Annotated in this window: 101 protein-coding genes (2 of these 101 running past the window's edge); 39 read left to right on the top strand and 62 right to left on the bottom strand. The window is 43.8% G+C overall.

What is annotated here, in order from left to right:
• Together K360_RS0102695 and K360_RS0102690 are read left to right on the top strand one after the other, a co-directional pair.
• Positions 1 to 142, top strand: partial view of a BMP family lipoprotein gene (locus K360_RS0102695; RefSeq protein ID WP_024821650.1) — the end only. Its footprint begins 863 nt before the window's first position; 142 of the gene's 1,005 nt are visible here — the last part of the coding sequence; its start codon lies beyond the left edge, outside the window; its stop codon occupies positions 140 to 142.
• A 75-nt stretch (positions 143 to 217) separates the two neighbouring features.
• Positions 218 to 1,864, top strand: a complete 1,647-nt coding sequence (locus tag K360_RS0102690) for a bifunctional metallophosphatase/5'-nucleotidase (RefSeq protein WP_024821649.1) — start codon at positions 218 to 220, stop codon at positions 1,862 to 1,864.
• A gap of 101 nt (positions 1,865 to 1,965) precedes the next feature.
• On the opposite strand, the gene K360_RS0102685 is transcribed toward K360_RS0102690, so the two are convergent.
• Positions 1,966 to 2,541, bottom strand: a complete 576-nt coding sequence (locus tag K360_RS0102685) for a uracil-DNA glycosylase (protein ID WP_024821648.1) — start codon at positions 2,539 to 2,541, stop codon at positions 1,966 to 1,968.
• Between the two features lie 148 nt (positions 2,542 to 2,689).
• Here K360_RS0102685 and K360_RS0102680 point away from each other — a divergent pair, with 148 nt between their 5' ends.
• Together K360_RS0102680 and K360_RS0102675 are read left to right on the top strand one after the other, a co-directional pair.
• Positions 2,690 to 3,478, top strand: coding sequence for a 3'-5' exonuclease family protein (locus K360_RS0102680; protein WP_024821647.1), 789 nt, complete (start codon positions 2,690 to 2,692; stop codon positions 3,476 to 3,478).
• 57 nt (positions 3,479 to 3,535) lie between these two features.
• Positions 3,536 to 4,528: a lipoate--protein ligase gene (locus K360_RS0102675; protein ID WP_024821646.1), complete on the top strand. Its 993-nt coding sequence runs from the start codon at positions 3,536 to 3,538 to the stop codon at positions 4,526 to 4,528.
• 115 nt (positions 4,529 to 4,643) lie between these two features.
• Here the strand turns inward: K360_RS0102675 and K360_RS0102670 are convergent, their stop codons facing one another.
• From K360_RS0102670 to K360_RS0102660, 3 genes are all read right to left on the bottom strand, one after another.
• On the bottom strand, positions 4,644 to 5,720 hold the full coding sequence (locus K360_RS0102670; protein ID WP_024821645.1) for an ABC transporter ATP-binding protein: 1,077 nt from the start codon (positions 5,718 to 5,720) through the stop codon (positions 4,644 to 4,646).
• A 3-nt stretch (positions 5,721 to 5,723) separates the two neighbouring features.
• Entirely contained in the window at positions 5,724 to 7,418 is a 1,695-nt protein-coding gene (locus K360_RS0102665) for an ABC transporter permease (RefSeq protein WP_024821644.1), read from the bottom strand.
• A gap of 63 nt (positions 7,419 to 7,481) precedes the next feature.
• A complete protein-coding gene (locus K360_RS0102660; RefSeq protein ID WP_024821643.1) occupies positions 7,482 to 8,489 on the bottom strand; it encodes an ABC transporter substrate-binding protein in 1,008 nt (335 codons plus the stop codon).
• Between the two features lie 363 nt (positions 8,490 to 8,852).
• On the opposite strand from K360_RS0102660, the gene K360_RS0102655 reads away from it, so the two are divergent.
• The 6 genes from K360_RS0102655 (at position 8,853) to K360_RS0102630 (ending at position 15,650) form a co-directional block, all read left to right on the top strand.
• Positions 8,853 to 9,860, top strand: coding sequence for a lipoate--protein ligase (locus K360_RS0102655; protein WP_024821642.1), 1,008 nt, complete (start codon positions 8,853 to 8,855; stop codon positions 9,858 to 9,860).
• Positions 9,861 to 9,880: 20 nt separating this feature from the next.
• Complete coding sequence (gene gcvT, locus K360_RS0102650) at positions 9,881 to 10,972, top strand: glycine cleavage system aminomethyltransferase GcvT (RefSeq protein WP_024821641.1); 1,092 nt, start codon at positions 9,881 to 9,883, stop codon at positions 10,970 to 10,972.
• Between the two features lie 23 nt (positions 10,973 to 10,995).
• Positions 10,996 to 11,397 carry a glycine cleavage system protein GcvH gene (gene gcvH / locus K360_RS0102645; protein WP_024821640.1) on the top strand — a complete coding sequence of 134 codons (402 nt, stop codon included), beginning with the start codon at positions 10,996 to 10,998 and terminating at the stop codon, positions 11,395 to 11,397.
• A 4-nt stretch (positions 11,398 to 11,401) separates the two neighbouring features.
• Positions 11,402 to 12,742 carry an aminomethyl-transferring glycine dehydrogenase subunit GcvPA gene (gene gcvPA, locus K360_RS0102640; protein WP_024821639.1) on the top strand — a complete coding sequence of 447 codons (1,341 nt, stop codon included), beginning with the start codon at positions 11,402 to 11,404 and terminating at the stop codon, positions 12,740 to 12,742.
• 3 nt (positions 12,743 to 12,745) lie between these two features.
• Positions 12,746 to 14,215, top strand: coding sequence for an aminomethyl-transferring glycine dehydrogenase subunit GcvPB (gene gcvPB, locus K360_RS0102635; RefSeq protein WP_024821638.1), 1,470 nt, complete (start codon positions 12,746 to 12,748; stop codon positions 14,213 to 14,215).
• An 85-nt stretch (positions 14,216 to 14,300) separates the two neighbouring features.
• On the top strand, positions 14,301 to 15,650 hold the full coding sequence (locus K360_RS0102630) for a dihydrolipoyl dehydrogenase family protein (RefSeq protein ID WP_024821637.1): 1,350 nt from the start codon (positions 14,301 to 14,303) through the stop codon (positions 15,648 to 15,650).
• Between the two features lie 134 nt (positions 15,651 to 15,784).
• Here K360_RS0102630 and K360_RS0102625 read toward each other — a convergent pair whose 3' ends face one another.
• From K360_RS0102625 to K360_RS0102455, 35 genes are all read right to left on the bottom strand, one after another.
• Positions 15,785 to 16,489: a GntR family transcriptional regulator gene (locus K360_RS0102625; RefSeq protein WP_024821636.1), complete on the bottom strand. Its 705-nt coding sequence runs from the start codon at positions 16,487 to 16,489 to the stop codon at positions 15,785 to 15,787.
• Between the two features lie 186 nt (positions 16,490 to 16,675).
• Positions 16,676 to 17,863, bottom strand: a complete 1,188-nt coding sequence (locus K360_RS0102620) for a M20 metallopeptidase family protein (protein ID WP_024821635.1) — start codon at positions 17,861 to 17,863, stop codon at positions 16,676 to 16,678.
• 33 nt (positions 17,864 to 17,896) lie between these two features.
• Positions 17,897 to 18,991 (bottom strand): M24 family metallopeptidase, encoded by a 1,095-nt coding sequence (locus K360_RS0102615; protein WP_024821634.1) that lies wholly within the window; start codon positions 18,989 to 18,991, stop codon positions 17,897 to 17,899.
• A gap of 173 nt (positions 18,992 to 19,164) precedes the next feature.
• Positions 19,165 to 20,694, bottom strand: a complete 1,530-nt coding sequence (locus K360_RS0102610) for an ABC transporter substrate-binding protein (protein WP_024821633.1) — start codon at positions 20,692 to 20,694, stop codon at positions 19,165 to 19,167.
• Positions 20,695 to 20,781: 87 nt separating this feature from the next.
• Positions 20,782 to 22,311 carry an ABC transporter substrate-binding protein gene (locus K360_RS0102605; protein ID WP_024821632.1) on the bottom strand — a complete coding sequence of 510 codons (1,530 nt, stop codon included), beginning with the start codon at positions 22,309 to 22,311 and terminating at the stop codon, positions 20,782 to 20,784.
• Positions 22,312 to 22,363: 52 nt separating this feature from the next.
• Positions 22,364 to 23,560, bottom strand: a complete 1,197-nt coding sequence (locus tag K360_RS0102600) for a M20 metallopeptidase family protein (RefSeq protein ID WP_024821631.1) — start codon at positions 23,558 to 23,560, stop codon at positions 22,364 to 22,366.
• Between the two features lie 32 nt (positions 23,561 to 23,592).
• On the bottom strand, positions 23,593 to 24,195 hold the full coding sequence (locus K360_RS0102595; protein ID WP_024821630.1) for a hypothetical protein: 603 nt from the start codon (positions 24,193 to 24,195) through the stop codon (positions 23,593 to 23,595).
• Positions 24,195 to 25,184, bottom strand: coding sequence for an ABC transporter ATP-binding protein (locus tag K360_RS0102590; RefSeq protein ID WP_051461090.1), 990 nt, complete (start codon positions 25,182 to 25,184; stop codon positions 24,195 to 24,197). Before K360_RS0102590 ends, K360_RS0102595 begins: the two co-directional genes overlap by 1 nt.
• Complete coding sequence (locus K360_RS0102585; protein ID WP_034326199.1) at positions 25,181 to 26,179, bottom strand: ABC transporter ATP-binding protein; 999 nt, start codon at positions 26,177 to 26,179, stop codon at positions 25,181 to 25,183. The genes K360_RS0102590 and K360_RS0102585 overlap by 4 nt, the downstream gene beginning before the upstream one ends.
• Before the next feature lie 10 nt (positions 26,180 to 26,189).
• Positions 26,190 to 27,041, bottom strand: coding sequence for an ABC transporter permease (locus K360_RS0102580; RefSeq protein WP_024821627.1), 852 nt, complete (start codon positions 27,039 to 27,041; stop codon positions 26,190 to 26,192).
• Positions 27,042 to 27,056: 15 nt separating this feature from the next.
• Positions 27,057 to 27,980 (bottom strand): ABC transporter permease, encoded by a 924-nt coding sequence (locus K360_RS0102575; protein WP_024821626.1) that lies wholly within the window; start codon positions 27,978 to 27,980, stop codon positions 27,057 to 27,059.
• A 588-nt stretch (positions 27,981 to 28,568) separates the two neighbouring features.
• The gene (lpdA, locus tag K360_RS0102570; protein ID WP_024821625.1) at positions 28,569 to 30,290 is read right to left on the bottom strand and encodes a dihydrolipoyl dehydrogenase; all 1,722 of its coding nucleotides are present in this window, start codon (positions 30,288 to 30,290) and stop codon (positions 28,569 to 28,571) included.
• Between the two features lie 27 nt (positions 30,291 to 30,317).
• Positions 30,318 to 31,622, bottom strand: a complete 1,305-nt coding sequence (locus K360_RS0102565; protein WP_245587077.1) for a dihydrolipoamide acetyltransferase family protein — start codon at positions 31,620 to 31,622, stop codon at positions 30,318 to 30,320.
• Positions 31,623 to 31,640: 18 nt separating this feature from the next.
• Complete coding sequence (locus tag K360_RS0102560) at positions 31,641 to 32,939, bottom strand: TRAP transporter large permease (RefSeq protein ID WP_024821623.1); 1,299 nt, start codon at positions 32,937 to 32,939, stop codon at positions 31,641 to 31,643.
• 13 nt (positions 32,940 to 32,952) lie between these two features.
• Entirely contained in the window at positions 32,953 to 33,423 is a 471-nt protein-coding gene (locus tag K360_RS0102555) for a TRAP transporter small permease (RefSeq protein ID WP_024821622.1), read from the bottom strand.
• Positions 33,424 to 33,519: 96 nt separating this feature from the next.
• Positions 33,520 to 34,593 carry a DctP family TRAP transporter solute-binding subunit gene (locus tag K360_RS0102550; RefSeq protein ID WP_024821621.1) on the bottom strand — a complete coding sequence of 358 codons (1,074 nt, stop codon included), beginning with the start codon at positions 34,591 to 34,593 and terminating at the stop codon, positions 33,520 to 33,522.
• 136 nt (positions 34,594 to 34,729) lie between these two features.
• A complete protein-coding gene (locus K360_RS0102545; RefSeq protein ID WP_024821620.1) occupies positions 34,730 to 35,194 on the bottom strand; it encodes a PPC domain-containing DNA-binding protein in 465 nt (154 codons plus the stop codon).
• A gap of 14 nt (positions 35,195 to 35,208) precedes the next feature.
• Entirely contained in the window at positions 35,209 to 36,174 is a 966-nt protein-coding gene (locus tag K360_RS0102540; RefSeq protein WP_034326456.1) for an alpha-ketoacid dehydrogenase subunit beta, read from the bottom strand.
• Between the two features lie 19 nt (positions 36,175 to 36,193).
• Positions 36,194 to 37,198, bottom strand: a complete 1,005-nt coding sequence (locus tag K360_RS0102535; RefSeq protein ID WP_051461089.1) for a thiamine pyrophosphate-dependent dehydrogenase E1 component subunit alpha — start codon at positions 37,196 to 37,198, stop codon at positions 36,194 to 36,196.
• Positions 37,199 to 37,343: 145 nt separating this feature from the next.
• Positions 37,344 to 37,973, bottom strand: a complete 630-nt coding sequence (locus tag K360_RS0102530; RefSeq protein ID WP_024821617.1) for a GntR family transcriptional regulator — start codon at positions 37,971 to 37,973, stop codon at positions 37,344 to 37,346.
• A gap of 172 nt (positions 37,974 to 38,145) precedes the next feature.
• Positions 38,146 to 38,595: a hypothetical protein gene (locus K360_RS0102525; RefSeq protein ID WP_024821616.1), complete on the bottom strand. Its 450-nt coding sequence runs from the start codon at positions 38,593 to 38,595 to the stop codon at positions 38,146 to 38,148.
• A 26-nt stretch (positions 38,596 to 38,621) separates the two neighbouring features.
• Positions 38,622 to 38,999, bottom strand: a complete 378-nt coding sequence (locus K360_RS0102520) for a hypothetical protein (RefSeq protein WP_024821615.1) — start codon at positions 38,997 to 38,999, stop codon at positions 38,622 to 38,624.
• A 96-nt stretch (positions 39,000 to 39,095) separates the two neighbouring features.
• Complete coding sequence (gene pyrE, locus K360_RS0102515) at positions 39,096 to 39,674, bottom strand: orotate phosphoribosyltransferase (RefSeq protein ID WP_024821614.1); 579 nt, start codon at positions 39,672 to 39,674, stop codon at positions 39,096 to 39,098.
• Positions 39,659 to 40,378: an orotidine-5'-phosphate decarboxylase gene (gene pyrF, locus K360_RS0102510; protein ID WP_024821613.1), complete on the bottom strand. Its 720-nt coding sequence runs from the start codon at positions 40,376 to 40,378 to the stop codon at positions 39,659 to 39,661. The genes pyrE and pyrF overlap by 16 nt, the downstream gene beginning before the upstream one ends.
• Positions 40,379 to 41,314, bottom strand: a complete 936-nt coding sequence (locus K360_RS0102505) for a dihydroorotate dehydrogenase (protein ID WP_024821612.1) — start codon at positions 41,312 to 41,314, stop codon at positions 40,379 to 40,381.
• The gene (locus K360_RS0102500) at positions 41,301 to 42,077 is read right to left on the bottom strand and encodes an iron-sulfur cluster-binding protein (RefSeq protein ID WP_024821611.1); all 777 of its coding nucleotides are present in this window, start codon (positions 42,075 to 42,077) and stop codon (positions 41,301 to 41,303) included. Before K360_RS0102500 ends, K360_RS0102505 begins: the two co-directional genes overlap by 14 nt.
• A complete protein-coding gene (locus K360_RS0102495) occupies positions 42,064 to 43,374 on the bottom strand; it encodes a dihydroorotase (RefSeq protein WP_024821610.1) in 1,311 nt (436 codons plus the stop codon). The genes K360_RS0102500 and K360_RS0102495 overlap by 14 nt, the downstream gene beginning before the upstream one ends.
• Positions 43,371 to 44,300 carry an aspartate carbamoyltransferase catalytic subunit gene (locus K360_RS0102490; protein ID WP_024821609.1) on the bottom strand — a complete coding sequence of 310 codons (930 nt, stop codon included), beginning with the start codon at positions 44,298 to 44,300 and terminating at the stop codon, positions 43,371 to 43,373. Before K360_RS0102490 ends, K360_RS0102495 begins: the two co-directional genes overlap by 4 nt.
• Entirely contained in the window at positions 44,300 to 44,857 is a 558-nt protein-coding gene (gene pyrR, locus K360_RS0102485; RefSeq protein ID WP_024821608.1) for a bifunctional pyr operon transcriptional regulator/uracil phosphoribosyltransferase PyrR, read from the bottom strand. Before pyrR ends, K360_RS0102490 begins: the two co-directional genes overlap by 1 nt.
• 208 nt (positions 44,858 to 45,065) lie before the next feature.
• Positions 45,066 to 46,274, bottom strand: coding sequence for a pyridoxal phosphate-dependent aminotransferase (locus K360_RS0102480; RefSeq protein ID WP_024821607.1), 1,209 nt, complete (start codon positions 46,272 to 46,274; stop codon positions 45,066 to 45,068).
• Between the two features lie 73 nt (positions 46,275 to 46,347).
• Positions 46,348 to 47,202: a 3-methyl-2-oxobutanoate hydroxymethyltransferase gene (panB, locus tag K360_RS0102475; RefSeq protein WP_024821606.1), complete on the bottom strand. Its 855-nt coding sequence runs from the start codon at positions 47,200 to 47,202 to the stop codon at positions 46,348 to 46,350.
• Positions 47,203 to 47,217: 15 nt separating this feature from the next.
• Positions 47,218 to 48,003, bottom strand: coding sequence for an IclR family transcriptional regulator (locus tag K360_RS0102470; RefSeq protein ID WP_024821605.1), 786 nt, complete (start codon positions 48,001 to 48,003; stop codon positions 47,218 to 47,220).
• 181 nt (positions 48,004 to 48,184) lie between these two features.
• Positions 48,185 to 48,973, bottom strand: a complete 789-nt coding sequence (gene xth, locus K360_RS0102465; RefSeq protein ID WP_024821604.1) for an exodeoxyribonuclease III — start codon at positions 48,971 to 48,973, stop codon at positions 48,185 to 48,187.
• A gap of 47 nt (positions 48,974 to 49,020) precedes the next feature.
• Positions 49,021 to 51,168 (bottom strand): methyl-accepting chemotaxis protein, encoded by a 2,148-nt coding sequence (locus tag K360_RS0102460; RefSeq protein WP_024821603.1) that lies wholly within the window; start codon positions 51,166 to 51,168, stop codon positions 49,021 to 49,023.
• A 102-nt stretch (positions 51,169 to 51,270) separates the two neighbouring features.
• Positions 51,271 to 52,269, bottom strand: a complete 999-nt coding sequence (locus K360_RS0102455; RefSeq protein WP_024821602.1) for a 2-hydroxyacid dehydrogenase — start codon at positions 52,267 to 52,269, stop codon at positions 51,271 to 51,273.
• A 166-nt stretch (positions 52,270 to 52,435) separates the two neighbouring features.
• On the opposite strand from K360_RS0102455, the gene K360_RS0102450 reads away from it, so the two are divergent.
• On the top strand, positions 52,436 to 52,909 hold the full coding sequence (locus tag K360_RS0102450) for a ferritin-like domain-containing protein (RefSeq protein ID WP_024821601.1): 474 nt from the start codon (positions 52,436 to 52,438) through the stop codon (positions 52,907 to 52,909).
• A 55-nt stretch (positions 52,910 to 52,964) separates the two neighbouring features.
• On the opposite strand, the gene K360_RS0102445 is transcribed toward K360_RS0102450, so the two are convergent.
• Entirely contained in the window at positions 52,965 to 54,467 is a 1,503-nt protein-coding gene (locus K360_RS0102445; protein WP_024821600.1) for an AMP-binding protein, read from the bottom strand.
• A 168-nt stretch (positions 54,468 to 54,635) separates the two neighbouring features.
• Here K360_RS0102445 and K360_RS0102440 point away from each other — a divergent pair, with 168 nt between their 5' ends.
• Together K360_RS0102440 and K360_RS0102435 are read left to right on the top strand one after the other, a co-directional pair.
• Positions 54,636 to 55,817: an amidohydrolase gene (locus tag K360_RS0102440; protein ID WP_024821599.1), complete on the top strand. Its 1,182-nt coding sequence runs from the start codon at positions 54,636 to 54,638 to the stop codon at positions 55,815 to 55,817.
• Between the two features lie 180 nt (positions 55,818 to 55,997).
• A complete protein-coding gene (locus K360_RS0102435) occupies positions 55,998 to 57,215 on the top strand; it encodes an iron-containing alcohol dehydrogenase (protein ID WP_024821598.1) in 1,218 nt (405 codons plus the stop codon).
• Between the two features lie 89 nt (positions 57,216 to 57,304).
• Here the strand turns inward: K360_RS0102435 and K360_RS0102430 are convergent, their stop codons facing one another.
• Entirely contained in the window at positions 57,305 to 57,718 is a 414-nt protein-coding gene (locus tag K360_RS0102430) for a hypothetical protein (RefSeq protein WP_024821597.1), read from the bottom strand.
• 89 nt (positions 57,719 to 57,807) lie between these two features.
• Between K360_RS0102430 and larB the strand changes: the two genes are divergently transcribed.
• Positions 57,808 to 58,563, top strand: a complete 756-nt coding sequence (gene larB, locus K360_RS0102425) for a nickel pincer cofactor biosynthesis protein LarB (RefSeq protein WP_024821596.1) — start codon at positions 57,808 to 57,810, stop codon at positions 58,561 to 58,563.
• 72 nt (positions 58,564 to 58,635) lie between these two features.
• On the opposite strand, the gene K360_RS0102420 is transcribed toward larB, so the two are convergent.
• Complete coding sequence (locus tag K360_RS0102420; RefSeq protein WP_024821595.1) at positions 58,636 to 59,793, bottom strand: amidohydrolase; 1,158 nt, start codon at positions 59,791 to 59,793, stop codon at positions 58,636 to 58,638.
• 144 nt (positions 59,794 to 59,937) lie between these two features.
• Here K360_RS0102420 and K360_RS0102415 point away from each other — a divergent pair, with 144 nt between their 5' ends.
• Complete coding sequence (locus K360_RS0102415; protein ID WP_024821594.1) at positions 59,938 to 61,161, top strand: HD domain-containing protein; 1,224 nt, start codon at positions 59,938 to 59,940, stop codon at positions 61,159 to 61,161.
• Positions 61,162 to 61,166: 5 nt separating this feature from the next.
• On the opposite strand, the gene K360_RS0102410 is transcribed toward K360_RS0102415, so the two are convergent.
• Entirely contained in the window at positions 61,167 to 62,351 is a 1,185-nt protein-coding gene (locus K360_RS0102410; RefSeq protein WP_024821593.1) for a M20 metallopeptidase family protein, read from the bottom strand.
• 132 nt (positions 62,352 to 62,483) lie between these two features.
• Here K360_RS0102410 and K360_RS11295 point away from each other — a divergent pair, with 132 nt between their 5' ends.
• Genes K360_RS11295 through K360_RS0102395 form a run of 3 tightly spaced genes read left to right on the top strand, consistent with a single transcriptional unit; the run spans position 62,484 to position 63,600 of the window.
• On the top strand, positions 62,484 to 62,642 hold the full coding sequence (locus tag K360_RS11295) for a hypothetical protein (protein WP_156923321.1): 159 nt from the start codon (positions 62,484 to 62,486) through the stop codon (positions 62,640 to 62,642).
• A 15-nt stretch (positions 62,643 to 62,657) separates the two neighbouring features.
• The gene (locus K360_RS0102400; protein ID WP_024821592.1) at positions 62,658 to 62,891 is read left to right on the top strand and encodes a thioredoxin family protein; all 234 of its coding nucleotides are present in this window, start codon (positions 62,658 to 62,660) and stop codon (positions 62,889 to 62,891) included.
• A 4-nt stretch (positions 62,892 to 62,895) separates the two neighbouring features.
• A complete protein-coding gene (locus tag K360_RS0102395; protein WP_024821591.1) occupies positions 62,896 to 63,600 on the top strand; it encodes a cytochrome c biogenesis CcdA family protein in 705 nt (234 codons plus the stop codon).
• Between the two features lie 326 nt (positions 63,601 to 63,926).
• Here K360_RS0102395 and K360_RS0102390 read toward each other — a convergent pair whose 3' ends face one another.
• The 3 genes from K360_RS0102390 to K360_RS0102375 all read right to left on the bottom strand — a co-directional run bounded on the left by K360_RS0102390 (position 63,927) and on the right by K360_RS0102375 (position 67,041).
• Positions 63,927 to 64,892, bottom strand: coding sequence for a DUF72 domain-containing protein (locus tag K360_RS0102390; protein ID WP_024821590.1), 966 nt, complete (start codon positions 64,890 to 64,892; stop codon positions 63,927 to 63,929).
• A 188-nt stretch (positions 64,893 to 65,080) separates the two neighbouring features.
• Complete coding sequence (gene prxU, locus K360_RS0102385) at positions 65,081 to 65,803, bottom strand: thioredoxin-dependent peroxiredoxin (protein WP_274532062.1); 723 nt, start codon at positions 65,801 to 65,803, stop codon at positions 65,081 to 65,083.
• Between the two features lie 68 nt (positions 65,804 to 65,871).
• A complete protein-coding gene (locus tag K360_RS0102375; RefSeq protein WP_034326195.1) occupies positions 65,872 to 67,041 on the bottom strand; it encodes a hypothetical protein in 1,170 nt (389 codons plus the stop codon).
• A 527-nt stretch (positions 67,042 to 67,568) separates the two neighbouring features.
• On the opposite strand from K360_RS0102375, the gene typA reads away from it, so the two are divergent.
• Positions 67,569 to 69,434, top strand: a complete 1,866-nt coding sequence (gene typA / locus K360_RS0102370; RefSeq protein ID WP_024821586.1) for a translational GTPase TypA — start codon at positions 67,569 to 67,571, stop codon at positions 69,432 to 69,434.
• A 47-nt stretch (positions 69,435 to 69,481) separates the two neighbouring features.
• On the opposite strand, the gene K360_RS0102365 is transcribed toward typA, so the two are convergent.
• Together K360_RS0102365 and K360_RS0102360 are read right to left on the bottom strand one after the other, a co-directional pair.
• Entirely contained in the window at positions 69,482 to 70,627 is a 1,146-nt protein-coding gene (locus tag K360_RS0102365; RefSeq protein ID WP_024821585.1) for a sensor histidine kinase, read from the bottom strand.
• Positions 70,628 to 70,659: 32 nt separating this feature from the next.
• On the bottom strand, positions 70,660 to 73,029 hold the full coding sequence (locus K360_RS0102360; RefSeq protein WP_024821584.1) for a diguanylate cyclase: 2,370 nt from the start codon (positions 73,027 to 73,029) through the stop codon (positions 70,660 to 70,662).
• 111 nt (positions 73,030 to 73,140) lie between these two features.
• Between K360_RS0102360 and K360_RS0102355 the strand changes: the two genes are divergently transcribed.
• The 3 genes from K360_RS0102355 to K360_RS10935 all read left to right on the top strand — a co-directional run bounded on the left by K360_RS0102355 (position 73,141) and on the right by K360_RS10935 (position 76,305).
• Positions 73,141 to 74,151 carry an NAD(P)H-dependent glycerol-3-phosphate dehydrogenase gene (locus K360_RS0102355; RefSeq protein ID WP_024821583.1) on the top strand — a complete coding sequence of 337 codons (1,011 nt, stop codon included), beginning with the start codon at positions 73,141 to 73,143 and terminating at the stop codon, positions 74,149 to 74,151.
• 83 nt (positions 74,152 to 74,234) lie between these two features.
• Positions 74,235 to 74,408, top strand: coding sequence for a DUF362 domain-containing protein (locus K360_RS0102350; RefSeq protein ID WP_024821582.1), 174 nt, complete (start codon positions 74,235 to 74,237; stop codon positions 74,406 to 74,408).
• A 133-nt stretch (positions 74,409 to 74,541) separates the two neighbouring features.
• On the top strand, positions 74,542 to 76,305 hold the full coding sequence (locus K360_RS10935; protein WP_024821581.1) for a methyl-accepting chemotaxis protein: 1,764 nt from the start codon (positions 74,542 to 74,544) through the stop codon (positions 76,303 to 76,305).
• A 74-nt stretch (positions 76,306 to 76,379) separates the two neighbouring features.
• Here the strand turns inward: K360_RS10935 and K360_RS0102340 are convergent, their stop codons facing one another.
• The 3 genes from K360_RS0102340 to rpoD all read right to left on the bottom strand — a co-directional run bounded on the left by K360_RS0102340 (position 76,380) and on the right by rpoD (position 80,110).
• Positions 76,380 to 78,560 carry a PAS domain S-box protein gene (locus K360_RS0102340; RefSeq protein WP_024821580.1) on the bottom strand — a complete coding sequence of 727 codons (2,181 nt, stop codon included), beginning with the start codon at positions 78,558 to 78,560 and terminating at the stop codon, positions 76,380 to 76,382.
• A 27-nt stretch (positions 78,561 to 78,587) separates the two neighbouring features.
• Positions 78,588 to 78,866, bottom strand: a complete 279-nt coding sequence (locus K360_RS0102335) for a PQ-loop domain-containing transporter (protein ID WP_024821579.1) — start codon at positions 78,864 to 78,866, stop codon at positions 78,588 to 78,590.
• Between the two features lie 110 nt (positions 78,867 to 78,976).
• On the bottom strand, positions 78,977 to 80,110 hold the full coding sequence (rpoD, locus tag K360_RS0102330; RefSeq protein ID WP_024821578.1) for an RNA polymerase sigma factor RpoD: 1,134 nt from the start codon (positions 80,108 to 80,110) through the stop codon (positions 78,977 to 78,979).
• A 367-nt stretch (positions 80,111 to 80,477) separates the two neighbouring features.
• Here rpoD and K360_RS0102325 point away from each other — a divergent pair, with 367 nt between their 5' ends.
• The 6 genes from K360_RS0102325 (at position 80,478) to K360_RS0102300 (ending at position 87,388) form a co-directional block, all read left to right on the top strand.
• Entirely contained in the window at positions 80,478 to 82,094 is a 1,617-nt protein-coding gene (locus K360_RS0102325) for a dipeptidase (protein WP_024821577.1), read from the top strand.
• Between the two features lie 203 nt (positions 82,095 to 82,297).
• Entirely contained in the window at positions 82,298 to 82,879 is a 582-nt protein-coding gene (locus K360_RS0102320; protein WP_024821576.1) for a DUF6305 family protein, read from the top strand.
• Between the two features lie 71 nt (positions 82,880 to 82,950).
• Positions 82,951 to 84,282: a hypothetical protein gene (locus K360_RS0102315; protein ID WP_024821575.1), complete on the top strand. Its 1,332-nt coding sequence runs from the start codon at positions 82,951 to 82,953 to the stop codon at positions 84,280 to 84,282.
• A gap of 6 nt (positions 84,283 to 84,288) precedes the next feature.
• Complete coding sequence (locus K360_RS11400) at positions 84,289 to 84,453, top strand: hypothetical protein (RefSeq protein WP_024821574.1); 165 nt, start codon at positions 84,289 to 84,291, stop codon at positions 84,451 to 84,453.
• 15 nt (positions 84,454 to 84,468) lie between these two features.
• Positions 84,469 to 85,638 (top strand): succinylglutamate desuccinylase, encoded by a 1,170-nt coding sequence (locus tag K360_RS0102305; protein ID WP_024821573.1) that lies wholly within the window; start codon positions 84,469 to 84,471, stop codon positions 85,636 to 85,638.
• Positions 85,639 to 85,744: 106 nt separating this feature from the next.
• Positions 85,745 to 87,388, top strand: coding sequence for a dipeptidase (locus K360_RS0102300; protein WP_024821572.1), 1,644 nt, complete (start codon positions 85,745 to 85,747; stop codon positions 87,386 to 87,388).
• Between the two features lie 41 nt (positions 87,389 to 87,429).
• On the opposite strand, the gene K360_RS0102295 is transcribed toward K360_RS0102300, so the two are convergent.
• The gene (locus K360_RS0102295; protein ID WP_024821571.1) at positions 87,430 to 88,110 is read right to left on the bottom strand and encodes a hypothetical protein; all 681 of its coding nucleotides are present in this window, start codon (positions 88,108 to 88,110) and stop codon (positions 87,430 to 87,432) included.
• A gap of 113 nt (positions 88,111 to 88,223) precedes the next feature.
• Between K360_RS0102295 and K360_RS0102290 the strand changes: the two genes are divergently transcribed.
• Positions 88,224 to 89,603: an MATE family efflux transporter gene (locus tag K360_RS0102290; RefSeq protein WP_024821570.1), complete on the top strand. Its 1,380-nt coding sequence runs from the start codon at positions 88,224 to 88,226 to the stop codon at positions 89,601 to 89,603.
• Position 89,604: 1 nt separating this feature from the next.
• A complete protein-coding gene (locus K360_RS0102285; RefSeq protein WP_024821569.1) occupies positions 89,605 to 90,213 on the top strand; it encodes a DedA family protein in 609 nt (202 codons plus the stop codon).
• Between the two features lie 87 nt (positions 90,214 to 90,300).
• Here the strand turns inward: K360_RS0102285 and K360_RS0102280 are convergent, their stop codons facing one another.
• The 4 genes from K360_RS0102280 to K360_RS0102260 form a co-directional block, all read right to left on the bottom strand.
• Positions 90,301 to 92,118 (bottom strand): thioredoxin domain-containing protein, encoded by a 1,818-nt coding sequence (locus K360_RS0102280; protein WP_024821568.1) that lies wholly within the window; start codon positions 92,116 to 92,118, stop codon positions 90,301 to 90,303.
• A 62-nt stretch (positions 92,119 to 92,180) separates the two neighbouring features.
• A complete protein-coding gene (locus K360_RS0102275; RefSeq protein WP_051461088.1) occupies positions 92,181 to 92,810 on the bottom strand; it encodes an HAD family hydrolase in 630 nt (209 codons plus the stop codon).
• Positions 92,811 to 92,969: 159 nt separating this feature from the next.
• On the bottom strand, positions 92,970 to 93,134 hold the full coding sequence (locus K360_RS11290; RefSeq protein WP_156923319.1) for a hypothetical protein: 165 nt from the start codon (positions 93,132 to 93,134) through the stop codon (positions 92,970 to 92,972).
• Between the two features lie 21 nt (positions 93,135 to 93,155).
• Positions 93,156 to 93,341: a hypothetical protein gene (locus K360_RS0102260; protein WP_024821566.1), complete on the bottom strand. Its 186-nt coding sequence runs from the start codon at positions 93,339 to 93,341 to the stop codon at positions 93,156 to 93,158.
• Positions 93,342 to 93,468: 127 nt separating this feature from the next.
• Between K360_RS0102260 and K360_RS0102255 the strand changes: the two genes are divergently transcribed.
• Positions 93,469 to 96,405 carry a PD-(D/E)XK nuclease family protein gene (locus tag K360_RS0102255; RefSeq protein WP_024821565.1) on the top strand — a complete coding sequence of 979 codons (2,937 nt, stop codon included), beginning with the start codon at positions 93,469 to 93,471 and terminating at the stop codon, positions 96,403 to 96,405.
• Entirely contained in the window at positions 96,392 to 99,937 is a 3,546-nt protein-coding gene (locus tag K360_RS0102250) for a UvrD-helicase domain-containing protein (RefSeq protein ID WP_024821564.1), read from the top strand. Before K360_RS0102255 ends, K360_RS0102250 begins: the two co-directional genes overlap by 14 nt.
• Here the strand turns inward: K360_RS0102250 and K360_RS0102245 are convergent.
• The gene (locus K360_RS0102245) at positions 99,932 to 100,825 is read right to left on the bottom strand and encodes a YitT family protein (RefSeq protein ID WP_245587076.1); all 894 of its coding nucleotides are present in this window, start codon (positions 100,823 to 100,825) and stop codon (positions 99,932 to 99,934) included. The genes K360_RS0102250 and K360_RS0102245 overlap by 6 nt on opposite strands.
• Before the next feature lie 97 nt (positions 100,826 to 100,922).
• Between K360_RS0102245 and K360_RS0102240 the strand changes: the two genes are divergently transcribed.
• The 6 genes from K360_RS0102240 (at position 100,923) to K360_RS0102215 (ending at position 107,103) form a co-directional block, all read left to right on the top strand.
• The gene (locus tag K360_RS0102240; RefSeq protein ID WP_024821562.1) at positions 100,923 to 101,144 is read left to right on the top strand and encodes a hypothetical protein; all 222 of its coding nucleotides are present in this window, start codon (positions 100,923 to 100,925) and stop codon (positions 101,142 to 101,144) included.
• Positions 101,141 to 103,045, top strand: a complete 1,905-nt coding sequence (gene gyrB, locus K360_RS0102235; protein ID WP_024821561.1) for a DNA topoisomerase (ATP-hydrolyzing) subunit B — start codon at positions 101,141 to 101,143, stop codon at positions 103,043 to 103,045. The genes K360_RS0102240 and gyrB overlap by 4 nt, the downstream gene beginning before the upstream one ends.
• A gap of 249 nt (positions 103,046 to 103,294) precedes the next feature.
• Positions 103,295 to 104,221, top strand: a complete 927-nt coding sequence (locus K360_RS0102230) for an ABC transporter permease (RefSeq protein WP_024821560.1) — start codon at positions 103,295 to 103,297, stop codon at positions 104,219 to 104,221.
• Between the two features lie 19 nt (positions 104,222 to 104,240).
• Entirely contained in the window at positions 104,241 to 105,122 is an 882-nt protein-coding gene (locus tag K360_RS0102225; RefSeq protein ID WP_024821559.1) for an ABC transporter permease, read from the top strand.
• A 9-nt stretch (positions 105,123 to 105,131) separates the two neighbouring features.
• Positions 105,132 to 106,127, top strand: coding sequence for an ABC transporter ATP-binding protein (locus K360_RS0102220; protein ID WP_024821558.1), 996 nt, complete (start codon positions 105,132 to 105,134; stop codon positions 106,125 to 106,127).
• Positions 106,120 to 107,103, top strand: a complete 984-nt coding sequence (locus K360_RS0102215) for an ABC transporter ATP-binding protein (RefSeq protein WP_024821557.1) — start codon at positions 106,120 to 106,122, stop codon at positions 107,101 to 107,103. The genes K360_RS0102220 and K360_RS0102215 overlap by 8 nt, the downstream gene beginning before the upstream one ends.
• Positions 107,104 to 107,181: 78 nt before the next feature.
• On the opposite strand, the gene K360_RS0102210 is transcribed toward K360_RS0102215, so the two are convergent.
• A complete protein-coding gene (locus K360_RS0102210) occupies positions 107,182 to 108,231 on the bottom strand; it encodes a dipeptidase (protein WP_024821556.1) in 1,050 nt (349 codons plus the stop codon).
• A 189-nt stretch (positions 108,232 to 108,420) separates the two neighbouring features.
• Here K360_RS0102210 and K360_RS0102205 point away from each other — a divergent pair, with 189 nt between their 5' ends.
• Entirely contained in the window at positions 108,421 to 109,860 is a 1,440-nt protein-coding gene (locus K360_RS0102205) for a leucyl aminopeptidase family protein (protein ID WP_024821555.1), read from the top strand.
• An 81-nt stretch (positions 109,861 to 109,941) separates the two neighbouring features.
• Here the strand turns inward: K360_RS0102205 and K360_RS0102200 are convergent, their stop codons facing one another.
• The 4 genes from K360_RS0102200 to K360_RS0102185 all read right to left on the bottom strand — a co-directional run.
• On the bottom strand, positions 109,942 to 111,888 hold the full coding sequence (locus K360_RS0102200) for an alpha/beta hydrolase family protein (RefSeq protein ID WP_024821554.1): 1,947 nt from the start codon (positions 111,886 to 111,888) through the stop codon (positions 109,942 to 109,944).
• A 107-nt stretch (positions 111,889 to 111,995) separates the two neighbouring features.
• On the bottom strand, positions 111,996 to 113,615 hold the full coding sequence (locus K360_RS0102195) for an ABC transporter substrate-binding protein (RefSeq protein WP_024821553.1): 1,620 nt from the start codon (positions 113,613 to 113,615) through the stop codon (positions 111,996 to 111,998).
• Positions 113,616 to 113,701: 86 nt separating this feature from the next.
• Positions 113,702 to 114,760, bottom strand: a complete 1,059-nt coding sequence (locus K360_RS0102190) for a DmpA family aminopeptidase (protein WP_024821552.1) — start codon at positions 114,758 to 114,760, stop codon at positions 113,702 to 113,704.
• An 18-nt stretch (positions 114,761 to 114,778) separates the two neighbouring features.
• On the bottom strand, positions 114,779 to 115,343 hold the 3' portion of the coding sequence (locus tag K360_RS0102185; RefSeq protein ID WP_024821551.1) for an ABC transporter ATP-binding protein. It continues 404 nt past the right edge of the window; 565 of the gene's 969 nt are visible here — the last part of the coding sequence; its start codon lies beyond the right edge, outside the window — the gene reads right to left on this strand; the stop codon is at positions 114,779 to 114,781.

Here is a 115,343-nt window from a genome sequence, read left to right as displayed (position 1 = left end):
TTATGACCTGAAAAATAACGGCGTTGGGTTAAATTGGCCTGAAAGTGCTCTAAAGCTGGTTCCACAAGATGTACGAGACCGACTTGACGAGGTCACGAAAGAGATCATCGAAGGAAAAGTAGTTGTAGAAGAATATAAATAAAGCTATCCACAGTTCTGTTTTATAAATATTTCATTATTCTTGCCTTAAATACTAAAATAAAGGGAGGTAGGGAATATGAAGAAACGGTTTAGCAGAGGTTTGCTCGCATTCTGTCTCGTCCTTATCCTCGCTGTTGGGGCCTTTGCGGCAGATGGTTCCGTCACTCTTTTGACTCTTAACGACATTCACAGCCACATATATCCATACACTATCAGTCAAACTGTGAATGGGGAAAAAGTAAAAGTTGAAGTTGGTGGATTAGCACGGGCATCTACTGTTATACACAAAGAGAAAGGGCAAGACCCTGGCAACGTATTTGCTCTTGAAATGGGAGATATTAACGAGGGCCCCCTTTTCTTCTTCTTTAAAGGCCTGGCAGAAATACGAGCTCTCAATCTAGCCGGCATAGATGTGGGTACATTGGGGAACCATGAGTTTGACTTAGGTCCCTCCGTATTGGAGGATGTCATGCGTTACGCTCGTTTCCCATTTACAGTGGCAAACCTTCACACAAAATTATCGATTTTCCAAAATCTATATCATCCCTACGTTATCAAGGAAGCCGCTAACGGGTTGAGAGTAGGTTTCTTCGGCCTTATCGCTCCAGAACTCGCCTCTGTAACAAGTGGAAGCCGGGACTTCACTGTAGGACAAGATTTAGTTGCTGAAGCAAAGCGGATGGTCTCCCTTCTGCAAAAAGAGGATTGTGACGTTATTGTAGCCATGACCCACACTGGAATATATGCCGATCGAGCTATAGCAGAATCTGTAAAGGGCATTCATATCATTACAGGTGGACATACTCATACACTACTGGAAACGCCGGAAATTGTTACTGGACCTGACGGCTGGAAAACCATGATCACACAAGCAGGATCTATGGGTCGATACATTGGGGTGGCAAATGTTTCCGTAAAAAATGGAGCCCTCGATACAGATAACTCCAAATGGGAGGCTCGAGAACTTGTTGCATCTATCCCCCTGGATCGCCGGATATCCATTCTCGTAAACCCCTTCCAGCAAAAACTTGACGAACAACTTTCAGAACCTATCGGCATGATGAACCAAGATGCTGATGCTACAAAAGCGGCAGTTCGTCAGAGAGAAGCTGGCATAGGAAACTTCATAGCCGATGCGTTACGGTGGAACGGACAAACTCAAATAGGTCTTATGAACGGTGGAAGTATTCGAGGAGATAAGGTATACCCTGCAGGAGAAGTTTCTTACAAAACCTTGTACGAACTCTTACCCTATGGGAATACTCTCATTCGATTTACTCTCACTGGTGAACAGATTCGAGATATCCTCGAGATTTCCGGTTCAGCCCTCATTAAAGAAGGAGAAGAGTACGATGGGAACCTCCGTACGCCTTCTGGCGGGTTCCTCCAGGTTTCTGGTTTGAAAGTTACATACGATTTAAGTCGCAAACCAGCTATTATAAATAACGATGGAGAACGCATTTCTGTAGGAGAACGAGTAGTGGATGTACAGGTAGAGAACTCTGATGGGACCTGGTCTCCCTTGGAAAGTGCTTCTATCTATACTATCACTACAAACGACTGGGTCGGACTTGGAGGAGATAAATATTACGTGTTTAAAATGGCCGCCCCAACAGCCTATGATACCCACCTTGGGGATGTAGAAAGTTTAGCTCAATACATTCGCCATATGGGTGGTGTAACCTTTCAAGAAGAAGGACGTATCGTTATCGAGAATAAATAAAGCAAAAAAAGGAGCTGACAGGACATTTGGGAGTGTTTCGCCTATCAGCTCCTTTTCATAAAATTTTCCAGCTTACAACCTTTCATAAAGCAAAAAAGAGGCTACTTTTCAAAGAACTTTTTTACTTCCTGCAAATCTAAAAGAGTTTGGGCAAGAGGATGTCCTTCCTCTCTGGATCGATTCCTTAAAAGATAGCTGGGATGGAAGAGAGGGCGGATCAAGAGAGATCGTCCCTGAAATTTCCATGGATAGAATTGACCACGAAGAGCAGTCATTCCTTTTTTTGTATTAAGGAACCACTGGGTTGGTGTATTCCCCACCGTAAGGATAAGATCAGGAGCAAAAAAAAGAATCTGCTCTTCCAGAAAAGCTCGGCATGCTTCTATTTCACATTCCTTAGGTTTCCTATTCTCTGGGGGCCGACACTTAACCATATTAGTAATATAGAAAGAATCCCGAGATACCCCTGCCTCTTTCATGAGTTCACTAAGAAATTTTCCAGACCTGCCCACAAAAGGTCGCCCCATCTCATCCTCCCTGGCTCCTGGCGCTTCCCCTACCAGCATAGCCTTACTACAAGGGGAACCTTCTCCTACTACTATGCGATGACGCTCTTCCCATAAAGAACAGAGGCGACACTTATCTACACGCTGCTCTAAAGTAAAAATATCTGCCATAGAATTTCGTAAACCCCCTGATAGATAGTTGAATCAAAGTAATTCTATCATCTCATTCGAGATTTCATTTTCTTAAATATGGCATCTCTTACTATAAGGTAAAAGAAATGGTAAAATTTACAACTACCCTTTCAAAGGAGCGTTGCCTATGAACTTTGCCGTGTTCGACCTTGAAACAAATGGAATGAAGGGAAGCTCGGTAGTTTCCACATCGTCTATCATTTTTGATGATAGGGGGCAAATACTGGACTTCTTCAATCGATTCTATTACCCGACCGAAAAACCTGACCCTGCTACCGAACGCATACATGGCCTTACCATTGATCGAATATACTGGTTTCGTCAAACAGGATCTTATCCCCCTTACTTTCTCGACGATTTGCTCAGCTTGTACTCTTTTTGGGAGCGATGGCATATAACAGGCGTGGTTGTGCATAATCTCGCTTTCGATACCTCTTTCCTTCCTCCAGAAACAGTACGAAAGTGGAAATGGTGGTGTTCTATGCTTGGATTAACAAATTGGTGTGCTATCCCCAATCCCAAAAACTCTTCTCTTTTCAAATGGCCTAGACTGAATGAAGCCAAAATAAAAGCTGTCGCTCACCTTAAAACTCCCGCTCTTTTAAAAGAAATGGAAGAGAAGCTGCCCAAAGAAATGGGGCATTATTCTCTTAGTGATTGTTTCGAACTTTATGGCATCTTCACTCGGGTCTGGGCTTCATGCCCGGAATTAGTCTCTTTTCGACATTATAGAAATCGCTACTATGCTCCTAAAAAAGAAGATTATGTCACTCCTTCTCCTTTAACACCCGATCCTTTTGTAATCAAAGGTCTTTTGTTCGCTCAAGCCTTGGCACATGTCTGTCACCAGGCAGAATACGGGACAGAGTTAAAAAAAATAATAGAACATTATGAGGGACTGAACATGCCCCTTTAAGGTCAGATAAAGACAATTTTTTTATACTCGTTTGGGCCTATATAATGGAGGAACCTTATGTTTTATATAGAAAATAACAATACGAACCCTTTTTTCAATCTGGCCTTTGAGGAATATATTTATTCTCTTTTAAACCGCTACAAGGAACAGTTCATGCTTCTTTGGCAAAATAAACCTGCAATTATAATTGGACGGTTCCAAAATACAGCAGCAGAGATTAATGCCGAGTTCGTTGAAAAACAAGGGATCCATGTAGTGCGACGGATTACAGGAGGAGGTGCCGTCTATCACGATCTGGGGAATCTTAATTATTCTTTGATTGTTCCTAATGATACGGATTTTTCTTTTAACTTTCATAAATACACCCTCCCTATTATTCATGTTTTGAAAGGATTGGGAGTTGATGCAGAATTTAACAGCAGAAATGACCTTACAATTTGTGGGAAAAAATTTTCAGGAAACGCACAGCACATGGATAATCATCGATTGCTACATCATGGAACGCTACTTTTCAACTCGGACCTGGAGGTTCTTTCCCGCGCTTTGCAGGTAGACGAGAGCAAATTTCAATCAAAGGCTGCCAAGTCTGTAAGAAGCAGAGTGACAAACATAAAACCATGGCTTCCTATATCAATGACTATGGAGGAGTTTAAATTATCTGTTATTGAAGAAATGAGCAAAACTCAAAGAATTGAAAAATACGAGCTTTCTGATGAAGATTTTAAAAACATAGAAGACCTTGCGACTCAAAAATATAGTACTTGGGCATGGAACTGGGGAAAGTCCCCTCAATTTACAGAAAAAAAAAGCCACCGCTTCAAGGCTGGCAAAGTAGAAATCTATTTCAACGTGAAAGACGGCATTATCATTTCATGTAAAATATATGGCGACTTTTTCGGTGATGAAAATATCGGGGAACTCGAAAAAAAACTTGAAAATTGCCAGTATGAAGAAGCGTCTCTTAAAAAACGTTTGGCCCCCATTCCCTTAAACAAATACTTTGTAGCTATTCCTTCAGAAGAACTTCTGAATTTAATATGTGCAAGGTAAATTTCTAGCACATATAAGGGGAAATACAAGGGAACTACATTATTGCTATGAAAAATACGCCGCCATTTCTTGCCAGATATTAAATTAATCAAAAAGAGTAACCGTGAACCATTTATTATTCCGATCTCAGCAAATGAAGAGCTCCTTCTTTGAAAAGATACGCTACTGATTCTCCTACTTGGAAGAAGTCGTTAGTAAGAGGATTCACCATATGAACGATCATAGAATCTTTCATACTATTCGTTTTTATTTCATATTCAATAATGGTTCCTAAGAACGTACGCCGAACAACCACTCCGTTCCCGTCCCCCGCAGTATCACGACGAAGAAAGATACCTTCTGGCCGAACTGTTGCCAAAACTTTTTCCCCCTGCCTGCTTTGAGGGGGTACGCTTTTTATATGCACTGCAGAATTTCCGATCTGAACTGTATTTTCGTCTAGAACAGTAGCTGGGATAAAATTGACCTTGCCAATAAAAGCTGCCACAAATATATTGGCTGGTTTTGCATAAAGATCCTGAGGAGTTCCCACCTGTTCAATTTTCCCTTGGTTCATGACCACAACACGATCCGAGATGCTCATTGCTTCAGCCTGGTCATGAGTAACATAAACACTCGTAATACCTAGGCGCTTCTGGAGACTTCGAATTTCGATACGCATCTGCTCTCGCAACTTCGCATCAAGATTGGAAAGGGGCTCATCGAAAAGCAGAAGCTGTGGCTCCATAATAATAGCCCTCGCCAAAGCTACTCGTTGTTGTTGCCCCCCTGACAATTGATTAGGCTGGCGGCGCTCTAACTCAGCTAGTCCTACTAGATCCAGCACCTGCCTCATTCTCTTCTCCACCTCTTGGTCAGACTGTCCTTTGAGACGAAGCCCAAAGGCTATATTTTCATATACATTGAGGTGGGGGAAAATAGCGTACGATTGAAAGACCATAGTGGCATTCCTATGATTAGGCGCTACATCATTAACTCTTTTCGTTCCGAAAAAAATATCTCCCTCTGTAGGATCTTCAAAACCAGCGATCATTCGAAGTAACGTAGTTTTGCCACAACCGCTAGGACCTAATAACGTTACAAGCTCTCCTTCTTTAACATGAAGAGAGACATGATTCACCGCTAAGAAACGGCTAGCCGGATCATCGTAACTACCAAATTCCTTCACCAGATTCTCTATGCGAAGTTCCATGATTTACAGCTCCTTCGAAATTTCCATCGCTTTAATACCGCCAGATCGGCCAAGCACCAGCCGGCTAATCACGACAATGGCACAAAGCACAATCGCGACCAAAATAACGCTAAAGGCTGCTGCCACTCCCAATCTCCCCGATCCCACTTCGTTAAGTATTTGAACTGTCAAGAGATTCCATCGAGCAGAAACAAGGAAAATAGCAGCACTAATAGCTGTCATCGCTCTTACAAAGGCAAAGACAAGCCCGGAGAAAAAAGCCGGTGCTATGAGGGGAAGAGTAATTTTTCTAAATGTCGTAACACCGTCTGCGCCTAAATTTCGCGCCGCTTCTTCTATAGTGGGATCAATTTGTCTCAAGACAGCAACTCCAGACTGGATCCCAACTGGAATATATCGAAAAATAAAATTTAAAACAAGAATGGCGAGGGTACCAATAAGAAGAATTGGTTTTTTGTTGAAGGCTAAAATATACCCAATGCCCACCACCGTCCCAGGTACTGCAAAATTCAAAATAGAAAGGAATTCCAATGCTCCCTTTCCGGGAAAGGTCAAGCGAACAACCATGAAGGCTATGAGCATCCCCAACAATCCAGAGACAGGTGTAGCTAAAGCAGCTACAACAAGAGTATCTTTAATGGCACCGAAGCCTACACCTAAAGCATAGGCAAAATGTTTAAAAGTAAGGGAGAAATCATATCCCCACACCTGCGTTACAGCTCCCAAGAAGATAGTACCGTAAAAAAGCAAGACGAGAGAGGCAAAAACAATCACAAAAGACTGAAGGCATTTTCTTGCCCCACGGCTCACTAATTTGGACGAGGAAGAGACAGGCTTGCCAGTAACCGTGGTATATTGTCGTTTTTCAAGGTAATAACGCTGAACAGCAAAAGCAGTAATAGACGGGATAAGCAACACTACAGCAAGTGCAGCTCCTAAAGGCAGATTGAAGGAGCCTGTAATTTCGAGATAGGCCTGAGTGGAGAGCATGGGAAATCTGCTCCCAGCAAGAACCAGAGGGTTCCCAAAATCTGCGAGGGATTCAATAAGAACAACGAGAAAAGCGCTCGCAATCCCCGGCAAACTTAATGGAAAAGTAACTTTAATAAAAGTCTGCCATCGAGAAGCCCCGACATTCATCGCTGCATCCTCCAAGGTAGGATTGAGAGATTCTAATACACCACGAAGAGTAAGGTATGCGACTGGAGCAAAAGTAAAGACCTGAGATAACAATACTCCCTTAAAGCCATAGATGCTAAAATTTTTCAACCCCAAAACACCCTTCGTGACCAGTCCATTGGCACCGAATAACATAAGAATGGATAGAGAACTGGTAAAAGGAGGGGAAATAATAGGAAGAATAAAAAGGACATGAAGAAGCCGTTTACAAGGGATAGCCGTACGAGTAACAGTAAAAGCAGCTATATACCCAATGAAAACTCCTATAATTCCTGTAAAGAAACCCACTAAAAGGCTATTTACAAGAGCGCTCCGCAAATAACGGAACGTAAAAAAACGTCGGTAATTAGCGAAAGAAAAAACACCCGCCTGAGTTTGGAAACTTTTTAAAAGGACAGAAATGAGAGGATACAACACAAATATAAGCAAGGAAATTGCAACAAGAGCAACGAGGAAAGCGAGTAGAGGATCTCGCCAGAGCAACTGCAATTCACGCCGAGCTCGTCGAAAAGGCACCATAAAAGGACCTCCTGAAAAAAGGGGCGGGAGAAAGCTCCCGACCCCTGTAATTTTTAACAAAGACTATTGTCCAAGGACCTCTGTTACCCAACGTTCAATCAGGCGATCCTTATCTTTAGCCGCAGCTTCTCTATCGTAGTCCACCAATTTGATCTCTGCGAGAGCCGGCAAACCTGCACCTGCCGATACATCGCTTCGCACAGGGAAGAAATAAGTTTTGTTCTCACTTAAAGCCTGTTGTCCCTGTTTCGACAGAATCCAATCTACAAGTTTCTTCGCTTCGTCTATGTTTTTAGCTCCTTGCAAAATGGAAAGAGCCGCAGCCTCATACCCAACCCCTTCTTCAGGGAATATTACTTTTGCTGGGAAGCCTTCATCCACAAGTTTCAAGAAAGCAGGAGTAAACTGAATGGCTACTTTTGCTTCTTTTATGGCTAAGTTCTTGCTGGGGCCTGTGCCACTCTGGGTGTAGGTCTGAATGTTAGGATTAAGAGCTTTCATATACTCAAAGGCACCATCTTCACCGTAAATAGATATAAGATTCATCATAATGGCAAATGCCGTTCCAGAAGCCTGCGGAGAAGGCATCTGGATCATTCCCTTTAACTTTGTGTTTTTAAGATCTTCCCATGAACTCGGAATAGAAATTCCCTCTTCTTCCAGAGCATCCGGCAAAACACCAATCCCTATAGGATTCATATAAAAAGCATGCCAATACCCTTCCTCATCTTTAAAATTAGAAGCCAGATTTGCTGCCTCGGGAGAAAGGTATGACTGAGTCAAACCTCGATCTTTAGCCACAATATGGTTCTCATTAGGGGCTCCAAACCAAACATCAGCCTGAGGGTTCGCTTTTTCTGCCTCGATACGGCTCAAAGCTGGCCCTGAAGACAGAAAAACCATCTGGACCTTCACACCAGTATCTTGTGAAAACGACTCAAGAAGGTGACGAGCGTTTTCCTCATCGACGCTTGAATAGACAACAAGGTCTCCGCCCCAAGCCTGCAAGGGCAAAATGCAGACCAACGATAGAAGAAGCACTGAAATAAACAACCCTAACTTCCTGTTCATATAGCACGTTCCTCCTTTTTACTGTACCTCATGTATTTGTAGTATAATTAACATTCATGAAAATAGCTTGTCATATGACCATATAGTTTCACTATAGCATATAATCATCATAGGATACGTTCCATGAATTGCCCGTTAATTCTGAATTTATTTTCTACTGTTCTGCACGTTGACTTTAACTCAATATTCGATAGACTTAAGTTATTCATTGCACTAAGTAGTTTGTATCTTAAATAACATAATACCTTGAGCCCCAAAATGTCGCAAAAAAGCGAGTCCTGGTTGAGTGGTCGGGAGCTTCAAAGCGTGGCCTCAAAAAAGGAAATAAGCTGGGGCTTTTTGTTTCAGGGGGTGCCGTAGAACGTGTCGAACGTGAAAACTTTTCTCGCCGAATCTCCTTTTTTCGACCCATGGATGAACCTAGCCCTTGAGGAATATCTCCTCTCCCAAGTAGCTGACCGTGGAGTGATGTTGTATCTTTGGCAAAACCAGCATACTGTGGTAATAGGACGGAATCAGAATGCGTGGAAGGAATGTAGAACAACTCTCCTATCAGCGGAAAATGGGAAATTAGCTCGGCGCCTCTCCGGTGGGGGTGCTGTTTATCATGATCTTGGGAATCTGAACTTTACCTTTCTTGCATCTCCCCTTACTTATGACTTTATTCGACAAATTAAGGTTATTATCGCGGGGCTTCGGTTACTGAATATACCTGCGTATTTCGGTGGTAGAAACGATATTTTCGTGGACGAACGAAAGTTTTCAGGAAATGCTTTCTATATGGGGAAAGCTGGTCGCTACCATCATGGAACACTCTTAGTTGATGTGGACATAGAGAGAATGGCTCGTTATCTTCAGCCACCTACCGCGAAACTCCAGGCTAAAGGGATAGATTCAGTGCGTTCTCGCGTCATTAACTTAAAAGAGATAAATTCTTCTTTAACAATTCCGAAACTCAAAGAAGCCTTACAAACAGCTTTTCTTGCAGAATATGGCGGGAAAGGCGACGAATTATCACTGGAAGAACTCAGTCATACACTCCCCATGCAGAAGCTTTATGAAAAATATCAAAGCGCATCATGGATTTATGGTCGTACTCCCGACTTTGATGTGGAATTGGAACATCGTTTTGAGTGGGGGCACGTACAAGTAGGTTTTCACGTTCAGGGAGGAAACGTGAGTCGCAGTGTCGTCTATTCCGATGCGATGGATGCAGAGCTTATTGCCAATTTGGCTCCCTGTTTCCAGGGCATTCCTCTTAATGGAACTGATTTAGCACAGGCATTGCGAAGAGACTATAAAGGTTCTATTCCCCAAGAAGTAGACGATTTGGCAACTTGGCTTGAAACAGAGTGGGCCAAGATGTTTTAACATGACATGGAGGTGAGGTTGTGAGACAAACAGCGCTATATGAAAAGCACCTAGCCCATAATGGGAAAATGGTCGATTTTGGCGGCTGGGAACTTCCTGTCCATTACGAGGCAGGAATAGTCGAAGAGCATCGGAGAGTGCGATCTGCAGCCGGTATTTTCGATGTTTCACACATGGGAGAGGTACGGGTTACGGGTCCTAAGGCTGAGGAATGGCTTCAGTACATGATGAGCAACGATGTTACCGCTATGGAAGAAGGACAGGTCATCTATACTTTCATGTGCTACCCCAACGGAGGAGTTGTAGACGACCTTTTGATCTACAAAGTTTCCAAAGAGAATTATTTCCTCGTTATCAACGCTTCCAACACAGAAAAGGATGTTATGTGGCTACAAGACCATGTAAGAGAGGGAGCTTCTGTGGAAGACCTTTCTCCGCAATATAGCGAGGTTGCTCTTCAGGGCCCCAAAGCAGAAGCAATCCTTGCGAAAATTGCGAAGTTCGATCCCAAGGATCTCGGTTTCTTTCGCTTTGTAGAAAATGTGGACGTAGCGGGAGCCAAGGCCCTTGTCTCCCGAACAGGCTACACAGGAGAAGATGGTTTCGAAATTTACGTACCGTGGAATGATGGCCCTAAGGTGTGGGATGCCATCATGGAAGCAGGAAAAGAGTTCGGAATTCTTCCGGCAGGACTTGGTTGCAGAGATAGTCTTCGCTTCGAAGCTGGACTGCCTCTTTACGGACATGAGCTCGGGGCTCATATTACTCCTCTTGAAGCAGGATTAGGATTCTTTGTAAAACTTGATACCGCTTTCATAGGGAGAGATTGTCTCGCTGCGATGAAAGAAAAGGGAGTTCCTCGTAAAACAGTAGCTCTTGAAATGGTAGACAAGGGAATTCCCCGGGAACATTATGAAGTCAGAGCGAAAGGGCAGACCATTGGAAGGGTTACTACTGGTGGTTATTCCCCAAGTCTTGAGAAAAGTATCGCCCTTGCTCTAGTGGAAGCCGATGCAGCTAATGAAGAAGAGATGCTTATCGTTATTCACGGTAAAGAGAAAAAAGCAAAAAAGGTAAAAAAACCTTTTTATCAAAAACACTACAAACGGTAAAAGAGAAAAGGAGGTCTAGAATAATGGCAAAGGTGCTTAAAGAACTGAAGTACACAGAGACTCACGAATGGGTAAAAGTAGAAGACGGTAAGGCTCGAATTGGTATTACAGATTATGCTCAGCACGCTATGGGCGACATTGTTTATGTAGAGCTTCCTGAAGAAGGAGCAGAGGTATCTGCTGGAAGCGACTTCTGCGTAGTCGAGTCTGTTAAGGGCGCGAACGATGTCTACTCTCCAGTAAGCGGAACTATTGTTGAAAGCAACTCTGAACTGGAAGACTCTCCTGAACTTGTGAATGAAGATCCCTATGCAAGTTGGATTGCTGTTTTGGAAATGTCTGATCCGTCCGAACTTGATAACCTTTTAGACTGGGAGGCCTATAAGAAGCTGTGTGACAGCCTCGAAACCCAAGAGGGGGCGTAAATATATGGCACGGTTTATCCCAAATACAGAAGAACAGCGGCAAGAGATGCTTCGAACTGTCGGAGTGTCTTCTATAGATAGTCTCTTTGCCGATATACCAGAGTCGATTCGGTTGGGTAAAAATCTTAATATTCCCTCAGCCCTTTCTGAGCTGGAGCTCTCTCGCCAGATATCTTCTATGGCTGCGCAAAATGCGAATGCTCAGGACTACGCTTGTTTTCTTGGAGCCGGGGTTTATGACCACTTTATACCCACAGTGGTAAATCATCTGGCTGGCAGACAGGAGTTTTTAACCAGCTACACTCCTTATCAGCCAGAGGTAAGCCAGGGAACTCTACAAACCATATTCGAATATCAGACTATGATATGTGAACTTACGGGTATGGATGTGGCAAATGCTTCCATGTATGATGGAGCTACAGCCATGGCTGAGGTAGCTTTTATGGCTGCTGCATCTACAAAACGAAGCGAAGTGCTCGTAGCTCGTTCCGCAAATCCTGAAAGTAAAAAAGTACTTGAAACATATGCTCCATATCAACATATCAAAGTAACGGAAATAGGTTTCAAAAATGGGCAGCTTGATGTGGACGATCTAAAAAAACATCTTTCTGATAACATTGCAGCTGTCTTCGTTCAAACTCCTAATTTCTTCGGAGCTCTTGAAGACCTGAAAGGTATTGGGGAGATTGTAAAAAATGCTGGCGCTCTCTTTGCTGTAGCTACGGACCTTATGGCTCTTAGCCTTTTAGAACCTCCTGTAACTTTTGGAGCAGATGCAGTTATTGGTGATGGACAGCCCATGGGGAATGCTATGTCTTTTGGTGGCCCTGGATTTGGTTTCCTTGCTGTTACCAAAAAATACATGCGAAAAATCCCCGGACGTGTTGTAGGACAAACTCTGGACAGAAATGGGAAAACAGGTTACGTCTTGACCCTTCAGGCTCGAGAACAACACATTCGGCGCGAAAAGGCCACTTCAAATATCTGCTCTAACCACAACTTAAATATTGTTATGGCGACAATTTATATGAGTCTCATGGGCAAAAAAGGACTTCGAGAAGTAGCAGAAGCGTGTCTGCAAAAAGCTGCTTACACTCGCGATCTTCTTATTGAAGATAAAAAATTCAAGCCTCTTTTCGATGCACCTTTCTTCCGGGAATTTGCCGTAATTTGCCCGGAAACACCAGAGGCTCTCAACAAGCGTCTTTTCGAGCAAGGGTTCATTGGCGGATACTCCTTGTCCCGAGAATATCCTGAGCTCGAAAACTCTTGGCTTGTTGCAGTCACAGAGAAACGAACTCGTGATGAAATTGACCGGTTTGCCCGGATCGCAAGGGGGGAATAAGGCATGATTAGGCTTGTACCGCCCATTTTTGAGAAAAGCGTGCCGGGGCGTAAAGGATACTCTCTTCCAAAGCTAGATGTACCTAAAAAAGACGTCGAGAGCATTATTCCTCACGCCATGTTGAGGAAAGAGGAAGCAGATCTTCCCGAGGTAAGCGAGGTCGACGTGGTACGTCACTTTACTCGTCTTTCTCAGTTAAATTACGCTGTAGACGAGGGGCTCTATCCTCTTGGTTCCTGTACTATGAAGTACAACCCCAAACTAAACGAGGACATGGCCAAACTTACAGGGTTCTCTGAGATACATCCATTGCAGGATACGAAAACCGTTCAGGGGGCATTGGCTCTCATATACGAGCTTTCTGAGATGCTGGCAGAAATCACCGGAATGAAAGCCGTCTCCCTACAGCCCGCAGCAGGAGCTCATGGAGAACTCACAGGGAATATGATCATCAAAGCCTATCACCAGCATCGCGGCGATACGAAGAGAACGAAGATGATCGTACCTGATACGGCTCATGGGACAAACCCTGCATCAGCTGCTGTGGCCGGATTCGAAGTCGTTGAAGTAAAATCCAACGAACGGGGCAATGTAGATATTGAAGCTCTAAAAGCCCTTATGTCTGACGAAATCGCCGGCATTATGCTCACCAACCCCAACACATTGGGGCTCTTTGAAGAAGATATCCTAGAAATTGCGAAGATCATTCACGACGCAGGTGGCCTTCTTTACTATGATGGAGCAAATGCGAACGCTATTCTCGGAAAAGCTCGACCTGGCGATATGGGATTCGATGTTATACACCTCAACCTCCATAAATCTTTCAGTACACCTCACGGCGGAGGGGGGCCTGGCTCAGGTCCAGTTGGCGTTTGCGAGAAACTCGTTCCTTTCTTACCCTCTCCATTAGTGGTGAAGAACAACGATAATACGTATGACTTCGATTACGACCGACCTCTTTCTATAGGGAAAGTACGTTCTTTCTACGGCAATTTTGGAGTGTTGGTCAGAGCCTACACGTATATTCGAACTATGGGGCCAGATGGATTAAGAGCAGTGGCAGAAAATGCCGTTCTTAATGCGAATTACGCACAGGCGATGCTCAAAAAAGATTTTGTTCTTGATTTCGATAGGATATGCAAACATGAGTTTGTTTTATCGGGGAAAAAGCAGCATAATGAATTTGGAGTGTCTACTCTTGATATGGCAAAGAGACTGATGGATTATGGATTCCACCCATCCACAGTCTACTTCCCACATCTCGTGGAAGAAGCCATAATGATAGAACCACCAGAAACAGAAAGCAAAGAAGAAATTGATGCATTCATACAAGCTCTCCTAGCTATAGCTAAGGAAGCTGAAGAGAAACCTGAATGCTTCAAGGATGCTCCGTACTGCACTATCGTTTCCAGGCTTGACGAAACGCAAGCTGCCAGAAAGCCCGTGCTCCGCTGGCAGCCTGAAGAAGAATAATAAGAGACACGAAGCGAAAGGGGCCCGGAGGAATATTTCTCTACCGGGTCCCTTTCTTTCATGGGAAATAGCAGGAGGTGGATTTATGTACGATGTAATCGTCCTTGGTGGGGGTCCTGGAGGAAATAAGGCCGCCGAGCTCGCTGCCAAAAACGGTTTGAAAACAGCTATGATCGAAAAAGATCGACTTGGTGGAACATGCCTCAACAGAGGCTGCATACCCACAAAAGCCTATTATGCTCGCATTGTTGGTGGGCACGGATCTGTTGAAGACATGTGGGCTCATAAAGAACAGATTGTAGGGAAGTTGCAGGAAGGGATCTCTACCCTTATGCGTATGTCTGGCGTGGATGTAGTCCACGGAACAGGTACGCTACAGCACGTTGAAGGAACAAAGGTCGTAAAGGTTCAGACATCAGATGGGGAACGCCTTATAGAAGGGAAACATCTTATTATAGCTACCGGAGCCAGATCTCTGGCTATGGCCTTCGAGGGCAGCGATTTACCGGAAGCTATTACTGGAGATTATGCTGTAATGTATCCTGAACTTTGGAAATATCCTGAATGCGGGAATATTAAATCGGTGGCAGTAATAGGAGCTGGCGTTATCGCAGTAGAACTCGCTGTTCTTCTTCGTCGAATGGGACGAGAAGTGACGATATTGAAACATTCTGATCAAGTTTTGCGTCGTTCAGATAAAGACATAAAGAAAAAGCTTATCCAGTCTCTCAAAAAGATGAAGATCAAAATGGTTGATTACTTCACCCCAGAAAAAGCCGTTCGAGAAGAAGGACATATAGCTCTTTATGGAACAACTCCTAAAGGAGCTGAAAAGATTATCTGTGACCGTTTTCTCCTCGCCTCAAGTATGGTTCCTATTCTTGATGGGTACGGCCTTGAGACAAGTGGCATAAACTATTCCAAAAAAGGGATTACCGTGGATAAACATATGCAGACAAACATACCTGATGTTTATGCCATCGGTGATGTAACCGGTGGAATGATGCTGGCCCATCTGGCAGAATATCATGCTTTAGCTGCCATAGAGCACATTCTTGGCCGAGAATATATTATTAATCCAGATCACGTTCCATGGTGTGTTTTTACAGACCCCGAGATTGCTGTAGCTGGCATTACCGAGGATGAAGCTGAGGCACGTAATATCCCTATAAAAACGGCCCGCGCCTATTTCTTAGGAAATGGAATGGCCCAAGCTCTTAATGAGACAGACGGGTTTATCAAAGTCATAGCCTCTAAAGAAAATGGGCAGATTCTCGGTGTTCACATTGCGGGACCTGAAGCTTCCTCTCTCATTGGCGAGGCAGCCTTAGCAGTAGCACAAGGGATGACGGCACGGGATGTAGCCCGAACCATACATCCACATCCAACCCTTACTGAATGCTTTAAAGACGCTCTTTTCCGTCTGGAAGAATAAAAATAGAAAAAAGAAAATGGGAGAGATTTCTCTTAATAATCTCTCCCATTGCCATCTCTTCTTTATTCTTGGCCCCTCTCTACCACTACGTGAAGCTGTGGAAAAAAGAGAAACAACCATGATATGGGATTTTATCACTCTGTATTACGTTGATTGCCTGGAGAAATAACAGCCTCTCTTCCTAACCTTCGAAATAGTAAGGCTCGCAGTTTTTCTAACTCTTTTCTTTTCAGACATTGAATAATCATGTCGTGGGTTGCAACGCTAGCCTTCATCTGCCAGTCCTTATAAAGCCATCTGTCGAAAGAACAACGAATTTGATAGAAAAGATTTCTGAGCATCTTTTTAGTCCAAAAACAATCGCTTTGAGCAAGAGAGCAAAGATAGGAGTGAAACGTCATCTCCTTCTCAGCAAACTCGAATGCCTTTTTATCTCCCAAATCAGGACTGTTCATAATCTCGTACAGTTCTTTATTGAGAACTTCGAGCTGCTCTATATCTTTCTTGCTTGGTCCTCCTTCAACAATAACAGATTCCAGAAGAGTGTGTTCCAAAAGGACACGCAACTTATTGATCTCAAAAAAATCTTCTTCTCGGAAAGTCGAAACAAACCAGCCTTTATATCTGATTGAGTAGATTAACCCCTGTTCTTCCAGCTCATTCAAAGCTTCGCGAACAGGGGACCTGCTCACACCTAAAGTACGAGAAAGCTCTCTTTCATTAATTTGATCTCCACAGCGCAACGATTTTTTCTCAAAAACCTGCTCTCGAATATGACGAATAACAAGGTCTTTTAATTTTCCTTGAAGATTGGTATTGTGCCTCTGCTCTTCTGGCATACGCATTTCCCCCATCTTGGCCGATTAATTGGTCGACCAAAATGAAATTTACCATCTAAAAGGACACTGGTCAACCTAAAAAGTCATATTGATACCTTTATTACGAATAAATAACAGTTTTCATGATATAATTATAGGTTATAAGAATATTTCAATAAAAGAATTTTTCTCCGTAACGTATTTATTCTACTGATTTGCCTCAAGAACAAACTGAACAAACAAAGCTGTGCCATATGGAAGGGCCTCTTCTGGGAAAACAAAGCTGCCATTATGAAAAACAGGCGCACCCTTTTGAGGATCACATAGGCCTAAACGTGCAAAAACACCCTCTGGGACAACTTCTAAGTATCTAGAAAAATCTTCAGAGCCCATTGCTGGAATATCAATATACTTTACGCTCTGTTCTCCAATTAGTTTCTGTGCACTCTCTCGAACAATTTTTGCTACTTCTGGAGAGTTCGTCAGAGGTGGAACTCCATAATGATAATCTAGTTTCGCTTCACATTTGTAGCTAGAAGCCACTCCCTGAACAACATCACGAATACGTTCTTCTATCGTATTTCTCGTCTCCATATTCTGGCATCTGACGGATCCCGAAAATTCTACTGTTTCAGGAATAATATTCTTTGCTGTACCGCCGTGAATTTCACAAACAGAGATCACAACATTATCGAGGGCATCAATTTGCCGAGTGATGATACTTTGAATGGCCATTACAGAATTCGAGGCAGCTAATATAGGATCACAACCTGTACGGTGAGGATACGCTCCATGACCACTCGCTCCAGTAATTTTAACGGTAAAGAAGTCAGAAGAGGCCATATATGCCCCCTCTCGCAAAGCTATCTCACCAATGTTATAAAAGGAATGCCCGTGAAGGCCCAAAATATAATCAACCTTCGGGTTATCAAGAACACCTTGCTCTATCATATATTTTGAGCCGTCCAGATTTTCTTCCGCCGGCTGAAAGAGGAGCTTCACTGTTCCGGAAAAGTGATCTTTCATACCTAGAAGTATTTTAGCTGCGCCTAACAGCATGGCTGTATGGCAATCGTGGCCACAAGCATGCATTACACCCGGAACGATAGACTTATCTGGCACATCTGCCGTCTCCTGGATAGGAAGAGCGTCCATATCTGCGCGGAGAGCCGTAACCTTTCCTTTCCCTTTTTTCTTCCCCTCAATGATGCCTAAAACTCCCACGTTTAAACCAAGAGGAACCATCTCTATTCCCATTTTTTTTAGCTCAGATTGAACAAAAGCTGTAGTTGCAACCTCTTGCATACTGAGCTCTGGCTCTCGGTGAATTTTACGTTTTACTTGAACAATATATTCTTTTAAATCAAAGGATTTCTGAAGAATTTCAGAAGCCAAGAAAGATCGCCGTCCCTTCATATCATATTTGATTTATAGGATAGTAAGTTCTTTAGAGAATAATGTGATGATTTCTTTACCTGACTCTGTCAGCATCATAAGATCTTCAATACGAACTCCAAACGTACCTTCAAGATAAATTCCCGGCTCTATGCTGAAACAGTTCCCCTCAACAAGGGGAATATCATTTCCTTGGGATATATAAGGAGCCTCATGGCCATCCATGCCTATTCCATGCCCCAGACGATGGTTAAAAGCTTCACCATACCCATGTTTTGTGATAATATCTCGAGCTACGCTATCAATATCTCTCGGAATAGCGCCAATTTGAACTTTCTCCTCTGCCGCAAGCTGCGCTTCTAAAACAATTTCATATACTTTTCTCTGCTCATCTGTTGGAGTCCCAACAAAAAAAGTTCTCGTCATGTCATGACTGTATCCATCGTACCATCCCCCTGAATCAATCATGACAACATCTCTCTCTTGCACTACACGGTTATTGTCTCTTGCATAGTGAGCTTTCCCACTATTGGGGCCCGTACTAACGCCAGGAATACGAGGAGCCCCCCCATGGGATTCGTGGAAATTCATAACGAATCTAACAATATCGCTCTCATATATACCCGGCCGAATATAAGCCTTGACAGCTTCCATCATTTTGTCATTCATAGAAGATGCTTTTCTCATAAGCTCGAGTTCTTTTTTGTTTTTTATAGATCGCATAGGAGCAAGGAGTGAAAAGCCATTGACACACTCCACATTCGTCCCTTGAACAGCGTCGATCATGTCACCGGCTTCAATACCTCTCGTGAAAGCAATTCGCGGAGAATGGGGCAACCCTACGCGAGAGAGCCCCTCTTTGAAAGTATTTTGGAACCAGTCATTATCATTCCATTCTAGGATCGGAATATCTCTCTCAATGCTTTTCACGTCTCCTCTATGAAGAGAGGGGCATAAAAAGAAACTTTTTCCTTCCTTTGTAACAAGAGCACCTTTAAGGCGGGAGTCTGGTCGGAAATCTAGTCCAGTTACATACTTTAAATCAGAGGAGGGGGCAAGAAAAACAGCATCCAGCTCTTTCTGGTTTAACAGCTCTACCAGTTTTTGGAAACGGTCGTGATCCACCATGTTTTCCTCCTGTTATTCACATTTAAATATTGAGATTGTGTCTATAGAAAGGATGCAGGCTATATAAAAACAACAACGTCGTTTGGAATATATTTTAAAAAGGCCCTGCTCCACCCTCGTATAAGAAAAGGCCCAAAGGCGAAGCAGGGCTACAGGGTCGATAGATTTGAAAACTAGTCTTCTAAGGCTAAGTCTCCCAAATAATTCAAACGGCCATCATAAAAGTTCTCAAGCCCCACCAAGTCTTTTCGCGCGCCATAGAGCTCGTTGGGCACTGTAAGGACGACCACAGGATGGAGTTCATCCAGCCGATCCCATATTTTCTGGAAGAGTTCCTTTCGTTTCCCTTCATCAACAGTGGTATTCACTGTATCTATATAGCTATCAAGAGTTTCGTCTTTCAACGCTGTCCAGTTTGTAGCCCCAATGCTCGATGAATGGAAAAGAGGAAGCCAGTACTGGCCAGCATCTCGGTTGGTCTGCATGCCCCATCTGCTTATAATAAGATCATGGGTATTTTTCTTTACTTGCTCATCAAACACTCCAGATTCAAAAACCTGAATGTTAACTTTGATTCCCACCTGGGCAAGCATGGACTGAATGACAGTAGCTCCATTAACCTGTTCCTGGAAGTTGCTCATCCACAAATCCAGTGTCATCCCATCAGCATAACCAGCCTCTTTCAGAAGTTCCTTCGCTTTCTGAACATCGCAGGAATAAGATTTTACTCCCTGTGGAGTAAAAGTGCTCGCTGCAAGAAGAGGACCGGCAGGAACAACAGATTTATCCTGGTACACTACTGCGTTATAAGCTTCCTTGTTTAAGGCGTACTCAATAGCGAGGCGTATGCGAGGATCGTTAAGGGGCTTCTTTTGAGTATTCATTCCGAGATACGTAAGCACAAGTCCAGGTGCTTCCACAACCTTCACTTTAGAAGACCCTTCCAACCTGGCACAATCAGAAGGAGGCAACGCATAGATCATGTCAACTGTACCTGTTTCAAGAGCGATCACTCGGCTGCTATCATCAGGAAGGACTAAGAAAGTTAAATTCTTGAAGTTAGGTTTCTTACCGTGATAATCTTCAAATGCTGTTAACTCTACACGCTCGCCTTTTACCCAACTCTTGAACTTAAAGGGGCCTGTCCCTATAGGATTCCGGAAATATTCCGAACCAGCTTCTTCCACTGCTCTTTTGCTATATATACTTGCATAAGGATGTTTCATAGACTCAAGCCAGCCGCCTACAGGTCCGCGAGTTTTTACAATTACCGTATACTTATCGATAATCTGGAAACCATCAGGATCGATAAATTTCCCCTTAGAGCCAGCAAACACAGATTCAGGGGATGTGGCTCGTTTTAAAGAGTAAACCACATCTTCAGCTGTCAGCTCATCACCATTATGAAACTTTACGCCTTTTTTGAGATAAAACTTATAAGTCTGGTCATCTAGTATCTCCCAGCGCTCAGCTAAAACAGGCACAAGCTCTTTTGTCTTGCCATCTACCGTAACAAGAGGCTCATTAATATGTTTAATAACGGCAAAAGACATACTATCCACAGCTTTTTGAGGATCAAGGCTTTTCGCGTCTCCTGGAATACCAAGAGTAAATGCATCCATGGAAGCTGCGAAACCCATTGTCGTTAAAACCATAAGCAACAAGGCGACACACAAAGCACGCAAAATGATTTTCTTACCCATAATATATCCATCCTTTATGGAAGAAGTTAGAGTTGCGACCGAGTTTTTACAAATCACCCAAAATAAACGCTGTCAACTCTTTAAAAGCTATTCTTGTATGGAAAGATCTCCAAGATAGTTAAGCTGCCCATCTGCAAAATCTTCCATGCCTACAAGATCTTTTCGGCCGCCATATATCTCGTCGGCAATTGCGAGAGGGACGATGGGATGGACTTCATAGAGCCTGTCCCAAGCCTGCTGCAGAAGAGCGGCACGTTCCTTTGCGTTTACTGTAATCTGTGCTTTATTAAGAATAGGCTCAAAAACAGAGTCGTTCATTCGAGCCCAGTTTGATGAACCAATAGCTCCAGAGTGGAAAAGTCCTACCCAGTACATGCCAGCATCACGGTTTGTCTGCATTCCCCATGTGGCAATAACCATGTCGTGATCCTTACCCTTGGCTTTTCCGTCCAACACTCCAGATTCAAAAACCTGAATGTTAACTTTAATTCCCACCTGGGCAAGCATGGACTGAATGACTGTAGCTCCGCTAACACGATCCCGGAAGTTACCTGTCCAAAGTTCCAGCGTGATTCCATCAGGATACCCAGCCTCTGCCAAAAGAGCCTTTGCCTTTTCAGGATCATAGGGACAGGGTTCTGCATTTGCAGGAGTAAAGGTACTTGCTGTGGGCAGAGGTCCATAAGGTTTTACAGAGTTACCCTGATACACGATCTCGTTGAAAGCATCTTTGTTAAGAGCATAATCAATAGCGAGACGAACGCGAGGATCATTCAGAGGCTTCTTATCGTTGTTCATCCCTAAGTACAGAATACGAAGTCCCGGCGCATTGACAACCTTTACCTTGGAAGAATCTTTAAGCCGATCGTAATCACTTGGTGGAACAGCATAGATCATGTCAACAGACCCTGTTTCCAGAGCAATAACACGGCTGCTATCATCAGGAAGGATAAGGATATTCAGGTTCTTAAAGTTAGGTTTCTTACCATGGTAATCTTCAAAGGCTGTCAGCTCTATACGTTCGCCTTTTACCCAGCTCTTAAATTCAAAGGGACCTGTTCCTACAGGGTTTCTGAAATATTCGTCACCTGCTTCTTCTACAGCTTTCTTATTAAAAATATTTGCATAGGGGTGTTTCATAGACTCTAGCCAACCACCTATAGGGCCACGAGTTTTTACAATCAAGGTATATTTATCAATAATTTCAAAGCCTTCTGGATCAATGTAGGCTCCTCTTGACTTTGCGAAGAGAGACTCAGGTGAAGCTGCTCTTTTCAGGGAAAAAACTACATCCTCGGCAGTAAGTTCTTCGCCGTTGTGAAACTTTACGCCTTTTTTGAGATAGAACTTGTACGTCTGGTCGTCCAATATCTCCCAGCGCTCAGCCAATACGGGAACAAGTTCTTTTGTCTTGCCATCTACTGTAACAAGAGGCTCGTTAATATGTCTAATAACGGCAAAAGACATTGTATCTGTGGCTTTGTGAGGATCAAGGCTTTTAGCATCTCCAGGGAAACCTACTGTAAGCGTGTCCATCCCTGCTGCAAAGCCAGTTGTAGCCACTATTGTCAACATTGCCACTGCAAACAATAAACCTAAAAAGCTCTTTCCCTTCATATACCGTCACTCCTTGAAAATATGATAGGTGCTACCACGTAGAATAGAAAGATCATTCATCTTCTTGAAGAGCGTCAAGGACTGCGCCTGTCATCACCTCCATACCGATAGGAATTGCCTTGTCATCAACATAGAAATCAACTGAGTGAGTTGGACAGTGCGGTCCCTCGGGAGTTCTGACACCTAAGCGGAAAAGCGCGCCAGGTGCTTTTTCCAAAAAGTATGCATAGTCTTCGCCCCCCATAGCCGGCGAAGGTAAATCCACCACGCGGTTCACAGACTCCACATTTTGGCAGACTCGGCGAATACGATTGACCCATTTTTTATCTACACATGTAGGAATTATTTCAGGCGTAATCTCCACTGTGACTTTTGCACGAAGTCCCTGCCCCACGCTCTTCGCTATTTCACAAACTCGGCGATGAAATAGCTCTTGCGTAGTTTTACGAAGATAACGAATAGATCCTTCAAGAACAACAGGACCGCCAATATAGGAATTAGATATTCCTCCTTCAATGCGGCCAAAGGTGACAAAAGCACAGTCAGTAGGGGCTAACTCCCGCGATCCCAAGCTTTGAAGAGTGGTCACTATAGTAGAGGCTGCAAGAATCGTATCCACTCCATAGTGAGGATATCCTCCATGGGCCTGTTTCCCTTCTACTGTTATTTTTAACTCGTCTACACCAGCAGTCATAAAATCATCCCGAACCCCTATTTCTCCCACATATATATCTGGGAGTGCGTGAAGGGCCAAAACCCCATCCACATGAGGGCTCTCCATTACGCCTGCCTCTATAAACTCTTTCCCTCCACCTAATACTTCTTCTGCGTGTTGGAAAAAGAACTTTACGCACCCAGAAAATTGATCCCTCATCTCGCTAAGAAGCCAAGCTGTTCCAAGCAAAATAGCAGCATGAGAGTCATGCCCACAACCATGAAAAACTCCATCCTTTTTTGAAGCATATGGAACTCCAGATTGTTCTTGGATTGGCAGCGCATCAATATCAGCGCGAAGGCCTATACAACGTTTAGGGCCATCTCCTGTGCCATAAAGCTCCGCATAAACACCTGTCTTACTTCGACCAATTCTGCGGACCACATCCACATGAAAAGAACGTAGTTTTTCTTCGATCAACCTAGACGTTTCTACTTCACAAAAGCTTAGTTCTGGATTTTCATGGATTCTGTGTCTCCATTGGATAACATCATCCGATATCTCCCGAACTTTCTGTGCAAGAAATTCCTTCATGCCTCGGCCTCCGTTCCACAAAGGGACCCTCTCTATGCAGTTTTGTCCTTCAATTGCTTTTGAATATAGGTTAAAGCCCGTCTATATGTACCTTCATTGGGACAATAAATCCGCAAAAGAGTTCCTCGTTCCCCCTTAAGAAGTATTGTTCGAAGAGCATCTACTGCCTGATAACAACGTACGTTGTTCCATGAAACTGCCTTCGTTACATTTCGCTTGGAAGTAACTGTAACGGGATCTGCTGGGAAGGGGCGCCAATGCACGCTGTCTTTCAGGGAAAAAAACTTTCCCTTCATACTTTCACTGTAAACCCTATCAACATCAAAACGATAGAGCACTATATAATGGTTTTGAAAGAGTAGAAAGGCAACAATCACAAAGGCTCCTGCTGCAAATGCAACAAGATAATTGGCAAAAATAACAGCAGTTCTCACGTAGACTCCAATCGTCACCCCACCCAAAAAAGATTGAACAAAAGTAACGAAAACGACCGCGATTCCCCATAAAATAGCCAGGGAAACACTTATATCCCACAGGATTAAAGGATTTGTTCCTATAGGCACACCTACAAACCAACGTACGTGTTCTAAAAATTGTTCTGGCTCTTGGCGTATCGTGTTTCCCATAGCTTTCATTACTTATGACGTTCCAGATGTCGCGTAAAATGGCAAGAGACAAAATGCCCTGGCTCAATCTCAGTAAGGGTTGGAGTCTCCTTCTGACAAATTTCTTGGCGATAGGCACAACGACCTGCGAATCTGCACCCTGATGGAGGATTAATCGGGCTAGGAACATCTCCTTCAAGCAAAATCCTTTTATTCTTGTTATCCAAGTCTATAACTGGCACCGCTGAAAGCAACGCTTGTGTATAAGGGTGAAGAGGCTCTTTAAAAAGCACTGTATTACCTGCCTTTTCTACAACCTGACCCAGATACATAACAGCCACTTCATCAGAGACATAACGGACAACGCTGAGATCATGAGATATAAAAAGATAGGTATAATCCCGATCTCTCTGCAAATCACCAAGAAGGTTGAGAATTTGGGCCTGAATACATACATCTAACGCAGATACTGGCTCATCAAGAACAATAAATTCCGGATCAAGAGCAAGAGCTCGGGCTATTCCAATACGCTGACGTCGCCCTCCGTCAAGTTCATGAGGGAAGGATGTGGCGAGACGCTCAGCAAGTCCCACAGTATCCATCAATGTTTTAATCTTGACATCCATTTCTTTTTTATCAGAGCACGCCTTATTGATTAACAAGGGTTCTGCAATCAGTTGCGACACTGACATTCTTGGGTTTAACGATGAAAAGGGGTCCTGAAATACTATCTGGGCTCTTTTACGGAACTCGCTTCTTTGTTCTTTATTAAATTTCAGAGCGTCCTCCCCGTCAAAAAGAACTTCCCCGCCTGTAGCTTCTATAAGGCCTATGACAACCCTTCCCAGAGTTGACTTTCCACATCCAGACTCTCCTACGAGCCCAAGGGTCTTCCCTTTAGGGATAGTAAGTGTTACGTCATCCACAGCATGCAAAAGGCCTTTATGGACATTGAAGTATTTCTTAAGATGCTTGATATCAACAAAAGCTTCATTCGTTTCGGTCTGTCCGCACACTATCGCCGACCCCCTTCAACACCCAATGGGAAATAACAATCAACAAAATGATTCGGCTCATACTCTTTCATACCACAAGCTTTTTTGTGGCAAATATCCTGAGCATAAGGACAACGAGGAGAAAAACAACACCCTTTCGGCAGATCCGTTGGATCAGGTGGAAGTCCAGGTATGACTGCAAGCTTTTTACTAATATCGCTATCAAGTTTAGGAACAGCGTTAAAAAGACCTTGTGTATAAGGATGCATCGGTTTGCTGTACAGCTGACGAATATTAGAATACTCTACGAGACGACCTGCATACATAATCGCCACATCATCACAAATTTCAGACACAATTCCCAAATCGTGAGTAATAAGGATTAACGACGTCTTCACTACCGATTGAAGCTCTTTTATGAGCTCTAAAACCTGTGCCTGAATAGTGACATCCAGAGCTGTAGTAGCTTCATCAGCGATGAGAAGGCTCGGCTTACAGGCGAGAGCAATAGCAATACCCACCCGCTGTCGCATTCCCCCAGAAAACTGGTGCGGATAATCTTTGGCCCTCTCTGTTCTGATCCCGACGAGCTGAAGCATTTCAAGAGTGCGTTTGTGCGCATCCTCTTTAGATAAATTCGAGTGAAGAGAGATCATTTCCATAATCTGCTCTTCCACTGTCATAATAGGATTGAGAGATGACATGGGGTCTTGGAAAATCATGGCAATTCGATCGCCGCGCACATGTCGCATTTCAGCTTCAGTCATCTTCATAATGTCCTGACCTTCAAAAATAATTTCGCCGTTTGTAACTTCCCCGGGAGGTGTCTGAATAAGCCGAAGCACCGCAAGAGCCGTTGTAGTTTTACCTGCTCCTGTCTCGCCTACAAGCCCCAGAGCCTTCCCCTTATGAAGGAAAAGGTTCAAATGGTTAACAGCCTCCACAACACCCGAGTCTGTATTAAAACGCACGGAAAGGTCTCGTATATCAAGAAGAGGAAGAGATTTATCATCAATCATGTCTGTCCACCTACCGTTTCTGTTTCGGATCAAGGGCATCCCGCAGACCATCACCAACACAATTCAAAGCCATAATGGTGATCATAATGGCCAAGCCAGGAGCAATGCTTAAATACGCACTGTTTCTCAGATATGGCCTTGCGGCTGAAAGCATTCCTCCCCATTCAGGGTAAGGAGGCTGAATACCCAAGCCAAGGAAACTCAAAGTAGCTGCAAAAAGAATAGCATTCGCCACACTGAGAGTAGACTGAACGATAAGAGGAGCCGCACAGTTCGGTAATATATAGAGCAAAATTATACGAGTATGACTGGCTCCCATAGCACGGGCTGCTTCTATAAATTCCATACCCTTTATAGAAAGTACCGAAGCTCTCGTGAGACGAGCAAAGCGTGGAATAGACGTTATGCCTACAGCCACCATCAGGTTAAACAAGCCAGGCCCAAGAGCAGCGGATATGACAATCGCTAAAAGGATAGTTGGAATAGCAAGCTGAATATCCATAATACGCATAAGGAAGTTATCTATTTTCCCACCGAAGTATCCGGCAATAGCTCCAATAGCCCCTCCTGCAATTAAAGAAATGGAAACAGCTATTAAGCCAACTTGCAACGAAACCCTAGAACCATAAATAAGCCGGCTCAACACATCTCGTCCAAACTCATCTGTCCCTAAAAGGTGGGCTGCAGAAGGTGGTTTTCGGATCATCATGTAGTCCTGTTCAGCGTAACCATAAGGAGCAAGATGATCTGCAAATATTGCCATGCCTATTAATATGAGAAGGATAACGAGGCCAAGAATAGCTAAGTAATTCCTCCGCAACCTTATAAGCGTGTATTTCATCATAGAATTATTCTTCAACATCTGACTCTTCCACCTCTATTTCACATGAATCCGTGGGTCGACAAAAGCATAAAGGATATCCGCTGCCAAATTAACAAAACAGAAAGCTATAGAGATAAACAGCACTCCGCCCTGAATAATAGGGTAATCACGCATGTTAATAGCCTCCAGCATCAATCTTCCCACTCCAGAGATGGAAAAAATAGCCTCTGTAACAATAGAGCCTCCCAGAAGCATTCCAAACTGCATACTGATAATGGTAAGAATTGGGATCATAGCATTGGGCAAGGCGTGACGCATAATGACTATGCTTTCTTTTTGTCCTTTAGCTCGAGCAGTACGAATATAATCGGAGCGAATAACCTCTAACATGCTCGATCTGGTTATTCTGGCAAAGAGAGCCACTGCCGATCCGGACAAAGTAATGATAGGCAAAACCATTTGGCTTGCTGAATCAAATCCCATGGAAGGCAGCCATCCCAAATGCACGGAAAAGGCGAGGATAAAAAGAAGGCCCGTCCAAAAGGTAGGCATGGAAACACCGAGTAGAGTTACAAGAGTCGTGATACTGTCTAACAAAGAATACTGACGAATTGCACAAATAACCCCCAATGGAATTCCCACTAGTGTACTAAAAGTGACAGCCCAAAAAGCGAGCTTCATAGTAACTGGTACACGCGAGGCCAATTCCATGGAGACAGGGCTCTTCATTGCATAGGAATAACCAAGATCTCCGTGAAAAACTGCCTTATAAAGATAGCGCCCCAATTGCACGAAGAAAGGGTCATCCAAACCATGCTCAGCGCGAAACGCTTCTATAGTCTCAGGAGTTGCTTCCTGACCAAGAGCAATTCGTGCCGGATCTCCAGGAGTAAAATAGAGAATTGTGAAGAGAATGATCATAACGCTCAGAACTACAGGTATAAGTAACAACATCCTCCGAATCACGTACCTAAGCACAGACAACCACCCCTCACTAAAAGTATAATTTTAGAGTGTATGGAATTACAACATAATCTGTATTTTATACATTACATTTAGAATGCATTCTTCGTTTCCCACGCCGAGAAACAGGGGCAATATAAAACACCTGTGCTTTTCCATTATCTAACTTCTTTCTTCAACGCCTCTTAGCACCGTTCTCTCTGAGCCGCTATCCACATTTTATATAGAGATATTTTTTAATAAAGGCACAGCCTGAACATAGACATGAAAAAGAACATGGCGCCTTCAAATACTTCTTTAAAGGAGTCTTTTGTCTTAAAATGCTGTATCTAATGCGTGAGATTTTGAACGTGGTCGACCGGTCGACCACGATTGGAATATAATCTACCACCACAAGCGCATGAGGTCAAATGTTAGAGAGCCCTAACAGAAAGGCAAAAAGTGTAGCGCGTTGGAGACTTTTTATTAAAAAAACGTCAGGTTTATCCATTGCAACAACTGGAACAAATGGAACAAATGCATTCTAGATGAAAAAAGAAAAAGGAGAAGGAAGCTTCTTATGAGCTCCCCTCCCCCATGTTTTCTACCTCTTATAAGTTTTCTCTACTTTTTATTTTTAGCAGGCAAATGTATCGATCGCCCTAAAGCTGCAAGCGCACCTTCTCCCAAAGCTTCTCCGACGGTAGGATGGGCGTGGACAGTAGAAATAATTTCCTCCACAGTAGCCTCAAGACGAAGCGCTAAGGCTCCTTCCACGATAAGGTCTGTTGCTCGCGGCCCAATAATGTGAACTCCCAAAATTTCTCCGTATTTTTCATCTACCACATATTTCACCAGACCATCAAGTTGATTCATTATGACACATTTCCCATTATTAATGAGAGGGAAACGCCCCACCTTTACCTGAAAACCTTGCTCTCGAGCTTGACGCTCAGTCATGCCTACTGCAGCTATTTCCGGAAACGTGTAAATAGTGTTTGGAACTGTTTTATAATCTATTTTAACTCTATGCCCCATAGCGTTTTCAGCAGCTACCATTCCCTCATGAGAGGCTACATGGGCTAACATAATAGGAGAAGCACAGTCTCCAATCGCATAAATATTGGGGACATTGGTCTCTAGAAAAACATTTACACCTATTCGGCCTCGTACAGAGGAGACCCCTGCTTTTTCTAATCCAAGGTTTTGGGTAAAGGGATGTCTCCCTACTGCTATCAAAACCTTTTCAGCCTCGATCGTCAATATTCCCTCTTCGTTTTCTACAAAAACAGTAAGCCCATTTGTTCCTCTGTGAACGCCTGTTACTTTCGACGATGTATAAAAGACAACGCCATCCCTGGCAAGCACCCCCTTAATAATTGCGGCTATTTCTTCGTCTATGTTAGGCAAAATATCTGGCAACATTTCTACCACCGTTACCTTGCAACCTAGAGAGGAATATATAGAAGCAAATTCCAGTCCGATCACCCCGCCGCCAACTACAATCATAGAAGATGGAACACTTTCCAAACGTAAGGCCTCGTTACTTGTAATTACTCCCGGGAGGTCAAATCCGGGAACAGGTGGAATGGTGGGTTCCGAACCTGTTGCTATGATAAAAATATCTCCTTCAACTATCGATTTTTCCCCTTGAGGAGATGTTACTTCTACTGCTTTAGGGGAGATAAATTCCGCTTTCCCTTCTAAAACAAAAACCCCATTAGATTTCAGCAGGACACTAACTCCACCTACCAGTTGTTCCACTACATGATTTTTTCTTTCCATAAGTTTCTGCCAATTTACAGAAATCTTCTCTACTTCCAACCCCAATATATCTCCGTCATGCAAAGCTGTATAAAGTTCTATTGTATGAAGTAGCACTTTTGTAGGAATACACCCAACATTCAGACATGCTCCGCCAAGATATCTTTTCTCTATGAGGGTTACATGGGCTCCGAGCTGAGCAGCTCGAATAGCCGCTACATATCCGCCAGGCCCCCCTCCAATAACCACGACTTCCTTTTCGGAAGATGAAGGAGGGATTGTTAGAGTGAAAGACTCTTCTTCCCGCGTTTTTTTCTCTTGGTGAAGAGAGGAAATATCTTCTCCTTTGTCTGCAAGAAAAGCTACGGGAGCCGAAACAGGTACCGCTCCCCCACATGAAACTACAACAGATGCGAGGAAACCGCTTTCAGGAGCTTCCACCTCGAAAGTCAATTTGTCTGTGCCCACAACGAAAAGGACTTCCCCTTTCTTGACCCAATCCCCTTCTTTTTTCTTCCACTCTAAAATAGTACCTTCATTCATTGTTAAGCCGAGTTTAGGCATGGTCACTGTGTATGCCATGAGTTGCCATAAGCCTCCTTATATTTCCTACAAAAGAAGCAAGTAGGGGTTCTCCGCTAATTCTTTTATTCGAGCTATAAACTTCGCGGCATCAGCCCCATCCACTAAACGGTGATCGGCAGATACAGATAAGGTAGAGATAGGAAGAATCTTAATTTCTCCACCAACGACCACTGTTTTTTCTACAATAGCATTTATGCCGAGAATACAAGCTTCTGGTGGATTAATAATGGGAGTAAAGTTATGTACACCAAACATCCCTAGATTGGTAATTGTAAAAGTTCCTCCTTGCATCTCCTCTAACTCAAGTCTATTTGATCGCGCTCGCTCCACAATATCGGCAGATTCCAGAGCTATTTGCAGAAGACTCTTATCTTGAACTGCCTTTATGTTGGGAACAACCAGTCCACCCTCCACGGCAACAGCCAAACCTATGTTCACATTTTCATGCAGAACAACTTCTTGCTCCTCTAAACTAGCATTTGTCATGGGGAACTCTAAAAGAGCCTGAGCACAAATTTTCATAAAGATATCATTAAAAGATATCTTTATTCCCCTCTTTTCTATTCCCTTATTCATTGTCTGCCTCATAGTTATGAGTTGGGAGAAATCCACATCCATGTTATAGGTCACACTAGGAATAGTCGTAGCGGAAAGAAGCATCCTCTCCCCTATAACTTTCCGCATATTTGTTAGAGGAATCCGTTTTCCTATCTGAGCCGAAGCAAGAGATTTTTGAGAGGAAAGCAGAGCAGCCGCTACATCCTCCTTCATGATACGACCCTCTTTGTCTATGGTAGCCAAATCCACTCCTAAATCTGAAGCCATCTTACAAGCTACAGGGGAGGCTTTAGCTCCACGAACCAGAGGAACTGCCTGGGAAAACGCCACCACATCTTTTTTTACAACACGCCCCTCCGGTCCTGTTCCTTTTATCTCTGATATATCAATTCCAAGATCACGAGCTGTTTTTTTTGCGAGGGGAGAAGCTTTTACTAATCGAGTAGACACAGAGGAAGATATATCCATACTATCGCGAGAGCCACTCTTTACTATATCTTTTTCTTCTAAAAGGGACGTGTAATCTTCCCCTACTTGTCCCACAACAGCCAGAGGTGTCCCCACTGGAACGTCTTCATGTACGTGCACGAGTATTTTTAGTAGAACTCCTTCTTCTGGTGATTCCACGTCAAAAGTCAGTTTATCGGTAGCAACAACAAAGAAAGGCTCCCCCTTCTTTATCGATTCCCCTTCTTTTTTCTTCCACTCCGCAATGCTTCCGCTATTCATAGTCAGCCCTAATTTAGGCATAGTAACCAGAGTAGCCATCATGACCCTCCTTATGGAACCTTAATATAGGCCAAACGCCTTTGGTAAAAAAGTAGATAGAGATGGGAAAAGCATTAAAACTAAAAGGGCAAGAATTGATGCAAAGATAAGAGGGAAAGCCGGCTTGCTAATCTGTTCCATAGTTAAATTACTAATATTTGCGCCCACGTAGAGATTGACTGCTACAGGAGGCGTTACTTGTCCAATAGCAAGATTTACTGTCATAATGACACCAAACCAAATAGGATCCCATCCAAAATGAGCCATTATAGGAACGAGAATAGGGAGGAAAACATAATATATAGAAATTGCATCGAGAATCATTCCCGCGAAAAGTAAAATCACATTTATCAATAGAAGGATAATAAGAGGGTTGTCTGAAAGGCCAAGCAAAAGAGCGGCTGCTTTATCGATAAGTCCCACAGTTGCTCCTACCCAGGAATATAACCCGGCACACGTTACAACAATCATGACCACCGCCGTAGATATTACAGTAGAAGAAAGAATTTCAAACATAATCTTAATAGTAATAGTTTTATATACAAAAACTCCCACAAAAAGACCATAAAAAACCGCCACAGCAGCAGCTTCTGTGGGCGTAAAAACTCCTCCGTAAATACCTCCAAGAATAATTATTGGAGTAAGTAGTCCCCAAAAAGACTCTTTAAAGGCTCGGATGAGAACTACTTTGCCACCCCGCGGAGCCCCTCTATAACCATGTTTTTTACTGATAAAATACACAAATATCATCATAAAAATAGCCACAACAATTCCAGGGATAACCCCTGCGGCAAATAAAGCACTCACAGATGTTTCTGTCACAACGCCGTACACTATAAAAGCAATGCTCGGAGGAATAACAATCGCTAACCCAGATGCCACAGAAACCACTGCTGCTGCAAACGCCTTATCGTATCCTGCAATTGCCATTCCCGGGATAAGGATCAATCCAAGGGCTGCCACCGTGGCGGGACCAGAGCCACTTACAGCTCCCCAGAACGTAGCCACACCCACCGTGGCTATTGCTAAACCGCCAGTAACCGATCCTACAAGTTCTTTAATGAGTCGGATAATTCTCTCGGCAATTCCCGCTTTTTCCATAATAATGCCAGCCAGAATAAAAAAAGGGATGGCTAACAAGGGGAATTTAGCAATACCAGCAAAAAAATTATAGGAAATCATTTGATATCCTAGTCCCCAGAACCATGAAACCGCCAAAGCAGCTCCACCTAACGCAATAGCAATGGGGAAACGAAAAAGAAGAGGAACAACAAAAAGGATAAGAGACCATAAGGCAGGATCTTTCAAAATAGCATGCATACTCTAATCCCCCCTAATATTGGTGGTTTTTATAAGCTTCTAAGGTATACTGCGCCATTCGTATGACAATGAGCACTGAAAAAACTGGCGTTGCGATAGTATATATCCAAACTGGAATATCCAGAGATTCAGTAGTAACATTCAGGGCTATTTCATCAACAACTTCGATGTATCCTAAATAAGCCAAAATACCAAAAAAGAGCATTGTAGCCACAGAAGAACAAAGGAAGAAAAAGGCTCGTTTTTTCTCTGAAAACCGTTCATAAAAAAAGGTCATGCTCAGATTAGCTCCTTTTCTAAAAGCCAAAGACGTTCCGAGCATTACAAGCCATACAAAAAGATTGACTTCCAATTCTTCAGTAAATGAAAGAGAATATTTTATAAAATAGCGTGTTACAACATTAAGAAACGCAACGCTTACCATAATCATCAGCATTACAGCCCCTACAACTTCTTCAAAGCGATCCCATATTTTTCTCAGCATAAGGCAAACAGTCCTTTCCTTTCTGAAAGAGTGGGAGGGTGAAAACCCCCCTCCCATCTATTCTTCTAAGAAGAATCTTGAAGCTTTTTAAAACGCTTACTTCACAGAAGCCATGTCTTCTTCTGCAGCCTTTACAAGATCTTCTCCTATTTTGCTCTTCCAGGCATCGAAAACAGGTTGTGTTTTCTCTACAAAGGCTTTTACCTGATCCGCATTGAGGCGAACTATTTCCATTCCCAGGCCTTCAAGATGCTTGTAAGGCTCTGTTACTTCAGGCAACTCATTGATACTCTTGAGATATTCATAAGATTCCCCGTCATCAAGACCAACGCGTGACAAGGCTATCTGATATTTCGAAGCCTCTGCTACACATTCCAGAAGGAGCTTCTGATCTTCTGGACTGAAAGATTTCCAAATGTTGTTGTTTACAGCATACATAAGGGGATCTACTACATAGTGCCAATCGGTAAGATATTTATGGAATTCATTGACTTTATAGGGAAGAATAACTGAATTAATGGGGTTTTCCTGTCCATCCACAACACCTTGCTGGAATGCTGTTACAGCTTCTCCCCAGTTCATATTAATAGGGTTGGCCCCCAGGGCCTTAAAAATATCGAGGTACAGAGGGCTGCCTACAACGCGAATTTTCATACTTGCCATATCTTCAGGCTTTACTATGGGACGAATGCCATTAGTCAGTTCTCGGAACCCATTTTCTCCCCACCCTAAGACTGTGACGCCTTTTTTCTCCAAAGCATCAGCTATCATCTTTCCTGACTCTCCAGCCTCCATGGCATCAAGAGCTTTATAAGGATTTGGTTGGCTGGAAATAAAGAAAGGAAGGGCAAAAAGATTTAGTTCTGTTGCTTGAGGAGACCAATTTATGGTGGAAGAAAGAGCAAAATCTGCAGCCCCATTTCGAACAATCATAAACTCAGATGTCTGTTTCCCCGCCATGAGTTGGGCTGAATAGTAGACTTTAACGTTTATCTTTCCGCCGGACTTTTCTGCCAATAACTCGGCAAACTTCCCAGCGCCCTTACCCCACGCACTTTGAGCGGCTACATTAACGCTCATTTTATACTCGTCTTTATACGCAGCAAGAGCTGGAACAGCAAGACCGCAAACAAGAACAACCAGGGTTAATAAAGCTACCAGTTTTCGCATTTATACGCCCTCCTGTTATAAAAGTTGTGATACGTTGTGTAGCAGAAAACACCTACTCTTAATTTTCCTCTCCCCTTTCACCCCCCCTGTAAACGCTACCAACCTTAAGCTGGAGAATATAGCCATCACTTATTTTCTATTGCGAAAAAAGCTTGAACAGAACAAACCCCGTCTCTTCATCAAAAGACCGAACCATACGGACCGTTTCAAAAACGCTAATCACCACTTCCATAGTGGCAAGGACCCTGTTTCTTCCAGAATCTACAAAATGTCCTGCATGAGGTCTCATATCTGAACCAGCAACAGAACCATGAAGATGAAGAGCCACTGTACCATCCTTATTTTTCCCAATAATACCCTGAGCCCCTATAAACTCGAGAGGTCCTGCTATATACAGAGGATCCAGATAACGAGCCTGCCCCTTCTCATCTTTTGCTACGCAAACCATCGTAGCTTCCTCAAGACTGCCTATCATGGAAGTAATAGCCCCTGACTCCACTTCCATTTTTTCGCACAAAGCTATCAACGATTGAAAAAAATCTTCACCAGGACCAAATCGCGCAACTACAATCCTCGAAAGAGCCGTCGATCCTGCCTTCACTACATCATCCTCCATCAAAATATTTGCTTGATAGCTTTATAAATTTTATCTGAAGTAACTCTGTAGGCTTGTTCTAACGGCCGAGCGAAGGGGATGGGTGTAAAAGGTGCTCCTATGCGAACAATAGGTGCATCAAGATAATCTAGGCCCTCCTCCGCTACTATGGCAGCTATTTCTCCTCCAACGCCCCCCTGTTTCACGGCTTCATGGGCAATAGCAAGACGACTTGTTTTGGCCACTGAGTTGAGAATCGTTTCTTTATCAATAGGAGAAATGGTTCGAAGGTCTATAAGCTCGACACTAATACCATCTTTCTCGAGTTTTTCAGCGGCCTGAGCTGCTAAATGCATAGTGTTGGAATAAGATATAAGAGTTAGATCTGTCCCCTTTTTTACTACCTTCGCTTTTCCTATAGGAGTAATGTACTCTTCTTCAGGAACGTCCCCTTTCATACTGAATAAAGCCTTATGTTCAAAATAAATTACAGGATTATCGTCACGAATGGCAGCTTTCAAAAGCCCTTTGGCATCGGCTGGGTTAGATGGGATTACCACTTTGAGCCCCGGAACATGCTGGAACCATGCCTCTATACTCTGAGAATGCTGAGCTGCAGCCTGATTAATCAAGCCATCAGGAGCCCGGAGAACCATGGGCATTGTTTTCTGGCCTCCAAACATATAATGAATTTTTGCCATCTGGTTATATATTTCATCCATACATACGCCCATAAAATCGGCGAAATGCATATCAGCTACAGGACGCATTCCTGCCAGAGCCGCTCCCACAGCTGCTCCCACTATGGCTGTTTCAGAAATAGGCGTATCGATAACTCGCTCCTTGCCAAACTTGTTGGGAAGCCCTTTAAATTGACCAAAAATTCCTCCCTGACGGGCAATATCTTCTCCCATAACAAAGACCCTCTCGTCGCGGGTCATTTCTTCATCCATTGCTTCCAGAGTTGCCTGAGAAAATGTGAGCATTTTCACTGTCTTCACCGCCTTATACGTAAAGATCTTCAAAAAGCTCTGATGGATCAGGTTCAGAAGCATTTTGGGCAAAAAGAATTGCCTCGGCAATGGACTGCTCCACAGACTCTTCAATTGACTCTAATTCCTCTAAAGACATTGATCCAGACTTTGTAACCCTCTCCATAAAACGAGGGATCGGATCAGTCTCATCAAAAACCTTCTGTACTTCCTCTTTTGTACGATATTTTTCTGGATCCCCTACAAAGTGCCCTTTAATTCGATACGTTTTTGCTTCTAAAAGTGAAGGGCCTTCACCGCTCCTAGCCCGCTCTACCAACTCTCTGGCAGCCTCATACACAGCAAATACATCATTCCCATCTACAATAACGCCAGGCATAGAGTACCCTTGAGCACGATCTGCAATGTCTTCCACAGACGTAGTAGTGCGGTAAGGAGTTGTTGAGGCCCATTGGTTGTTTTCACACACAAAAATAACCGGGAGCTTCCAAGCTGCTGCCATATTCGCAGCTTCATGAAAAGTCCCCCGGTTCGAAGCTCCATCACCGAAAAAAACAACGGAAACACCCTGGGTTTTCTGCATTTTTTGCGCCAGCGCTGCTCCTGTAGCAAGGGCAAAGCCTCCGCCAACAACTCCATTAGCTCCCAACATCCCTACGCTAAAATCAGCTATATGCATAGAACCTCCCTTACCTTTGCAATAGCCAGCTTTTTTTCCAAAAATCTCTGCCATCATTTGCTTGAGCTGAGCACCCTTCGCTATAGTATGACCATGTCCCCTATGGGTACTCTGGATATAATCGCTTTTACGAAGATTTGCCATAACACCTGCAGCTACAGCCTCTTCCCCAATATACAAATGGACAAAACCAGGAATTTCTCCTGCAAAGAAGAACTCCTCGACTTTCTCTTCAAAGTGCCGAATTTTTACCATGGTTTCATAAAAAAAACGAAGAGTGTCTCGGTCAAATTCTTCAATGGGAATTGATGGTTCTTTTCGAACCGCTTTGGCACACATATCAAGCCCTCCCCTAATATTGATAAATTAAATTGATTCTTTATTTTTAAAAAAATATAAGAATCATTACAAAAATTATTATTTAAATATCAATGTATACATAAAATCCGTATATAAACCCGCATGGCTTCCTTTGTCAGGTTCATTAAGAGAGAAGATTTTTCTTCCCAGTAACCATATGAATATGCATGGCTTCTGCTGCTGCATCCCCATTATTATTCCGCAAAGCTTGCACAATATCACAATGTTGTTGATAAGACCGTTCTACTGTCCCCGGTCCCTTTAAAACATTTACACCTACTGAGAAAAAACGATCTTGAACTCGTTGTGAAGTGGAAATAATGAGAGAGTTGGCATAAACAGATATGAAATAATCATGAAATGCTCGATCATATACCAAGTATTCAGCCACATTATTCCTATCCATGGCTTCTTTTTGAAGGGTTAAATTCCGATCTATTTCCTGGAAATGATCTTTTTTTAGGAAAGGGAGTACGTTTCTGATAACAAATTCCTCTATGGCCATTCGCAAGTCTAATATTTCATTTGCTTCTAGGAGGGTTATATCTCGCAGGACAATGCCTCGATTCGGAAATATCTCTATATACCCCTCCATTTGAAGTCGCTGAAGAGCTTCTCGTATAGGAGTTCGGCTCATATGTAACATTTTGGCCAAAGAGTTTTCAGAGATGTCATGATTCTGAATATACTCTTTATCAAGAAGTAACTTTCTTATTTTTTCGTAAGCCACATCTTTTTTTCGTTGCCCGAGCATGGGAACGCCCCCTAGAATGAGGTTAGTCTGTAGCTTGCATACAAGTAACATACAACTTGTACACTAAAAAATGTACAACGACCATTCACCTTATGTCAAGCGCCCCATGCCCTTTAATTCTAAAGTCTAAAGAATAGACATTTAAGCAGTTTAAACAAGACAAAAACAAGTTTTAACGATTGTGGATCATATTGTTAAGTTTCAACCCAATTTTCAAGAAAGAAATCTCTTTCTCCTTAAAGATTTCCATATCTTCCTTATATTGAACTCGAGAATATTCCTTTGCTCCACAGCTCCGCTCATAAAGTCGCTGAGAGATCTCTTTTAAGAAAAAGACAGCCTCCATCATTCCAGAGATATACGCCCTCTGGAGTATGAGAAACTGGCCATCGATAGTTTTATTATCAGGTCGAAGTTCTCGTATTTTTTCTCGAACTTCAGCAAGCTGGCGACAAATATCCCCTAATCTCCCACACGTTTCTTTATAATCTACTGGGCAAAAAATGCCAGGAATAGGAATGACTTTTCGAAGAGAGGGCTTAAAAAGGTCTTCCTGTATTTCCATATACTCTTGCAATAATTTATGAGTACATTGAGCTATAGAAAGAGTCTCTGTCTCCATAAAAGAGCATCTCCTTTCCATTCTGTTTATGGGGTTATTAATAAATCCAGTTCTTTCTTCAAATCTGAAAGGTTCTGTCTCAGTTCCTTTAAGGTTTCTTCTCCTGCTGTAGGGGTAAGTTTAAGACGGCTTGCACGTAGTCTTTCTCTCTTCTCTTTAAGATCTTCTATAACAGATTTTACAATAGCTTTAGATTCACTATCGAGGCTCCCCATATTTGCTTCTCCCGCAGCAATAACTTCTTCTGTAAGAAGAAGAGTCCGATCTACTTCCTCTACGAGACCTTCTGTGCCAGCAGGACCTTGAGGGAGAGGTTTCGTCGATAGTGACGTTTCTTTAAAAATAACAAAACCTAACACAACAATACAGACAATAAGAGCTGTAGTGAGATAAACTTTCTTCATTATTTCCTCCCGCTACTCTAGATATTTATATTGTAGTGTATATCCACAAAAACAAAAAAGGCCCCTTCTAAGAGGCCTCACAATATTTTTCACTTCCTATTTTCGGCTCCCCGGCTTTTGCCATGGAATCCCCTTCGCGCAATAAGGACACTCCTCCGGTCTATATACAGGGAAAGAGACATTCCAGAGAGAGAGCGGTTCGTGGGGTAATATATGTTTTCCACCACTTCTGTTAACTATACAAACCGTAGCAAGCCATCGTGCCCCTCCGTTCACGAGGAAATTTCCTACCTCCTGCACAGAACCACCAGTAGTGATTACATCTTCTACCACAAGCGCACCTGCCTTTTCTGGGAACGGGAAACGTCGCAGTTTCATCTTCCCTTCTTCCCTTTCGCAAAAAATGAAAGGAATATTGAGGGCACGAGCTACTTCATGACCAATAATAAGTCCTCCTAAAGCCGGCGCTACTACAATGGTAGGCTGTAGCTTTTCTGCAAGCCGCGCTATTTCCTGGGCAGCAAAAGCAGCGTATGCGGGGAATCTCAATAAGAGAGCACACTGCAAATAATTAGAGCTATGAAGGCCAGAAGAAAGAAGGAAATGTCCTTCTAAAAGCGCTCCACTATCTCGCATCATTTCTTGTATCCGTTCTTGCACTAATCCTCGCTGCATGTTATTGCCCCCTCTATTTCCTTCAATATAGCACGTACTGCTTCTTGCCTATTTTCTGCCCGAAGAATGGGGCGCCCTACAACTAGATAATTAGCTCCACTTGACACTGCTCCCCGTGGGGTTGCCGTACGAACCTGGTCATCAGATCCTTTTGAAGGACGAATTCCTGGCACTACTTTTATAAGTTTTCGCCCTGAAGTTTTATTGATAAGAGGAAGATCCAGAGGAGAACAGACAAGGCCAGAAATACCAACTTCGGCACAGACTTCCGCCCGGGCCCGTAAAGCTTCCTGCAATGGGCAACCCGGAGCTACTTCCTGCCACATTTCTTCATTCATACTCGTCAGGACTGTTACGCCCAAGAGCAACATGGAACTGCCCGCTCTATCTCGTCCTTCCAAAGCTTCTTCAAGCATGGCACGTCCTCCTGCGCTATGAAGAGTCAAAGCCCATATTCCTTCTCCAGCCAACGCTTCTACTCCCATCCGTACGCTATTGGGAATATCATGCATTTTCAGATCTAAGAATATTTTATATCCCATCTTCATGAGACTATGTAAAAACTGAAGCCCACCTTTGGCATAAAGTTGGTGCCCCACTTTTATACGATGTAGAACACTTTTGAGGGAAGAGGCTGTGTGTAGGCCTTCTTCAATAGTATCTACATCCAAAGCTAAGATCAGTCTATCACTAGGATTAACCATTTATACCTCTCCTTTCTCTCGCCGGGCTTGGCCACGGAGGTCCCGAAGATGCTCTATATTGCGATCATTTACATACTTCAACAATCCCTCACAAATCCGCCTTGGTGTTTCCGCATGAACAAACATAGACGTCCCTATCTCTACTGCGCTAGCGCCAGCAAGAATCATGGAAAGAGCATCTTGCCATGTAGTCACTCCTCCACACCCCACGACTGGCAAGGAAACAGCCTCGCATACTTGCCACACAAGACGGAGAGCAAGAGGGAAAACAGCTGGCCCTGAAAAACCAGCAAAAACTCTTTCAAATACAGGACGGCACGCATTAACATCAATAGCCATGCCCAACCACGTATTAGCCACAACCAGACCATCAGCGCCAGCTTCCTCAGCAGCCTTAGCAACTGCTACTATATCAAGAGCCTGAGGGGTCAATTTAACTAACAGAGGACCGGGCCATGCTTTCCGAGCTGCAGCTACTGCTTGAAATGTAGATTCTGGGGATAACCCCCAAGCCATACCATCACCATCTACGTTGGGGCAAGAAATATTTAGTTCCACCCCACAAGTAATCTCTCTTTTAGCCGCCAAAGCATCAAGGGTTTTCTGGGTATCCCCTATGCTTTCCATAACAACATTTACAAAAAAAGGCATGCCTCCTTCTTGAATGGAAGGAAGATTATGAGCAAGAAAATCTTGCACCCCTGTGTTTTGGAGACCAATACTATTCAACATGCCACAGGAGGTTTCCCATACCCGAATTCCCTTATTGCCCCTGCGAGGTGAACAGCTAACTGCCTTTGTGCAGAGAGCTCCTACGCCAGGGAGATTACCCCTCCGCCAGAGTTGAGGGTCATAGGGCCACACTCCTGAAGCTATGATTACAGGTGTTTCCAAAAGAACACCCGCTATTTCCTCCGATAATTTATGCCATGTCATTCCATTGAACCTCGCTTGCCAAGAAAAATGGACCATCCACACAAACCCTTTTGGGCCCCATAGATGTATCTATAACGCAGCCTAGACATCCGCCTATACCACAAGCCATTTTCATATCGAGACTTACCCGTATCTGATGTTTTTGGTCGGGATACTTAAATGCAAGAGCTTTTAGCATGGGGAGTGGACCACACGCCCAAATTTCCATACATTCGTTTAGAGCATCTGGCAACGCAGCCAAAGCTGTGCCATGAATACCTAAAGTCCCATCATCGGAACAAACAGTCATTCGAGAAACTTTTTCCCGAGTATAACGAACGAAGCCTTCCCAGCCTTTCCCTGGAACGCCTAAAACAAAATCACTCCGAGAACAAAGAGAGAAGTTTTGAAAAGCAAAGAGGAGAGGAGCCGCTCCAAGAGTTCCTGCAACAAGAAGGATATGCTTATTCTGCGAAGGCCGCGATAAATAACCATTCCCGATTGGTCCGCGAAGGTTCATCTTTGATCCTGGAGGCAAAGAAGCGAAAAGAGAGGTAAACTTTCCTACAATCTGGAATAGTAATGTGATTGTCTCTCCATTTACTGCCGCTACAGCTAGGGGTCGACCTAACAGGGGGTCTAAAACTCCCTGTTGCCTCACCATTATAAATTGCCCCGGCCTCGCCGCAGAAGCCACCGATGGGCAATGGATGGTGGCTTCTGCAACTTCAGAAGAAAGTTGATGGATTTTTAAAATTACCCCGTTATGATCAATCCGATCCATGACTACGACCTTTATGCCATACCCGGCCCTCTAGAATGGTCATTACAGGCCAACCAGTCAGAACCTCTCCATCCCAAGGGGTCAGACGAGCCTTACTGTTCCAAGTATTCACGTCCACTACTTTCGACTCTTCAAGATCCAGAACAGTCAAATCTGCAACAGCTCCTTCTTTAAGAATGCCCAACTTTCTCCATTCTGCAGGGAGGATAGATGCCGGTCCCGAGGTAAAGAGCTGTAAAAGTCGATTTAAAGCAACAGGTTGTCCCATTTTAATCCATGTATCAAGAACAACTGCTACTGCACACTCTAAAGAAGCGATACCAAAAGATGCTTCTTGAAAAGGAAGGTCTTTTTCATTAAGGTGCCATGGTGCATGATCTGTTGCGATAGCATCTACAGTTCCGTCGGCAATGGCTTCCCAAGCTGCTTTTACATCTTCTCGGCTCCTGAGAGGAGGATTGACTTTATAAACAGAGTGGTAACGACTGATAATGACGTTATTTTCGTCTAAAGATACGTGGTGAGGTGTAACATCGCAGGTAACAGGAAGCCCCTCCTTTTTAGCACTGGCAATAGCTTTGAAAGAAAGTGCCGTGCTCACATGGGTAAAATGGATAGGTGCTCCTGTCTCTCGTGATAAAGCTATTCCTCTCTCTATGTCAATATATTCAGCAGAATGGGGGAAACCTTTTAAACCACTAACCGCCGACACTCGCCCTTCGTTCACTTGCCCTTTCTCTGTAAGGGACGGATCCTCTGGATGTTCCATTATCACGGCCCCTACATCTCGGCTATATAAAAGAGCTGTTCGAAGAAGCTTAGAGGTTCGAACGGGGGCACCGTCATCTGTGAAAAGAACGGCTCCGGCCTCTCGCAGGAGCCCCATTTCAGCCATAATTTCTCCCTTTCTGCCATGGCTCACACAAGCGCTGGGTAAAACCCTGGCAGCTCCAGCCTGTCTCCCTTTTTCTGCAACGTAAGTCACAAGAGAAGGAATATCTATTGCCGGATCGGTATTAGGCATAGCCACAACTGTTGTATATCCACCAGACGCTGCAGCTTGAGCACCACTTATAATGTCTTCTCGCCACTCAAAACCTGGGTCTCTAAAATGGGCGTGGAGGTCAATAAACCCTGGACAAAGAACTTTGCCTTGAAGATCTATAACTTCTATGCCATCCTTACATTCAATGGAAGGAGCTATTTTCTTTACCATCCCACCTTCCACCAAGACATCCATTGGTTCCTCACTCAATTCTTTCCCATCAAAAAGCTGAGCGTTTTTTAAAAGAATCAATTACGAGCACCTCCCAAGCAAAGGTAAAGTAATGCCATTCGTACAGCTACTCCGCTTCTTACCTGTTTTAAAATAACGCTGTTCTCTCCATCGGCAACGGAAGAAGCAATTTCTACCTCTCTATTGATGGGACCTGGGTGCATCACTATAGCCTCAGGTTTTGCCAGAGAGACGCGTGTCTCCGTAGCTCCATACCGTCTATGATATTCGTCTATGGAAGGGATAAGCCCTTCCTCTTGGCGCTCTTTTTGTATTCTGAGAAGATACACCATATCTGAACCAGCAATAGCTTTGCGGGGATCAGGCTCATAGTCGACCCCTAAATCTTGATAAAAAAGAGGCATGAGAGTCCGCGGCCCTGAAAGGACTACATGTACTCCCATTTTCCCAAAGGCCTGGATATCACTTCGCGCTACTCGGCTGTGTAAAACATCACCTACAATGGTCATCTTTCGTCCTTCAAGCTTACCGAAACGCTGTCTCGCTGCATGGAGATCGAGAAGGGCCTGGGTCGGATGACCATTTGTGCCATCTCCAGCATTAAAAACCGATGCTTTCCTTAGTTTTCGTGATAAGTAGTCTGCAGCACCTACAGCAGAGTGGCGCATTACAACAGCATCGGCTCCCATAGCTTCCAGTGTCCAAGCTGTATCTCTCATTGTCTCGCCTTTGCTTACACTTGAACCAGATGCCGACCAGTTCACAACATCTGCTGAAAGCATCTTTTCGGCCAGTTCAAAAGAAACTCTCGTCCGTGTAGAGTTTTCAAAAAAGAAGTTTACGATCAGCTTGCCACGCAATGCTGGGACCTTCTTTATCGGTCGATTCATAAGTTCTTCCATATAATCTGCCTGTTCAAGAAAGAACTCCAGCTCTTCTCTGCTCCAATCTTCCAGAGAGATGAGATGCTGATGTCTCCACTGCATCACTCCATTCCCCCATTTCTTTCACAAATCATTACTTTATCTTCTCCATCTAATTCTTTGACTCGCACTTCTACTGTCTCGTTTTTAGAGGTAGGCACAGAACGTCCGACATAATCTGCCTGGATAGGGAGTTCTCTATGTCCGCGATCTACAAGGATAACAAGCTGTACCCGATCCGGACGTCCGAGATCCATAAGAGCATCCAAAGCCGCTCGAATGGTTCGGCCAGTGTAAAGGACATCGTCAACAAGTACTAATTTTTTTCCGGCAATATCTACTGGAATAGAAGTACTATGAACAACAGGCTGCTCCTGCAATGTTGTAATGTCATCTCTATAAAGGGTAATATCCAACTCTCCTGCAGGAACTTTAATACCCTCCGTCTCCTTCAATATGGACCGCAGCCTTCCGGCAAGATACACTCCCCGACGTTGAATTCCCAGAAGCACCACATCTTCAAGACCTTTATTCCGTTCTACTATTTCTACGGCGATCCGACGAAGAATACGCTCCATATCTTCTTCTGTCATAACCACTGCTTTCTCGATAAGAGCCATACCCATCCTCCTCTACATTCCAATTCGAAAAAAAAGGCCATAAGCCGCTATTTTTTACGGTTTATGGCCTCGTTATTCCTTACTGTATTCTTTCTACAAAAAAATCTTCCGTTTTTTCCCGCCATCTCTCCAAACCTCCCTCATTTTCCTGAGAGAAGTGTAGCAGGAAAATATGATTAATGCAAGCGGTTGCATAAAACTTTTTTCGTTACGCTTTTATAGCTTCTATACGTCCTGGATAGACTTCAAGACCCGCTTTTAACACCTCCATCGCTCGGACCAATTCCTTTTCTTCAAGTACATAGGCAAGACGGATCTCATCTTGTCCCAGGCCCGGTGTAGCATAAAACCCTTCCCCAGGAGCTGCCATAACTGTTTCTCCATTGCCATCAAAATTTTTTAGCATCCAGATAATAAATTTTTCTGCATCATCCACCGGCAACTTAACCATCATATAAAAAGCGCCCTTGGGCTTTTCGCAAATAACCCCTGGCATACACTTTAGGGCTTGATACATAATATCTCTTCGTTTCTGATATTCCCTGTTGACCTCTTGAAGATATGAAGGCGACGTTCCATATAGAGCAACAGCTCCCACCTGATCTATAGTAGGCGCACTCGTCCGACTCTGACACAATTTTACTATCTGTCCCATAAGGTCCTTGTTCTTGCTCACTATACATCCTATACGGGCACCACAAGCACTGTATCGCTTAGAAACAGAGTCCATAATGAGAACTCGATCTTCTACATCCTCTAGATTTCCAAAACTCACATATTGAAGACCATCATAAACAAATTCCCGATATACTTCGTCGGCAACAATATAAAAATCATGTTTAAGGGCCAAATGCCCTATACGCTCCATATCCTCTCTTGAATAGACCATACCTGTCGGATTGCCTGGATGGCACATTACGATGGCCCGCGTACGGGGGGTAATTTTCTTCTCTATAGTCTCTGTCGGAGGGAGCCGGAACCCCTCTTCGGCTTTAGTTGTAATAGGAACAATTCGAGCGCTGACCCACTCAGCAAAAGGATTATAGTTTGCGTAAAAAGGTTCTGGAATAAGGATCTCATCACCAGGATCGCAAAGAGCTGTAAATGCGAAGACTATAGCCTCGCTGGCCCCAGCTGTAATGAGAATATTTCCTTTCTCAAGATCTATGTGATAGTCCTTGTAGTACTCTATAATCGCTTCGATCAGTTTGGGATTCCCCTCGGAGGGGCCATAAGCCAATACATCCTCATCAAAATGGCGTATGGCTTCAAAGAAAGAGGGAGGAGTTTTTATATCAGGCTGTCCAATATTTAAATGATATACTTTTTTCCCTCGCGCTTTCGCTTCAAGCCCGTAGGGAGCTAATTTACGAATGGGGGAAGCTTGCATAGCATAGATACGTTCAGAGAATCTCATACGTCTACTCCTTTCAACTTTTAAAAAAAGGCGGCCCAGAGGACCGCCTTGCTTTTGTTGTTGTGTACAAAAACTATTCAAACTCTTTAAGCATGGCTTCAAATTCTTCTTCTTTCCCAGGCAGAATATGATATACATGATCATCTGTAGGAAATTGTCCCGTCTTCACATCTTCAACATATTCTTTAAAAGCTCGAATCTCTTCTGCTGCAAGGTTAGCATATTTTTTAACAAATTTGGGGGTAAAAGCCTCAAATAATCCTAACATATCCCCACAAATCAGTAGTTGGCCATCGCAAGGAATTCCTGCTCCTATAGAATATACTGGTATCTCAAGTCTTTTAGCTATAAATTCTGTCAACTCTGGAGGAACTGCCTCAAGTAGCAATGCATAGGCACCCGCCTCTTGAATAGCCAAAGCATCTTTTATGAGCTCTCGAGCACTCTCCGGATCTCTCCCCTGTGCTTTAAATCCGCCAAGCTGTCCAGAACTTTGAGGTGTGAGTCCAATGTGCCCCATTACAAGGATACCCGCGTCAGCGATAGATCGGATACGGCTGATCACTCTCCGCCCGCCTTCCAACTTTACGGCATCCATATCTGCCTCTTTTAAGAATCGACCAGCATTGAGGACAGCGTTTTCATCGGAAATCTGGTACGACATAAAGGGCATATCTCCTACACAGAAAGTATGAGGAGCTCCCCTGCGTACCGCTTGACAATGACGGATGCAGTCTTCCATAGTGACAGGGATAGTACCTTCATAGCCTAGTACCACCATCCCAAGAGAATCCCCTACAAGAATCATATCCATGCCAGCTTGTTCTACAAAAGATGCGGTAGGAAAGTCATAAGCCGTAACCCACGCTACTTTCTCTCCATTCTGCTTCATTTTTACAAAATCCAAACGTCCTTTCTTCTTTGCCATAAAACTCGCCTCCTCCTATAATGAATCAGCGCCTGTAAAACCCAGTCGCCTCGACACCTCCAAAGAGGCTCTCTGCAAAGCCTGTATCAATTCCTCTGTACGAGAGGAGGTAAAAGATACAGCCAACGCCGAAGAGCTTAATGCAGCAATAATATGACCTCTATCATTTCGGATTGGGAGCCCCACACAACAGAGACCTTTCTCCAGTTCCTGATTGTCCTGCGCCCAACCACAATCCCGAACTCGCCGCAATTCTTCAAAAAGGACCTTTTTAGTTGTAATAGTTTTAGCTGTATAGGGAAAAAGAGGAAAAGAGTACATTTCTTCGATAAAAATATTAGGAAGTTCTGACAATAGCACTTTTCCAGCGGCAGTGCAGTAAAGAGGAATTCTTTTCCCCACATGGGAGTAATGGATATGTTGCCCTTCCGGTTCCACCTTTTCAATGTAAATACCCTCGTTCCCATCCCGGATAACGAGATGAACCGTGATTCTCAATTCATTGGCTATACGTTGCATAAAAGGTTCTGCACAATGACGAACATCTAGCGATTGACGAACTATGTTACCTAGCTCAAAAAGCCTTAGCCCTGGAATAAATGTTCCTGGACTTCTTCCTTCCTCGATAAAACCATAGTCTACAAATACTCTCAAAAAGCGATGAACAGTGGATTTGGGAATAGACGACAAAGAGGCAATCTCAGTTGCTGTTAAAGAGGGACGGTCAAAAGAAAAACATTGAAGAATAGTAAGAGCACGTTCTAACGTCTTCATCGAAGAAGAGGCTTTTGTCTTTTTCAAGGACAACACCTCTTTTTAGATTCTCATAATATGATATGCCCTTCTCATATTGTAATATTATAGTGTTTTTCAAAAAATATTTCAATAATAAAAGTTGAACGACCAAGGTGGTAGCCCCTTAATAGCAAAACTAGGGCTACCACCGATTAATACTCTGGAAACATTTGGGCTCATAAAATATTTATTTTAGCTCAAAAATACCGACAACAGGTGTATGATCTGATGGTTTTTCCCAACTTCGCGGCTCTCTGTCTATATAGCAGTCAACAGAACAGACAGCAAGAGGGGGTGTCGCGAGAACATGGTCGATTCTCCACCCAATATTTCTCGCCAAAGCATTTTTTACCCTATAATCGAAGAAGGAAAAATCTATTACATGAGGGTGATATTTTCGAAAAACATCCACAAACCCCCAGGCTTTCACTTCTTCAAACTTATTTTTTATGTCTTTGTGAAAACACACGTGATCTCCTTTTCGTTCAGGGCTCGTTACATCTATATCAGTAGGAGCTACATTCATATCTCCAACCCATAATAGGGGCGTATGAGGTGAAAACTCCCTCTGAAAAAGATTGAGGAGACGATCGAAAAAACGGTGTTTCGCCTGATAGTCCGGATGATCAATGCTCTTGCCTTGAGGGACATACGTATTAATAACATGGATACCGCATATGGTTCCTCGCACTATCCTCGTTATAGGATCAGGATCTTCACCATCATTAAATCCAAACTGAGGGTTCTCTATTGCATGACGGCTTAAAAGAGCTACACCGTTATAGGCCTTCTCTCCTTTAAATATGAGAGAATAACCGAGTTTTTTAAATTCTTCCTGAGGGAAAAATTGATCTTCCGTCTTGGTCTCTTGAAGACAAAGAACATCAACTCTGTTTTTCTGAAGCCATTGCAAAAGGACAAGCATGCGACTTCGCACAGAGTTTACATTAAAGGTAGCAACCTGAAATAGTGCCATGTTTTTCACCGCCTTATACTCTATGTTTTATTCTGTGAATCAGATTTTTATTGATCTCCTGAAATTGACGAGTGTGGAGTTAAAACAGCTGTTTTTTCTCCTCCTCGGACTGCCCCTTTATCCGGCAAAGCATTGCCAGAAGAAGTAGAAACTCTCTTAAGAGTAAAAGTATCCATCAAATGGGACACCTGTTCTGAACCATGACTCACTCCCTCTGCTTCTCGTGCCACACTCTCAGCAGCCTTTACTGTCTCTTCACCTGCTTGCCGAATAGTAGCCACCATCTGCCTCATGCTACGAGCCGCAGAAAGAACACGTTCTACCGTCCCTTTCATTTCTTCACCAGCCAGAGCCTGATTCTGAGCCAAAGCAGCAAGGGCCTGGATAATTTCATCTATTTTTGCCGTTTCAGAGAGAGCATCTTCCATGCCTTTTCTCGCATGGCGGGCATCTACCACTGTACTTTTCATGGTTTCTCCTGTTTCTCGAATAGCATCTATAGAAACAGAGGCATCTTTTTGTAGCTCTGAAATTTGCGACTCAATATTTCGAGCAGCTTCAGCCGACTCCTCTGCCAATTTTCGAACTTCGTCAGCTACAACTGCAAACCCTCGCCCAGCATCTCCAGCTCTGGCAGCTTCAATAGCAGCATTGAGCGAAAGGAGATTCGTCTGATCTGCTATAGCCGTAATTACATTCACAAAACCTGAAATATTCTTAATAGAAGAACCAAGACGAGCTATTTTAGACTCTGTTTCCTTCATCTGATCTTCCACATGTTGTATAGAGCTAATAACGGCCTCAACTCTTGACGCAGCCTCTTCTGAAAGAGAAGCGGCGAAAGCCGATGTTTTTGCCGCTTCAGAAGAGGAATGAGCCGATTCTGATGCATTCTCTGCTACTACGTTAACAGCATCTCCAGCTTGTTCCAAAGCATGCCCACTCTCCTCAGAGAGGGTGTTGAGCTCTTCTAAAGCACCCCGAATTTCCTCCATAGAGGCCGTGCTTTCCTGAGACAAGGCAGCAAGACTCTCTGCTCGCTGAAGGGAATTATATGCATTACCTCGCACTTCCACTAAAGCATTCCGAAGAGAATCTATCATGGCAGAAAGAACATCTGCCATATGGCCGAACTCATCTCTCCGTTCCGCTCCAAAATCATCTCTTCCCCAAGAGAGGTCTCGTTCTGCCGCCCTTTGGGCGAGACAAACAACTTGACGAAGGGGCGTTGTTATATGACGAGACAAAATCAATCCGGTCACTACACACGAAAGGACCATAAGAGAAGCCGCAAGGAAAATATAGCGAAGGGCCGTATTATTCTGTTCTGCAAGTTCTGGTCCCAATTTTTGCTGGAAGGACTCTAAAGCTTTTTGAATAGAAGCTATTTGCTCCTCCATTTTGGAGCCGAGTTCCTCTATCGTCTCCGACCGAATAGCCCGACGTTTCGTATCTATTTCCACTATAGTAGGTATTTGTTCTTCAAAATTTTTTAACGATTCAGTAAACTTCTGGAGGTGGTCACGCCCTGCCTCATGACCTTCAACCATCATATCAAAAAGAGGCATATACCCCGAGAGATCCACTAGTTCTCGCTTTAACTTACCAATAAGAGTCTGATCTCCCGTTTGAAGATAATGGATTCCGTCAGCCTTGGCCAATAAGAGACTCCTCACCCCTAGTCCTGCATAATATGAAAGGCTGGCATTTTGATTCTTCTCCGCTTCCACCATAAGAGCAGTTAACTCCTGTTCCATAATTTCACTCTGATTGAGAAAGCCTGTCTGAAAAAGAATCTCCATGTCGTCATTCAATTGAACTGCTGTTTGAAAGGCTTGATTATATTCATCGAGAAGAGAAGAAATTATATCTATTTTTTCTTTCTGTTCTGTTTTTTCAACATTAGAAGCAAGGCGAGAAAGAGCCGCCTCAAAAGCCGCCTGAATATCCCGGTACTGAATTTGATCCTCAACTCTTCTGAATTCAATGTACCGCGTGGCGGAAGCTTTAAGGGACATAAGCGCGACCTGTACTTTTGCACTTTCATTGCTCACTTCAGCTAAACGCTGATATTGTAATAAGCCTAAAGAAGAATGATTCAAGGACCTATAGCTTAACCATCCTACCACCGCCATAAAAAAGATCAGAGCCGCGAAAGCCGCCGCAATCTTTCGCGACACGCTTCCATACGACATAACATTACCCCCCCCATCTATGGATTAAAATACAAAAACTGCTCCTCTCCCATATAGTATTTCTCTTTTAACTTCCCCTTCCTCGAGCTTGTCAATTGCTAGTCAATCGGTAAGAACATAGTCTTCTCGATCTATAGAGCCGTGCCACCTTTTCCCCTCAAGGAAAAGGGCTATATTTCGAGCCGCCACTTCGCATGCTTCAGCCATGGCACCAGCTACATAATTAGAATTGTGGGGGGAGCCAAGAACGTTAGGGAGTTCAAGGAAAGGATAGTCCACATGAAAATTGTCTCTGCCCCATGTAGGTTCTTTCCACCATACATCAAGACCTACCTGGAAACTGGGGTTTCTTTTCAGATGTTCATAAAGGTCTTTTTCTATTATGAGAGGAGCGCGAGCCACATTAATCAATATGGCATCTTTCTTCATTATCGACAATTCCTTTGTGCCAATAAACCCCTTCGTTTGTTTTGTAAGAGGAAGTGCCAGTAACACTACGTCGGATTCCTTTAAGACTTGAGGCAACTGATAAAGCGTTCCTATAAAATCTACTGGAATTGTCGTCTTACCACTGGTATTTAAAGCCATGATTTTCATGCCAAAAGCTTTAAATAACGTTGCTGTACGTTGCCCTATTCCTCCAAAGCCTACGATTCCAGCCGTCATTCCTTTCAGATTTCTTAAGACATATTTCTCTCTGTCGAATTCTCCTTGTGCCAACTTCAAATGAAGAGGAACGAGATGTCTTGCGAGCGCCATAGTCAAAGCTACAACATGCTCTGCTATTTGATAGGCCCACCCTCCGGCATTACATGCTATAAAGAAATGTTGAGGCATTTCAGAAAAGGGAAGATAATCTACACCTGCAGAAAGAGTCTGTAACAAGCGCAATTTTTTGAGCAGGGGGTACTCTTCTTTATGGATTTCACGATTAAAAAAGAAAGATATTAAAACATCAGCTTCTTTTAAGAGCGACACTCTATCTTTGCAATCATCCAAATAAAGCACTGTCGCTACTCTTTCAAGAGGGGCTTCTAGCTTTCGCCGTTCTTCCGGCGTCAGCGCACATGAAACTACAACAAGATTTTCTTTTTTACTCATCTAATTCCCCTCCTTAATTCTCGATTCTCCCTTTTAATTTTTATATTACACTATTCTCTAGCTCGTAGCTCATATTGTAGTACTGTAATGATATTTGCAAATACCTTTCCAAAAAGTATATACTTTATAAGTAATACTATGTTCATTCGAGACTGGAGGGATAAATATGACATCAGAGTGCTTTGAAATGAAAGAGGCTCTCAGGTATGGTATACATGCTGAAATAGAAGCCAAGAACTTTTACCGTATCTGGGCTGAGAGTGTTACAAAACCTCATGAGAAGAAAGAATTGATGGAATTGGCAGAGTGGGAGAAAGAGCATGAAGAAGACCTGAAGAAGCTGTACCTAAAAATGTATGGTGAAGAATGCCCTATAGATCCTCATATGGTTGTCTCTCCTGAACTGAAGGTACAGACCAAAGACTTCGGAGATGTAACGTCCCTTCTACGCATTGCTTCTGCTGCATATTTATCGGAAATGAGAGCGAAAGAATTCTATGAACGCCTCGAGAAAGAGAGCGCTGGCGAAACAGCTATTATGTTTGGCAAGCTCAAAAATATGGAAAGTGGTCATATGGACATTACTAAGAAAAGGTATATGGCTATTCGGGAAGACGTTGTAGGATTTCGAGCATTCTAAAGAACAAGGGGGCCCCTCGGAAAGGAGGGGCCCCTGCTTTTCTCAGACCGGATTTTTATGAGTGTTTTACCTCTTCTTTTTTCCTCAGAAGGCGACGAAGTATCTTTCCTGTACTTGAGAGAGGAAATGCGTCTATAAATTCTACGCTCCGCGGCACCTTATAATGAGCTAAATGTTTTTTGCAGAAATCAATTACATCTCTTGGAGATAAGGCAATTCCTGGCGCTTTTTTTACATACGCTTTAGGAACCTCTCCGTTAATCTGATGGGGAATTCCTATTACAACAGTTTGCTCTATTGCCGGGTGGGTCTGAAGTATAGCCTCCACTTCCTGGGGATAAACGTTAAATCCTCCAACAATAATAATATCTGTCACCCTATCGAGGATTCTGACATACCCGTCTTCGTCAATCTGAACATAATCACCTGTGTTGAACCATCCTCCATCGAAACGCCCCGCCGACTTTTCAGGATCTCTAAAATATTCAGCCGCGACAGAGCTTCCTCGAACCCATAAAACTCCTTCCTTGGAAGTTTTTACATCTTCCCCATGTTCATTTCCAAGTTTCCACTGATATCCAGAAATAAAAGGACCGACAGTTCCAAGTTTTCGCTTGGCATAAGACGGATTTACACATACAACGGGAGAACACTCTGTCAATCCATACCCTTCAAGCACACCCACCCCAAAATATTCCTTGATTTTTGAGTCTAACTGTATGTTCAGCTTATCTCCCCCACTTATAATAAGCTTCACATGATCAGGTTTAGGAGCACCGTGGTCAATAGAAGAAAGCAGGAAAGAAAGCATTGTGGGAACTACAAGCAAAACATTTGTTTTCGACACACAAATAGCCTCTAGCGTCTTATGGGGTGGAAGAAAAGAGGGCAAAATAGTCTGTTTCATACCACAGAGCAGGGGCATTACCCCCGCTACTGTAAAGCCAAAAGAGTGGAAGTTGGGCAGCACATTAAGGAAGACGTCCCCTTCGGCCAACTCCGTCAACTCTTCAAATACCGTCGTGGCATTATGAATCAAATTAGAGTGGCTCAAAGGCACAGCTTTTGGCCGGCCAGTTGTGCCAGACGTAGCAAAAATTACAGCTAATTCTTCATCGCCTACCACAGACTGGCGTCCCGATATATGCGGAAGGGCCGCATCAAGAGGAGAAACAAAGAAAGGGATCTCCTTTGAAGCCAGAGCTTCTTCCAATTCCTCCATCTTTTCAGACATTATAACCGCAAAAGGATCAATAAGCTCTAAGATCCCAAGAGTCGTGGGAACTCCCGCTCGAGTATTGATAGGAGCTACGGCACCACCCAGTGCCCAAGCAGCTAAAGAAAGCGCCAATACAGCTGGAGAATTAGGCATCATTACAGCCAATCGATGCCCTTTCCCGAACCCTGCATCTCCCAAACTTTGCCTATACTGAGCAGCTAAACATGCAATATCCTCTCCTGTCCACCACTCACCGCTCCACCAAAGGATAGGTTCTGCCCAGTCTTTTTTCAGCCTGTTCATAATTACCTGATCTAGCCTTGTTGCCTTTGTGTTCATACTTTCCTCCAAATAGTGAGGGTCCAGTTCAAAAATACTGGCCGATGATAATTTTACTTTGAAACAGCAATAAGATCAAAAATAGTATATCTCTTAATAGAAGAGGTAGGAGTAGGCCACATCATGTGATAGGATTATTCTTCATATAAACAAAAGGAGGCTTTTTCGTTGAACGAATTGAATAAATACAAAGAGCTTATCTCTACTCTGGACACGACCATAGAGAAAAACGTAGAAACTGTATGGAAATTGAACCTATATATGGCCTCTCACCCTGAATTAGGTGAACAGGAATTTGAAGCGAGCCGAAAAATGAACGATCTTCTCGCCCAAGCTCATTTCGAAACAGAATATCCTTACAGTGACATTCCAACCGCTTTCTGTGGCAAAAAAGGGAAGGAGACGCCCCACGTAGCCCTTCTGGCAGAATACGATGCGTTACCTGAAATAGGCCATGGATGTGGACATTGCCTTCATGGTTCCATGACTCTCTTGGCCGGACTTTCTCTTTCCCCTCTCATGAGATCTCTTTCTACTGGAACTCTTTTTGTAATAGGGACTCCGGCGGAAGAAACAAACGGCGCTAAAGTGACTCTTTCAGAAAAGGGGATTTTTGATTCTATGGACTTAGCCATGATGATCCATTGCAATGATAATGTAAGTTATGTACCTTATCGGTCTCTAGCAATGGATGCCATTGAATTCACCTTTACAGGACAAACTGCTCATGCCGCTGGAGCTCCGTGGGAAGGGCGCAATGCCCTTAACGGCGTCCAACTTTTCTTTCATAGTATCGATATGCTACGTCAACATGTAAAGCCAGGAGTCAGAATGCATGGCATCGTTTCAAAAGGCGGAGAAGCACCAAACATTGTTCCAGATTTGGCCTCAGCCAAGTTCTATTTCAGAGCTCCAGATAGAAAATATCTAGACATTGTTTTGCAAAAAGTCTTTAAATGTGCTCAAGGAGTGGCTCTAGCCACCGAAACAGAAGTTGAATGGAAGAATGTAGAATTTAGTTTCCACGAAATGCGTCCCAATAAGGCTGCTGAAGACATGATGGAGGGAGTGTTTGCCGAATGCGGCATATCTACAACCCCAGCTCCCGGCGCTGGCGGGTCAAGCGACATGGGCAATGTAAGTCAACATTGTCCAGCCTTGCAACCTCTACTCTCTATTACAGACATGCAAATACCTCATCATACACGAGAATTCGCACAAGCAGTCACAACACCACGAGCAAAGGAAATGTTGAAAATTGGCGCTCAAATATTAGGAAGAGCTGCGCTCCGATGCTTTACCGACCCTCTATTTTGTGAGGCTATAAAAAAAGAATTTCTCTCTTATTAACATGAAATAAAAGAGGGGCTAACTCTTTTCTTCCTTTCTAGCCCCTCTTCTCTTTTCTTCCTTATTTAATGTATTCTTTATACGATATATATCTTGAGTCCCATTGACAGCTCTTTTTTGCAATGGTAATCTTCTCTCGTTGCTGGTGAAAAATATAACTTTCACAAGGGGTGAAAAAGAATGTGGGACCATAAAGTTGCTATTAACGAAATTAGAGAGATCAGAACGAGAACCACAGCCTATTTAGGAGTTGGCGCCATTAAAAAAATAGATGACATTATAGAGGCCCTCGCCTCTCAGGGTATAAAGCGAGTTCTCTGCGTAACAGGGCATAGCTCTTATAAGAAAACAGGGGCTTGGAATTACGTAATAGCTGCCTTTAAAAAACACGGCATAGATTATGTTCTATACGATAAAGTAACACCTAACCCTACCGCAGATTCGGTGGATGAGGCCACTCAGATGGGACTTCAATTCAAAGCCCAGGGAGTTATTGCCATTGGAGGGGGAAGCCCCATAGATGCAGGAAAAAGCGCAGCAATTCTTATGGAGTACCCTCATAAAACGGCACGGGAGCTTTTTGAACTTACTTTTATTCCCGCTAAAGCAGCGCCTATCGTTGCTATCAATTTAACCCACGGGACAGGAACAGAAGTAGATCGTTTTGCAGTAGTGAGCATTCCAGAGAAAGAGTATAAGCCAGCTATTGCCTATGATTGCATATATCCTCTTTATGCCATTGACGATCCGGCTCTCATGACGGGCCTTTCCCCAGACCAGACTCGATATGTCTCTATTGATGCCGTTAATCATGTGGTGGAGGCTGCTACTTCTGTTGTAGCAAGTCCTTACTCCATCCTTCTCGCACAGGAAACTGTCCGACTAGTATCTACATATTTACCTCAAGCATTGCAACATCCTACAGATTTAACAGCCCGGTACTTTTTGCTCTATGCCTCCCTTATAGCCGGGATAAGCTTTGATAACGGGTTGCTTCACTTTACTCATGCTTTGGAGCACCCTCTTTCCGCTGTCAAACCAAATCTTGCTCATGGGTTAGGGCTGGCCATGCTTTTACCAGCAGTTTTAAAGCAAATCTATCCTGCCCAGCCAGAAGTTCTTGCTGCTCTTTTTACACCTGTCGTTGGGATCCTTAAAGGAGAACCTGCAGAAGCAGAGAAAGTGGCAAAAGCAGTAGAAAAATGGCTCTTTGACCTCGGGGTAACATCTAAATTAGCTGACGAAGGGTATAAGGAAGAAGATTTGGACCGACTTACAGAGTTGGCCATGACCACCCCTTCTCTCGATGGGTTATTGAGCGTAGCGCCAGTGCCTGCTTCCAGAGACACTATTCGGACGATCTATAAAGAATCTATGACTTCTTATTCTGCTCGATAAAGCACAGAAGATATATTAAGTTAGGGCGGGTTCCCAACCGCCCTTCCAACAACAAAACCGGGGAGTGTAAATACTCCCCGGCCCCCTTTTTATAGAATATGCCAGTATCCATCCACTTCAAAAGGCAAATTTATAACCTCGTCGCCCTTGACCGAAAAAATTTTTTCCCACGAAGGATCACAACGAAGAGGAATGCAAGGATTGCCACGTTTATCCTGCCATTGAAGAGGCAGCTTGTATTCAAGAGACTCCACAAAAATACCACGTTTTTCCTTCATAAAACATTTAAATAAAACAAATTCATCAAGCCCAAGAAACTCATCGGCATATCCTTTTGCCATAGAAGCAATGTGCCGCGGAATAACATTATAATTTTGTAACAAAAAAGGATATGGAGCGATACGAATACGCTCTGCTCTAAGGGGAACCCATACAATACAAGCACATTTCCTGCCTTGCCACTCGTCAAACTTAGAAAAGGCTCGAAAAACTGTCTCTGCCATGGGGAAAAGCCTCCTTGTTTTTACCTCTCTCTTGTCTGTACAATAGCTCTTAATTACTATTTTTTCAAAAGAAAGCTATGGTGATCAAAATGAATGACTCCGATCTGAAAAGAATGATACAACAACTTCGCGAAGGAACCTTAGACGCAGATACTTTTATCCAGCATGTAAAAACCTTGCCTTTTCAAGATTTGGGAGAAGTGAAGCTCGACACTCATAGAGCTCTCAGGAAAGGATTTGCTGAGATTGTTTATTGTCCGAACAAAAGTGAGGAACAGCTGCAAACTATTGCTGAGGCCCTTTCTGACAGCAATGAAAATATATTATTTTCCAGAGCAACATTGGAACAATATAAAGTTGTAGCCAACATTCTTCCTGATGCGCATTATCATGAAAAAGCTAGGATCATCGGCATAAAACGTCGAAAAATAGAGCCCGTACTAGGGCTCGCTATCATTAGCGCAGGAAGCAGCGATGTCCCTGTAGCAGAAGAAGCAGCCGTTACTGCCGAGTATATGGGGTGCACTCCCAAACGACTTTACGACATAGGCATAGCAGGGCTACATCGTTTGCTCGCTCACATCGAAACCCTCCAAACATCCCTGGCCATCGTAGCCGTTGCAGGTATGGAGGGAGCCCTTCCGAGCGTCTTAGCCGGTTTAGTTTCATGCCCGGTCATAGGGGTTCCAACTAGTACTGGGTACGGTGCTAACTTAGGGGGAATTGCGCCTTTGCTGACTATGCTTAATTCTTGCGCCACAGGAGTAGCAGTCGTTAATATCGATAATGGATTAGGTGCCGGTTACCTCGCTGGGCGCATTGTTCTCCAGGCAACACAAAAATAGCTTTGCCCGCTTTTTCAGGGGAAACCGCAGGAGAGGACTTATGTACAACATAAGCCTCTCCTTGCATTTTATTTATGAGAGTGAATAGGCCTCTTCTCCATCAATAAAGGTTTTAAGCACATGAGATCGGGCATCCAAAGGATCTCCATCCCAAAGGACTATGTCTGCATCTTTCCCGGCTTCCAGAGAGCCCACCTTATCTGCAATACCAAGATGCTCAGCACCCCAGAGAGTCACTGCCTTCAACGCCACCTCACGAGGAAGACCCGCATGGCAGGCAAGAGAGGCACAAACTATAAACTGGTCAATAGGAATAACAGGATGGTCTGTAATGATGCAGAAATGCACCCCTGCGTTGTAAAGAGCCGTCAATGTCTCCCAGCTCTTATTTTTCAACTCGAGCTTCGATCTCCCTACAAGGGTGGGACCTACTGCTGCCATTACATTTTTTTCAGCAAGATATGGTGCCATAAGATGGCCTTCTGTACAATGCTCTATGGTGTAAAGAATTTGAAACTCTTCTGCGATACGAATAGCCGTAGCAATATCATCGGCTCGGTGAGAATGGACACGAAGCGGCATCTTTTTTTCAATAACAGGAAGCAATGCTTCCATCCCCAAGTTTTTCTCAAAAAAATCCCCTTTTCGCTCCGCCTCTTCCTTTTTTTCTCTATAGTTCAAGGCATCATTCAAAGCCTGGCGCATAAGAGAAGCACTCCCCATACGGGTCATGGGTGTGTTTGATTTTTCTCCATAAACGCGCACCGGATTTTCACCAAGAGCAGCTTTCATTCCGGAAGGAGCCTGTACCACCATTTTATCTACTACGTCGACACGGGTCTTTAAAATAGCACCCTGCCCACCTACCACATTCGCACTGCCAGGTAACACTTGGACACAGGTAACTCCTCCAGAGAGAGCATCCACAAATCCCGGATCATGAGGATACACTGCATCAAGTACTCGAAGTTGAGGAGTTAGAGGATTGGTTTTCTCGTTTCCATCAGCCATGCTCTCAGGGTAGCCCTGAACAAAAACACCGAGATGTGTATGAGCATCTACAAGACCTGGGGAAACAAACAAACCTTTCCCATCTATAACATCCGCTCCTTCTGGCGGGACAAGTCCTTCTCCCACTGCTAAAATTCCTGTGTTATCGAAAAGAATCGTTCCATTCTCAATTGCATCTCCTGTTACAGTTTCAATAGTTGCCGAGACTATGGCTTTCATAAAATTCCCTCCTAAATACGTCGTTTTCTGTATACGCTCCACAAAAGTGTACCTTCGACATTCTCTGGAAGCAAGAGGTGTTATAATTCCTTCAAGTATGCTTGTTTAGATGTTCCTACAATCAGGAAGGGGTGTACTCCTGTTATGATCAATCGATCTCTCATAGAAAGAATTTTTTCCGCGGCCAGCATCGAGCGATGGAACGACCATCCCAGGCCAATTCAATTTACAGAACTCGCTAAACAGGCTCATAAAATGATTATAGCTTACGTTATTGCAAGGCATGAGGAAGATCAGGGGACAACCATACAATGGCATGCCCTCATAGAGGGAGGAATATTTGAATTTCTCCACCGAGTTATTCTTACTGATATTAAACCACCTGTATTCCATAAATTAATGGGCCATAAGATAGAGAGAGATAAACTTAATCTCTGGGTTATAGATCGTTTTAAACATGAGCTGGAATCTTTAAGACCTCAGCTTCTAGAACGGTTCAGAGATTATCTTTTAGACGAGTCTCCTTCCATACATCTCGAGCGCCGCATTCTAAAAGCAGCACACTATCTTGCGACAAAATGGGAATTCGATTATATCTACGAATGGAGCCGTCCTCTTTATGGTATAGAAGGAACGAGAGACGAAATTAACCGACAAATAAAAGAACACGACGACTTAGGTGCGGTAAAAACCATGCTCCTTGGCCGAGAGCTTCCTGACTCGCAAAAAGGTATTTATGGCTTTATAGCTCTTGTAGGGCAGCTCCGTTTCCAAAAACGCTGGGCTCAAACCCCAAGAGTTCCTGAAACATCTGTTCTTGGGCACTTGCTCATTGTCGCAATTTTATCTTACTTTATGTCTATTGAAATAGGTGCATGTCCTAGGCGACTCTATAATAATTTTTATGGAGGGCTGTTTCATGATCTCCCCGAGGTTCTAACTCGAGACATTATTTCCCCCGTAAAAAATTCTGTGGAAGGACTTGACGATCTCATAAAGGAATATGAGCGTCAAGCTATGGAAGAAAAAATTTACCCCCTCATCCCCATAGACTGGAGGCCTGAAATCAGGTACTTTACAGAAGACGAATTTTGTAACCGTATATGGCTGGAGGGAGATAAGATTCCCACGAACCTAGAAGATCGGGAGCTGGATAGCTCGCAAAATAAAGACGAATATAACCCTATTGATGGGAAAATAATCGAGGCCTGCGACAAACTTTCCGCTTTTGTAGAGGCCTCGCTGTCTATGCGCACCGGTATTACCTCTCCTGCTCTGGACGAGGCAAAAAGGAAACTCTACTCTCGATATGCCAATAAAAAACTCTATGGCTTTCCCGTAGGACAGCTCTTCGATTTCTTTTGGTAATTTTATTATGGCTTACTCAAAAATCGAAGAGCTATAGCCGCTAATACAGAGGCTCCTACTGGAAGACATTGTTCGTCTACATCAAAGAAAGGACTGTGGAGAGGGTATGTTATGTCTCTTTCTTTATTACCGGTCCCTAATACAAAGTATGAACCAGGAGCTTTCTGCAAAAAGTAAGCAAAATCATCTACACCCATCTCCGGCTCTTTCATAATGAAAACCTTTTCCCGGCCAAGGACCTCTCTCCCCACATCTGCAACGAGGTCTGTCATGCTCTCATCATTAATCAGGCTGGGGTATCCTTCAGTAAAGACAACTTCTCCAACGGCTCCCAGTGTATCTGGAATATTCTGCGCTATGCAGCGGACTAAAGCTCGTACTTTCAAGCGGGTATCGGGATCCATAGTACGAACAATGCCTCTCATTTCCACCTCTTCCGCAATAATATTTCCAGCTGTCCCCCCATGGAAAGAACCTACTGTCACCACTACAGGATCAAAAGGAGACGTTCTTCTGCTTACAATCTGCTGAAGAGCCGATATCATCTCTGAACCAATAGCTATAGCGTCAATTCCACGATGAGGCTGAGCGCCATGACTTCCTTTCCCATGAATGGTGATATGAAACATATCAGAAGCCGCCCTGAACTTACCATACCCTACTCCAATAGAGCCTGCCGAGAGCTGTGGATCGCAATGGAGACAAAAGACTCCATCTACGAGAGGGTTTTCCATTACTCCTTCGCTTATCATGGGAAGAGCCCCTCCATCTGTCTCTTCTGCAGGCTGAAAGAAAAACTTTACTGTCCCATCGAAGGTATTGCGAGACTCTGCCAATATTCCAGCAGCCCCCAACAGAGAAGCCACATGAACATCATGTCCACACGCATGCATCTTCCCCTCTATTTTTGAAGAATACAGAGCTTTTGTTCCTTCACATACAGGCAAACCGTCCATGTCTGCGCGAAAAGCAACGGTTTTGCCTTCTTTTCTCCCTCGCAATACGCCAACTACTCCTGTTTTGGCAACTCTAAAATGCTGAATACCCACTTCATCAAGTTTTTTCTCTATAAGAAGAGCTGTTTGTTCACACTCAAAATCAAGTTCAGGGTGCTCATGAATTTTTCGACGTATAGCAACAAGCTCTTCGTACCTTTTTTTAGCCATCTCATGTAAAAATTCAAGACTCATAGTGTCGCCCTCCCACACGTAATGAAGGTATCATATCAGAAGAACAATATATTTGTGGCTCCTTTGCAAAAATACCCTTGACGGGTACCATGAATTCCGTATAATCGTTTCATTACAAGGAGGTGGCCACATATGAATAGAAGAAAGGTAACAATCATCCTTCTCCTCTTCTTAGCTATAGCTGGAACTTTTTACATTAGAGAGAGTAAAGTGAAACAGGAAAACACCGCACTCAACAAAGAAATTAAAACTAATCTTCCTTTAATTATAGACCTTAGCGCAGCGGGATGACCTGCGTGCACAGAAATGTCCAAAGTTTTGGACGACCTAACAGCTCAATATGGAGATTCTATTCGAGTAGAGAAAATAGATGTCATGCAAAACTCCGACCTGGCCCGCAAATATGAGGTCAAGTATGTACCAACCCTTGTGTTTTTGAACAGTACGGGAGGAGAACTCGGAAAAGAGGTTGGTTACATGTCTCTAGAAGAACTCCTTATGAAACTAGACGTGCTGGGAATCCATCTCGAGAAGAAATAAAACCATGGGAAACATATTTGAGACCATCTATATTTCTCTTCACAGTTCAAGTGGCTTCGCTCTTTCAGCTGCCTTTATATGGGGAATTTTCAGCATTCTTTTAAGTCCATGCAACCTTGTAACCATACCACTTGTCGTTGGATACATTGAAAGCACCCGAGGGGAAAAAAGGGCGAGTGCCTTCGCTATTTCTCTCGCTTTTTCGGCAGGAATTTTTGTCAACCTTGCCCTCGTAGGCATGGTGCTCACATCTACAGGCTTACTCATGACAGATATAGGGAAATATTCCAACTACTTTGTCGCTACTATATTCTTTCTTATAGGCCTTCATCTTCTTGATGTCATCAAGCTTCCGTGGTTTGGGCAAAAGGCCTTGAAACCAGGGAAAAGAGGGGGGCTTGGGGGAGCACTCGTGTTGGGAATTTTATCAGGCCTCGCATTAGGACCATGTAGCTTCGCTTATGTGGCTCCACTTTTGGCTCTTACTATCAAAACAGCAACGACAAACCTGCCGTTTGCACTTCTTCTTGTAACTTTTTATGCTCTAGGGCACTGCTCTGTTATTATTTTTGCAGGAACTTCCGCAGATTTTGTCTCTAAGTTTTTAAAGTGGGACGAAAGATCCCGTGCACTTTCTAGAGTTAACTATTTATGCGGTATTTTAATTATTCTTGCGGGACTCTACTTTATATATACAGCACCTACATAAAACAACAATTTAAAGAGGGGCTGTACCCTTTCTACAAGTCCCTCTTATTTTCTTTCCCTCCAGCTTTCTGGCTGGACTGGGTTCCCTACCGGGAATCTTACAGGGATTATTCCCTGATTATGTTTTCTATTCAGTTGTCCCATCACGGAAGGTTCTCTAGAACTTATTTTCCCATCCCCTCCTTCGTGGATCCTTTTGTTCATTTGTATTGTACAAAACTCTATTCCATATATCAAAAGGCCTAGCAAGCCTCACGAGACGTTAAGAGCCTCTAGGAGCTTATTTTCAACAATAAATCGAATAAAAACTGTAATTATCATACGTTTTTAAATTTTTTCTCTTGATCTACATTTCTCTCCTTCAAAATTTAACGTCTTTTGAAAAAGGCCTTCTTTAGGAGGGGCTATTTCAAAAAGCTTCTGCATCTGCAATGCATTGCTCACCGCAAAGTTCCTATAGCAATTATTAAACATGATAAAAAGAGAGGGAACATGATCTTTTAAACAAAGAAGAGAATCTTTCCACTGAAGAAGTTCTTCCTCTTTATAACGATAACGGAATCGGTCTTGAACTGAAGCTCCTTTTTGCTCCCATGCGGACTTATTTCTTCCATGAAAACGGACAACACCTCCCCATGCCGCCGTCAGAAACATCTCTGGAGGAACCGTCCAAGACAATTGAGGTTCATCCACCATTACGTAAGCCATATTTCCATCCTTTAAAAGAGACTCGAAGCTTTTACGTCCCTCTCTCAGCCAGCTTCCGTTTCGGACCTCAACAGCGATCTTGAAAGGAGGAGCCATAGAGGCAACGTGTTTTAAATAATTTATGGAAGATGAGGAATACCCCAGCCATGGAGGAAGCTGGAAGAGCAGGTAGCCTAAACGCTTCATCTGATGTAACGGTGTAATAAGGTTTATGAATTGTTTCCACAAGGTTCGACGCAGAGAAAAAGGGATAGCTTGATGAGCTATTTTATCGTCCTTTTTTAAACGCGCTGGCAATTCTTTACGCAACCAAAGAGGGAGGCTCCCATATGCAATTTTGTGAAAAGTGAATAAGCCATAGGCTTTAATATTAAATATAAAATTCGGCGGCGTTCGAAGTGCCCACCGAAACACCGTGGTTTCTTGGGGAAGAGCATAAAAAGTACTGTCTACCTCCACCGTTTCAAAATTCTGAGCATAATGGTGCAACCTTGAAGCGGGAGTAGATGCTTCCCTGGGATACCAACCACTTTCAACGAGAGAACGATCGCTCCATGAACATGTACCAACAAGAACTCTTCCCATCGCCATCACCTCGAATATATTCTTAGCTATACCCTTGAGGGAGGTCTAACGTTCCAGTTCTTTCTTATGTTTATATTGTACCAAGAGGAAACGATTGATATAAACGGAAGAAGATGTCAAACAGCAACAAACAGGGGCTGCTCTTTAGAGCAGCCCCTGTTTATTTATCTCTATTGGACCTCGCTATATTATTTCTTATATTCGTCGCGAGGAGTCCATTTTTCCCAAACTTTACCAACCAGGTTAACGCCTGGCTCTAGTGTCTTCCCTCCTGGATGCCACCCTGAAGGGGTTACCTGTTTCCCCTCTGTCTCCCGAACTAATTGGAACGCTTTAATCTGACGGATTGTTTCGTCTACATTTCTACCCACTGGCGGAGTTAACACTTCCATGGCCTGGACAACACCATCGGGATCAATAATAAAACGTCCACGAACATCCACTCCAGCCTCTGGATCATACACTCCATATGCACTTCCTATATTGCCGCCTCCATCGGAAGCCATGTGGAATGGAACATTTTTGCCTGCCATTTTTGAAAGTTCCATGTCATTCCAAATTTTGTGAACAAACTGGCTGTCTACACTCATAGAGATAACTTCCACGCCAAGGTCATGAATTTCTTCATATCTGTCAGCAACTGCCGACACTTCCGTGGCTCAAACGAATGTAAAATCTCCTGGGTAGAAACACAGCAAAACCCATTTGCCAACAAAATCAGATAAACTGACAGTAGTAAAATTTCCATTGTAATATGCTGGTGCTGTAAAATTCGGAGCTTTCCTCCCTACCATAATGGACATGCCTTTCGCCTCCTTTTCAGAAACACTCCTCAAATCCTCTTTTGGCATTTCCTGTCCCTCTACCACTGCTGAAGGAACAACACATCCACTCTTTTTCTTCTCTACCATCCAGTACACCTCCTTAATGAGAATTAAATTATACCATAGTAGGGTAAAAAGTGTTAGACTAATAAAACTTATAACGGAGAAGAAAGTATTGGCTCTAGTATTTTTCGTATATCTGAGAGCCACCATTTAAAATCTACAGCTTTTACGAGACTTCCGAGAGTAAAAAATTCGTCCTTTACACTCCCTGCGCTATCACGCTCTTGAGCTTCAGAGAAAGAAAGAGTTGAAAGACGATAGATTCGATCTCCTTTATGGCGAAGTGTTGCCTGTTCAGGGGAAAGACATACTGCCAATTTATCCTCTTCCCCCAACTCGCAAAATATCACTTTGTACGGGACGTCCCCAAGAACCCCTTCAGGAAAAATCATCCGTTTCTTTCTTTTAAAACCCTGTTCCAACAAGGCATTCTCTCCGTCATAAGATTCTTCTCTTTCAATATCATTTAATAACGCCCAATGCCTCACATATCCTCGGACTTTACGTTGAAAATGAAGAAGAGGTTTTCGTATCTTGCCCTCCGCAGAAGGAAGCTGTTTCAATGTATCCCATACTTTGCCTTCTTCTGATACTTCTTGCCAAAAAAAGTCAGAAACATCTTGTGTATCTTCCTCCGCCAGAGAGAAACCGAGAAGAAGAGCTGCTGCTGAAAAGAAAAGGGGACGATACCATCTTTCAGGATTACAAGACGTTAATTTTCTTGTAATGCCAAGAGATCGTAACCCAAACACTGAACGCTCTCCATCTTTTACCGGAATAGACAGATCTTCCCCTATCAAAACCTTCTCTTCTTCTGACAAAGGGAAAGAGGGGAAAAAAGAAGCTTTTTCTACTCCATTAATCATATTTACCAGCCACAAAACCTCTCTCTTTTCCTCAGGAAGCATGGCAAGGTCTTCTTTCGAAAGTACAGTTTTGGGCTCGTGGAGATACTCTACAAAAAGGAGAGCCGTTTTCCACAAAAGAGCTTTGTAAGGAGCATAAGATGCCTCTGTTCTAAGGAGCTCATGTATTTGAGGAAGGATATCTTGAATTGGATATTGCTCAATCTTGCCATCACTTTTTTTAAGAGAAATAGATTTATTCTCTCCTTCAAGCCATGAGAAACGAACTGTTCTTCCATTCCCTCTCCCCTTATTGAAAATAATAAGCCGAGGAACGGCCCCCCGAGACCAAAGCTGCAAACATAAATGATCATCTACGTCTACTGAATTGATGATGTTCTTTTCTTCCTTTTTCAACGGCCATTCCTTCCTTCTTCTCAATATTGACATATCCTTCTTAACGACAACCCTATATATCATCGGCTTCGTTCATGGCAACATTGAATAAACACACTCGCTGGGGGTATTATAGTGAGTAAAAAGCTACACGTTATTGCCCCACAAAAACACCGTTTGTAGTAGACTCACGAAATATATTATCGTTTTTCGACAACATACGCTATACTGTTAAAGTAAGCTGTGGTACTCAGATATTTAATGGGAGAGAACGTTTAAACTTAGAATAATTTTAACAAAAACATTCGAGGCCTTCTGCGAAAAGAAAACGAAGCGATGAAGTACTTCCCTATCCTTGTTTTTATCTCGCTATCTTTTAATGAGACATAATGTATTACTGTCTATAAGCAACGCGTTGTTGTTATTGTCGTTTAATGGCAACTTTTCAGTAATGCCCTTGCTACTTTTTTGAATTTGGCATATTATATTCGTTTGTTTCGTTGTCATATAGGGTTTGGTATTTTGCATCTATTAGGGAGTTGTTATGAATGGTGTCAGCAGATAAAATTCGAAATATTGCAATTATAGCCCATATCGATCATGGGAAAACGACTCTGATCGATTCTATTTTTAGGGCTGCCCAGGTCTTCCGAAAGGGAGCAAAGGTAGAAGATCGTGTTATGGACAATAATGAAATAGAACGTGAGCGGGGTATCACAATACGAGCCAAACATTGCACAGTAGAATGGCAAGGTTATCTGATCAACATTATAGATACTCCCGGGCACGCTGACTTTTCTGGTGAAGTGGAGCGTATTCTTTCTACTGTAGACTCAGTTTTGTTGCTTGTAGATGCCAACGAAGGTCCTATGCCCCAAACCCGATACGTTTTGATGCGCGCTCTTGCTATGGGACTTCGTCCCATAGTCTTCATCAATAAAGTAGATCGTCCCAACGCAAATCCAGCAGAAGCACTGGATCAAACTTTTGATCTTTTTATTGAGCTTGGTGCAACAGAAGAACAGGCTGATTTTCCTGTCCTTTACGGCTCTGGCTTAGACGGATGGGCCGTAAAAGATTTGGAAAAGGATCCCCACGAAGGGATGGACGCTCTCTTTCAAACCATAGTTGCATATGTACCTGCTCCAGTTGTAAATCGAGAAGCTCCGTTTCTTATGCAGGTCTCTACATTAGCGTGGAACGAATACACCGGAAGAATTGGATGCGGAAGGGTCCTTCAGGGGAGTCTTCACAAGGGGGAAGATTTTTTACGATACTCCACTCGCTGGAAGAATAACAGACAGAAAAAAGATGGTTGGGAAGTCTATTCTGAAGAAAAAACTCGTTCAGTTCAAATGTGGGTTACCCATGGCCTCGATCGCCGAGAAGTAGAAGAGGTGGCGGCTGGGGACATTGTGTGGATTTCAGGACCAGAAGAAATAAATATAGGAGATACATTCTGTTCTCCCGAGATAGAGGGAAAAACTCTTTCTCCTCTTTCTATTGAGGAACCTACAGTATCTATGTTTTTCCTTGTCAACACAGGTCCTTTTTCTGGGAAGGAAGGACAGCCTATCACCTTACGGCAGTTAAAGGCTCGGCTGGAGCGAGAGATGCATGTGAATGTATCCCTCCGCATGGAAGATTTAGGTCGGCCAGATGGGGTAAAAGTCTCTGGAAGGGGAGAACTTCAGCTTTCTATTTTGATTGAGGAAATGCGCCGAGAGGGAATGGAATTCTGTGTCTCCAAACCAGAAGTCATTACTAAAGAAGAGGAAGGACAGCTCCTTGAGCCCATGGAGGAACTTACTATTGACGTTCCCGAAGAATACCAGGGTGTCATATTTGAGAAACTTTCTCGAAGAAAGGCAAAGCTTCTTTCCATGGAGAACACAAAAAGTGGATTAATTCGTCTCATATTCGAAATCCCTACTCGAGGGCTTATAGGCTATCGAGGCGAGTTCTTGACAGATACTCGCGGATTGGGAATTATGAACGCATCAATTTCAGGGTATGGCCCATGGGTTGGGGAAATTTCCCCTCGAAACCGTGGGAGCATGGTGAGCTTAGATACTGGAGAAGCTACAAGTTATCAGCTCGAAAATCTCCAGGAACGAGGGACATTATTTATCGATCCAGGCGATTCTGTTTATGACGGGATGATTGTGGGAGAGAATTCCCGCCCTGGTGATCTTCCATGCAACCCAACGAAGCGGAAACAAGCCACCAACCATCGTTCTGCAACAAAGGATATGACCATAAAGCTAGATGTTCCAAGAAAGATGACTTTGGAAAAAGCTATGGAGTGGATTGCTGACGATGAACTGGTAGAAGTTACTCCTAAATCTATTAGGATGAGAAAAGCTCTTCTCGATCAGCAGGAGAGGAAAAAAGCTGCTAAAAAAGCAAGTTAATAAAAATAAAAGAGGCCGATTTTTACTTCAAATCGGCCTCTTTTATTTTATTCTTCCCCATGGCCAACAAGAGGAATGCTGAGATAAATGTTAGTCCCCTTGCCAGGTTCACTTTCAATGCGAAGATTTCCGCCAATCATCATTGCTCGTTCTTCCATACTGATAAGGCCATATGAACCTCTCTCTTGAGCGCGTACTCGCTCTTTTCGCACATCAAAGCCAACTCCATCATCGGAAACTCGGGCTCTCATTACATCTTTTAATATATCAAGCCGCACAGAAACTTCTCTGGCTTTACCATGAAGAAATGCGTTTGCCACAGCTTGATGAATAATCTTAAAGAGAGGCCGACGGAAAGAAAGAGGGATATTCTGCTGATCGCCCTCGATTCGGATTCGAACTTCTGGCCCCCCAGCTTTCCACACATCTTTAGAAAGGCGATCCAAAGCCTTATTTAGACCTTCCACCAAACCAGAAGGATTAATCTGGAAGAGAAGAGATCGCACATCTCCTAAAGCCTTTTGGATCTGCTCTCGCGTCTTTAGAAGTTCGTTTACGGCACGAGGAGCATCCCCCCCATTCAAATATTCCTGTGCTGCTTCCAGCTGTAATACCGCACTTGAGAATAATTGGATTGGACCATCATGAAGATCTCGAGCCAAAGCTCGACTCTCTCTCTCTGCTAGCTGGCAGGCAAGTTTCATACCTTTAATATCAAAAACCTCTCCGGCACCTATCGCTTCATCTATATTCGAAGAAATAAATTCCAATGCCATTCTAAACCGCCCTGACATTTGTTCGCTGCGCTTCAGAAAACGCTCTGCCCGTCGTTCCGCTCTGTCAAGATCGTCCCGAAGGCGACATAAAAACTTTTCTCTTTCTTCAAAAGCTCCTCGTATTTTCATAAGATGGGCTGCTCGATCGTAGGCTATTTGCTCTCTCTGTTGATCTCCTGACCTAGATGCCTCCATTAACTCTAATCTCGATCGTCTATACTCTTCTTCTGCCTTTTGAGAAGCAACAATTACATCTTCAATATCTCGCTGTACTTGTGCTCGTCTTTCTCGAGTATCATGGAGATGTTCCAGCTCCTCTTCTCGTAATGTAGCAATATAATCTAAACTCTCAATAAGAGTTTCACTCACTTTTTCTTGAATACTCTTAAGCGCTGTTGATAGATGGCCAGTAGTCATAATCTCTCATATCTTCCTTTCGAAAAAACATTTCAATCTATGTCTTTTCGCCTTATTTTCTCTTCATACATTCTCTGGTCAGCAATTCTCAAGGCTTCGTGAAAAGACAAGGTATCCTCCGGCACTGACGCGACGCCAAAATCAGCCCAAATAGGACATTCTATACCTGGCACGCTAAAAGATACCGTTTCCTGCTTGAGTCGTTTTATAAGAAGAAGGGCCTGATTTTTAGTTGTTCCCGGTAAAACTATCAAGAACTCATCTCCACCTAAACGACCGACAATGTCTTCAGCTCTCACTGCATGAGATATGAAAGCAGAAAAAGCCTTCAAAACTCGATCTCCTACAAAATGGCCGTACCTATCATTCACTTGTTTAAAATCTCTCATATCGATCATTACAACGCAAGCAGGCTCTCCATTCCTATCATAACGAGACTGTTCCTCAGCCAAACGAATTGTCAGGTACCGTCGATTCCAGAGCTCTGTTAAATCATCCACAAGAGCTTTCCTCTTCGTTTCTTCTATTATAGACTGCAAGGCTAGAAGAGCTCCTAAATGTTTGGAGAGGATCAGGAAGAAATCTTCATCACTTCTATCGAAAGGAATATTGCTCTCCATAGAAATAACCGCATAGACCTTACCTGCAAAAGAGATAGGTATATCAAGCTGAGATGTAGTAATACGCGTAGAAAGGTTGACATAAAAAGGTGACTGTTTAAGGTTCGGAGTATTAATAATCCGTTGACTTTCTACAGCCTTGGAAACCTGTCCACCTCCACTTTCATAAAGTTTTTGAGAAAAAGACGATAGCGCTTCAGTTTCCACAAAATTAGACGCCAAAGCCTTGAGAAAGAATGGCTTGCCTTCGTCCCCTTCCTCCACCAAAAAAAACGTTATTTTTTCATAACAAAAAACTGAAGAAAACATTTTTACAACCTGATTAGCCACTCGAGTTACATCAAATTTTTCTCCAGATACAAATTGCACTATATCCAAAAGAGCTCTCAACCTGTTCAGTTCTCTGCTAAGCCTGGCAAAAGATTCCTTATTTTCAAGCTCCAGCGCTAAATGCGACGTCACGACCCCAAGCAACTCTTCATCTTGTCGAGTTATGCCCCCAATATGATCGTCATCTACAGCAATAGCACCCCATAAACCATTATTCGACATCACAGGAACAATCAATTCGGAACGCACTTCATTGTCGAGATTCAAGTAGTTGGGATCTTTTAAAACGTCAGTCATAAGGTACGATTCCCCAGTTTCCAAAACTTTTCGAAGAACCCCTCTCCCCAGGCTTTTAAGATCTTTAAGCTCCTCAGGTAAACTACCTACTGACGACTGAAGAGTGATCTCACCGCCAAAAGAGCGTCGAGAAAAAACATAAACATTCTTATACCCTAACCTTTGAGAAAGAAGTTGGGCGATTAGAGGGAAAAGAGAATCCAAAGAAGGGCAAAGAGACATGGCTTTTACTATATCGAAGAGATCGCGAAGCCTTTTAAGAAGGGCTTCTAAATTTTCTTTTTGTTCTCTGGTAACTTCTAAAGCACAAGACAGGGCTTTTTTAGTGGAAGAAAAAGCCGTATTCGCTCTTTCTAATTCACAAATATTTCTTTCAAGCTTACTCTCTACTTTTAAATGAGAAAAAACTTCTCCTAAAATAGCCGCAAAAAAGCGGAGGCTTCGAAGATCCGCATTAGAAAAACACCCCGGTTTTTTCGACTCTACATTAATAACTCCATATTTTTGTCCTCGCCATATAATAGGAACAACCAGCTCCGACCGAGCGCCAGGCACTCCTTCCACATAAAGGGGGTGACGTTTCACGTCATCTATTACTATAGGATCCCCTGTCTCATACACTTTTGAGCACACATTATCGCCTAAAGGGAGCGTTCCATCCGGATCTACCCCCTCTCCACAATACTCCTCCTCTTTACAATACAATTGAAAAACACATTTTTCCTCGTCAAAAAGAGCAATAGAAGGGCTACTATCAGACAGAAGGCGATGTATAAGATCCAAGGCGGGCAGACAGGCTTCTTCTATACCAGAAGCTGCGCCAACTTGATGTATACATTCAAGAAAAACTGTCATCTCTCGAGAAGTACGTCGCCATAGAAATTTAGAAATTCCGTACATTGCCCCGATCATGACATATAATGGAATGGCTGTTGCTATAGGAAGTCCAGATAGATATACATACGCAGGAAGGAAGAGCGAAGCTAGAAGCAAAAGAATCGCTCCGGCACGTCTTGATGCTAATATAGAGACCGTTGGGAAGAGGATAATGAGGGTTATAGGGAACATACTCGCTCCGTAGATAGTCCCCTTCCCTAAAAGGAGTCCGGCCGTCGAAAAGACAAGAAGCAGCACGCCACCCCACCAATCCTGCAACCAAGCACCTCCAAGGTGATATATTCTTTTTGTATTGTAACATTAATATGAAAAAAGTTTGTGAGTAGATATAAAGTTTTGTTTTATAAATTACAGAAGGAGGAATGGTACGTGGCAACGCTTACCCTTTTTGGTGCTGGTAGCTGGGGAACTGCTCTAGCTAATGTGTTGGCAAAAAACGGGCACCACGTTTGCCTTTGGTGTCGTAGGCAGGCTCAGGCCCAAGCTATTAACATAAATGGGCGCAACCCTGATTATCTGAAAGACGCGCCTCTTTCCCATAATATCCATGCCACATGGAATCTTCGGGAAGCGGCAGAATTTTCTCAAGACTGGATTCTCGCCGTCCCAACTCAAACGATACGAGGCCTTTTGAAGGATCTTCATATTTTCGATTCGCCTCTTTCGCTTTGCAATGCAGCAAAAGGACTTGAAATCGAAACGCTTATGCGTATTAGCCAAATTTCATCAGAAATAATGCCAAATGCTCAGTATGCCGTTATTTCTGGCCCGAGCCACGCAGAGGAAGTAATAAAAAACCTTCCCACCGCTACGATAGTAGCATCCTCTCTCCCGGACACAGCTGAAAAATGGCAGTCTTTTTTTAATGGGAATAGATTTCGCGTCTATACTGGCAATGATGTGGCAGGAGTAGAGATAGGTGGAGCAGTAAAAAATGTTATTGCAATTGCATCTGGAATTGCGAAGGCAATGGAACTTGGAGATAACGCTACAGCAGCACTGGTCAGTCGAGGTTTGGCGGAAATAATGAGGCTGGGAGCAAAAATGGGAGCCCACCCATTAACTTTGGCCGGGCTTGCAGGCGTTGGAGATTTAGTCGTAACATGCTACAGTTTCCATTCGAGAAACTTCAGACTTGGAAAACTTTTAGGCGAAGGGAAAAATCTCGACGAAGCAAAAGCCATTTTAGGTCAGGTGGCGGAAGGAGCCTTTACTGTCCAAGCAGTTGTACGTCTAGCTCAAAAATATTGTGTTGAGCTACCGATAGCTGAATCTGTTTATCGACTACTCTATCAAGGAACTTCTCCTCGAGAAGAACTTGAAAACCTTTTAACTCGAGACCCCAAGCCAGAGTATCCGCCTGCCATTTTCTGGTCTTAGAGGGCTTTAAGTTGCCTCTGGTACTAAAGTATTATATAATCCGCTAAGTGAAGCTTATATCTTGACGGAGGGGGTAATACATAATGGCAAAAGCAGTTGTAGATAAAGACGCATGTGTCGGATGTGAAACATGTGTAGGGACATGCCCTGTAGAAGCTATCTCCATGAACGACGGCAAAGCTGAAGTTGATCCCGATACCTGCATTGAGTGTGGAAGCTGCGTTTCCGTCTGCCCAGTAAACGCTATTTCCCAGTAAAGTAAAGCAACGGTATCAACGCAACAAAAATATATGTGGGAATTATTAAGGAGGATCCTCAAGGGTTCTCCTTTTTTAATGTTAAATATGATATAATTTTTGTGTATTCAATTTTAACATGGGGGGAACAAGTATGACCACTCGTTTCCATCTATTATTCTCACGAGTATTGGGGGCACAAAACACCAACGAAAAACTACCCGCCCTTCGCTCTTCCTCTCAATCCGCTCTAAATCCTCAAAAAAATTTAAAAGATTTTCTCGTCAGAGCTAGGGATGAAATATCTAGCCTCGATGTAGTCACAGAAGATATGAAAATACTTATGGCTGATAATGTTTCGTCCATGAACGCCATCTCTGAAAATGTCAATGCTGTAGCTCAAAGTGCACAAAATCTTGGGAACTTGGCAAAAGAATCAGATCAACAGCTCAAGGAAATGGCCGATTCTGCAAAAGAAACAGCTACTCTTATCAGCGATATGGCGAATCAAGGAGAAATGATTCGTCACCAGGCCCATGAAAATCGAACTTTAACTGCCGACTCAGAGAAGGCAATTGGAGCAGTGGTAGAATCCACAGCCTCTGTAGCAGAAGCTATTAAACAGATGCTTTCTGTAAGCCAAAATATAGGACAAATCGTAAAAGCTATTTCTGGAGTAGCTGACCAGACGAATCTGCTCTCCCTTAATGCCGCTATAGAAGCAGCCCGAGCTGGAGAAGCAGGGCGAGGATTCGCCGTAGTAGCAGAAGAAGTTCGCAAACTCGCAGTGCAGTCAGCCCAGGCAGCGTCGCAAATAGGCTCCCTTGCACAGGCCATCCAGAACACAGCAGAAAAGGGCTATACAAGAATCAACATGGCAGAACAGGCCGTAACTCAGGCTCAAGACCAATCCCTTCGAAGCAGAGAGGGGTTGGATACGATGCTAAACGCTGTCACTGGAGTTCTAGAAAAACTTTCAGAAACCAGCAGTATCGTACTGGAACAAGCCACAGTTATAGAAAAAGTATCAAAAGCTACTGGCGAAATTACAGACCTTGTTCTTAGCCAATCTAATAAGCTTTCCAATATTAATGCCTCTATTCAAGAACAAACCAATACTGTAGCCGCAAGTACCGATCGAGTAACAAATCTGGAATCTATGGCAACGACGCTTCAGAAAAAAGCTCTTTCAGCTCTTGAAAGCTCTTCAAGCCTTCATATCCGCACAGTCAAAGAGAAGGGATACATATCAATAGGCATCGACCATTCTGATTGGGGACTTTTTCACTTTTGGAAGGGAACCCGCGTGGAAGGACTTGACGTAGATTTAGCTCAGGCTGTTGCCTCGGCTCTTGGTGTTAGCCTTCAAGTTGTTCCCCTGGAATGGGGAAAAGGCGAAGAAGGAACAATGACAGGAATATGGGAAGGAAAAGGTTGGCCTTCATGTGACATTATTATTTCCCCTATTACGAAACTGCCAGAAAGAGCACATCACGTAACCTTCTCAACATGGTATGTCGCTAGCGGTCAGGTAGCAGCAAGTCTCGCAGAAAAAAAATATACAGCCCATTCTCACTTGAGGGGATGTTCTCTTGGCGTTCTAAAAGGGAAAACTGGTGAGATAGTGGGGAAGAAAGAATTTCCACAAAATAAAATTTTTCCCTTAGAAACATGGGGAGAAATCATTAACAAGCTCAAAAAAGGAGCTATTGATGCCTGTATTTTGGAAACTCCCGTCTTTTTACAATATTCTGCAGAAATGCCAACTTTAACACAGGTAGGGGGATTACTTGCTAGAGAACATTTTGGCGTTATGATGCCCAAAGACATCGCTCCCCAAATGAAAGCTTTTCTTGACGAAATAATAATAAAGAAACGTGACTTATTGTTCAAAAAATGGTTTAAAAAAGCTGAATAAGCAGCAAGGGGATTCCCCCTGCTGCTTATTTCACTATAATCGCAAGAAAAATCAGAGGGTCCGTTCCTCTATTTTTAATCCCGTGTTTCTCTTTTCTCTATTTTATGGTCATAAATAAAAAGAAGAGCAAGGCGTCCTCTTTGAGGCACAAAGCAGCTCACCGTCAGAGGAACGGCAAAAACATGGCTATAAAAAACAAAAGTCCGTGGTTCCCCACTTGTCACAACATATCTTGCTATCTCCTCAAAAGAGCTGTCTATTTTAGGAAAAAGCTCTTTCACCGTCCGCCCAATAACATCACCATAACCATACTTCTCAAGAAATATATATGCCTGTTCATTATGTTCTATAAAACGCAGATCATGTAGCTTGCCATTAGAGTCGAGAAGAACATCAAATAGAGAAAAAGGTTCCTGTATCTGCATAAATAGTCTTCTATATTTCTCCCTATCCTCTCGAAGAAGTTCATAGGCCGCATCTCTAGATTTTAAACTGGAAAGCATCTCTGAAAATAAATCAAATAGGGCAAGTTCACTTTTAGTCCAAGAAAAGTTGGAATTAAGGCGCTCAAAACTGATACTACCTACAATTTCTCCGCGAAATCGATATGGAATCGTTACTAGAGAACAAATCTCATACTCTTCAAGAATCCGCTTTGTCTTTTCTGCTTCCACGGGAAGATGTTCTCTATCTTTAATATAAACTACATCTCTTTTTTCTATTTGACCTCTAAACCAGGGATCTACATCCATCAAAGAAAAACTCTCTTCCCTTTCAAGTCTGGGGCGAAGAGAAGGGACGGAACGAGCACACCACTCTGCTAAATATTCCATTTGGCCATCTTTTTTCAATAAATAGGTTATACGATCGACCTCCATATAAGAGGCCATTTTATGAAGAGAGTTCGCTAGTGCTTTTTCTAAAGAGGGATAATTTAAAATATCTGCAGAAACTTCTGAGATCATTTGTTCCACTTTGAGCTTCCTCCGAAGAAGTTTCTCTTCTCGCTTCTTTTCAGAAATATCTGTATAAAGATAACAGATCGCCGCAACCCCACCTGGCATCGTGAGAGGAGAGCAGTTTAAAAAGACATCTATTGTCTCCCCATTTCTCTTACATCGTTGGGTCTCAAGAAAAACCTTCTTCCCTTCTAAGACCATGCGACCGATAGAAACTGCTTGGGCATGGAAACGAGGCGGCACGATGCTTTCTCTCATAGGATAAGATAAGGCTTCTTCCCGGGATTCAAAACCAAACATATGCAAAAATGCATCATTTACTTCCAAGGTCCGGAAAAAGGGATCTGCTATAACAATCCCTGCAGGAGAATCTTGAAAAATTTTTTCAAATTTTTTCTTCTCTAGCTCCAATTGGAAAAAACTTCGACGAATAGAAGAAATGTCTAAAGCCACCACATGAACAGCAGAGTAATCGGAAGATCCACAAGGGAGAGACCATTTTATTAAAAAAGAATTTGAAGGGGATCCGTCTGAGGACGTTAAAACAAGATCTCTTTCAAAATATCTTTTCCCTTTCAATAACGCTTCATATTGGTCCGCAAGGAAGAGTTCCTCTTCATACGAGAAGGGGGATTGAAAAAGACCTTGCAGCTCCTTTAAAGAAGAGACTCCAAAAAAATCAAGGGTGTGACGATCAGCATCAATAATTTTCCCCAGAGCCACACAAGAACGAAGCACGTGTGGATTTTTTAAAAGAAAAGACTGTATATCTTCTTGAACTTGAGAGGAGAATATTTCTTGTAAAAATTTTCTTTGATCAGAAAAATCTTGAGTCCAAACGGCTATAGGAACTACTTTAGGAGACGTGTCGAACTCATGCCTGCAACATCCATCAGAAAACCTGTTCATAGAAGAAATAAGTCCATTTACAAGTATACGTCCTTTATCTTCGTCGCTTGGGGGGAAAAGAAAAGATGCGCTTTGTACTTCCCGCGCAAAATTGTAAGACCTCTCTTCAAAAACATCGACTAAAAAAGCTACCCCAGCCACAGAAAACTCCTCCAAACGTCGAACAAGCATTACACTCTCAGCATCGGTAACAAGAGAAAGATTTACGATCGATAAAAAAGGATGAACGTCCCGTGCCGTCTGGAGAGCAACATGAAGTCCTGTTACTGCTAAAAACGGGCAGGCATTTTTTTTAAAAACGAGCTCTATCTCTTGGCTTGTACCGTCGTCTTTTCCTACTAGAAGTATTACACCTTTTTGAGGTTGGCTCTCCGCTCTGGCTTTCATTAAACACCTCGCAAAAAACTATTCTATCTACTTAAGTTTTCGCTCAATCCGCCTGTTTCTAAAATAAAGACACGTATCGATAGACACCATAAGAGTATTTAAAATGTACAAAACCAGAATCCAGCTAAAACCTTCGCTATCTAAAATAACATGTAATATTCCTGCAACGTACCCGATCAAAATGATGCATAAAAAAGAGAGACTCTTACCTCCCGTACTTCGTGACGCCCAAGACTTATAAATAGCAGCTGGCCACGCCATACCAAAACAAATAATCATAATAGCTTCAAAGATTTTTCCCGCCAATTTTATGCACTCCTCCTTCAGATTTTTATATTAAAAAAACTATCTCGACGTCTTAAATATTATAAAAAAAGCGCGCCCTTAAAGCGCGCCTCAGCAACTGAAATTCTCAATTAGTCGAGAAAGTCCCTGAGCTTTTTGCTACGGCTAGGATGGCGTAGTTTTCTCAAGGCCTTTGCCTCAATTTGACGGATCCGCTCTCGGGTTACTCCAAACCGCTTGCCAACCTCTTCTAACGTATAGGAACGGCCATCTTCTAAACCGAAACGATATTGAAGCACTTCTCTTTCACGGTCAGAAAGAGCTTCTAACATCTCATCAATTTGTTCATGAAGCAAATGGCTCGCCGCCGCTTCTTCTGGACTAGGCAAGTCTCTATCTTCAATAAAATCTCCTAACTGGCTATCCTCTTCTTCTCCTATTGGAGTTTCAAGAGAGACTGGGAGTTGAGCAATTCTTCTAATCTCTTCGACCTTTGTTGGTTCTATCTCCATCTCTGCTGCAATTTCCTCGTCTGTCGGTTCCCGCCCTAATTTCTGCACAAGCTGTCGAGACACTCGCACCATCTTATTGATAGTCTCTACCATATGGACAGGAACCCTAATAGTTCTTGCCTGATCAGCTATAGCTCGAGTAATAGCCTGGCGAATCCACCATGTAGCGTAGGTACTAAATTTAAAACCTTTTCGATAATCAAACTTCTCTACGGCACGAATAAGCCCCAAATTGCCTTCTTGAATAAGATCAAGAAAAAGCATCCCGCGCCCAATATATTTTTTAGCGATGCTCACGACAAGACGAAGGTTCGCATCTATAATCTGCCTTTTTGCATCTTCCTCCCCAGCCTCTACTCTCTTCGCCAAATCCACCTCTTCTTCTGGTTCTAGGAGAGGGACCTTTCCTATCTCTCGCAAATACATGCGAACAGGATCAGTGAGAGGAATATCGTCAAGTTTGCCGATCTCAGCTTCAGCAGGCTGAAGAGCCTCTTCCTCCGCTTCTGCTCTACCTCGCTCTTTCCCTTCCTCATCAATGACCTCTATCCCCAACTCCATAAGATTAGACACTACATTCTCCAATACCTCTGCATTCCAGAAGTCGATGGGGATATATTTCTCTATGTCTTTTTGTGTCACAAAACCTTTGTTTTGGCCTTCTTGAATAAGCTCTCGAACCTTACACATATAGTTCGAAAGTTCTTCTCTTGTTACTTCTCTTTGAGCTCGTTTCCCTTTATTATTCTCCATTAAGAGCGTAATCCTCCTCTGGGCATCATGACATAAAAATATTATACCTGTTCTTCTCGCTCCTAGAAAGGGAGTAAACAAAAACAGGCATCCATCATAAGAAGTCACCGAACATATTCATAAATGATCATAATATTAAAAAACACAAAACATTATATCATAGAAAAATTATCTTTTCGACATTCCTAGAATAGGTGTATAATACAGTAAATTATGTTTTGTTTTTAACAAGATTCTCTGCCCCGGAAATGCCGCTTTTTGGCCCCTCTCCTCCGCAGTACAGACTCAATAAAATTGTAGCTAAAATGGACAGTCGGCGTTATGAACATCTCTATAAAGACCTAAAAGAGAAGAGGAGATGATTGAGATGAAGAAGTTGCGCCGTGGAATACTGGTATTCCTTCCCATCACCCTCACAATACTCATGGCCTTATCTTCGTGGAGCTGTACTAACATTGTTGTGGGAAAAGATGCCTCAGCGGATGGCTCTGTCATTACATCTCACACAGCAGATGGAGCTTTTTACGATGCAAGAGTCCGGACAATCCCTGGGAAAACCTTCCCCGCAGGAAGCAAGGCTGATGTCTTTTGGAATATTGTTATGGAAGAGGACTACGAACCCAAAAAAATTGGAGAAATTCCTCAGGTAGAAAAAACGTATACTTATTTTCACGTAGGCTATCCCTTTATGAACGAACATGGTGTCGCTATTGGAGAAACCACTATTGGGCAAAAAGAAGAGCTCAAAACATTCCATCCTGACGCTCGGGCCATAATGACCATCGAACAGCTTGAAGTTTTTGCCCTTCAAAGAGCAAAAACAGCTCGAGAGGCCATTACCGTTGTTGGAGAGCTGGCCGAGAAATACGGATTTCTTCCCTCATGTGGAAGTGAAGGCGAATGCATTACTATTACCGACTCAACGGAAGCCTGGATTTTCGAAATACGTAGCGCTGGTCTTATGTGGACCCCTGATAGTGGCAAGCCTGGCGCTGTATGGGTCGCCCAAAGGGTACCCGATGATTGCGTAGTAATCGTCCCTAATATGAGCCGTATTCGGGAAATTGATGTGAATGATAAAAACAATTTCATGGCTTCAAAGGATTATATGCAACCCGCCATTGATAACGGTTGGTATGATCCCAATAGTGGGAAACCCTTTATTTGGCAGGAAGCCTACTCTCCACTTACGGGAAATGACGACTGGTCTCTTTCCTCCATGTGGATCCGTAACCGACTTTACACCCTTTACAGCCAGCTCGACCCAACTCGTGAATGGGATCCTTACGCTGAAACCATGAGCTATCCCTTTGCTATCAAACCCCAGAAAAAGCTTTCTGTACAGGATGTGATGACTATGCTTCGAAGCCATATGGAAGGGACCCCCTTCGATATGGCAGCAGAGAGTGCATGGGACATCAGAGAAGGAGACAAGATAGCAAAGAGCCCCCTTACTACTCCTTTTGTAACGAAGGACCTCCGAAATCTTTTAAAGATTCCCTACAATAGACCTGTCGCAAAATGGGATTGCGCCTACAGCTTCGTTTCTCAGGCCCGTTCTGGCTATCCTGCTCCTGTCAGAACGGTACTCTGGTTCGGGTATGACAATCCCCATACTACATGTTACGTCCCCATCTATTCGGGCGTTCTTGAGACAAGAAAAAACTGGAGGACGTTCGATCGTAACACTTTCAGCCTCGACTCCACTCAATGGGCATTTATCCTAGCTGACGATCTCGTAAATCACCGTTACCAGGAAGCTATAGCAGATTTAAAAGCTGTGCGAGAACCTTTAGAGCAGGGGTTTGCCAAACAGGTTTTGGAAATAGATAAAAAAGCATTGGAACTCGCGCAAAAAGATCCTGCTCAAGCTCAAGAATATATAACGAAATTTACGAACGAGTGTATGGAAAAAACAGAAAAAGCCTGGTGGCAGCTGAATTGGGATCTTATTAGTAAGTACAACAACAACAAAAAGAAATAACATTTTGTTCTTTTTGTTCAAAAAAGAAAGCTCTGTTAAAGCGACGATAAGGATCATTATGCTATTCGTTTTTTTGAACAAAAAGATACACTTGCGAACGAAAAATTCAAAACCTTGTCGTTTTTTTACCTTCAAGCTAACATGACAGGCGAAAAAGCGATTCTTGTGAAAGAAGTCGTTTACTGATTAAGGAGGGGAAACTCATGACAAAGAACCGAAAAGGTTCCCTACTTTTTGGAGCGGTATTTTTTGCTGCCGTTCTTCTCTTTGCAGGCGTAGCAAGTGCTGCCGAAATGCCCACTGTCGAAACGCCTGTCATTGTTACTACGTGTGGACAGAGTCCAGGAGCCGTGATGGTAAAGATGTCTCTCATGCAGTCTCAGATTACACCAGTAGAGAACAACAATACCATTATTGCTAGCGATCTGAAAGGGAAAGGATATAAAACCCTGATCGTCACCACTGGAACAAGTGGAAAAGGAATGGGAGCAGCAGGAACTGATGTCAACAAAGAAATCGCCCGCTGCAAGGAAGTTATTGAGGCAGCTAAAGCCGAGGGTATGACCGTTATTACGGCTCATGTGGAAGGTATGGCTCGCCGTACTGATAGCGCAGACCAAGCTTCTATCGACTCTATTATGCCATTAGGCGATGCCATGCTTGTTGTTATCGGCAGTAACGAGGACGGCTATTTTACAAAACTTGCGGAAGAAAACAAAAAACCTCTCATTGAAGCAAAAGACGCTCTCGCTATTGGCGTCAGCCTCAAAGAGTTAACGAAATAAAAAGGAACAAGCCTCCAGTCTGACTGGAGGCTTGTTTTCTCTTTATCGTTAAGAGAAAGGATCTTTTTATTATGTTTACACACTCAGTGTTAATTCTTATTGTGATAGCGTTAGCTTTCGCCATCCCGAAGTTTCTGAAGCTGAGCACCGAGCTCTCCATGTTCGTTGCGGCGTTGGCAGGGGCTGCGGCTCACGCCATCCTCCTCAAGGTGACGGGGAGTCCTCACAACCCTGTTTCCATCCTTCCCATCCGTCACATAGTGGAAGGAGCCTTTACCTATTTCGATGTATGTCTTATTTTCCTTACCGCCACCTTCTTCATGGCTCTCCTTCGCGAGAGCGGAGGGGTCGCCTTCATCGTTCGCAAGATCGTAGCCACCTTCCACGCCAGACGCACCGTCTGCCTCCTTCTCCTCACCCTGGTGCTTCTTCTTCCCGGCGCCCTCACCGGCTCGGGAGCCACTACGGTCCTCACAGTGGGAGCGCTGGTGGGATCCGTTCTGGCAGCTATGGGAGTGGATGAGACGAAACGAGCGGCCATTATCTTTCTCTGCTCAGCCATGAGCGCCGCCGCCCCTCCCATCAACCTGTGGGCTATGATGGCGGCAGCAGGAGCCAATATGCCATACGTGGGATTTGGGAAGCCTCTCTTTGTTCTCTCTGTAGCAGGAGCCCTCTTCTCCATGTTCTGGTTGGCCGGCCGAGGTGGGCGGGAACCTATTGATGTGGACGAGGTTTTGGCAACGCTGCCTCAGGCACCGGAAGGACAGAACTGGGTTAGGGTTCTCTCTCCCTTCCTGCTCCTGCTTGCGTTGGTTCTGGCCGGGCGAATCTGGTTCTTCTCCATGCCCGTTATCGGGTTGCCTCTGCTCTTTGTCCTTGCTTCATTGGCAGTTGTAGTTTTGAGTCCCCGTCCGCTGCCTGTCTGGAAGATAGCCAGCCAGACGGTAGAGGCGTTGCTGCCTCTGGTGGGGATTATGGTTGTGGTTGGCGTACTCATCCAGGTCATGGCTCTGAGTGGTGCCCGCGGGCTCATCTCACTGGCGGTGGTTACGCTGCCCCTGGGAGTGCTCTACGCTACGCTGTTCATCATCCTGCCTCTGTCGGAAGGGCTGGTGCAGTATGCGGTCGCTCCGTTGCTGGGCGTTCCCCTCATCATGCTTTTCAACATGCGGGGGATGGATCCCATCATCGCCTTGGCAGCCATGTCGGTTATATGGCCGCTGGGAGACTGTCTGCCGCCAACGGCAGTGGTGGGACGGGCCACAGTCATGGAGCTGGGATATAAGGGCCGGTACTTCGGAGATTTTGTGAAGAGCTGTATCGTTCCCATTCTCTTCATCTCTCTTTTAGGAACGCTCTTCCTCATCTTCAGTACACGGCTGTCATTTCTTGGAGGCTAGGTAACCATGATTCTCGCAAACACAATCATCATGTATCTCTATTACGCCATCACCCTCTTCTTCGGAGCGGTGATCGTGCGGAACTTCGTGAAGACAAAGAATGTGCAGGATGCCGTGCTTTACGGCATTATCCTCATGCCCTTCGTGCTGAGGGTCCTGCATTTGAAGTAGGAGGGAGGAACAGCTATGAACGGAAAACTGAAAAACGCAAAGATCCTGACCCTCCTCGTAGCGGCCTTCTTCGCCATAGTGGCAGGGAAGGAGTTTTACGGGCACAGGAATTACAAGGAGGCGGTGGTGCCTTCATCGTCTCTCGCCGAGGTGAAGAAACTGTCGGATTATGAGCCAAGCCTGAAGGGGACCGTGAACGATAGCAACGTATATATTTTCGACAGCGGCGTCCCTGGCGGTACGGCATTTTTAATCGGCGGGACCCACCCGGAGGAGCCGGCAGCGAACCTGACAGCCACACTCATCGCTGAGAACGCGAAGGTTGAGCAGGGACGGCTTATTATCGTCATACGGGCGAGCCGGAGCGCCTCTACATGCACTCGCATGGGTGAGGCCTATCCCACATACTACTACGTGAAGACGCCGTGGGGAGAGAAACAGTTCCGCATGGGAGACCGATGCACCAACCCGCTGGACTCCTGGCCGGACCCCGAGGTGTATATCCACTACCCCAGCCGTCAGATGCTGGCCTATATGGATATCCGGAACCTGAACCGCACATGGCCGGGACGTCCCAACGGAGCTCTTACTGAGCGGACTACCTATGCCATGACCCAGCTGATCCGTCAGGAGAAGGTGGATATTGCGGTGGATCTTCATGAGGCGGAACTGGAGTACCCTGTGGAGAACACCATTGTGACCCACGAGAAGGGGGAATCTGTGGCGGCCATGACCTCCATGACCCTGACGTCCTCTCTTTTCAAAGTGCCGCTGAGCATGGAGTTCTCGCCCAAGGCCCTTCATGGCCTGTCTCACAGAGAGATTGGCGACCATACTGACGCCATGTCTCTGTTGGTGGAAGTGGCAGAGCCTATGTTGGACCGGATCCGAGGCATTACAGACGAGTATCTGCTCATGACCGGACGGGATGAGTTCGTGATGAAGGCTGGAGAGCATAAGCTCCTCTACGCGCCTATCGACGAGAAGGGCTGGCCTATTGACGTGAGGGTGGGACGGCATGCGTCTACATTCCTGAAGATGCTTGAATTCTACTCCATGACGGCGCCAGATCGGTCGGTTGTGATTACAGGCGTGCCTGGCTATACGGAAGTTATAGAAAATTCGCTGGGGACATACTTCCATAACCCTGAAGAAGCCCCCAAGGATTTGGTGTTTTACGATTAACAGGAGGGGGTGACACTAAGAGCTGAGGAATAGAATTTTAGGGATGTAGGTCAGGAAATGAGCTGGTTTTGACTGCAAGGTGTACTAAAAAGGAGGGAATTTGTAAATGAATTCTAAGATGCTCAAGGCACTAACTCTCGCTTCTCTCGTTGTTTTCCTCGCTGGGACAATGGCTTCTGCCTGTACAACCATTCTGGTGGGGAAAAAAGCTTCTACTGACGGTTCCGTTATGGTCACCCATACGTGTGATGGCTGGTACGATAACCGGGTTCAGATTATTCCTGGTGGTACCCATAAAGAAGGGGAAATGACCCCTGTCTATAAAGAAATTTGTCACGGGACTCGCCCCGATAAGCCTCTTGTAAAGGTTGGGGAAATTCCTCAGGCTAAAGAGACGTATACCTATTTCCATGTAGGGTATCCTTTTATGAACGAACATTCTCTCATTATAGGCGAGGATACATGGAGTGGCCGAGACGAAAACTATTGTGATAAAGGCTGGTTCATGATTGAACAGCTAGAAGTTTTCGCTCTTCAGAGAGCTAAAACCGCCCGTGAAGCCATCCAGGTTATGGGCGAGCTCGCAGAGAAATACGGATATGGTGATGGTGGTGAAACGCTGACCATTGCAGATAAAGACGAAGCTTGGATGTTCGATATTTGTGGCCCTGGTCCTCTCTGGACTCCTGAAAGTGGCAAACCTGGCGCCGTATGGGTCGCTCAGCGTGTTCCAGATGACTGCTTCGCCATGGCAGCGAACCGCTCTCGCATCGGAGAAATCAAATGGGACGACAAAGATAACTTTATGTACTCCAAGAACATTAAAGACTTTGCCAAAGAGATGGGCTGGTGGAAAGAGGGAGAAAAATTCGTCTTCCATAAGATATATAATCCTGAACCCTACGGGACCCCTTATTATCAGCAGCGCCGCGAATGGGGCGTTATGAGACTCCTTGCTCCATCCCTCAAACTGGCAGAAAATGCAGCTGAGATGTATCCTCTTATGGTTAAACCCGACAAAAAGCTCTCTCCGAGAGACCTCATGGCCGTGAACCGAGACCATTATGAAGGCACTCGCTTTGATCTCACGAAGGGGATGGCTGCAGGGCCCTTTGGGAATCCCAATCGTTATCCTACGCCCAAATCAGTTCGTCCTGAAAACATGAAGAACGTAGACTGGACTCGGGCTATCTCCATTTTCCGCTGCTCCTATAGCTTTGTAGCACAGGCACGAGACTGGATGCCAGAAGCCGTTGGCGGCGTACTCTGGTTTGGTGAAGATGCACCTCACTCCACAGTCTATATGCCTATTTATGCCGGCGTGACAAGTCTGCCCAAGAGCGTTTCCGAGGGCAAACGAGCCGAATTTGATCCTGATTCTGCCTACTGGGCCTTCAACTTTGTTTCTAACTGGGCCGACTTGAGATATGATCGTATGATAGAAGATATTAAAGCTGCGCAGAAATCCTATGAAGACGAGTTCTTTATGATGCAGCCTCAGATCGAGGAAAAAGCGCTGGCGCTCTATAAGGAGAATCCAGCGAAAGCCAAAGAATATCTCACCAAGTATACTAACGAAACTATAAACAACGTTGTGGACGGCTGGTGGAAGCTCGGCTGGACACTGGTAGGGAAATATTCTGACGGCTATGTCACAACCCCTGACGGGAAACAGGAAGCTCCTGGATACCCAACAGAGTGGCTTGAAACAGTTGGATTCAGCAAGGATGAAGCTGAGCCTAAGAAATAAGAACTTTAGAAATGATAAGAGGCTGCCGTAACGGCAGCCTCTTATTTTCCTTGGGCTAAACGAACTATGTAATTCAATGGCAAAGGGAAAGCAACTTCAGGAGAAGGTCCCACAGCCTCTCTCGTTTCATCAAACTCCATTTCATAGAGTAAACGGCTGATCTCTAATTTTAGAGGATCATCTGTCTCATAAGGGATAGAAAAACGACGATACCCAAACTGTTCGGCAAAAAAACCCAAATTAGGGTCCCCTTTTACTTCCATCATCGCCTTCATAAAATGAGACAAAAAATCTTCATCATCAAAGAAAGGAGTTACACTGGTCAGTACAATAGATTTAAAACTCCCTAAAAGCATGGCGCGGTTCCAAAAATTACAGAGAGACATACCGGCCCTTATACCGCGACTTTTTTCTGTTTCACGAGCTACTAAATCTTCCATAAGCTCGGAGTATCCAAACACTGCAGTAAACCCAAAAGATAACCCTTTCCCCCGTCCAGGAATAATCATCCGATCTCGCAGAAAAGGCCCCGCAAAACCGAGACGTGGGCTCGATACATAAAACAACTCACTTTGTAGAGCCAAAGAAAGGTTCGCCAAAGTTACAAGTTCGCCACTGTACATATAGTTCACTGATATGGGACGATAGTCTATGCCTAAAGGCAACCAAGAGACCACATCCATATCGAGATTCACATTCCAATATGGAAGAGATTTCAACATTATCATCCCTCCTCCTACAAGAAAATCCGAACAACGATATCTCAATCACTCCACTCTCTCAACCGCTTTCTTACGAGTTTGATATACTTAAAAAAAATGAACGAGGAACCATTATGCCGCATAAATCATCTTTTCTGGAAAAAGAACCTGTTCTCCAATTAATTTCAAGACTTTCCCTACCCGCCATAGTAGGCATGATAGCTCAAGCACTTTACAATGTGGTAGATGCTATTTTCCTGGGGCAGGGAGTAGGGATGCTGGCCATTGCCGGAGTTTCTGTAGCCTTTCCAATACAAATGATTATTATAGCCACAGCTCAAATTATTGGAGTGGGAGGCGCCTCTATTATCTCACGAAGTCTCGGAGAGAGGAACAGAGAAAAAGCAGAAAGAACTCTTGGAAATCTTATAGGAGCCTCTATAATTTCCAGTTCTTTGCTTGCAATCCTTGGGAACACTTATTTAATCCCCATTCTTCGTCTTTTTGGCGCTACTGACGCAATACTACCTTTTGCTTCGACATATATGAGAATATTGTTTTTAGGATCTATCTTCTTTGCCTTTTCCATCGCTTGCAATAATACTGTAAGAGCGGAAGGCAACGCCCGTTTTGCCATGGGGACCATGCTTATATCTGCTGGTATTAACATTGTACTTGACCCTATTTTTATATTTACTTTAAAAATGGGAGTCAAAGGTGCGGCTATAGCGACAATTATAGCTCAAGCTTCCTCGGCCTTATGGTTGGCATGGTATTATTTTTTTAGAAAAAGTGAAGTCCGCTTTAATCTTATCCACCTCAGACCCTATCCGTCAATTCTTCATGAAATGGTTCTAATAGGTTTTGCTGCCTTTGTTCGCCAAGGAGCAGCCAGCCTTTCTCTTATCGTCATTAATCGCCAGTTAGCTCTATGGGGGAACGATGCGGCTATTGCCGCTGCCGGCATTCTTTCCCGTATAACCCAATTTGCCCTTATGCCTATTTTCGGCCTTGTTCAAGGACTTCTTCCCATTGTTGGATATAATTACGGAGCTCGTCTTTTTTATCGCGTGACAGCCACAATGAAGTTGACAATTCTAATCTCCACTATAATTTGCTCCATCGCAGCAACCTTTATGTTTTGGGCCCCCGGAATGCTTCTTTCGCCTTTTACATCCCATACAGACGTTCTCCGCATTGGCATTAAAGCTTCTCGTTTTATGTCTTTAGGCTTTCCTTTAATAGGTTTTCAAGTCATGGCGTCCGGTCTTTTTCAGGCTATAGGCAAAGCCCGCCCTTCTCTTCTGTTATCCATGCTTAGACAAGTACTGCTCCTCGTTCCGCTTGTCCTCATCCTTCCCTTGTTAAGAGGCCTTCAAGGAATATGGATTGCTTTTCCCCTCTCCGACATTTTTGCCGCTATAATAACGCTGTTTCTCTACATAAAAGAAGTAAAACAGCTTGAATATTGCTATACCAACCATAATAAGACATCGTGTCATAAAGGAGAATAAGATCGTGGATTTCATAGTAACGTGGCTTGTACAAACTATTGGACGTCTCGGCTATACAGGTATTATTTGCCTCATGTTTTTGGAATCTTCTTTTTTCCCTTTTCCTAGCGAAGTCGTGGTCCCTCCTGCTGGATACCTCGCTTCGATTGGAGAAATGAACCTATGGCTTGTTGTTCTTTCTGGCATTATAGGAAGTATTTTAGGCGCTCTTTTCAACTACTGGATTTCTCTCCGTTTCGGCCGGCCTTTTTTTGAAAAATACGGACGATACTTTTTTATCAGCAAAGATACACTTGATAAAGCTGATCAATTTTTTGCTCATCACGGACATATCAGCACATTAATAGGAAGACTTCTTCCAGGAATACGCCAATATATATCTCTCCCCGCAGGACTTTCTCGAATGCCCCTCCTCCCCTTCTGCTTCTTTACAGCATTAGGTTCTGGGCTGTGGGTTACTATTCTAGCTTTAGTAGGATACTGGGTTGGAAATAACAAAGAGTTAGTAGGACAATATCTTCACTCTGTTACTATAGGGGCCACTATTTTTTGCACTGTTCTCGCTGTAATCTACGTACTTTACATGCGGAAAAAAGGGAAGACAAAATAAGGAACAGCCCCCAATCGTGCCTCCAAATGTTGGACCTTCTGTTCAACTTTTTGGGGCTACTCTAATAGGAGGCTATTCTTTCGCACCTTAAAGGAACATCGCTGCAGTAAGGAAGTGTGTAAACATAGCTGGATTCTGTTCTATCTGACTTCCACAAAAATCCCCAGTCCGCCGTGCACGTTTAAGGAAATCCTTATTACCTTCACGACGGTGGAAACGGAGAAGATTCATCACTGCCACGGAGTTCCCCGAAATTGTAGCGCCATCTTCTATATCTTTAGGATTGAAAAAAAGCAGGCTTTCTTTACGCTGAGACATGAAATAGCCACCATGCTCCTCATCAAAAAAACGTCGATTCGTCTCATCTAGAAGCCAGCGAGCCTTCTTCCCATACGTTGTATTCCCAGTAGCCTCCTCTAGCTCTAACAACCCCCAGATCAAGAAAGAATAATCTGAAAGGAATCCTTCTACTCCTCCCTCTCCCTGAACGATGCGATGAACCACACAGCCATCAGAAGAGACAGCTTTCGCTAAAAGGAAATCCGCCGCCCTCTTGGCTTCCTCAACATATCGAGGCTCCTCAAAAACCCGACCAGCATAGGCTAACGCGGCGATCATCAATCCATTCCAGTCTGTAAGAATTTTTTCATCCCTATGAGGGCGAACCCGTTCATTCCTCATATCAAAAAGTTTCGCACGAGCTATCGCCAACTGTTTCTCTATCTCTTCCAAATCCATATCCACGTCTTCTGCAAGCTCAGGGAAAGAGAGGGGCATATAAAGAACATTTTGTCCTAGACGACTCCCTGTCATTTGCTGGTATATATTCCCCTTACGCTGTATGCCATATGCCCGAATAAAAAGATTCGCTTCAGATGCCGGCATGACCTGTCGAATTTCATCTTCTGTCCAAAGGTAGAAACGACCCTCCAGCCCTTCGCTATCTGCGTCCTCTCCCGTATAAAAAGCACCACCTGAATCTCTCATATCGCGCAAAACATAAGTAGCAATGTCCTGCACTACTTTCGTGTAAGAATCTTGTCCCATTAATTCCCATGCTGACGTATAGGCAACCATAAGCAAAGCTTGGTCATAAAGCATCTTCTCAAAATGAGGGACTCTCCATTCCCGATCAGTAGCATATCGGGAAAAGCCACCCCCAATATGATCATGAATCCCTCCCATAGCCATGCGGTCCAGGGTTTTCTGAACCATCTCAAAAACTTCCTTCTCCCCAAAAATCTTGCTGTACTCAAGCAAAAACAAAATAATGTGAGGAGAGGGAAACTTGGGGGCATCAAAAAAACCGCCCCCTAGGGGGTCAAAACGCTGCCGAAGCTCTTTATAGGCTTCCATAACAGTTTTCTGCCCTGGGCATGCTCCTCTGCTCTCCACATGGCTTTTTTCCAACGCCTCAATAATACTATCGGCTGAACGAAGGACTTCTTGCTGTTTCATAAGCCATAACCACTTAACACGGGGAACCATCTCTACAAGTCCCGGAATATTTTTTATCGTCCTTTTAGGAACATATGAAGTGGCAAAGAAAGGTTTTCCTTCTGGCGTGAGGAAAAGATTGAGAGGCCAGCCGCCACTACCGTTCATAATAAGGCTCACAGCCATACACGCATAGTCAATATCGGGACGTTCCTCCCTATCTACTTTTATACAGACACATGCATCATTAAGAAGAAGAGCGACTTCGTCGTCATTGAAACTTTCCCGCTCCATTACATGGCACCAATGGCAGGTAGAGTATCCAATACTTAAAAAAATAGGTTTATTTTCCGCCTTTGCTTTTTCAAAGGCTTCTTTCCCCCAAGGATACCAATCTACAGGATTGTAGGCATGCTGAAGTAAATAAGGACTCTTCTCTTTTATGAGTCTATTTGCTTTTCTACACATATAATCACCTCAGATAAAACTACTGCCGCAAATGGAAAGATTAGGGCGTCAAGGGCAACGCCTTAAAACAAGGTAAGGATATCTTCTATTTTTTCAAAAGTCTTCCAAGCTCCGGAAGCTTGCAATTCTTCTCTAGAAAAATTCCCCGTCGAAAGCCCTAAACCTCGAACCCCTGCAGCTACAGAAGTCATCATATCCAAATCTGTATCTCCTACATAAAAAATCTCTTCTGGATCAGTTTTGAGAAGCTCCATGCTCTTATATAGGATATCGGGAGCTGGCTTGGGGTTCTCAACATCCTGAATACCGATAATATACTCAAAAAAACCTTCAAGTCTCTGCGATTCCACTACAGGTCGAGCATTCTGACGATTCGAGGCTACAGCAAGTTTTATCCCTTTTTTCTGGAGAGATTTTAAAAGAGGAACAGTACCTGGGAAAACTCGAATTCCTGCGTACTCCTGCTCTACAAAAAATCCTCGATATCGAACAAGCCAATCTTCTTCGAAACGTCCCCAAAGAAAAAGCCATCCATCCCGAATAGGCATCCCTATAGTTTTAAGTACCTCTTCCCTCGTAACAGGTCTCAACCCTTGCTCTTCTGCTAAACGATTCGTGCATTCTGTAATCGCATAGCTACTATCAGCCAATGTCATATCAAAATCGAAAACAACCGCTTTCACCACGTTCATACCACCTCAATGAAACTACCTTTATACATATAGTTTATAGTTTAAAGAATCGTACCCCAAGTAAATAAAAAAAGCAAAGAAAGCCATAGTGCCTGTAGCTTCCCCTGCTTTTATCAACACATTCTTCTACTTCTACTTCTTCTACATCATTCGATGTGCTTAGAAAACGGAACGGCAAATCAACACTTTTTTCCCTATATACTCAAAATACTCTATAGAAACTACATCGTTTTGAAATTTCATATTTTTTCTGACAAACAAGCTCATCTGATCGTTGGAAATTTCTATAAAAGATTCAGGATCCCTGGGTTCTCGACTCTTCACGAGAGCCGATTCCTCCTCCCCTCAAGCTCCCCTGTAATATCCCCAATCTAAATAGAGGGGTGCTGGAAGAGTTTTCATATATTCGAGAGCCGGCGCCGAAATGACCAACGTGAGCCTCTTCTCCTTCTCTGTTTCCGCCCAGGCCCCGGTAAATGCTCCGAGAAAAAGGCTTCCCAAAATAATCATAGAAAAAATAATTCTTTTCATTTTATCCCTCCCTCTCTTACACTTTATGTAAAGTATATCTCAAACCGCCTTCTTGTTACTAGAAGAAGCTGAATATTAGGGTAAAATAAAACTATCGTAATTATATTTGCTGTAGGAGGGATTTCTTGTGGGAACACAACCCAGGGTTGTTTTATATCGTCATATTTCTGAACTGGAAAAGGAGCTTCGTTCCCCCAAAAGTCTGGATGCAACATCAAAGGTTTTCTTCGTCCCTACAAGCCGCGATAAAAAACTTTTACAAGACATTCTACTGCCCCAAGGAGCTTGGGGACACTCTCAGCCAGCCATATGGCGATGGGAAGACCTCACACAAAATATAGTTAGAGTCCTTCACCAAAAAGGCGTTCGAGTAGAGCCTCGCCGTCAAATAGACCCTCCAGATCATTGGCTTATTATTCGTCATATATTGAAGGAATATCTTGGGGGATGCCCTGAAAATTCACCATTACCGCCGGGGGTGCGTCAACCAGGCTTCGCTTCTATATTAGGAGCTCATTGTCGAGAACTCCTCAGAGAGGCTATTCAACCTGAAACCCTCGGCCTTTCTCTTGGATGTTCAAGGTGTACACCCACTTCCTGTCCTCTCGAAAAGAGTGGGGAAGGGGTTCTCTGTCTTCTTTATCACCAATATGTACGCTATCTTTCTGCCTATAATCTTATGGATAGTGCACAAGTACCTCTTGTCACTCTTGAACTTCTCGAAAAAGGCGGAAATATATCTCAAGAATGGATAGAAAAACAGAACTTTCTTTTTGTAGGATTTCTCAGCTTCAGCTCAAGTCAGAAAGTGCTTCTATCAGAGATAATGAACATGGGTGGCCATGTCTCAATATTTTCTCCCACCACCGGAATAAAAAGCCTATACACAACAATAGACCAATTCCCTTGGGGTACCCTCGAATCAACGCCTTCTTCTCAAACAACAGACTGTATTCGAGTAACTGCCGGATCTCCTCGAATGGAAATTGAGGTTTTGGCAAGAGAGATGGTGCTTTGGCACAATCAAAAGGGATATTTTTCTGTAGCTGCCCCTGAAAGGAAGGCTCCTTCTTGGGATTCAACAGGCGTGCTTATAGAAAGAAGTTCCCTCTCTTTAACAGAGGAAGTATTAAAACGTTACCGCATCCCCTACAGCGTTAATGAAGGGCTTACTGTGGATCAAACTCCTCTTTGGGATCTGGCTCAACGAATATGGGAAGTGGGTGAAGAGTGGTGGCCTCTTGAAAAAACATGGTCTCTCCTCAGAGAACCCTGTTTAGCCGGGAAAGAACTACAAACTCCTCCTCCACCAGATATTTTCTCTCTTAGCGAGGAGGGATGGAACTCTCTTCTCCAGCAAAAAGCTCCCGAAAGAGGAGTGGGATCCTTTAAAAAAATGGCCTCTTTTGTAAAGAAGCTCCGAACTGGAGGGACGCCTTCCGACTTATTGCAAGCGCTCTATTCTTTGGCAACAGATGCTCCTTCGTGGGGACCAGAACTCTCTGAATGGGCCATAAATCATCCTGAACTCGATGAAGCTCTTCGCCGGCTCAATGCGGCTTTACGAGAAACAGAACATAAAATAGAAAACCTTGCAGAAGTGGAGAACAGAATCGGTCCAGCAGGGCAAGATACTCTCTCTAATGGACATGCTATGACATTTTTGTGTCATTGGGCATCTGTAGCTACCATATGGCTTCCCCCATCTGTAAAAGGAGCACTTGCTCTTTATGTAGGAACTCCACCTGTCCTGACCCAACGGTCTCTATGGATCATGCCAGGCCTTACTGCTGCAGTTTGGCCTGGAAAGCTCAGCGAGTCCCCCCTTCTCCCAGATCACCGCAAAGCAATACTTCACGAAATCACCGAAACAGAGAGGGGACATCTCCCCCTTCTCAAAGAAAAACGGCAACAACGAGAGGGACTTTTTCGTCGGTTACTCGCCTGTGGAGAAGAAGCTGTTATTATAAGCTCTCCTGCAGCCGACTCCTCAGGACGCCCCTTACCGGTGACCCCTTTTATGGGCAATGCTCTTCTAGATGGATGGATAGCGCTACCTCAAGACATAGATCCTTTAGAACGTTCTCTCAGCAAACTTTTGCCAGGAGAGGATGATTGTATTATAGAAAAGGTAGAGATCCGAGAAAATGCATACCCTTTTCAGGGGGCTAAGCGGCAACTTCCTGTTGATCATCATATTGCACCCCAGCCTCTCCATGGGCAACTCAGCAAACTTGATGATTACATAAATTGCCCGTTCCGTTTCTCCTGTACAACTTTATTCGACATAAAAGGGCCTACCTCCTTCGGAGCTGACCCGCGAAATATTGGGTCCGCCCTCCACACTCTCTGGGATAAAGTTTGGAGCGTCTATCTAAAAGAAAAAGAACCTCTTCCATATCTTGTCCCTTCTTTTTGGGAACAAGCTCTTCAGAAGAGTTACCCACAACTTTTAGAGTCATCATATCTGGTGCGATATCGAGAAAACCTCCTTTCTCAATGCCTCTCTATGGCTGAAATTCAGCAATCTATAGAAGAGGCCGGGCTTGCTGAATTGCGACAGCAACAATATCGTGAAAAAGATCTCCCCGTACTCACCATAGGAGGAGTTCCCTTCACGGGACGTGCGGATCGTATTGAATATTTACGAGATGGACGGATTCTCATCTTCGATTATAAACTTGGGAAAAGTAATGGGCGAAATAAAAGCTTGCAACTTGCAGCATATGGGCTAGCTCTCCTTGAAGGAGAAGGAGTCTTGCCGGCGCCAATACAGGAGATTAGTGGAACTATCTATATATGTCATGAGGATTGCACTCTTACTGGCTATATTTCTTCCGGCGACCTTCAATGTATAGTGGGGGTAAAAAACGGGCGGGATAACATGGGGTTACAAAGGACTATGGACGAAGCTAAACAAGGATTGAAGGAGATGGCACAAAGCCTTATCTCCACACAATATCCTCCTCGCTATAATTCAGATGTCTGCCGATATTGCTCTCTTGCACAACTATGCCGACGCTCAGAACTATCAGGACGAGGAGAAGAAAATGACGAAGAATAACCACCTTGAAACCTTCCTTAGATCTCAAACAGAGCTAGGACAATTTCAGGCTATTACCGCTGACGACCCCCTCGTGGTTGTAAGCGCAGGTGCTGGTACTGGTAAAACATGGACCCTGGCTTGGCGCTTCATTTGGGCTATCGCCACAGGTCGAGCCAAAGTAGATGAAATTCTTACTTTAACTTTTACCGAAAAAGCAGCGACAGAAATGTCTGAACGGATTAGAAGCTTGCTCTTGGACCTTTCCAGAAAAATACCTTCGTATAAAAAAACCTTTTTAGAAGCCGCTCAGAGAATTGATGAAGCATATATCTCCACTATTCACGCATTCTCAATGCGAGTCCTTAAAGAAAGCGGGCTCTCAACAACTCTTGACCCCGAATCGAATATAGTAGCACCTCCACAAGAGGTTTTGTTCTGGGATGAGGGGGAGAAAGCCCTGGATCTCTGGGATAAACACTGGTTCCAACGACAGCTTCCCAAAGAGTGGCACGCAAAAGTCAAAGAGCTTCTGGGCGATCCTCTTTTTATGAGCTGCGTCAACAATTTTGGCCCATCAGCTATAGTCGGAACGGCTCAAAGCTGCCTGGCTCTTTTCGCAAGCCAAGGACTATCGCCAGAAGATATATGGACTTGGGGCAATGAACTCGCAGATCGAGACGCATCCCTACTTCAATCCCTTAAACCTGTTATCTTTCAGCGATGGAGGGATGAATGGAATAAATTCCTTAAGCCGCAAGAAGGGCTTTTCTATTCTTTAACGGAACTAGGAAAGTCAAGTAAAACCCTGAGCCAACGAATAGAATCTCTCGAGAGAGATTGGAATACCTGTCCCTTAGATGAAAACCTGCCCACATTCATAGAATCATTAATTCTCTGCCTTAAGGGAGCTTCTGGCAAACTAAGTGATGAAATTGCGGAACATTTAGGAGAACCAGTGCGAAGCTACAGAGATCGTCTGAAAAAAGATGAACCTTGGCTTGAGGCTTATAGCAAAGGAAAAGGAATAGGAGAAAACGAACACGTTTACAGGCGATATATTATGCAAATATCCGCTCTTTTCTGGAAAGGATGGGACGTTTTTCGGCACAGGAAAAACCGACTCTCCTTTGATGATATGATTCGTTATGCAATAGAAGCCTTGGGAAATAGTCCCCACTATGCTTCTCGATTTAAGGAAATTCTAGTCGACGAATTTCAAGACACAAATCCCCTTCAAGACCAGCTCATTCAGGAAGTTTGCCAGGAAAACCAACGCCTTTTTATTGTAGGAGACCTTAAACAATCTATTTACCGCTTCCGCCATGCAGATCTTACCCTCTTCGGCTCCTATATTCGTCGAGCTCAAAGCGGAGAAGGGCGTTATATAGTTTTAGATACCAGTTTTAGAAGCCGAGAAAACCTTGTTCAGGGAGTAAACAGTCTTTTCGCCCTCCTTTGGGAGAAAGGGTTAGGAGAAGAGCTTCCCCTTCCTTACGACCCCTTAAAGGTGCCCCGACACCTTGAGTTCCATGAAGAACGGCAACAATGTACCGTTGATCCCCTTCTGTTATTTATAGAAGCGGGAGAGAAACAAGAATCCATCGATGATGTACGACTCCGCCAAACGCGAAGGCTTGCTCATACACTTTTCTCCTATCATCACAAAAAAAAGACAATCTGGGACAAGAAAGAACAAATACAACGTCCTGTACAATGGAGCGATATGGCAATTCTTGTACCTTCTCGCTCCATATGGTTCCCTCTATTAGAGAAAGTATTCTTTGAGGAATTTCATATTCCTATATATTTGGAAGGCAGTACCAGCTACTTTTCTAGAAGCGAAATTCAAGACCTCATAGCTTTGCTGAATTTTCTAGATAATCCTGAGAGTGAAGCAGATCTCATGGGATTTTTATCTTCCCCCTTTTCTGGCCTTTCCCTGGAGGATGTTCGAAACTTGGCTTCTCAACATCCTGCCGGCTATCGAGTTCAAGCTTTCTGTCAAGAATACCCAGAACTTGCCCTCATGATAAAAGATTGGAGACTCACAGCCCATCTCCTCGGTCCATCAGCCGTTCTCGCTTCTTTTCTAGAAAGAGGGGCAACCCTTCTGGTCTTTCCTGCATGGAAAAGACGCAGAGTAGCAGCCAACTTGAGGAAAGCAGTAGACATCGCACGAGAGTTCGAGTCATCTATAGGAACAAGCCTTCCTGGATGTGCCGCATACCTGAGAGAAGCGGTACGACGACAGGAAAAAGTAGAAGAAGCAGATTCTGCCGGAGAAAAAGAGGACGTTATTCGCGTTTTGACCGTACATGGATCCAAGGGATTGGAGTTTCCTGTTTTGGCTTTAATGGGAATGGAACGAACAAGCAATAGTGGAGAAAAAAGTAGCCTCACCCCCTCTAAGAAACTCGGTATTGCTTTAAGTCGTATTCCGGGAAATGAAAACGATAAAAGTCCTCTTACCTGGTCTTTAGCCAAATTATTAGAAGCTCGAGACGAATATGAAGAGTGGCAACGCCTCTTTTATGTGGCCTGTACCCGTGCCCGGGATAGTCTTATCCTCTGCGGGGCTCTTCCATTCAAAAAAGAAGGGCTTACCCCTAAAGAAGGATCTTGGCTGGAAATGCTTTGTAAAAAAGAGGGGGATATCGCTGCTTTTATACAGAAAGAAGACCTTCCGACACTCTCCTCACCTTTTAATGAAGGCAAAGAGAAAGAACAAGAGAATGCTCCCATAGCCGTTCCATGCCCCGAGCAAAACTGTCTATTTCTTAGCAGAGTAAGCGCAACATCTTTTGCTCTTTATAGATATTGCCCCTACGCTTTCCGTTTAAAACATAGGCAAGGGCAAGAGCTCGTATGGGAACAGCCCAGCGATGAAAGAGATGAAGGAGGAACAGATCTTGGCAGCTTGGCTCACTATCTTCTCTCGCAATGGAATTTTGTAGAAGAACCAATAGAAGTTTTTTTCCCAAACGAAAATAACTGGCAGATATTCGGAGAAAAGCTACCTCCGGACCTTAGACCCATCTGGTTTCATAGAGGCATTCCTCATCAGCTCTATACATGGCTTTCTACTTTCCAAAAGAGCCCAACTGTAGAGAGAATTCAAAAACATGCTGACGCCGTCCTGAAAGAGGTCCCATTCCAACTCCATATTCCACAAGGGCCACAAATGGGAGGAGCTATCGATCTTCTTTGGAAGGAAGGAGATTGCCTCTTCATAAGGGATTATAAAATTACAACTATTTCGAAAGTGCCAAAAAATCTTTATAACGACCAAATTCTTTTTTACGGTCTCGCGGCTCAAAAGATCTTCGCGCCCTCTCGAATATCTCTTGCTTTATGGCATCTTCGAGAGGGACAGGAAGAAAAAGTGGATACTCCCGACCCTCAAGGATGGGAGGGACTTGAGGAGGCTATCAAAACCATGGCAAAAGGAGGGATAGCGGGGCCTTTTTCCCCTCTCCCTGGACGTTGCACTCCATGCCCTTTCAAGCATGAATGTTCATGGCCGTCCAGATACAGTTGCTACAGCCTATAGAGACTTCCAGCTCTTGAATCCTTTCCCAACTACTTCGGAGGCCTCGTTAATAGACATAAAAGCATGGGGATCGTTCTCTGCGAGGAAACGTTTTAGAGCCACAACTTGTCGAGGCTCTAAAAGGGCCAAGAGGACAATTCGTTCCTTCCCAGAAAACCCTCCCTCTCCATGAAGAAGAGTTACTCCCCGATGGAGGCTTCCCGTAATAAACCCTGACACTTCATGGGGATGATTCGTAATAACAAACACTTGCTTCCGCCTGTCAAAGGAACGGGTTGTATTGTCGAGAACGATCCCATATATATAGAGAGCAACGACGCCATAAATAGTAGACTGAATTCCCACAACAAAGGCGGAAAGAAGCAGTATCACAGAATTACACGATATGGAAAATTGCCCCATCTCTATGCCATAACGTTTACGAAGGGCCATACCAGGTATGTCGAGCCCTCCTGTAGATGCCCCCATTCTAAGAATTAGGCCCGCCCCAAATCCCTTTATGACTCCGCTAACAACTGCCGCCATAAATTTATCATTGAGATTAAGGAATGGAATAAACTCAAAGACTTTGATTAAGAAAGAAAAAAGAATAATTGAAAACAACGTCCAAATTACAAATCGAGGCGAGAGCTCTCGCCAGGCCCAGAGCATCAATATGGCATTGCCTATAAGAATAACCCAGGATGGTGAGATACCCCATACATAATTAGAGAGTACTGCAAGCCCTGAAACTCCCAGGTCAGGGAATCGATTAGGCATAATAAAAATAACCACTGCAAGGGCCATGAGAACATTGCCCACAATAACAGCAGCAAAAGTCTGCCACTCTGAGCGAAGAGCAGAACCGAGATGAAAAAGAGTTTTTTTTAACAAAGAAAAGAATTTCAATTAAGAGCTCCTCCTTAAAACTTATCAAAAGCAAGACTCTATCATATTTGGTATAATATTTAGGTTGCAGCCACAGGAAAAGAAAGGATGTAAGAGCATGTTTATTCCCCTCGAAGGACAAGGTATCATTTCGGCAGGAAAAATAGTCGCCATAATACGCCATGGGGACGAAACAGCTCTCTATCTGAAAGACGGATCAGTTGCCGCTACTGGTTTTAAACCTGAAACTCTGTCAAAAAGATACCGCGCTTTCACGAAAGAATCAAGACGTCGTGCTCAGGAATTCAAGCAAAAGTACCAAGGAGGAGATCATATATGACAACACCGGCCAAACAGTACACGGCCAAAGACATACAAGTTCTGGAAGGCCTTCAAGCCGTTCGCAAGCGCCCTGGCATGTACATTGGAGATACGGGGCCTCGGGGCCTCCATCATCTCGTGTACGAGGTCGTTGACAACTCCATAGACGAAGCTATTGCCGGTTACTGCGACAAGATCTCTGTCATTATCTATGAGGATGAGAGTGTCTCGGTTGAAGATAATGGACGGGGAATACCTACAGATCCTCACCCATCTAGCGGTCGTCCAGCATCGGAAGTTGTTCTTACTGTACTTCACGCTGGAGGGAAATTTGATAACCAGGCGTATAAAGTTTCGGGAGGACTTCATGGCGTTGGCGTTTCTGTCGTCAACGCACTGTCTCAGTGGCTTGAAATTACCATATATCGAAATGACGTAGCACGGAAGCAACGCTTTGAGAAAGGGATACCAGTTACAGATTTGTCAGAAGGGACCCCCACTACAAAAAGAGGGACTCTGGTATGTTTTCACCCTGATCCAACTATTTTCGATGAAGTACGATTTTCCAGTGAGGTACTAGCAGGACGTCTTCGGGAAATGGCTTTCTTGAACCCCGGTTTGCGCATAACCCTTGAAGATCGCCGTTCCGGTAAAACCATAGACTTCCACTACGAAGGCGGCATCAAAACCTTCATCGAATATCTTAACAAGGGAAAAACTCCTCTTCATCCAGAACCTGTTGTTATCCAGGGGGAGAAAGATGGAGCCTCTGTAGAAGTAGGTATTCAGTATAATGATGGGTACTTGGAAAGAATCTATGCCTTCACAAATATGATTCATACTATTGAGGGTGGAACTCATGTCTCTGGATTTAGAGCAGCTCTTACCAGAGCCATTAATGAAGTAGCAAGAAGGACCAAAATGCTTCGTGAAAAAGATGAAAACCTTTCTGGTGAAGACTTAAAAGAAGGATTGACTTGCGTTATCTCAGTAAAAATGTCGGACCCTCAATTTGAAGGGCAGACTAAAACAAAGTTAGGGAATAGTGAAATAAAAGGAATCACTGATTCCATTGTCTACGACGGTCTTCTTACATATATGGAAGAACATGAGGACGTACTTAAACCTGTTGTAGAAAAGGCTCTGAAGGCTCGGCAAGCCCGGGCCGCAGCAAAGAAAGCCCGAGAGCTTGTACGTAAAACGGCTATGACAGGCATGAACCTTCCTGGCAAGCTCGCAGACTGTTCCAGCAAAGATCCTCACATCAGTGAAGTCTACATCGTCGAAGGAGAGTCAGCAGGCGGCAGTGCCAAACAGGGACGCGACAGAAGTTTCCAGGCCATTCTTCCATTGCGTGGAAAAATACTCAACGTGGAGAAAGCTCGTTTTGACAAAGTTTTGAGTAACAACGAGATCCGAACTATCATACAGGCATTAGGCTGTGGCATTGGTGATGACTTTGACTATGAAAAGTTACGATACAACAAGGTTATTATCATGACAGATGCTGACGTAGACGGAGCCCATATAAGCACATTGCTTCTCACCTTCTTTTTCCGCTATATGCCAGACCTTATAGAAAAAGGCCATCTCTACTTGGCTCAGCCCCCCCTTTATCGCGTTCAGCAGGGGAAAAAAGTTACCTACTGTTTTAGCGATAAAGAGCTGCGTCAAACTGTGGATTCTTCCTCAGACCCCAAAAGAGTTGGCGTACAGCGTTATAAGGGCTTGGGCGAAATGAATCCTGAACAGCTATGGGAGACCACAATGGACCCTCAAAATCGAGTTCTCAAACGCATCGAGGTTGAAGATGCCATGGCAGCCGATGAATACTTCAGCATTCTTATGGGTGATAAGGTGGAACCGCGGCGAGATTTTATTGTTGCCAATGCCCACGAAGTTCGAAATCTCGACGTTTAAAAAATCTGTAAAAAACATCAACCCCCCTCTTTTTTGAGGGGGGTTCTTTATTCTCTTCTGTGTAACTCTATAAAAATTAAACTTCCATATTCTCTATATTTTTTATCCGTAAAAACAACCTCTTCTTTCTCTGAAAGAGTTTATAGTGTATCATTTTCCCAAGTCTTACATTTTGGGGGGTGTATTCTTGACTTAATCTTCATTTGTTATTCTTCAAAACACTTTTAACGACAGAAAGGGATGATCATCGTGTTTTCTTACATCACGAGGAAAATTCTCTACACTATTCCTGTTGTGTGGGGCGTTATAACTGCTGTTTTTCTCCTCATTAATGTAGTACCCGGAGACCCCGCCATGATTATGATGGGGCAACGTGGCGATCCAGAAACCCTTGCAAAAATACGAGCGGATTTAGGCCTTGATCTCCCGCTCCACGTCCAGTATGTCCGCTTTATTTCTCAAGTATGCAAAGGAGACCTTGGAACATCCTATCGAACAAACGAAAAAGTGTTCGATGCTATTGTAAATCGCCTTGGGGCCACTGCTAAATTAGCTGTCGGAGCTCTTATTGTAGGAACTACTATCGGCATTTTAGCCGGTATTGTCTCAGCAGTAAAACAATATTCTGTTTTTGATTACTCGGCTATGTTTGTTGCCATAGCAGGAGTCAGCGCGCCAGTATTCTGGATTGGTCTCCTGTTATTATTTGTTTTTGCATATACTCTTGGATGGATCCCTGGAGCGGGATATGGAGATGGCTCTTTAAAATATCTCATACTTCCCATGATCACATTAGGCATCCGGCCTGCCGCATTAACAGCCAGGCTTACCCGATCCTGTATGCTTGAAGTCCTCAGTCAAGATTATATCCGAACTGCCCGCGCTAAGGGGTTAGGCAGAAACATAGTCATTATGAAACACGCCCTCAAAAATGCCATGATCCCTATCATCACTATTATTGGAACTCAAATAGCATCTCTTCTCTCTGGCGCTGTTCTGACAGAAACAATCTTCGCATGGCCAGGCATTGGACGACTTTCTGTAGATGCCCTTATAGCAAGGGATTTCCCCATGATTCGTGGAACCGTTATCTTCATGGCGATCATCTTCCTCATCGCCAACCTCATCGTCGACATTTCATACGGTTTCTTCGATCCACGAATCCGTTACGACTAAACTGACAGGAGAAAGAGTTATGGCAGAAAAAATCACTACTGGTAACCTATGGTACGAGGCTTGGATTCGTTTCCGTCGCAACAAGTTGGCTATGATAGGCCTTTTTATGGTTATCAGCTTGCTTATTGTAGCTATTTTTGCGCCTCTCATAGCTCCTCATGACCCTATTAAACAGCTCGTCTGGACAGAAGGGATCAAAGCAAAACTTGCCTCTCCTTCTGCAGAACACTGGATGGGCACAGATCTTTACGGGCGGGACATTTTAAGCCGAATTATTTATGGGGCCAGAATATCGTTGCAGATTGGAATTTTTGCTACCATCGTGTCCCTCCTTTTAGGCGTTACTCTTGGTGCCTTGGCAGGATATTTTGGCGGGTATATAGATGACATCATTTCATGGCTTATTAACGTCGTCTTCGCTTTCCCCTTCTTCCTCTTCGTTCTTGCCGTCGTAGCTGTTTTTAAAAATCCTGGGATGATCGTCATCTTTATCTCTATTGGTATAGTTTCATGGGTTCCTATTGCCCGTGTAGCCAGAGCTCAGTTTATTTCTCTTCGAGAAAGAGAATATGTTGAGGCGACAAAAGCCCTTGGATTGCCTACTTCAAGAATCATTTTTCGTCACATTCTTCCCAATGCCATCGCTCCTATCATCGTACAGGCCACATTGGGGATGGGCGGAGTTATTACTACCGAAGCCGGTTTGGCCTTCCTCGGCTTTGGCGCACAACCACCTACGCCAAGCTGGGGACTTATGATATCTGAAGGCCAGCGATATTTGACCACTGGGCAATGGTGGTGGGCAATATTCCCCGGATTAGCGATTATGTACACCGTTCTCGCTTTTAACTTCGTAGGTGATGGTCTTCGCGACGCTCTTGATGTACGGTTGAAAAGGTAGGGGAAAAACATGGCATTGCTAGAAGTCAAAAACCTTAAAACATATTTCGATACAGATGCTGGAACAGTGAAGGCAGTCGATGGCGTCTCCTTTTCAGTAGAATCTGGCGAGACTCTAGGAATAGTGGGAGAATCCGGATGTGGAAAATCAGTTACATCCCTCTCTATTATGGGGCTTTTGCCACGCCCAGCTGGTCGAATAGCTGGAGGCAGGATCATTTTTGACGGGAAAGATCTCACTACATTATCGGAAGAAGAGATGCAAAAAATTCGAGGGAATGACATCTCCATGATTTTCCAAGAGCCTATGACGAGTCTCAATCCTGTCTTTACTATTGGTGAGCAGATTATGGAACCTCTTCGGCTTCACCAAAACATGGATAATAAGGCGGCTTTCGAAAAAGCAGTGGAACTTTTGGAGTTGGTAAGTATTCCATCCGCTCGTCAAAGAATGACAGAGTATCCTCATCAGCTTTCTGGAGGAATGCGACAGAGGGCCATGATAGCCATGGCGCTAGCATGCAACCCATCCCTTCTCATTGCCGACGAACCAACTACAGCTCTTGACGTAACCGTTCAAGCTCAAATTCTTGATCTCATGAACGAACTCAAGAAAAAAATGAATTCGGCTATTATTTTTATTACACATGACCTCGGTGTCATAGCCCAAATGGCGCAGAATGTAGTTGTTATGTATGCAGGGAAAGTTGTGGAGAGAGCACCAGTCGTCCCTCTTTTTAAAAAACCTCAGCATCCCTACACCCGTGGCCTCCTTCACTCTATCCCTCATCTCAATACACAGGCAAAACGACTTGATGTTATACCTGGCGTTGTTCCAAGCCCGTTGAATTTCCCTTCTGGCTGTAAATTTCACAATCGCTGCTCCGAATGTTTCGATCGATGCACTACAGAGGAACCGCCCCTTTATCTTCTTTCCAATAATCGAGCTATTCGATGCTGGCTCTATGAAGATCACCCCGAGAAGGTAGGTGTGGAAAATGAATAAAAACGATCAGGACTTTCTCAGGGTCGAAGGGCTCAAAAAATATTTTCCTATAAAGAAAGGAATATTCAAAAAAACCGTTGGCTACGTAAAAGCTGTGGATGGCGTGTCCTTCACTATAAAAAGAGGGGAAACTCTTGGATTAGTAGGAGAGTCCGGATGTGGCAAATCTACAACAGGCCGGACTATTATGCATCTTCTCACTCCCACAGCCGGATCTGTTTATTTCAAGGGAAGGGACGTGGGGGAAACTCTGAAGGAAAATCCTGCGGAGATTCGGAAAAATATCCAGATTATCTTTCAAGACCCTTATGGGAGTCTCAATCCCCGTATGACAGTGCAAGAAATAGTAGGAGAAGCCGTAAAATTTTACGGCATTGCCACGGGAAAAAAAGAGCTGGATACCTACATTACAAACATTATTGTGAAAGCTGGGCTTCTTCCGGAGCACCGCTTCCGCTATCCCCACGAGTTCTCAGGGGGGCAGAGACAGAGAATAGGCATCGCCAGGGCCCTAGCCTTAGCCCCAGAGTTTATAGTTTGCGACGAGCCTGTAAGTGCTTTGGACGTCTCTATACAGAGCCAGGTTCTCAACGAGCTTATGGATCTGAAAGAAGAGTTCGGCCTCACATATCTTTTTATTACCCATGACCTCTCTGTGGTGAAATTTATTTCCGACAGAATTGCTATTATGTATCTTGGCACTATAGTGGAGTTAGGGGGAAAAGAAGAGATATTCAGGCATCCCATGCATCCCTATACAAAAGCCCTTCTTTCATCTATCCCTCTCCCCGACCCCGAGCAACGAGGAATCCGAATTCCCCTGGAAGGAGATATTCCTTCTCCCGCCAATCCTCCAAAAGGCTGCCGCTTCCATACCCGTTGCCCATATGTCATGGAGCGCTGTTCTCAAGAAACTCCCGAGCTTAGAGATCGTGGAGATGAGCATTACACTGCCTGTTTCCTCCAAGAAAAATAAAAAGCTCCGTTATATAAAAGAGTGCCAGGCTCTATATGCTTACTATAAGAGAGGGACTTTAAAAAGTCCCTCTCTTATTTATCCTATCGTCTTTTCTAAAAAACTTATGAAATTTCCGCCTATAACTTTTATTACTTCATCCTCACTATACCCTCTCGATAGAAGCTCTGCTGTAAATTCTATAGAATGATGGTGCCCTTTAATACAATCATAATTTCGATGAGGTCCCGGCTTGGTAAAATCTCTCATTTCATCACAAAAATCGAAACCAAAACCTACATGATCTACTCCCACTAAACTCCGGATATGATCTACATGATTGGCCAGATCTTTCTCGTCCAGCTTTTTTACATCCGGATCCCCTACAAAAGTACTACAAACATTCATACCCATAACTCCACCACTTCGTGCCAATTTGCCAATTAAATCATCTGTGAGATTTCTCATAGAGGGCATTAACGATCTACAGTTAGAATGAGAAGCCATGATTGGTCCCTGATACAAACTAAACAGATCTTCCATTCCTTCATCATTAAGGTGGCTTATGTCAAAATACATACCCAGGCGGGTGGCTTCTCGTACAACTTTAACGCCAAATTCTGTTAGCCCACCCTTTCGCCCTTCCTCTACCGGATTAAAAAAACAACCATCTGCGGCAAAGTTCCGACGGCTCCATGTAATTCCAATCCCTCGCACTCCCAACTCATAAAAGATACGAAGCAAAGCGAGATCATTTCCTATAGGTTCAAGTCCCTCAAAGGAGAGGAGAATTCCAAGTTCCCCTTTTTCTTTGGCATGGCGTATCTCCTGGGTATTCCTACACAAAGAAAAGAGGCCTGGGCTTTCCTCCATTTCTGCGTGAAGTACGCTCACTAAATCCAAGGCTCGGCGCAATCCCATTTCAGGCAAGTACTCGTTAGGGACGAAAAGAGACGAAATGACAAGGTTGACTCCCCCTGCCCTCAAAGAAGGAAGATAATCCCGTTCAATAACGTGAGTCTCTCCTTTCAACCGTTTCCCTAACACCAATGGTAAAAGATCGAAATGAGCATCCACAACCATGTGCTTTTCATGAAGTTCCTGAGCCTTTTCGTAATAAGAAAGAGTTACATTGCTTCCATCGGTCATAAACTACGCCTCCATATTCTAGAAAGTTGGGATACACGGTGTTCGAGGATTGAAAGGATCTCTTCCCCACACCACCAAAGCTACTCGAAGATAATAACGATGTGCAACTAACCTTTAAAATTATATCCTCTCTTTCTCCCTTTGTTGTATAGTAGATATGTAATGCCACTATTTCTGGAGGTGTTCATCATGGATTTTTTAAGCTTACCCCCATCTTATACAACACCTATGAGTGTTCGAGGTTTTATGATCTTCGAAGATGCAAAGCTACCAGATTCCTTGGCCCCCTATAGTGACTTTCTTTCGAAATGGGGTAAAAAGGGTGCCATTCAGTTTATTCCGCTTTCCGAAGGCTCCTATTGGCTTGCTGTTATTGGGCTCGGAAAAAGAGTTGAACGATCTTCTGATCTTACAACCCTATACCGAAATAAAACTGCTGAATATATTAGGAAAGGGACAACCATAGGGCTTAAAATTTTTTCTCTCGCCCTCCCCGAACCTCCCACAGCCGCCAGCAGCAAAGCTATAGCTGAAGGTGCTATTCTTGGCAATTACCGGTTTACTAAATATCGCACTACCGACACATCTCCTGCTGCAACATGTGAATCTTTCTTCCTTGAAGGCGGGGACCTTCAAGCCATGGAGCAGGGGCGTCATGTTGCTACCGCTCAAACATACTCGCGAGACCTAGCCAATGAGCCAGGCAATGTAATCACTCCCCTCATTATGGCCGACATTGCCCGAGAAATAGCCTCCCGTCATGGAATGGAACTCACTATTCTTGACGAGCAACAGATTCAAGACAAAGGCCTTTTAGCTCTTTGGCATGTAGGAAAGGGTTCTAAAACACCCCCAAGACTCGTTCACCTTACATATCATCCTCAAGGGGAAGAGACCCTTGGAAAAATAGCCCTCGTAGGAAAAAGCGTTACCTTCGATAGCGGCGGGCTTTGTATAAAAACTAGGGATGGCATTAAAACCATGAAATGCGATAAAACTGGGGCCTGCAATGTTCTAGGCATTATGAATGCTCTTCCAGCCCTTCAATGTCCCTACGAAGTTCACGGTCTCTTCGGTGCTGTAGAAAACATGCCCGACGGCAATGCCTATAGACCCGACGACATCATCCGCACTTTCAATGGCAAGACAATTGAAATTAAAAACACTGACGCAGAGGGACGAGTGACTCTAGCAGATATGCTTGCTTACACATCCACTCTCAAGCCTAACGCTATTATCGACATGGCCACTCTTACAGGTGCTGCTGTCACCGCCCTTGGAAACTATACTGCTGGCCTTGTTTCTGACTGGGACAAGCTGAGTAACGACGTGCTTCTCTCTGCTGAAAAAGCAGGCGAGCGGTTCCACCGTTTTGCCATGGACGACGAAAAGCTTCGGGAACAAATTGATACCCCATACGCAGATGTAGTAAACACTGGTGGCCCTGGAGGCGGCGTTATTACAGCCGGCATGTTCTTAAGAGAATTCGTAGATCCTACTATTCCATGGGCTCATCTCGATATAGCCGCAGTAGATTACTACGAAAAGGAATTCGATTGCTACGGTCTCGGCGCTTCTGCTTTTGCAACTAGAACCTGCCTCGAATATCTACTCGCCGAACATAAATAATAAATAAAGATAAGAGCACCCCAAACGCTGGATTTTCTGTCCGACTTTTGGGGTGCTGAACAAACTGTTAGAGCATCCTCTTTATCTCTTGTCTTTCAAAAAACGATCAAACCAATTTGTCATTTCCCTTAGGCGGGCAAGACGTTGCCGGGGCTTCCCGCTTCGGCTCAATTCATGGTTCTCGCCTTTAAAAACACACATACGGCTTTCAACGCCATGACGTTTTAAAGCGGAAAACATTTGCAATCCTTGTGACAATTCGCAACGATAATCTTCATCGGAGTGAAGAAAAAGAGTTGGAGTTTGAGCCTGATCTGCATACTTTAAAGGAGAATGCCACCATAATTTTCCTACATCAGTCCAGATATCAGCAGCTTGCTGATCTGGCACGAAATAATACCCTATATCAGAGACCCCGGCTTTCGACACCCAATTACTGATGCTTCGTTGGGAAACAGCCGCTTTGAAAAGGTTGGTATGCCCAATAATCCAGTTCGTCATAAATCCACCATAAGAGCCACCTGTAACTCCAAGGCGATTTCTATCCACAAAAGGAACATTTTCTATAATCCAATGGGTAAAAGTCATTATATCTTCATAATCTACAGTACCATACTTACCTCGAATATCATCAAAGCCATTCCCTTTCCCGTCGCTTCCTCTGGGATTGCAGAAAAAGACTCCGTATCCCTGAGCAGCCCAATATTGCATTTCATGGAAAAAGACATCCCCAAAAGTCATCTTGGGGCCACCATGAATATTTAAAATAGCAGGATATGTTCGGTCCTCTTCGTAATTTACTGGTTTCATGTACCACCCATCTATAGGCATATCCGTCCCATTATCCACAACCACATGAACAGGTTCAGGGAGGTTACACTCTTCTCCAAGCCAGTCATTAAAGTGAGTTACCTGTTGTTCTTTACCATCTTTAACAAGATAAAGCTCCTGAAGAGCAAGACCTTTTAAACCTATAACAGCAGCCATGTCTTTATATATGCGATAATCATCCACCGAAAAAAGGTCATGGGTGACCTGTTTTATAGAACCATCCGACTTGATAGTGTGAAGATGAGAACGGAAATTATCAGTGGAAACAAACCAAACTGTATCGTCTTGGGCATAAAAAGCGAGGTTCAGATCTGTTGTTCCATATCGACAATCGCATCCGATAGAGTTCCGCAAGCCTCGATCTAAATCGGGAGATATACACTGAATATCCTGCTTGAGAATCTTATAAAATTTAACATTTTCATTGACACCGTGTTTATCTAAATAACTACCAGTAACCCAAATGTCTCCATTAACATAACCTGCCCATCTACACGTGAACGTCTCTCCTTGCAGGCGTTCGGAACCTCTTCCAGTCGTAACATCGAACTCCCATAAAACGTTATAAAGCCCTTTAACATAACGATAGCGTGGCCCCCAGGCCAAAACCTTCTTGCATTTTTCATCGATGCAAAAGTTTTCCACATCCATATCTTCAGGAGAAAGCCGCGTTAATTCTCCTGTGGAAAGCTTATACACATATAATCCATTACGGCGTTGGCCCGTATATCCTTTGCCATTGGAACAGAACGGAATCTGATCAAAAACTATATAGTCCCCTTCATCTGGGTTCTCATACTTTGGCTCGAAAGAAGCTGTGATTAAAAGCATATCGTTGTTAAGAGCAGCGAGCGATGAAAGAGACATGGGAATCTGAGCTAAAGAATATGCTTCCCCTCCATCTATAGATATAGAGTAAAGATACGTCTTATTTTTTTCTGGCTCTTGTCTCTCACTGGCAAAAATAAGAGAACGTCCGTCTGGCTTCCATGCAAAAATTTTTTCTTTCCCCGAGGTAGTAAGTTGACGAAGATCTCCCCGAGAAAGATTGTAGATCCAAAGGTTTGTAGAGTAACAATTCTCCTCTCGTAAAGCTTGGTGAACCCGGAAACAAATATGCTCGCCATCTGGAGAAAATGAAGGCACTGAAAGAAAACGATATTTCAACAAATCTGTTATTTCTACGTTTCGTTTCATAGAGGGTATAAGCTCCTTTCACGTGTTTCTCTTCTTCTAATATCCAATCGAAAGAGGGAGACCGTTTCACGGTCTCCCTCCTTAAGTTCCGTCACTATGCGATAATTTTATTTTTCAATATACACTTGGGTAAGTTTCGTCATATAGTCTCCCAAGAAATCAAGATGAACGTTCTTTACATTCGGTCCTGTAACGAGGCTGTTCGTGCTATAGAAAAGGAAAAGCCACACTGCATCATCAACAATTTTCTGTTCTGCCTTCTTGTAAAGCTCAATACGTTTCTCACGGTCAGTTTCTCGACGAGCGTCCACAAGCCACGTATCTACATCTTCGTTCTTATATCGAGAGTAGTTCCCTTGAGGGCCAATGTTCCCTGAGTAGAACAATGTGTAAAGGAAGTTATCAGGGTCTACATAATCTCCAGCCCATCCAGCCCTAAACAAGCCATAATCGCCACGACGAACGGCATCATAATGTGCCCCTACCTCAGAAGAGGAAAGATTCATTTTAATGCCAAGCTCGGCAAGCTGCGCCTGAACTGCTTCGCCTATAGCCTTATGACGAGGGTTATTATTGTAATGGAGAGTAACCTCAAAACCTTTCTCGTACCCTGCTTCTTTCAAAAGCGCTTTGGCTTTTTCAGGATTATAGGAATAACATCTCATATCAGGATTATAGGCGGGCATACCAGGGGGCAGAACACCTTTTGCTACCGAATAACGTCCATTAAGGACTAATTCACTAATAGCCTCTCTATTCACTGCGTAATTCAGAGCCTGCCGAACCTTAATATTGTCAAAAGGAGGCTTCGTCTGGTTCATGCCGTAATACTGAACGTCCAAACCTGGTATTTCCTGGAACTGACCTTCAAATTCTTTTTTAATTTCGCGATAATACTCGTCAGGAATATCTGGCAGCACATCGATATTACCCTTCTTAAACTCAAGATAGGCTACACTATTATCGGGGATAACAACAAGATCGATACCATCAAGATAGGGGAGCTGATTCCCATCAGCGTCTTTTCCCCAATAATCGGGGTTCTTTCGGAAGGAAACGAGGTTATCATGATCCCATTTTTCAAGAACAAACGGTCCAGTACCAACTGGATGGAAGGTAAACTCCTTCCCCCACTTTTCCGCATCTTCCTTAGGAACAATGCCAAAATTGGGGTATGTCATAACCGCAAGGAAGGGAGCAAAAGAAGACTCGAGGGTGAACTGAATCGTATACTTGTCAAGGACTTTGATGCCACTCCATTCATCAACCTTGCCATCATTCAGGTCTTTATACCCAGCAATGCTGCTTGCGAAGAAGACCCGCGCTGCTTTCATCTTTACGAGACGTTCAAAGCTGTACTTTACGTCCTCTGCCGTCATCTCGCGACCACCATTCAGCGTCGCTTCTCCTAAAACTGTTTTCTGGAAGTGAACTCCTTTACGAAGATGAAAGGTCCAAACTGAAGCATCGTCGCTAACTTCCCAACTTTCGGCCAAAAGAGGCAGTATCTTTTTCCCATCTGCAGATGTAGTTACCAAAGTTTCCAGATACAGGTTTGAACCACGGGTTGCCACTGTAATGTTAGAAAAAACTGGATCGAGAGAAGGTGGATCATTGATCAAGCGCCACCTCAAAATGCCACCTGGCTGAGGGGCAGCAAAAGCCGCAGACACAACAAAAACACACGCTAACGCCATGAGCAAAGCTATCCATAATTTTTTCTTCATGCAGTTCTTCCCTCCTACGAGAATATAGAAAAGCTCGTCGCACCTTCCTAAAAGTATATTCATCATATAATCAATGCTTTGAATTATCAATCGGAGCATACAAAAAATGATTCATATTCCTTAAGAGAACGACGAATATTCCCATCTCGCCCTATAGTCGTTTCAGCACAAATCATAGAATTCAACACCGCCTCTTCTGTAGCCTCTACAACTCCACGAAAAACAACATTTATATGATTTTCATTAAACATCCCTATAGGGCAAACCGCTCTGTCTTCATAGTGCGAAAACCGATTAGCCGTAGTGAAAGCCAACGCAATCTCGCCGCTGCCATTCCCAATATAAGCTCCCGTACGGGTAATGCCTACGGAAGCACGACGGCAAACTCGCTTCAGCTGTCGTTCAGTCATAGGAATATCAGTAGATATAATAACAATAATGGATCCTTGTTCTTTTTCTTTTAGCGAAGATTCGACTTCTACTATTTTTCTCCCGACTTTCAAGCCATCAATAACTAAGTCTCCCTTCTCCCCAAAATTTGAGAGAACTAAAACACCGAGAACAAATTTTTCTCCGCCTATAGTAAAAACACGTGAAGCTGAGCCAATCCCCCCTTTAAGCTGGTAACACGACATTCCCCTACCTGCCCCTACACTCCCCTCTTCAAATTCCTTATCCGCACGTGCGAGGGCAGAAAAAATATTCTCCTCCTTTACATGCAAACCACGAATGTCGTTTAAAAAGCCATCGTTACACTCGCATACTACAGGGTTGACCGTTCCCGTTTCTCGACCTATATCTTTATTTTCTTTTAACATATAGCGCACCAATGCTTCTACTGCCGTCCCTGTACTCAATGTATTTGTAAGAATAATAGGCGTTTCAAGGGTCCCCATTTCTTCTACTTGTACCAATCCCACAGATTTACCAAAACCGTTAATTACATGACACGCTGCCACTAATTTCTCCTGAAACATATTCCCCTCATGAGGAAGAATCGCCGTGACACCTGTTTTTACAGATCCTTCATCAAGAGTACAGTGCCCCACTTTTACTCCCGGAACATCTGTAATAGCATTTAATGCTCCTCGCTCCATTTGACCAATTAAAATACCATAATCAGCAATACGTTTCTGTTTTTTCATAAAACTACTCCCTCATTTTTACGCAAAGTGACAAGCAACCCAATGCTTTGTCTCTATTTCACGCCACTCTGGAACCTCTCTTTTACAAATATCTTTCGCCATAGAGCAACGGGAATGGAAACCACACCCCGAAGGAGGATTTACAGGACTTGGAATGTCTCCTTTAATCACCTTGTCTTCTATATCTTCCCCCGCAATAAAAGGTTTTGGGATACTTCGCAGTAAAGCCTGAGTGTAAGGATGTTTAGGGCTATTGAAAATACTATCTTTAGAAGCATACTCCATAAGTTTTCCAAGATACATAACTGCCACCCTGTCGCTAATATGACGAATTACCGCCAAGTTATGAGATATAAAGAGATACGCTAAACCTCTATTCTCCTGTAAGGTTTTAAAAAGGTTCAGTATCTGAGCTTGTACCGACACATCCAAGGCTGATGTAGGTTCGTCAAGAACTATAAACTCCGGATTAGATACTAAAGCCCTGGCAACTGCTATTCGTTGTCTTTGTCCTCCAGAAAATTCATGAGGATAACGTCCCAAATGTTCTCGCTTCAATCCCACTTCTTCCAGAGTCTTTAAT

It is taken from the genome of Aminobacterium mobile DSM 12262, from assembly GCF_000526395.1.
Lineage (GTDB): Bacteria > Synergistota > Synergistia > Synergistales > Aminobacteriaceae > Aminobacterium > Aminobacterium mobile.
Note: the sequence above shows the minus strand (reverse complement) of the source record. Positions and strands in the feature narration are given on the sequence as shown.

Bases quoted from the DNA above. Each gene is read 5' to 3' on its own strand.
- K360_RS0102625 (WP_024821636.1), bottom strand. From the start codon at position 16,489: ATGCCAGAAGAGCAGAGGCACAATACCAATCTTCAAGGAAAATTAAAA.
- K360_RS0102430 (WP_024821597.1), bottom strand. From the start codon at position 57,718: ATGGCAGAGACAGTTTTTCGAGCCTTTTCTAAGTTTGACGAGTGGCAA.
- K360_RS0102420 (WP_024821595.1), bottom strand. From the start codon at position 59,793: ATGAAAGCCATAGTCTCGGCAACTATTGAAACTGTAACAGGAGATGCA.
- gcvPB (WP_024821638.1), top strand. From the start codon at position 12,746: ATGATTAGGCTTGTACCGCCCATTTTTGAGAAAAGCGTGCCGGGGCGT.
- K360_RS0102275 (WP_051461088.1), bottom strand. From the start codon at position 92,810: ATGAACGTGGTGAAAGCGGTTGTTTTCGATTTTGATATGACATTGGCT.
- K360_RS0102660 (WP_024821643.1), bottom strand. From the start codon at position 8,489: ATGAACAGGAAGTTAGGGTTGTTTATTTCAGTGCTTCTTCTATCGTTG.
- K360_RS0102205 (WP_024821555.1), top strand. From the start codon at position 108,421: ATGGATTTTTTAAGCTTACCCCCATCTTATACAACACCTATGAGTGTT.
- K360_RS0102610 (WP_024821633.1), bottom strand. From the start codon at position 20,694: ATGGGTAAGAAAATCATTTTGCGTGCTTTGTGTGTCGCCTTGTTGCTT.
- K360_RS0102670 (WP_024821645.1), bottom strand. From the start codon at position 5,720: ATGGAACTTCGCATAGAGAATCTGGTGAAGGAATTTGGTAGTTACGAT.
- K360_RS0102210 (WP_024821556.1), bottom strand. From the start codon at position 108,231: ATGACCGATGGAAGCAATGTAACTCTTTCTTATTACGAAAAGGCTCAG.
- K360_RS0102595 (WP_024821630.1), bottom strand. From the start codon at position 24,195: ATGAAAGCTATGGGAAACACGATACGCCAAGAGCCAGAACAATTTTTA.
- K360_RS0102340 (WP_024821580.1), bottom strand. From the start codon at position 78,560: ATGAAAGCCAGAGCGGAGAGCCAACCTCAAAAAGGTGTAATACTTCTA.
- K360_RS0102480 (WP_024821607.1), bottom strand. From the start codon at position 46,274: ATGAGATTCTCTGAACGTATCTATGCTATGCAAGCTTCCCCCATTCGT.
- xth (WP_024821604.1), bottom strand. From the start codon at position 48,973: ATGGCACTATTTCAGGTTGCTACCTTTAATGTAAACTCTGTGCGAAGT.
- K360_RS10935 (WP_024821581.1), top strand. From the start codon at position 74,542: ATGACCACTCGTTTCCATCTATTATTCTCACGAGTATTGGGGGCACAA.
- K360_RS0102350 (WP_024821582.1), top strand. From the start codon at position 74,235: ATGGCAAAAGCAGTTGTAGATAAAGACGCATGTGTCGGATGTGAAACA.
- K360_RS0102535 (WP_051461089.1), bottom strand. From the start codon at position 37,198: ATGTGTGCCAAAGCGGTTCGAAAAGAACCATCAATTCCCATTGAAGAA.
- K360_RS0102540 (WP_034326456.1), bottom strand. From the start codon at position 36,174: ATGCTCACATTTTCTCAGGCAACTCTGGAAGCAATGGATGAAGAAATG.
- K360_RS0102305 (WP_024821573.1), top strand. From the start codon at position 84,469: ATGAACGGAAAACTGAAAAACGCAAAGATCCTGACCCTCCTCGTAGCG.
- K360_RS0102665 (WP_024821644.1), bottom strand. From the start codon at position 7,418: ATGGTGCCTTTTCGACGAGCTCGGCGTGAATTGCAGTTGCTCTGGCGA.
- K360_RS0102220 (WP_024821558.1), top strand. From the start codon at position 105,132: ATGGCATTGCTAGAAGTCAAAAACCTTAAAACATATTTCGATACAGAT.
- K360_RS0102200 (WP_024821554.1), bottom strand. From the start codon at position 111,888: ATGAAACGAAACGTAGAAATAACAGATTTGTTGAAATATCGTTTTCTT.
- K360_RS0102260 (WP_024821566.1), bottom strand. From the start codon at position 93,341: ATGAAAAGAATTATTTTTTCTATGATTATTTTGGGAAGCCTTTTTCTC.
- K360_RS0102615 (WP_024821634.1), bottom strand. From the start codon at position 18,991: ATGGTGGATCACGACCGTTTCCAAAAACTGGTAGAGCTGTTAAACCAG.
- K360_RS0102555 (WP_024821622.1), bottom strand. From the start codon at position 33,423: ATGCTGAGAAAAATATGGGATCGCTTTGAAGAAGTTGTAGGGGCTGTA.
- K360_RS11400 (WP_024821574.1), top strand. From the start codon at position 84,289: ATGATTCTCGCAAACACAATCATCATGTATCTCTATTACGCCATCACC.
- K360_RS0102410 (WP_024821593.1), bottom strand. From the start codon at position 62,351: ATGAGTCTTGAATTTTTACATGAGATGGCTAAAAAAAGGTACGAAGAG.
- K360_RS0102215 (WP_024821557.1), top strand. From the start codon at position 106,120: ATGAATAAAAACGATCAGGACTTTCTCAGGGTCGAAGGGCTCAAAAAA.
- K360_RS0102400 (WP_024821592.1), top strand. From the start codon at position 62,658: ATGTCCAAAGTTTTGGACGACCTAACAGCTCAATATGGAGATTCTATT.
- K360_RS0102280 (WP_024821568.1), bottom strand. From the start codon at position 92,118: ATGTGTAGAAAAGCAAATAGACTCATAAAAGAGAAGAGTCCTTATTTA.
- K360_RS0102395 (WP_024821591.1), top strand. From the start codon at position 62,896: ATGGGAAACATATTTGAGACCATCTATATTTCTCTTCACAGTTCAAGT.
- K360_RS0102500 (WP_024821611.1), bottom strand. From the start codon at position 42,077: ATGGATCGGATTGATCATAACGGGGTAATTTTAAAAATCCATCAACTT.
- gcvH (WP_024821640.1), top strand. From the start codon at position 10,996: ATGGCAAAGGTGCTTAAAGAACTGAAGTACACAGAGACTCACGAATGG.
- K360_RS0102685 (WP_024821648.1), bottom strand. From the start codon at position 2,541: ATGGCAGATATTTTTACTTTAGAGCAGCGTGTAGATAAGTGTCGCCTC.
- K360_RS0102225 (WP_024821559.1), top strand. From the start codon at position 104,241: ATGGCAGAAAAAATCACTACTGGTAACCTATGGTACGAGGCTTGGATT.
- pyrF (WP_024821613.1), bottom strand. From the start codon at position 40,378: ATGGTTAATCCTAGTGATAGACTGATCTTAGCTTTGGATGTAGATACT.
- K360_RS0102520 (WP_024821615.1), bottom strand. From the start codon at position 38,999: ATGAAGAAAGTTTATCTCACTACAGCTCTTATTGTCTGTATTGTTGTG.
- K360_RS0102300 (WP_024821572.1), top strand. From the start codon at position 85,745: ATGAATTCTAAGATGCTCAAGGCACTAACTCTCGCTTCTCTCGTTGTT.
- K360_RS0102565 (WP_245587077.1), bottom strand. From the start codon at position 31,622: ATGATGGCTACTCTGGTTACTATGCCTAAATTAGGGCTGACTATGAAT.
- K360_RS0102560 (WP_024821623.1), bottom strand. From the start codon at position 32,939: ATGCATGCTATTTTGAAAGATCCTGCCTTATGGTCTCTTATCCTTTTT.
- K360_RS0102295 (WP_024821571.1), bottom strand. From the start codon at position 88,110: ATGTTGAAATCTCTTCCATATTGGAATGTGAATCTCGATATGGATGTG.
- K360_RS0102525 (WP_024821616.1), bottom strand. From the start codon at position 38,595: ATGGAGACAGAGACTCTTTCTATAGCTCAATGTACTCATAAATTATTG.
- K360_RS0102680 (WP_024821647.1), top strand. From the start codon at position 2,690: ATGAACTTTGCCGTGTTCGACCTTGAAACAAATGGAATGAAGGGAAGC.
- K360_RS0102365 (WP_024821585.1), bottom strand. From the start codon at position 70,627: ATGACTACTGGCCATCTATCAACAGCGCTTAAGAGTATTCAAGAAAAA.
- K360_RS0102455 (WP_024821602.1), bottom strand. From the start codon at position 52,269: ATGAGTAAAAAAGAAAATCTTGTTGTAGTTTCATGTGCGCTGACGCCG.
- panB (WP_024821606.1), bottom strand. From the start codon at position 47,202: ATGGCAAAGAAGAAAGGACGTTTGGATTTTGTAAAAATGAAGCAGAAT.
- lpdA (WP_024821625.1), bottom strand. From the start codon at position 30,290: ATGGCATACACAGTGACCATGCCTAAACTCGGCTTAACAATGAATGAA.
- K360_RS0102435 (WP_024821598.1), top strand. From the start codon at position 55,998: ATGTGGGACCATAAAGTTGCTATTAACGAAATTAGAGAGATCAGAACG.
- K360_RS0102675 (WP_024821646.1), top strand. From the start codon at position 3,536: ATGTTTTATATAGAAAATAACAATACGAACCCTTTTTTCAATCTGGCC.
- K360_RS0102490 (WP_024821609.1), bottom strand. From the start codon at position 44,300: ATGCAGTGGAGACATCAGCATCTCATCTCTCTGGAAGATTGGAGCAGA.
- K360_RS0102325 (WP_024821577.1), top strand. From the start codon at position 80,478: ATGAAGAAGTTGCGCCGTGGAATACTGGTATTCCTTCCCATCACCCTC.
- K360_RS0102605 (WP_024821632.1), bottom strand. From the start codon at position 22,311: ATGAAGGGAAAGAGCTTTTTAGGTTTATTGTTTGCAGTGGCAATGTTG.
- larB (WP_024821596.1), top strand. From the start codon at position 57,808: ATGAATGACTCCGATCTGAAAAGAATGATACAACAACTTCGCGAAGGA.
- K360_RS0102320 (WP_024821576.1), top strand. From the start codon at position 82,298: ATGACAAAGAACCGAAAAGGTTCCCTACTTTTTGGAGCGGTATTTTTT.
- typA (WP_024821586.1), top strand. From the start codon at position 67,569: ATGGTGTCAGCAGATAAAATTCGAAATATTGCAATTATAGCCCATATC.
- K360_RS0102315 (WP_024821575.1), top strand. From the start codon at position 82,951: ATGTTTACACACTCAGTGTTAATTCTTATTGTGATAGCGTTAGCTTTC.
- K360_RS0102290 (WP_024821570.1), top strand. From the start codon at position 88,224: ATGCCGCATAAATCATCTTTTCTGGAAAAAGAACCTGTTCTCCAATTA.
- K360_RS0102530 (WP_024821617.1), bottom strand. From the start codon at position 37,973: ATGCTCGGGCAACGAAAAAAAGATGTGGCTTACGAAAAAATAAGAAAG.
- K360_RS0102460 (WP_024821603.1), bottom strand. From the start codon at position 51,168: ATGTCGTATGGAAGCGTGTCGCGAAAGATTGCGGCGGCTTTCGCGGCT.
- K360_RS0102630 (WP_024821637.1), top strand. From the start codon at position 14,301: ATGTACGATGTAATCGTCCTTGGTGGGGGTCCTGGAGGAAATAAGGCC.
- K360_RS0102190 (WP_024821552.1), bottom strand. From the start codon at position 114,760: ATGAAAAAACAGAAACGTATTGCTGATTATGGTATTTTAATTGGTCAA.
- pyrE (WP_024821614.1), bottom strand. From the start codon at position 39,674: ATGCAGCGAGGATTAGTGCAAGAACGGATACAAGAAATGATGCGAGAT.
- K360_RS0102505 (WP_024821612.1), bottom strand. From the start codon at position 41,314: ATGACATGGCATAAATTATCGGAGGAAATAGCGGGTGTTCTTTTGGAA.
- K360_RS0102550 (WP_024821621.1), bottom strand. From the start codon at position 34,593: ATGCGAAAACTGGTAGCTTTATTAACCCTGGTTGTTCTTGTTTGCGGT.
- K360_RS0102600 (WP_024821631.1), bottom strand. From the start codon at position 23,560: ATGAAGGAATTTCTTGCACAGAAAGTTCGGGAGATATCGGATGATGTT.
- K360_RS11295 (WP_156923321.1), top strand. From the start codon at position 62,484: ATGAATAGAAGAAAGGTAACAATCATCCTTCTCCTCTTCTTAGCTATA.
- K360_RS0102195 (WP_024821553.1), bottom strand. From the start codon at position 113,615: ATGAAGAAAAAATTATGGATAGCTTTGCTCATGGCGTTAGCGTGTGTT.
- K360_RS0102415 (WP_024821594.1), top strand. From the start codon at position 59,938: ATGATCAATCGATCTCTCATAGAAAGAATTTTTTCCGCGGCCAGCATC.
- K360_RS0102390 (WP_024821590.1), bottom strand. From the start codon at position 64,892: ATGGGAAGAGTTCTTGTTGGTACATGTTCATGGAGCGATCGTTCTCTC.
- K360_RS0102450 (WP_024821601.1), top strand. From the start codon at position 52,436: ATGACATCAGAGTGCTTTGAAATGAAAGAGGCTCTCAGGTATGGTATA.
- K360_RS0102250 (WP_024821564.1), top strand. From the start codon at position 96,392: ATGACGAAGAATAACCACCTTGAAACCTTCCTTAGATCTCAAACAGAG.
- rpoD (WP_024821578.1), bottom strand. From the start codon at position 80,110: ATGGAGAATAATAAAGGGAAACGAGCTCAAAGAGAAGTAACAAGAGAA.
- pyrR (WP_024821608.1), bottom strand. From the start codon at position 44,857: ATGGCTCTTATCGAGAAAGCAGTGGTTATGACAGAAGAAGATATGGAG.
- K360_RS0102445 (WP_024821600.1), bottom strand. From the start codon at position 54,467: ATGAACACAAAGGCAACAAGGCTAGATCAGGTAATTATGAACAGGCTG.
- K360_RS0102580 (WP_024821627.1), bottom strand. From the start codon at position 27,041: ATGTTGAAGAATAATTCTATGATGAAATACACGCTTATAAGGTTGCGG.
- K360_RS0102240 (WP_024821562.1), top strand. From the start codon at position 100,923: ATGTTTATTCCCCTCGAAGGACAAGGTATCATTTCGGCAGGAAAAATA.
- gyrB (WP_024821561.1), top strand. From the start codon at position 101,141: ATGACAACACCGGCCAAACAGTACACGGCCAAAGACATACAAGTTCTG.
- gcvPA (WP_024821639.1), top strand. From the start codon at position 11,402: ATGGCACGGTTTATCCCAAATACAGAAGAACAGCGGCAAGAGATGCTT.
- K360_RS0102585 (WP_034326199.1), bottom strand. From the start codon at position 26,179: ATGATTGATGATAAATCTCTTCCTCTTCTTGATATACGAGACCTTTCC.
- K360_RS0102690 (WP_024821649.1), top strand. From the start codon at position 218: ATGAAGAAACGGTTTAGCAGAGGTTTGCTCGCATTCTGTCTCGTCCTT.